Below are 115343 nucleotides of genomic sequence, written 5' to 3' on the forward strand. Positions count from 1 at the left end.
GACGCTCGATGGTCCGGGCGTCGAACAGGTCGGTGGCATAGGTCAGTTCGGCGGCAACGCCCTGCTCGGTTTCATAGGTGCCCAGGGTCAGGTCGAACTGAGCGGTGCGCCCTTCCCACACCAGGTCCTCGATGCTCAGTTGCGGCAGTTGCCGTTGCCGGGCCTGTTCTGCGCTGGCGCTCTGGTGGTTGAACATGACCTGGAAGATCGGGCTGTGGCTGAGGCTGCGCTCCGGTTGCAGGGCTTCGATCAATTGCTCGAACGGCAGGTCCTGGTGCGCCTGGGCGGCCAGGGCCGACTGCTTGACCTGGTCGAGCAGCCGGTCGAACGGCAACTGCCCGTCGACCTCGGCACTGAGCACCTGGGTGTTGACGAAGAAACCGATCAGGCCTTCGGTCTCGACCCGGTTGCGGTTGGCCACCGGCACGCCGACGCGAATCTGCGACTGGCCGCTGTAGCGGTGCAGCAGTGCCTGGAACGAGGCCAGCAGCACCATGAACAGGCTGGCCCCTTCGCGCTGGGCCAACTGCTTGAGGGCCGCGCCCAGCGCGGGTGGCAGGTTCAGGTCCAGGCGGGCGCCGCGAAAGCTTTGCACGGGCGGGCGTGGCCGATCGAGGGGCAGCTCCAGTACAGGTTGTTCACCACCCAGGGTCTCGACCCAGTAGGCCAGTTGCCGCTCACGCTCACCGGCCTCGAGCCAGTGCCGCTGCCAGATCGCGTAGTCGGCGTATTGCACCGGCAGTTCCGGCAACGCCAGGGCCGCATCGGCACCGTCGGCGGCCGTGAGGAACGCATAGTGGCGCACCAGTTCATCCACCAGCACCTGCATCGACCAGCCATCGGAAATGATGTGATGCTGGATCAACACCAGCACATGGTCGTCCTCGCCGACTTCCAACAGCGACACCCGCAGCAATGGCCCCTGGCGCAGATCGAAGGGACGCGCGGTTTCATCTTCGACGAAAGCCTTGATGCTCTCGTCCTCGCTGGCCGGCGCACCGCCCGCCAATGACTCGATCGCAATGCGCAGCGACAGGTGCGGGTGGATCACCTGCACAGTCTGCTCGCCGTGTTCGATGAAGGTGGTGCGCAGGCTCTCGTGGCGCTCGACCACGGCGTTGAAGCTGCGCTCCAGGGCCGGAACGTCGAGGCGGCCCTTGAGGCGCAAGGCCGTGGGGATGTGATACGCCGGGCTGTGGGGGTCCATCTGCCACAGGAACCACTGGCGCTCCTGGGCGTAGGACAGCGCGATGTGCTCGAACCCGGAACGCACCTCGGGAATCGGCAGGTTGGCCGGCGAGACGCCCTCTTCGAGCATCTTCTCCAGGTACAGCCTGCGTTTGTCCAGCGGCAGAGTGATAAAGCGCTTGGCAATCCTCAAAGCAACACTCTTGTCCATCAGACTTCCTCCATTTCATCAAGCAGGGCTTCCAGCTTGTTCAGTTTCTGTTCATTGATTGGCCCGTCCGCGGTGTCCAGTTGCGCGACAAACGCCTTGAGGACGGGGTGCTGGAAAATCAGTTGCGGGGTCAGGCTCAGCCCCAGTTCGAGGGCCATGCGCGAGACGGCATTGACCGCCAGCAGCGAATGGCCGCCCAACTCGAAGAAGTGATCGTCGCGGCCAACACGCTCCACCGTGAGCACCTGGGCCCAAATCGCGGCCACCTGCTGTTCGAGTGCGCTGGCCGGCGCGACATAACCGGCCTGGGACAGGCCAGCGTCCACCGCCGGCAACGCCTTGCGGTCGAGCTTGCCGTTGGGGGTCAGGGGCAGTTGGTCGAGGAACAGCAGGTGGGCCGGGATCATGTAGTCGGGCAAATGGGCCTTGAGGCCGGCCTTGAGTTGATCGCGCAAGCTGCGCGCCTGCTCGCTGGCGTCCCGGTCGAGTGCCGGGACGACCACGTAGGCCACCAGTTGCGGGCCGCCCGGAGCGTCCTGGGCCAACACCGCCACTTCGCGCACCTGGGGTTGCTGCTGCAGCCGCGCTTCGATTTCCCCCAGCTCGATGCGGAACCCGCGGATCTTCACCTGATGGTCGATACGGCCCAGATATTCGAGCACGCCATCGACGCGATAACGGCACAGGTCGCCGGTGCGATACAACCGCTCGCCCGCAGTGGAAAACGGATGGGGCACGTACTTCTCGGCGGTCAGCGCAGCCCGACCCAGGTAACCCCGGGTGATGCCTGCGCCGCTGAGGTACAGTTCCGCCGAAACACCTTGGGGCACCGCTTGCAGGTCGGCATCCAGCAGGTAACTGGCGGTGTGCTTGAGCGGGCGGCCGATGTTCGCCGTGCCACCGACGGTGCGCCGGGTCCAGGTGGAATAGGTGGTGTCCTCAGAGGGGCCGTAGAGGTCGTAGACATGCTCAAGGGTCGGCGACTCATACAGCGCCTCCACCAGGCTTTGCTTCAGCGGCTCTCCCGCCAGGTTGATGATCCGCACACTGGCCGGAATCTCACCGCTGCGCTGCAACGCGGCAATCGCCGACGGCACCGTGTTGATCAAACGCACCTGATCCCGGGCCGGCAGTTGCGGCAGCTCCAGCGCATTGCGGGCGATGATCAGCGAGCCACCGTTGGCCAGGGTCACGAACAGCTCCCACACCGACAAGTCGAAGCACACCGAGGTGGACGCCAGCACACCCTGGATATCTTCGCGACGGTACACCGCGCGCGACCAATCGATCAGCGCCAGCACGTTGCGATGAGCAATCGCCACGCCTTTGGGCAGGCCGGTGGAGCCGCTGGTGTAGATCACATAGGCCAGGTTGTCCGGGGTCACGCCGGTGTGGGGGGCAGCGAGGGAATAACCGTCCAGGTCGAGGCGGTCGAGCATCAGCACCGCCGTCGCCTCAGGCACCGACAAGGTCGCCGCCACTGCCTGTTCAGTCAGCAGTACCCGCGCACGGCTGTCGTCGAGCATGTAAGCCACGCGCTCGGCCGGGTAATCCGGATCGAGAGGCACGTAAGCACCACCGGCCTTGAGCACCGCCAGCAAGGCGATCAGCAACTGCTCGGAACGCGGCATCGCGACGCCGACGCGGACTTCCGGGCCAACGCCCAATTCGATGAGCTTGTGGGCCAGGCGATTGGCACGGCCATCCAGCTCGCTGTAGCTCAGTGACGTGTGGGCGAAGGTCACGGCCAAGGCATCCGGCGTGGCTACCGCTTGACGGGCGATCACCTGGTGAATGCACAGGCTGTGCTCGAACGACCCATCGACCGGGTTCCAGTCGTGGATCAGGCGTTGGTACTCGTCGGCTTCGAGCAGTGTCAGCTCAGCCAGCCGGCGCTCGCCGCCATCGACCATCTGCGCCAACAGTTGCGCCAGGTGCGCGGCCAGTCGCGTGACGGCGGCCGGCTCGAAACTCGAGCGCTGGTAACTCAGGTGCACCGACAGTTGCCGCTCCAGGCTCACCAACAGCGTCAGCGGGTAGCTGGTTTGCTCCCGGGTGGCCGCCGGGCCGAAGCGCAAGCCGTCCGGCGCGCCCTGTTCCAGGGCCTGGGCAATCGGGTAGTTCTCGAACACCAGCAGGCTGTCGAACAACGCTTCACCGCCCTGCCCGGCCCAGCGCTGGATGTCCAGCAACGCCGTGTGCTCGAATTCGCGCAGGGCCAGGTTCTGCTCTTGCACCGCGTGCAGCCAACTGTCCAGGGTCTGCTCGGCCCGTGGGCTGGCGATCACCGGCAGGGTGTTGATGAACAGGCCTATTTGCTGCTCGATGCCGGGCAACTGCGCCGCACGCCCGGCCACGGTGGCGCCGAAGGCCACGGTGTCCTTGCCGGTGTAACGCTGCAACAGCAGCAGCCAGGCGGCCTGCACCAGTGTGTTGACGGTGACTTTCGAGGCGCGGGCAAAGGCCTCCAGGCGCCGGGTCAGCGCTTCGTCCAGGCCATGCACGTGATCGCCATACCCCGTCTCATCCATCGCCGGTTTTGCCAGCACCTCGGCCAGCCGGGTCGGCGTCTCCAGGCGGCGCAGGGCCGGCGTCCAGAACGCCTCGCTGGCCGTCACGGCCTGGCGTTGCAGCCAGGCGATGTAATCGCGGTAGCGGCTGACCGGCACGGGCACGTCCTGGCCGCTGTAGCGTTGCAGCACTTCGCCGAGCAATTGCGAGTTGCTCCAGCCGTCCATGAGGATGTGGTGATGGCTGTAGATCAGGTGATAGCGCTGTGCGTCGAGGCGCACGATCGCCAGCCGCAGCAGCGCCGGCGCGCCCAGGTCCAGTTGCCGGCGTTCGGCCTCGGCCAGGGCCGCCACGGTTTCATCGCGCTGCGGATCGTTGCGCAAGTCGTGCAGGCAGTAAGGCAATGCCAGGTGTTTGCTGACCACCTGCACCGGATCAGGCAGGTCGCCTTGCCAGACGAAACGCGTGCGCAGGATGTCATGGGCGTCCACTGCCGCCTGCCATGCCTGGTGGAAGCGGTCCGGGTCCAGGCCTTCGACGTCCAGGCGCAACTGGTTGATGTAGGCGCCGCTGGCCTGGCCATAGACGCTGTGGAACAGCATGCCCTGTTGCATCGGCGACAACGGATAGAGGTCGGCGATCTGCGCCGCCGCCATCGGCAGGCCGTCCAGTTGTCGCTGGTCCAGGCGAGCCAGCGGGAAGTCCGACGGCGTGACGCCGCCATGGGTGCCGTCACAGCAATGCTCGATCAGCCCTTGCAGCTCCCGGGCGTAGTCATCGGCCAGGGCCTGCACGGTGGCCGCGTCGAACTGCTCGCGGCTGAAGGTCCAGCCCAGGTTCAGTTCGCCGCCAAACACCTGGCCGTTGAGGGCAAGGGTGTTGGACAACGGCGCATCGGCGTGCAACTCGTCGCCGGCGCCTTCGCTGGCCGGCACGAACAAGGCGCCGTGCGCCTCATCGAAACTGGCGTCGAACTGGCCCAGGTAATTGAAGGTCAGGCCCGGCGTGGGCAGCCCGGCCAGGCAGGCTTGCGCCGTGGCATCCCCTAGTTGAGCCAGGGCCCCGAAGCCCAGGCCCTTGTTCGGGATCGAGCGCAGTTGCTCCTTGACCTGTTTCAGTGAATCCCCCAGGTCCGCCGTCGGCGTCAGGCGGGCCGGGTACAGGCTGGTGAACCAGCCGACGGTACGGGTCAGGTCGACGTCGGCGAACACCGCTTCGCGGCCATGGCCTTCGAGCTGGATCAATGCGCTGTCGGTGCCGGTCCAGCGCACCATCACCCGGGCCAACGCGGTCAGCAGCAGATCGTTGACCTGGGTGCGATACGCCTTGGGCGCGTCCTGCAGCAATTGGCGGGTCAGCGCTGCGTCAAGGCGAGTACGCACGGTGAGGGCGTGGCGGTTCGGCCGTCCGCCCTGGGGATTGTCCAGCGGCAACCGGCCGTCAGCACCGTCGAGGTGCGCCTGCCAGAACGCCAGTTCCTCCTGTAATGCGGCACTGCGGGCGTAGCCTTGCAAACGGTCGGCCCAGGCTTGTGCCGAGGTGGTTTTCGCCGGCAGTTGCAGCGCCTGGCCGGCAGACAACTGACGGTAGGCGCTCTGCAGGTCTTCCAGCAAAATCCGCCACGACACACCGTCCACCACCAGGTGATGGATCGCCAGCAGCAGGCGCTGGGTGCCATCGGCGAGGGTCGTCAGCGCGGCCCGCAACAACGGCCCGGCTTGCAGGTCCAGGCTGCGTTGCACTTCGTTGGCCAGGTGTTCCAACGCCGCGGCATCGGCCACCTCCGCCACCCACAGCAGACCCTCGGACTGCTGGGCCAGCGACCGATAGCTGGCCTGCCAACCTTTGCCGTCATCGGCAAAGCTCAAGCGCAGGCCGTCGTGATGCACCACCAGGGCGTCCAGGGCCTGCTCCAGCGCACGGGCGTCCAGAAGCTGGGTCGGCTTGAGCAACACCGACTGGTTCCAGTGCTGGCGCTCGGGGATCGACTCCTGGAAAAACAGCCGCTGCACCGGCAGCAGCGTCAGCTCGCCGGTCACCGGCCCCTGGTCGACCCCTTGCGCGGTTTCGCCCTGGCGCGCCATCGCGGCCAACGCTTCGATGGTCTGGAGCTGGAACAAATCCTTGGGCGTGAAGTGAATCCCGAGCTGGCGGGCGCGGCTGACCACCTGGATCGAAACGATGGAATCGCCACCCAGCTCGAAGAAATTGTCCCGCAGGCCCACCTGCCCCAGCTTGAGCACGTCCTGCCAGATGGACGCCAATTGCTGTTCCAGCAGGCTGCGCGGCGCCACGTAGGCGTGTTGCAGTTGGCTGACGTCGGGCTTGGGCAGGTTCTTGCGATCGAGCTTGCCGTTGGGGGTCAGCGGCAGGCGTTCGAGCACCAGCAGATAGGCCGGGACCATGTGCGCCGGCAGGCTCGCCTTGAGCTGCGCGCGCAGGTGTTCGGCGAACGCTTCGTCCCGAGGGGCTGGCGCGTCGGCGACCACGTAGGCAACCAGGCGTTTGCCGCTGCCGGCGGTGCCTTCCTGGGCCACCACGACCGCCTCGCGCACGCCGGCCAACGCTTGCAGGCGGGCTTCGACCTCGCCCAGCTCGATACGGAAGCCGCGGATCTTCACCTGGTTGTCGATACGATCCAGGTAATCGAAGGTCCCGTCGGCGCGCTGGCGCACCAGGTCACCGGTGCGGTACAGCAGGCCGCCGCGGCCACCAAACGGATCGGCGACAAAGCGCTCGGCGGTCAGGCCCGGACGGTTCAGGTAACCCCGGGCCAGCCCGCTGCCGCCCAGGTACAGCTCACCGGCCAGGCCTTGGGGCAACAGGTTCAGGTCGGCGTCCAGCACGTAGGCGCTGCGATCGCCGATGCGGCTGCCGATGGGCGCGTAAGCGGCGCCACAGCTCACCTCGCGGCCGGCCTTCCAGATCAGCGGCGTGACCACGGTTTCGGTCGGGCCGTAGCCGTTGATGATGCAGTCCGGGTCCAGGGCGCGCTTGACCCGCTCGAAACTGGCGTTGGGCACCGCGTCGCCGCCGAAGCAGTAGATGCGCACCTTCGGTGGGTTGCCTTCGCGCTCAGCGTGTTCGGCCAACTGTTGCAGGTACACCGGCGGGAACGCCACCACCGTCACGCCGTGTTCACGCATGGCGTTGTAGGTCTGCTCCGGGGTCCACAGGCTGTCGTCGCGAACCAGCAGCGAAGCGCCGTGGGTCAGGCTGGTGAGCCAGCGTTCATGGGCGCCGTCGAAGGCGAAGGACATGAAGTGGAACTCGCAATCGCTGGCCAGCATCTCATAGCGCTCGCCGATGGCCTGGCAGTGCATCGCCAGCGGACCATGGGCCACGCTCACCCCTTTGGGGTTGCCGGTGGAACCGGAGGTGTAGATCACGTAGGCAAGGCTTTGCGGATCGATGGACACGACAGGGGCGTCCATCGGTTGCCGGCTCAGGTCGAGGCCATCGAGTTCCAGCACCTGGGCGACGCCTTCGAGGGGCAGTTGCGCCGACACCCGGGAATCGGTGAGCAACAGCGCCAGCCCGCAATCCTCGATCAGGTAGGCCAGGCGCTCACGGGGATAACCGGTGTCCAGCGGCACATAGGCAGCACCGGCCTTGAGCACCGCCAGCAGTGCGACGATCACCCCTTCGCTGCGCGGCAAGGCAACGCCGACCCGGCTTTCCGGGCCGACGCCACGAGCCATCAAGGCATGGGCCAATTGGTTCGCCCGGCGATCGATGTCGCCGTAGCTGAACGATTCGCCGTCGAACTTCACCGCCGTACGCTGCGGGCTCAACGCGGCCCACTGGGCGATGCGCTGGTGCACGGCGACGTCGGTCGGGTACGGCTGTGGCGCATTGGCCGCCAATTGTCGGGCCTGCTCTTCGGCGCTGACCAGGGCAATGTCCCCCAGTTGGCGCACGGCTGACTCGGCGAAGCGCTCCAGCAGATGCACCAGTTGGGCGGCGATGCCCTCGATGGCGGCCAGGCTGAACTGCATGCGGTCGAAACACAGGTGCAACGCCAGCGTCTGGCCGAGGGTCACGGCCACGCTCAACGGATAATGGGTCTGCTCCAGGTGGCTGACCTCGCCGAACACCACACCGTCTTCGGCACCTTGTTGCAGGGCCTGGGCAATCGGGTAGTTCTCGAACACCAGGATGTTGTCGAACAGTGCCTCGCCGCCCTGCCCGGCCCAGCGCTGGAGATCGGCCAGGGGCGTGTGCTCGTATTCACGCAGGCTCAGGTTCTGCGCCTGCACGGCTTGCAACCAGGCCGCGACCGACTGGTCCGGGCGCGGCGCGGCGATCACCGGCAAAGTGTTGATGAACAGGCCGACCTGCTGCTCGATGCCCGGCAGTTCCATCGGACGTCCGGCCACGGTGGCGCCGAAGGCCACGCTGGCATGGCCGGTGTAGCGCTGCAGCAGCAACAGCCACGCCGCCTGCACCAGGGTGTTGAGGGTGACTTTCTGCGCGCGGGCGAATTGTTCCAGGGCCTGGGTTCGCGGGGCATCCAGGGTCAGGTAATGATCGCCATGACCACTCTCGGCTTCAGCGCCGGGCAGCACCCGCGCCAACCGCGTCGGCTCTTGCAAGGTGGCCAGTTGCGCCGTCCAGAACGCTTCACTCTGGTGCGCGTCCTGGCGTTGCAGCCAGGCGATGTAGTCGCGATAGCGTCCGCCACTGGCCACGACTGGGCGAGCGCTGTAGCGCTGGAGCACTTCACCCAGCAATTGGACGTTGCTCCAGCCGTCCATCAGGATGTGGTGATGGGTGTAGATCAGGTGCCAACGATCGGCAGCGGTCTGCACCAGCACCAGGCGCAGCAACGGCGCCTGGGCCAGGTCGAAACCCTCCCGGCGTTCGGCTTCGGCGCGTTCATCCAGGGCATCGGCCAGCCGCTCGTGCCCGCGCCAGTCGAGGTGCGTGAACGGCAATTGGACCTGGCGCAGGACGATCTGCACCGGCTGTTCGAGGTCACCCTGCCAGGCAAAGCCGCTGCGCAGGATGTCGTGGGCCTGGAGCGTGGCCTGCCAGGCCTGGCGAAACCGTTGCGGATCGATGCCGTGCACGTCCACCCGCAACTGGTTGATGTACGCCCCCGCCGTCTGCTCGTACAGGCCGTGGAATAACAAGCCCTGCTGCATCGGCGAGAGCGGGTAGAGATCGTCCAGTTGCCCGGCGTCCACCGGCAGGCTGTCGAGCTGCGCCTGGGTGATCCGCGCCAGGGGGAAGTCCGACGGGGTCGCTTGCGGCGCTTGCAGGCCACAGCAATGCTCGATCAGCGCGCTCAGCTCGGCGCGATACGCCGCCGCCAGGGTTTCGATGGTCTGGTGCTTGAACATCCGCTCGCTGAAGCCCCAGTTCAGCGTCAGCTCGCCGCCGTAGACCTGGCCTTCGACCGTCAACCAGTTCGCCAGCGGCGCCCGGGCATGCTGGGCGGCACCGCTGCCTTCGCTGGACGGCACGAACAGCGCGCCGTCGTCGAACTGACGGTCGAACTGGCCCAGGTAGTTGAACGTGATGCGCGGCGCCGCCAGGGCCGCCAGCTCGGCGCGCACCGCCGGTTCGCCCAGATAGCGCAGCACGCCATAACCCAGGCCCTTGTCCGGCACGGCGCGCAGTTGCTCCTTGATGGCCTTGAGCGAGGCGCCCAGTTCGGCGGCCGGTCGCAGGCTGACCGGGAACAGGCTGGTGAACCAGCCGACGGTGCGGGTCAGGTCAACGCCGTCGAACAGGTCTTCGCGGCCATGCCCTTCCAGTTGGATCAGCGCGTGGTCCTGACCGGTCCAACGGCACAGAGTGCGCGCCAGGGCGGTCAGCAACAGGTCGTTGACCTGAGTACGGTAGGCCTTGGGGGCCTGTTGCAGCAGTTGGCGCGTCTGTTCGGCGTCCAGCTTCACCTGGACCTTGCGCTCGTCGCGAGCCTGCAGGGCCACCTGCGGGTAGTCACACGGCAAGTCATTGCCGGTGCCCGCCTGGGCACGCCAGTAGTCGAGGCTGTGCATGAACCGGTCGAGGTCGCCGTGCAGCCGGCTCGACCACGCCCCGTAGGCGCTGGTCCTCGCGGGCGCCTGGAGCGGCTGGCCGGCATGTAGCTGGCCGTAGAAACGTTGCAGGTCGTCCAACAGCACGCGCCAGGAAACACCGTCCACCACCAGGTGATGAATTGCTAGCAACAGGCGCTGGCTGCCGTCGGCCATGTCCACCAGCAACGCCCGCATCAATGGCCCGTCTTCCAGGTCCAGGCTGCGCTGGGCGTCATCACACAGGGCGTTGAGCTGTTCCACCGAGCTCGCCTGGCGTTGCCACAATAGGCTGGCCGCCGACGGTTCGACATAGGCCTGCTGCCACTGGCCATTCACCTGGGTGAAACGCAGGCGCAAGGCGTCGTGATGCCCGGTCAGGTGAGTCAGGGCCATGTCCAGTGCAGGTGCGTCGAGCCATTGGCTCGGCACCAGCAACAGCGACTGGTTCCAGTGTTGGCGTTCGGGGATGTCACGCTCGAAGAACCAATGCTGCACCGGGGTCAACGGCACCACGCCCGTGGCCGGGCCCTGCTCGACCACTTGCGGGTCGCCCGCGCCTGCCACCTGCGCCAGGCTACGCAGGGTCTGATGTTGAAACAGCGCCTTGGGGTTGAGCGTGATTCCGGCCTGCCGCGCGCGGCTGACCACTTGCATGGAGACGATAGAGTCGCCGCCCAACTCGAAGAAGTTGTCGTCCAGGCCGATCTCGGCGAGGTTCAGCACCGACTGCCAGATCGCCGCCAGGTTTTTCTCAACGGGGCTGCGCGGCGCCACGAACGCGCGCTGCTGGTCGCTGCCGTCCACGGCTGGCAGCGCCTTGCGGTCGAGTTTGCCGTTGGGGGTCAGGGGCAGGCGTTCCAGGAACACCAGGTACGTCGGCACCATGTAGTCCGGCAAGTGTTCGCGCAAGGCAACCTTGAGGGTTTCGCGCAGGTGCACCTGGGCTTCGGCCTGGGTCAGCACGGCAGCGTCGCTCGGCACGATGAACGCCGCCAGTTGCTGGCCCTGCTCGCTGTCCTGGACCAGCACCGCCAGCTCGCGCACCTGGGGCTGCTGCAACAGCCGCGCTTCGATCTCCCCCAGCTCGATGCGGAACCCGCGGATCTTCACCTGATGGTCGATACGGCCCTGGTATTCGAGCACGCCATCGACGCGATAACGGCACAGGTCGCCGGTGCGATACAACCGCTCGCCCGCAGTGGAAAACGGATGGGGCACGTACTTCTCTGCGGTCAGCGCCGCCCGACCCAGGTAACCCCGGGTGATGCCTGCGCCGCTGAGGTACAGTTCCGCCGAAACACCTTGGGGCACCGCTTGCAGGTCGGCATCCAGCAGGTAACTGGCGGTGTGCTTGAGCGGGCGGCCGATGTTCGCCGTGCCACCGACGGTGCGCCGGGTCCAGGTGGAATAGGTGGTGTCCTCAGAGGGGCCGTACAGGTCGTAGACATGCTCAAGGGTCGGCGACTCATACAGCGCCTCCACCAGGCTTTGCTTCAGCGGCTCTCCCGCCAGGTTGATGATCCGCACACTGGCCGGAATCCCGCCGCTGCGCTGCAACGCGGCGATGGCCGACGGCACCGTGTTGATCAGGCGCACCTGATCCCGGGCCGGCAGTTGCGGCAGCTCCAGCGCATTGCGGGCGATGATCAGCGAACCGCCGTTGGCCAGGGTCACGAACAGCTCCCACACCGACAAGTCGAAGCACACCGAGGTGGACGCCAGCACGCCCTGGATATCTTCGCGACGGTACACCGCGCGCGACCAATCGATCAGCGCCAGCACGTTGCGATGGGCAATCGCCACGCCTTTGGGCAGGCCGGTGGAACCGCTGGTGTAGATCACGTAGGCCAGGTTGTCCGGGGTCACGCCGGTGCGGGGGGCAGCGAGGGAATAACCGTCCAGGTCGAGACGATCGAGCATCAGCACCGCCGTGGCCTCAGGCACCGACAAAGTCGCCGCCACTGCCTGTTCGGTCAGCAGCACCCGCGCACGACTGTCGTCGAGCATGTAGGCCACCCGCTCGGCCGGATAATCCGGATCGAGAGGCACATAAGCACCGCCGGCCTTGAGCACCGCCAGCAAGGCGATCAGCAACTGCTCGGAGCGCGGCATCGCCACGCCGACGCGGACTTCCGGGCCAACGCCCAATTCGATGAGCTTGTGGGCCAGGCGATTGGCACGGCCATCCAGCTCGCTGTAGCTCAGTGACGTGTGGGCGAAGGTCACGGCCAAGGCATCCGGCGTGGCTGCCGCCTGGCGGGCGATCACCTGGTGAATGCACAGGCTGTGCTCGAACGACCCATCGACCGGGTTCCAGTCGTGGATCAGGCGTTGGTACTCGTCGGCTTCGAGCAGCGGCAGTTCACCGATGAGCGCACGGCTGTCGGCCACCATGCCTTGCAGCAAGCGCGTCCAGTGGCGTGCCATGCGGGCGATGGTGGCGGCGTCGAACAGGTCATCGGCGTAGGTCAGCGCCGCGTGCAGCTTGCCGGCCTTTTCCCAGGTGTCGAGGGTCAAGTCGAACTGGGTGGTGCGGCTCTGCCACGCCAGCATCGACAGCTCCAGGCCCGACGCGGTGTGAAGGCTGGCGATGTCGGCCACTTGCGGCTGGTGGTTGTACATCACCTGGAACAGCGGCGTATGGCTGAGGCTGCGCTCCACGTTGAGCGCTTCCACCAGCCGCTCGAAGGGCAGGTCCTGATGGGCCTGGGCGCCCAGCGCCGCGTCCTTGACCGCGCGCAGCAGCTCATCGACACGAGTCTGGCCGCCCAGCTCGGTGCGCAACACCTGGGTGTTGACGAAGAAGCCGATCAGCCCTTCGGTCTCGGCCCGGTTACGGTTGGCGATGGGCACGCCGACGCGGATGTCGGTGTGGCCGGTGTACCGATGCAACAGCACGTTGAACGCGCCGAGCAGGAGCATGAACAAAGTGATGTTGTGCTGCTGGGCGGTGGCGCGCAGCTGCTCGGTCAAGGCCGGTTCCACGTCGAACGTGTAGCGGGTGCCACGGTAGCTGGGCATCGCCGGACGCGGATGATCGAGGGGCAACGCCAACACGGGCTGCTCGTCGCCCAACCGGGCCTGCCAATACGCCAGTTGTCGCGCCTGCTCGCCGGCCTCCAGCCAGCGCCGCTGCCAGAGGGCGTAGTCGCTGTACTGGATCGGCAACTCGGCCAGTTGCGGCGTGGTGCCTGCCTCGAAGGCGTCGTAGCTGCGGATGAACTCGTCGATCAGCACGTTCATCGACCAGCCATCGGAGACGATGTGATGCAAAGTCAGCAGCAGCACGTGCTCCTGGTCTTGGAGCGCGAGCAGTTCGACCCGCAGCAAGGGCCCGGTGGACAGGTCGAAGGGGCGCATCGATTGCGCCTCGGCCGCACGGCGCACCGCGTGCTCGCGCTCGGCGGCTGGCAAGGCTCGCAGGTCCTGCCGCTCGATCTCCAGGGCGGCGCTGGCGGGCACTTGCACCAGGCTGTCGTCGGCCTGGCGCTGGAACACCGTGCGCAGGGTTTCATGGCGCGCCACCAGGCTGGCGAACGCCTGCTCCAGCGCCGACAGGCTCAACGCGCCCTTGAGGCGCACCGCGCCAGGCAGGTTATAGGCGCCACTCGCCGGCTCCAGTTGCCAGAGAAACCACATGCGTTGCTGGGCATAGGACAGGGCCTGGCGATCTTCGGCCTCGACGCCCCGAGGGATGGGAAAGCCGCTGAACGCCACGCCCTCCTTGTCCAGCGCCGCCAGGAACGTACGGCGCTTTTCCAGGGGCAACCCGATAAACCGGCGAGCAAGTTTCAAGGCGTCTTCAGCATTCATTTGAGGGGTATCCGGAATCAGTGGGCACAAGGCACAGAGGCAAGTCGTCCCTATAAAACGAATGCAGACCGGAAAAATTAGCGTTTGAGAATAGGTATCAGGAAGGGCTTAAAACGAGGGGCACGGATTGATGGGTAGGTGGAAGCGAGCGTGCTCGCAAAAGCTCTGGGTCAGCCAGGGAGGCGGTGACTCATTGATGCTTTCGCGAGCAAGCTCGCGCCCACAGGAGAGGGTGCAGGGAATAATGATCAGGCGCTGATTGCCAGCCCGTGTCGGCGATGATGCACGCTCAGTTGATCCTTGATCAGCCGCAGCACCCTGGCCTCGTGCTCATGGATAAAGAAGTGCCCGCCGGCCAGCATGTCCACCGAGAAACTGCCGGACGTCTCGCGGCTCCAGCCGATCAGTTGTTCGGTGCTGGCCCGGTCGGTGGTGCCACCGAGCACGTGCACCGGGCAAGTGAGCGGTGGGCGCACCCGCGGCTGGAAACGCCCGCACAGCAGGAAGTCTGCGCGCAACACCGGCAGGGTCAGGGCCATCAACTCTTCGTTGGCCAGCACCTCCTCGCTGGTGCCGTTGAGGGTGCGCAACTGGTCGATCAGTTCGGCGTCGGTTTTCGGCTCGGCGAAACCCCGGTCGTAGTCGGCTCGCATCGTTGGCGCCGCGGTGCCCGAGGCAAACAAGGCCACCGGCTCCGGGCAACCGAGTTCGCGCAAGGCATGGGCCATCTCACAGGCCAGCAGCGCCCCCAGGCTGTGGCCGAACAAGGCATAAGGCGCCTGGAGGGTCGGGCGCAGCTCCCGCGCCAGTTGCATCGCCAACGGCCCCATCTCGGTGTGCAGCGGCTCACCGAAACGCGCCCCGCGCCCCGGCAACTCCACCGGCTGCACGCCCAGCCATTGCGGCAACTTGCGCCGCCAGCGGCTGTAAACCATCGCGCTGGCGCCGGAATAAGGCAGGCACAGCAGGGTCAGTTGAGTCACTGCGGTTTTCTCCGATCGGTCGTGTGTAGAAGATAACGAAGCAACATGACAAAAAATTAGTCACCCGCCAAGCGCTCGCGCTATCGCCTTCGCACCCCCTTATACTGACGACCCTGGACTCACGCCGACCTTGAAGGAGAACGCCATGAGCTGGTCCGCCAGACAGTACGTCACGTTTGAACAGGAACGCACCCGCCCCGCCCGGGACCTGCTGGCCGCCATTGCGACCCGCGAGGCACGCTCGGTGATCGACCTAGGCTGCGGCCCCGGCAACTCCACCGAACTGCTGGTGGAACACTTCCCCGGCGCAACGGTGCGCGGCCTGGACAGCTCCGGTGACATGATCGAGGCCGCTCGCCGCCGCTTGCCCGCCGTGACCTTTGATATCGCCGACATCGGCCAATGGCATGAGCCCGGACCGTTCGACGTGATCTTCGCCAACGCCGCGCTGCAATGGCTGCCCGACCATGCCACGCTGCTGCCCGCCCTGGTGAACAAACTCGCCCCCGGCGGCAGCCTGGCGATCCAGATGCCCGACACCCTGCACCAGCCCTCCCATCGCCTGATGCGCGATATCGCGGCGAACGGTCCCTGGGCCAGCCAACTGGCGCAGGCCGCGCAGAGCCGCACCGAGGTCGAAGACCCCAGCACCTATTATTCGATCCTCAAGCCCCACTGCGCCCGCGTCGACGTCTGGCGCACGGTCTACCATCACCCGCTGGCCGACGGCGCGGCGGGCGTGGTGGAGTGGTTCAAGGGCAGTGGCCTGCGGCCGTTTCTCGCCCCTCTGGATGAGCCGCAGCGCGAGCAGTACCTGGCCCAGTACCTCAAAGCCGTCGAACAGGCTTACCCGACCCTGGACGATGGCTCGGTGCTGCTGCCGTTCCCCCGCGTGTTCATGGTGGCGACGCGTTGAAGCAAAGGCCGGCGCGGGACTAAATTCCTGAACCAGGCGCTCGTCCTCTGCTAGGACCCAAACCCACAAGAGTGAGCGCCGTGGACCTGCAAACCATCCTGGGCAAACTGTTCGCCAATGCCGGCGCCGTCGGTATCGAGGGCGTCTTCCAATTCGTGTTCGGCCCGCACCAGGCGTACTGGTCCGAGGTCAAGGCCGGCAGCCGCACCCAGGCCGGTCGGCACACCAGCCCCGACGTGACCATCGACGTGGCAGAGAAGGACTTTCTCGCAATCATGGGCGGCATGGCCAACGTCGAAGAATTGTTCGCCAGCGGGCGCCTGAAGATCGGCGGCAACATGGGCCTGGCGACGTTGCTGCCGCAGATCATCGACCATGCCCGGCATGGGGGTGGCGTGGTAGAAAAAGTCGACATGAACAAGCGCTACCCGACCCCGTCGCGCTTCAGCGAAAAACTCACCGCCAGCCTGCCGGTCCAGCGCAGCGTGGAGCGTCGACCGCGCAGCGGTTTGTCAGTGCAGGAGTTTCGCGCTCGCTATCTGCCCCACGGCATCCCGGTGGTCATCAGCGATGCGCTGCAGGACTGGCCGTTGTTCAAGCTCAGCCGCGAGGAGTCCCTGGTGCACTTTGCGCAACTGCAAGGCATCACCCGCCATGGCGACTACGTGAAGAAAACCTTCTCCACCGAGCGGGATTTCCGCTCCACCTCCATGGCCGACTTCATCGCCTCCCTCGACAGCCCCGCGGCCACGAGCGCCAACGGTGAGCCACCGGCGTACATGGGCAACAACATCCTGCCCGCGCAATTGCTGGAGCAGATCAAGTACCCGCCCTACTTCGACCCGGCGCTGTTCATCCCGCCGCGCATCTGGATCGGCCCCAAGGGCACGCTGACACCGCTGCACCGCGACGACACCGACAACCTGTTCGCCCAGGTCTGGGGCCAGAAAACCTTCACCCTCGCCGCGCCCCATCACCGCGAAGCCCTCGGCACCTGGTCCACCGCGCCCCAGGGCGGGCTCGACGGTTGCGACTTCAACCCCGACGCGCCGGACTACCAGCGCTTCCCCCACGCCCGGGACGTCACGTTCATGCGGGTGACACTGGAGGCCGGGGACTTGCTGTTCCTGCCTGAAGGCTGGTTCCACCAGGTAGCGTCGGTGTCGACTTCGTTGTCGGTGAATTTCTGGGTGAATTCGGGGCGGGGTTGGTAGCGGCAGATACCTTGGCACAATGCTCTTGTGGCTGATCACTCTTTCAACCGCCGATAACTCTGCACCGCCGCGCCCAACACCACCGCGCCGGCCACTATCGCCAGCCAGAACCCACTGCGCGCGCCAAAGGTGTCCACCAGCCAGCCGGAGCCGGCCGCACCGATTGCCACGCCGATGCTCAGGCCGGTCACCAGCCAGGTCAGGCCTTCGGTCAGCCTGGCCGGCGGCACGAGGCGCTCCACCAGGGCCATGGCGACGATCAGCGTCGGCGCAAAGGACAGCCCAGCGACGAACATCGCCGCCGACAACCCGGTGATATTGGACGCCAGCAACAACGGCAGCGTCGTCAACCCCGTACCTGCCCCACCGTACAAAAACAGCAGCGGCAAGGGCAGCTTTGAACGAAGCGCACCGAAGGCCAATCCCGCCAGGCACGAACCGAAGGCATACACCGACAGCACGATACTCGCCGCCGCCGGTTGCCCCTGTTGCTGGGCGAACGCCACGCTGACCACATCCACCACGCCGACGATGATGCCCATGGCTATCATCAACAGCAGCAACAACAGCACGTCACCCGAAGCGATGATCGAACCTTGGTGCTGGGCCTGATGCGGGTGCACCGGTGGCTCGGTGCCGCGCTGCAAGACAAACGCCGTCACCCCAAGCGCCAGCGCCAGCACCGACGCCAGCGGCCCCGCCTCCGGAAACGCCACCACGCACAGACCCACCGACAGCGGCGGCCCGACGATGAAACACACTTCATCGAGCACCGACTCCAGCGCATAGGCGGTGCGCAATTGCGGCTGGCCGCGGTACAACTCGGTCCAGCGCGCCCGCACCATGGCCGACATGCTCGGCATGCAACCGGCCAGAGCGGCGAACACGAACAGCGTCCATTGAGGCGCCTGCAAGTGCGTGCACAGCAACAGCAGCGCCAGCGCCCCGCCACCGAGTAGCGCGGCGATCGGCAAGACACGTCCTTGGCCGAAACGGTCGACCAGGCGCGACACCTGCGGTGCACAGAACGCGGTCGCCAAGGCAAACGTCGCCGCCACTGCACCGGCCAGGCCATAGCCGCCCTGCAATTGCGAGAGCATGGTGATCAGGCCGATGCCCGTCATGGAAATCGGCATGCGCGCCACCATGCCGGCCAGCACGAACCCCAGGCTGCCGGGGGCGTTGAACAGTTCGCGATAGGGGTTTGCCATGGGCTACGGGCCTTAACAGGGGGCCTGCAACTTGCCACAAAGGACGACCACGGGGGAAGCGCCCAAATGTGGTGAGAATGTGAAGACTGTCTGGCACGAGTGAACTCTCCAGGCCTCACGCCAGTCAGCCTATAAAGCCGTCCAGTGAAGGTGCCCATTCATGCAGATTTCCCTCGCCCAACAAGTCGCCCTCGTCACCGGCGCCAGTTCCGGCATTGGCGCCGGTGCCGCCAGGGCGTTGGCGGACGCCGGTGCCGCCGTGGTGCTCAACTACCATTCCAGCGCCGGCCCGGCCGAAGACCTGGCTCGCGAGATCAATGACAACGGCGGGCGCGCCCTGGCCGTGGGGGCTGATGTCTCCCGGGAAGAGGACGTCGAACGGCTGTTCGCCAAGACCCTGGAGGCCTTTGGCACACTGGATATCCTGGTGGCCAACTCCGGCCTGCAAAAAGATGCGGCCGCCGTCGACATGAGCCTGCAAGACTGGAACACCGTGATCGGCACCAACCTCACCGGCCAGTTCCTCTGCGCCCGCGCCGCCCTGCGCATCTTCACTCGCCAGGGCATTCGCCAGGGCGTGTCCCGGGCAGCGGGCAAAATTATCCACATGAGCTCGGTGCACCAGCGCATTCCCTGGGCCGGTCACGTCAACTACGCGGCCTCCAAGGGCGGTGTCGACCTGCTGATGCAGAGCCTGGCCCAGGAAACCAGCCACCAGCGCATCCGCATCAACAGCATCGCCCCCGGCGCCATCAGCACGGCCATCAACCGCGACGTCGTCGAAGGTGAACAGCGGCAGAAGCTGTTGGACCTGATCCCCTACGGCCGCGTCGGGGATGTGGAGGACGTTGCCAACGCAGTGGTGTGGCTGGCGTCGGATCTGTCCGACTATGTGGTGGGCACCACCTTGTTCATCGACGGCGGGATGAGCCTTTATCCGGGGTTTCGCGGCAATGGCTGATCATGACGAACCGCAAAGCCCCATCGAGAACCACGGCATCATCGGCGACATGCGCACCGCCGCCCTGGTCAACGACCGCGGCAGTGTCGATTTTTTCTGCTGGCCGGAATTCGACAGTCCGTCGATCTTCTGTTCGCTGCTGGACACTCCGGCGGCGGGTATTTTCCAACTCGCGCCAGACCTGCCGGACGCGCGTCGCCAGCAGATCTACCTGCCCGACACCAACGTGCTGCAAACCCGTTGGCTGAGTGACGGCGCCGTGGTGGAAATCACCGACCTGCTGCCCATCGGCGACACCGAGGATGACCTGCCCGTACTGATGCGCAAGGTGCACATGACCGTGGGCAGCGCGACGTTTCGCATGCGCTGCGCGGTGCGCCACGACTATGCCCGCGCCGCCACCCAAGCGCGCCAAGACCAGGCCCATGTCTGCTTCGAGGCGCCGGGGCAACCGAGCCTGCGCTTGTGTTCCGATCAGGCCATGACCCTGGACGGCGATGCGGCAGTGGCCGAATTTACCCTCGAACAAGGCCAGAGCGCCGAGTTCCTCTTGGGCGGCATCGACGACCCGCGGCTTCAGGACGACGTCAGCGGCATCTGCCTGGAACGGACCCTGGCGTTCTGGCGTGGCTGGATCGGCCAGTCCAACTATCGCGGGCGCTGGCGGGAAATGGTCAACCGCTCCGCCCTGGCCTTGAAGCTGCTGACCTCGCGCAAACACGGCGCCATCCTCGCCGCCGCCACCTTCGGCCTGCCGGAAACCCGCGGCGGCGAACGCAACTGGGATTACCGCTACACCTGGATCCGCGACGCGTCCTTTACCGTCTATGCGTTCATGCGCCTGGGCTTCGTCGAAGAAGCCAACGCCTACATGCGCTGGTTACGGGGCCGGGTCAGCGACTGTTGCGAACAGCCGACCAAACTCAACATCCTGTATGGCCTGGACGGCCGGCTGGAGCTGCCCGAAAGCGAATTGCCGCACCTGAGCGGTTTCGGCAATGCGCAGCCGGTGCGCATCGGCAACCTGGCCTACCAGCAGATCCAGTTGGATATCTTCGGCGAACTGATGGACGCGGTTTACCTGGTCAACAAGTACGGCGAGGCCATTTCGCACCAAGGCTGGAAACACACGGTCGAGGTGATCGACCAGGTGTGCGAGGTCTGGCAGGACGCCGACGTCGGCATCTGGGAAATGCGCGGCGAGAAACAGCATTTCCTGCATTCGCGACTGATGTGCTGGGTCGCCGTCGACCGCGCCATCCGCCTCGCCGAAAAACGCTCCCTGCCCGCCCCGTTCGCCCGCTGGGATGAGACCCGCCAGGCGATCTACGAAGACATCTGGACAAACTTCTGGAACGACGAACATCAGCATTTCGTCCAGCGCCTGGGCAGCACCGCCCTCGACGGCTCGATGTTGCTGATGCCTTTGGTCCGTTTCGTCAGCGCCCGCGACCCGCGCTGGCTCTCCACCCTGGACGCCATTGAAAAGAGCCTGGTGCGCGACGGCATGGTGTACCGCTACCGCAACGACGACAGCCCCATCGACGGCCTCAGCGGCACCGAAGGCTCCTTCGCCGCCTGCTCGTTCTGGTACGTCGAATGCCTCGCCCGCGCCGGCCGCGTGGAAAAAGCCCAACTGGAGTTCGAACAACTGCTGCGCTACGCCAACCCCCTGGGGCTGTACGCCGAAGAATTCGACAGCCACGGCTATCACCTGGGCAACACCCCCCAGGCCCTGACTCACCTGGCACTGATCAGCGCGGCAAGTTTCCTGGATCGCAAGTTGAGTGGGGAGAAAAATCATTGGCAGCCGTGAGCTGCATAACCACGCGCCCAAATAGATACCTTGTGGCGAGGGAGCTTGCTCCCGCTCGACTGCGCAGCAGGCGCAAGATGCCTGGGGCCGCTGCGCAGCCCAACGGGAGCAAGCTCCCTCGCCACGGGACGGCGGGTCAGTTAACGGGGCAGCTCCACATCATCCAGCGCCCGGTCAGCCAGCAACGCACCCAACTCGATCAACTGCAAAATCCCCAGTGCCACATGCCGTCGCGAGCCCTCCAGTTCGAATGCCAGGTCACTGACCATGGCGTTGGCCGAGGCCAAGGTTTCGCTGAGGCTGGTCAGCACCGATTCGGTATTGAGGCCCGGGACCACTGAAAATACCTGCCCATCCTGGGTGTCGGGCTTGGCCGGGGTCGCGGCAGACAAATGCGCGTCCAACGCCCGGTCGGCGGCTTCGCGGAGTTTTTGGGTATTGAAGGTGGTGTAGGCGGAAAGGTTTTCGGCTTTTGGAGGGTTGGGGGTGATCTTGACCATGACATGAATCTCCATTCAACGGTGGAGTTCGCCATTCCGCGACCAAGCAGAGGGTGGCGAACTGTACGCAGGTTGGTCGACCAGGGAATGGAAACCCGGCAGGGCCCAAAGCCCTCCCACGCACAGTCAGCCATAAAGCAGACAACCGCTCACGCGGCATCGTGCGCCATTCTAAACCCGGGCGACCAAACCCGGTCGCTGATTTTGCAGCGACCATCAAAGCCTATCCCCGGTGTTTCCTAACCGACAACCGCCACGACTCGTCAGAAAATTCCTTTCCACCCAATTTTTTGTAGGACACCCACCCGTGGCGAGGGAGCTTGCTCCCGCTCGACTGCGCAGCAGGCGCAAGATGCCTGGGGGCGCTGCGCAACCTGAGCGGGAACAAGCGCCCTCGCCACAGGTGCAGTACCTCGGTTGTGCGGGTCCCTTTATCTGCGACTAGGTTGCGAGCCCCCCAAACCCCTCCTAAGATCGATGCACCCATGGGTGCAGCGGAGCTGCCCGACAACCCGACTCAAGGATCCGACATGTCCCGTATACAACGCCCCATCACCACTGCGCCCCGAACAGGCCTGACTCGCGAAGACCTCTGGGAAGGCCAGGACCGGGGGCTGATCAAATGCTGGGAAATCGGTCGCGAGCGCGCGACGCGGTTTCCCGAGCTGGCCCAACGCTGCCTGGCCGGCGAGTTGCCGGTGCTGGGTTGGAAAGGCGGCGTGAGCCGCAGCCTGAAGAAGAACGAAAAATTCGGCTGCCTCAAGTACCTCGCCCAATGGCAAGGCCTGCGGGGCGAAGACCTGGACATCGACTTGTCCCAGGAGCGTACGCTGACGTGCTCCAGCACGAACATGATCGTGACATTCACGCCGGATCGGACCAAATACGTGAACCAGGAACCCGCCTGAGCACCGCCAGGCGCTGCCGGAGACCGATATGAACCTAGCGCCAACCGTCAGCTACGCGGTGACACCGCTGCTGCGCATCGCCTACGAGGAACACGGGCCGGCCAGCGGCGAGCCAGTGATCCTGCTGCACGGCTTCCCCTACGACCCCAGGGCCTTCGATGACGTCGCCCCGGCGTTGGCCCAGCGCGGCTATCGAGTCCTCGTGCCCTACCTGCGCGGCTATGGCCCGACCCGGTTCAACAACCCGGCGATCATGCGTTCCGGCCAACAGGCGGCGCTGGCCCAGGACCTGCTGGACCTGATGGACGTGCTGGGCATCGGCCAGGCGACGTTGTGCGGTTATGACTGGGGCGGCCGGGCGGCGTGCATCGTCGCCGCGTTGTGGCCGGAGCGCGTGCGCGGCCTGGTGACCGGCGATGGCTACAACCTGCAGGACATCCCCCACTCGACGCAACCGCTGGCCCCGGAAACCGAATATCGCCTGTGGTACCAGTATTATTTCCACACCGCACGGGGCGTCGAAGGGCTGACGAAAAATCGCCGTGAGTTGTGCGAATTGCTCTGGCGCCTGTGGTCACCCACCTGGGCCCGGGGCGCGCAATGCTATCCCCTCAGCGCCCCGTCGTTCGACAACCCGGACTTCGTCGAGGTGGTGATTCATTCCTACCGCCATCGCTTCATGTATGCGCCGGGGGACCCGACCCTGGAATGGATGGAGGAACGGCTCGCGGCACAACCGTTAATCAGCGTGCCGAGCATTTCCCTCTGCGGCGCCGACGACGGCGTGGGCCCCGCCCCTGAACAAGATGAGGACGCGGCACATTTCAGCGGTGCTTATGAACGGCGGGTGCTGGCCGGCGTGGGCCACAACATCCCCCAGGAAGCACCCGAAGCCACGCTCAAGGCATTGCTGGATCTGCTTGAAGGCTGACCGAAAACCGCTCGCGATACGCCTGGGGCGTCACCCCCATGGCCCGCAGGAAGCTGCGGCGCAGGGTTTCTTCGCTGCCAAAGCCGCACTGCATCGCCACCCGCTTGATCGGCACCACAGTATCGGCGAGCAGGCGGCGCGCGGTTTCCACACGAATCAATTCGACGGCCCGCGCCGGGGTCTGGCCGGTGTCGGCGCGGTAGTGACGCACGAAACTGCGCTCGCTCATGCCCACCTCGGCGGCCAGGCTCGGCAAGCCCAGGTCACAGGTCAGATGCTCGGCGATCCAGGCATGCAGTTCATCAAACCGGCCGCCGTTTTTCTGCAGTGACAGGGTCACGCTGAACTGCGACTGCCCGCCCGGCCGCTTGAGGAACACCACCAGATGCCGGGCGACCTCCAGGGCCACGGCGCGCCCCAGGTCATCCTCAACCAGGGCCAGGGCCAGGTCGATACCGGCCGTGACACCCGCCGAGGTCCAGACCGGGCCATCGTTGATGAAGATCGGGTTGGGTTCGACTTTGAGTTGCGGGTGCTGTTCGGCCAACTGTTCGCAGCGGGTCCAGTGGGTGACCACGCGCCGCCCGTCCAGCCATCCGCTGGCGGCCAGCAGGAACGCGCCTGTGCACACGGACGCCACCCGCCGCGAACGCGTGCCGTGATCCTTGACCCAAGCCACCAGCGCCGGATCCTTCGCCGCCTCGTACACGCCCCAGCCACCGGCAATCAGCAGCGTGTCGCTGCGCTCGGTCGGCAGCGGTTCGGCCATCAGCGCCAACCCGGCAGAAGACATCACCGCTCCGCCGCCTGCGGCGACCACCGTCGGCGCATAAGGCAACGGCAGGCCTTGCTGGCGAGCCAGGTCATTGGCCGATGCGAACACCTGCAACGGCCCGGTGACATCGAGCACTTGCACGTTGGCGAAGGCCAGGACATGAACGGATTTAGGGGTGTTGGGCATATTGGCGTGATTCGTGGGGTTATTGGCGTATTCGCCAGAGCCTAAGGGCCTAAAGTGAAATCGTCCAGCCCCCGGGCATTACTCAAGGAGAAAAGCATCATGACGCTGCACATCGGTTTACTGCTGTTTCCCCAAGTCCAGCAGTTGGACCTGACCGGACCGTATGACGTGCTGGCCTCGCTGCCGGACGTGAAAGTGCACCTGATCTGGAAAGACTTGGCGCCAGTCACCTCCAGCACCGGCCTGGTGCTGCTGCCAACGACCACATTCCAAGACTGCCCGAGGCTCGACGCGATCTGCGTCCCGGGTGGCACCGGTGTCGGGGCATTAATGGAGGATGAGCAGGTCCTGGACTTCATCAGGCAACAGGCTAGCCATGCGCGGTACATCACCTCGGTGTGCACCGGTTCGCTGGTGCTCGGTGCCGCTGGCTTGCTGCAAGGGAAACGAGCCACCACCCACTGGGCCTATCACAGCTTGCTGCAAACCCTGGGTGCGACCCCGGTCAAGGAGCGCGTGGTGCGTGACGGCAACCTGATCACCGGCGGTGGCATCACGGCGGGCATCGACTTCGCGTTGACCCTGGCAGCCGAGCTGTTCGACCAGCCCACGGCCGAGTTGGTCCAGTTGCAATTGGAATACGCTCCGGCGCCGCCGTTCGATGCCGGCAGCCCCGAGACCGCACCGGTGTCAATCCTGGAGGAAGCGCACCGGCGTACGGCGGAATCGTTCCGGGTACGCTCGCAGATTACCCAACGCGCCGCCGCACGATTGTCCATCACCGCCTAGTGACCGGTGGCGAGCGGAGCAGTCCGCTCGCCACCGAAGGCCACGCTCAGTAAGGGCTGGCGGTAGGCCGCACGATCAACTCGCTGACGTCCACATCCGCCGGTTGCTCGATAGCATAGGCAATCGCCCGCGCGATGGCTTCGGCGGGGATGGCAATCCGCCGGAATTCGCGCATCTCCGCGCGCCCCCCTTCATCGGAAATGCTCTCGGCCAGTTCCGACTCCGTTACGCCGGGAGAAATCACCGTCACCCGCACATCGCCGCCCACTTCCTGGCGCAAGCCTTCGGAAATCGCCCGCACCGCGTACTTGGTGGCGCAGTAAACAGCGGCGGTCGGGCTGACCGCGTAGGCACCAATCGAAGCGATGTTGATGAACTGGCCACTGCGCTGACGCTGCATCAGCGGCAAGCCGGCGGCGATGCCGTGGAGTACGCCGCGAATGTTGACGTCGATCATGCGATCCCACTCCTCGACTTTCAGTGCTTCGAGCTTGGAGAGCGGCATGACGCCAGCGTTGTTGATGATCACGTCAACCGTGCCGAAACGTTCGACGGCGAAATCGATCAGGTCCTGGACCTCTTCACGGCGGGTCACGTCCACGGTCTTGCAAGCGGCTTGCTGGTCGGCGGCTTCGAGTTCCTGCACCAACGCCTGCAAGCGGTCGATACGCCGGGCGCCAAGCACCACACGGGCGCCACGGGCGGCCAACAGTCGTGCGGCGGCTTCACCAATCCCGCTGCTGGCACCGGTGATCACCACTACTTTGTTTTGAATATCGGACATGATGGTTTCCTCGTCTGGGTGTGTTGGCTCCCGGTAGGAGCGCTCTGACAAATCCAGATTAGGGAACCGACAAGGGTTGGGGTTAGCCGAATCCTCCTGTGCACTTGCACGATCCTGTAGCGATCACACCACCCCTGGCCGCCCGCCGCGCAATCGGTTTTACTAGCGCAGTTCACTCATCGGGTCAGGGAGATTGATCAGCATGTCGGTATCGCCCATGCACAGTGCGCCAGACGATGGCGTCAACCAGCGCCGCGCTGAACTGGCGGAGTTGATGAAGCGCTTCGCTCCGCAAGACGGTGTCTACGCCACCGCCATCGACACCTTGAACATTGTTCGCTGCGACCAGCCCACCGATGCCTTGCACGTGGTGCACAAGCCGGGCTTGTGCGTGATCGTCGAGGGCCGCAAGGAGGTGCGCCTGGCGGACGAACGCTACGTGTATGACCCGCTCAATTACCTGGTGGTCTCCGTCACCCTACCACTGGCCGGCCAAGTGGTCGAAGCCTCTCCTGAGCGCCCTTACTTGTGCGTTCGCCTCGACATCGACCCGGCGCAGATCTGTCGCCTGATTGCCGACGCCAGTGCTATCGGCGTACCGCCTCCGAAAACCGGGCGCGGCCTGTTCCTCGACCGCATCGACTCGCCCTTGCTCGACGCCGTATTGCGTCTGTTGCGGCTGCTGGACAGCCCGGACGATATCGCCACTCTGGCGCCCCTGGCCCAGCAGGAGATTTTCTACCGGCTGCTGCGTGGCACCCAAGGCCAGCGCCTACAAGAAATTGCCATCCCCGATACCCAGACCCACCGCATCAGCCGCGCCATCGAATGGCTCAACACCCATTACGCCGAACCGTTGAGCATCGACAGCCTCGCGCAAATGATCAACCTCAGCCCTTCGGCATTGCATCACCGCTTCAAAGCCGTAACAGCCATGAGCCCGCTGCAATACCAGAAGCAGCTGCGCTTGCAGGAGGCCCGGCGATTGCTGCTGGCAGATAACAGCGACGTCTCGTCAATTGGCTACAAGATGGGGTATGAGAGCCCGTCGCAGTTCAGCCGGGAGTACAGCCGCCTGTTCGGTGCTTCTCCGAGCAAGGACATTGCCCGGCTGCGGGCCCAGGCGTTGCAGGTCGACAGCGCTTGAAGCCAGGCCGACGGATCGGCATTTTTCCACAGGCGAAAAAAAACCCGCCGAAGCGGGTTTTTTGAGGACCAATTTGACTTCCTGTCTGGCATTCCTTGCCTGGTCCCATCATCCATGACCCCAAGCACTCCCTGTACTCAGTGGATGGACACAGATTAGGCCCACCGGTGATTCGAAAAAAGACGAGAAAGCAGCAGCGGCGTGTAAGCAATTCGCTATACCGCTCTTTCTGACTTTTTGATGGACGAAAAAAAAACCCGCCGAAGCGGGTTTTTCCAAGACCATTACGACTCCCTGTCGATAGCTATCCTTGCAAGGTCGATCGTCCCTGATCCTGAGCACATCCTGTGCATCAGTGGATGGGGCCAGATTACGCTTCGGATCCAAAGTGCAATAGACGACATAGCTACTATTGCGTGTAAGACATTCGCTATACCGGTACCCTCCAAAACCTTGCATATGCTCAGGTATGACAGCCAAGCCAGCTCAGGACTTGCTCAGGAACGCCTCGATATTGGCCATTTGCTCGTCCCAGCCACGGCTGTCCATACGAAAAGCCTTGAGCCGACGCGCCTCGGGAATGGCGTTGAAGCCGGACTCCACCACCTTCAGCAAGGTGCCGCCGTTCATGTCTTCGAGTTCGAATTGCACCCGTGTCTCGGGCTCCTGGGAGTAATCCACGTCGGGCTCGATAGCGTAGGGATGCCAACGAAACGAGAACACCCGCTCGGGCTCCACCCGCTCCACCGCCACGTCCCAGATGAGGTGTTGGTAACCTGGATAAGTGATTTGCCCCTGGGTACGCTCACCCGCCACGAACCGCTTCCCCTCAAGCGCGACACCGAACCACTGCCCAAAAGCTTCGGCATTGGCCAAGGCTCGCCAGACTTGAGCCCGCGGGACCTTGAGCAGGATCTTTCTTTCAATGCGATCGGATGAATGCATGGGTCACCTCCTGTGTTCAACAGTAGGCTTGTAAGACCACAAGGCCAACCGGAAAGTTGTATCAGGTCGTTGTTTCCAGCCCGGTGCCCCTGACCGATGTAAACTTCCCCAGCCATTTTTCATCCCTCAAGGAGAGACCCGGTATGTCCCCACGCCTGCTTCTGGCCCTGACACCTCTGCTTTTCATCAGCCCTGCCCAAGCCGACGACTGCGCCGCTGCCATGACTCAAGGCGATATGAACCAATGCTCGGCCCAAGAGTACAAGGCGGCCGACAAAGAGCTGAATGACCTTTACAAGCAGATCACGGGACGCCTGAAGGACAATCCCGAGGCCAAGCAGATGCTGGTCAAGGCACAGCGCGCCTGGATCGCTTTCCGTGACGCCGAATGCGACTTCTCCACCTCCGGGGTCGAAGGCGGCAGCGTTTATCCACTGATCTACAGTACCTGCATGACCACGCAGACCAAGACACGGGTTGAAGCATTCAAGGCCTACCTCAACTGCAAGGAAGGCGACTTGAGCTGTCCAGTGCCCGAGGCTTAAGCGCCCTGCCAACAAAAAGGATGGCCTCTTCTACAGGTCATCCTTTTTTGGGGCTGACTTTTTTCAGCGCAAAAACAAAACCCCAACTGCTTTCGCAATTGGGGTTTCGGAATTTAATCTTGACGATGACCTACTCTCACATGGGGAAACCCCACACTACCATCGGCGATGCATCGTTTCACTGCTGAGTTCGGGATGGGATCAGGTGGTTCCAATGCTCTATGGTCGTCAAGAAATTCTTGAGCCAGCGCGCTTTTCAGCGTTCCAGCAAATCGGGTATGTGATCAGGTGTGAGCCGCAAACTTTCGGTTCGTTTCGTCTTCACCACACCGCAATCTGGCTTTCTAAGCGCAAATTGCTTGGGTGTTATATGGTCAAGCCTCACGGGCAATTAGTACAGGTTAGCTCAACGCCTCACAGCGCTTACACACCCTGCCTATCAACGTCGTAGTCTTCGACGGCCCTTCAGGGAGCTCAAGGCTCCAGTGAGATCTCATCTTGAGGCAAGTTTCCCGCTTAGATGCTTTCAGCGGTTATCTTTTCCGAACATAGCTACCCGGCAATGCCACTGGCGTGACAACCGGAACACCAGAGGTTCGTCCACTCCGGTCCTCTCGTACTAGGAGCAGCCCCTCTCAAATCTCAAACGTCCACGGCAGATAGGGACCGAACTGTCTCACGACGTTCTAAACCCAGCTCGCGTACCACTTTAAATGGCGAACAGCCATACCCTTGGGACCGGCTTCAGCCCCAGGATGTGATGAGCCGACATCGAGGTGCCAAACACCGCCGTCGATATGAACTCTTGGGCGGTATCAGCCTGTTATCCCCGGAGTACCTTTTATCCGTTGAGCGATGGCCCTTCCATACAGAACCACCGGATCACTAAGACCTACTTTCGTACCTGCTCGACGTGTCTGTCTCGCAGTCAAGCGCGCTTTTGCCTTTATACTCTACGACCGATTTCCGACCGGTCTGAGCGCACCTTCGTACTCCTCCGTTACTCTTTAGGAGGAGACCGCCCCAGTCAAACTACCCACCATACACTGTCCTCGATCCGGATAACGGACCTGAGTTAGAACCTCAAAGTTGCCAGGGTGGTATTTCAAGGATGGCTCCACGCAGACTGGCGTCCACGCTTCAAAGCCTCCCACCTATCCTACACAAGCAAATTCAAAGTCCAGTGCAAAGCTATAGTAAAGGTTCACGGGGTCTTTCCGTCTAGCCGCGGATACACTGCATCTTCACAGCGATTTCAATTTCACTGAGTCTCGGGTGGAGACAGCGCCGCCATCGTTACGCCATTCGTGCAGGTCGGAACTTACCCGACAAGGAATTTCGCTACCTTAGGACCGTTATAGTTACGGCCGCCGTTTACCGGGGCTTCGATCAAGAGCTTCGCGTTAGCTAACCCCATCAATTAACCTTCCGGCACCGGGCAGGCGTCACACCCTATACGTCCACTTTCGTGTTTGCAGAGTGCTGTGTTTTTAATAAACAGTCGCAGCGGCCTGGTATCTTCGACCGGCGTGGGCTTACGCAGCAAGTGCTTCACCCTCACCGGCGCACCTTCTCCCGAAGTTACGGTGCCATTTTGCCTAGTTCCTTCACCCGAGTTCTCTCAAGCGCCTTGGTATTCTCTACCCAACCACCTGTGTCGGTTTGGGGTACGGTTCCTGGTTACCTGAAGCTTAGAAGCTTTTCTTGGAAGCATGGCATCAACCACTTCGTCACCCAAAGGGTAACTCGTCATCAGCTCTCGGCCTTGAAACCCCGGATTTACCTAAGATTTCAGCCTACCACCTTAAACTTGGACAACCAACGCCAAGCTGGCCTAGCCTTCTCCGTCCCTCCATCGCAATAACCAGAAGTACAGGAATATTAACCTGTTTTCCATCGACTACGCTTTTCAGCCTCGCCTTAGGGACCGACTAACCCTGCGTCGATTAACGTTGCGCAGGAAACCTTGGTCTTTCGGCGTGGGTGTTTTTCACACCCATTGTCGTTACTCATGTCAGCATTCGCACTTCTGATACCTCCAGCAAGCTTCTCAACTCACCTTCACAGGCTTACAGAACGCTCCTCTACCGCATCACTTACGTGATACCCGTAGCTTCGGTGTATGGTTTGAGCCCCGTTACATCTTCCGCGCAGGCCGACTCGACTAGTGAGCTATTACGCTTTCTTTAAAGGGTGGCTGCTTCTAAGCCAACCTCCTAGCTGTCTAAGCCTTCCCACATCGTTTCCCACTTAACCATAACTTTGGGACCTTAGCTGACGGTCTGGGTTGTTTCCCTTTTCACGACGGACGTTAGCACCCGCCGTGTGTCTCCCATGCTCGGCACTTGTAGGTATTCGGAGTTTGCATCGGTTTGGTAAGTCGGGATGACCCCCTAGCCGAAACAGTGCTCTACCCCCTACAGTGATACATGAGGCGCTACCTAAATAGCTTTCGAGGAGAACCAGCTATCTCCGAGCTTGATTAGCCTTTCACTCCGATCCACAGGTCATCCGCTAACTTTTCAACGGTAGTCGGTTCGGTCCTCCAGTCAGTGTTACCTAACCTTCAACCTGCCCATGGATAGATCGCCCGGTTTCGGGTCTATTCCCAGCGACTAGACGCCCTATTAAGACTCGCTTTCGCTACGCCTCCCCTATTCGGTTAAGCTCGCCACTGAAAATAAGTCGCTGACCCATTATACAAAAGGTACGCAGTCACAGAACGAAGTCTGCTCCCACTGCTTGTACGCATACGGTTTCAGGATCTATTTCACTCCCCTCTCCGGGGTTCTTTTCGCCTTTCCCTCACGGTACTAGTTCACTATCGGTCAGTCAGTAGTATTTAGCCTTGGAGGATGGTCCCCCCATATTCAGACAAAGTTTCTCGTGCTCCGTCCTACTCGATTTCACTTCTAAGATCCTTTCGCGTACAGGGCTATCACCCACTATGGCCGCACTTTCCAGAGCGTTCCGCTAAAATCAAAGAAGCTTAAGGGCTAGTCCCCGTTCGCTCGCCACTACTAAGGGAATCTCGGTTGATTTCTTTTCCTCAGGGTACTTAGATGTTTCAGTTCCCCTGGTTCGCCTCTTGCACCTATGTATTCAGTGCAAGATAACCATCTTATGATGGCTGGGTTCCCCCATTCAGACATCTCCGGATCACAGTCTGTTTGCCGACTCCCCGAAGCTTTTCGCAGGCTACCACGTCTTTCATCGCCTCTGACTGCCAAGGCATCCACCGTATGCGCTTCTTCACTTGACCATATAACCCCAAGCAATCTGGTTATACTGTGAAGACGACATTCGCCGAAAATTTGCATGCTCAATTAAGAACGCTCACAAATTTTACCTTAGCCTGATCCGTTACCAGTGAAAGTAACGTTCAGTCTATCTTTCTATCACATACCCAAATTTTTAAAGAACGATCCAGTCAAAAGACCAGAAATCAACATTCACCATCACGTCGATGGAATGCTCATTTCTAAGCTTTCAGTTTCAGAAGCAGTAGTGGTGGAGCCAAGCGGGATCGAACCGCTGACCTCCTGCGTGCAAGGCAGGCGCTCTCCCAGCTGAGCTATGGCCCCGTATTTCTACAGGCGTTTCCCACACAAAATTGGTGGGTCTGGGCAGATTCGAACTGCCGACCTCACCCTTATCAGGGGTGCGCTCTAACCAACTGAGCTACAGACCCAATTTCGAGCTTGTAACTGTTAGCGTGCGCTATCAGCTTGGAGCTTAAAGCTGCTTCTAATCGTCTTCTTCAATGAATCAAGCAATTCGTGTGGGAGCTCATGGAGCCGCTGCTGTCGTCGATTAAGGAGGTGATCCAGCCGCAGGTTCCCCTACGGCTACCTTGTTACGACTTCACCCCAGTCATGAATCACACCGTGGTAACCGTCCCCCCGAAGGTTAGACTAGCTACTTCTGGTGCAACCCACTCCCATGGTGTGACGGGCGGTGTGTACAAGGCCCGGGAACGTATTCACCGCGACATTCTGATTCGCGATTACTAGCGATTCCGACTTCACGCAGTCGAGTTGCAGACTGCGATCCGGACTACGATCGGTTTTATGGGATTAGCTCCACCTCGCGGCTTGGCAACCCTCTGTACCGACCATTGTAGCACGTGTGTAGCCCAGGCCGTAAGGGCCATGATGACTTGACGTCATCCCCACCTTCCTCCGGTTTGTCACCGGCAGTCTCCTTAGAGTGCCCACCATAACGTGCTGGTAACTAAGGACAAGGGTTGCGCTCGTTACGGGACTTAACCCAACATCTCACGACACGAGCTGACGACAGCCATGCAGCACCTGTCTCAATGCTCCCGAAGGCACCAAACCATCTCTGGAAAGTTCATTGGATGTCAAGGCCTGGTAAGGTTCTTCGCGTTGCTTCGAATTAAACCACATGCTCCACCGCTTGTGCGGGCCCCCGTCAATTCATTTGAGTTTTAACCTTGCGGCCGTACTCCCCAGGCGGTCAACTTAATGCGTTAGCTGCGCCACTAAGAGCTCAAGGCTCCCAACGGCTAGTTGACATCGTTTACGGCGTGGACTACCAGGGTATCTAATCCTGTTTGCTCCCCACGCTTTCGCACCTCAGTGTCAGTATCAGTCCAGGTGGTCGCCTTCGCCACTGGTGTTCCTTCCTATATCTACGCATTTCACCGCTACACAGGAAATTCCACCACCCTCTACCATACTCTAGCTCGACAGTTTTGAATGCAGTTCCCAGGTTGAGCCCGGGGCTTTCACATCCAACTTAACGAACCACCTACGCGCGCTTTACGCCCAGTAATTCCGATTAACGCTTGCACCCTCTGTATTACCGCGGCTGCTGGCACAGAGTTAGCCGGTGCTTATTCTGTCGGTAACGTCAAAATTGCAGAGTATTAATCTACAACCCTTCCTCCCAACTTAAAGTGCTTTACAATCCGAAGACCTTCTTCACACACGCGGCATGGCTGGATCAGGCTTTCGCCCATTGTCCAATATTCCCCACTGCTGCCTCCCGTAGGAGTCTGGACCGTGTCTCAGTTCCAGTGTGACTGATCATCCTCTCAGACCAGTTACGGATCGTTGCCTTGGTGAGCCATTACCTCACCAACTAGCTAATCCGACCTAGGCTCATCTGATAGCGCAAGGCCCGAAGGTCCCCTGCTTTCTCCCGTAGGACGTATGCGGTATTAGCGTTCGTTTCCGAACGTTATCCCCCACTACCAGGCAGATTCCTAGGCATTACTCACCCGTCCGCCGCTCTCAAGAGGTGCAAGCACCTCTCTACCGCTCGACTTGCATGTGTTAGGCCTGCCGCCAGCGTTCAATCTGAGCCATGATCAAACTCTTCAGTTCAAACATCTTTGGGTTTTGAGAAAACCCTAAACTTGGCTCAGCAATCGTTGGTTACATCTTTGATTTCTCGCGGAGTAACTTGTGATGCTGATAATCTGTTGACTAGCAGTCTGACTCCACAAGCACCCACACGAATTGCTTGATTCAGTTGTTAAAGAGCGGTGGCTGATTCTTTCGTCTCAACCGAGGCGCGCATTCTACAGCGCCTGGTGTTGCTGTCAAGCGGTTATTTAAGAAGTTTTTCAAAGTTTCCCGTGGGAAACACTAACAACTTCAACCACTTGCGCTTTCGATCTCTCGTTAGCGGGAGGCGAATTCTACAGCGTTGTTCGCTGCTGTCAACACCTCTTTTTCACCGCTTTCGATCGAGAGGATCGAACCGTTGATAAAGCCAAACTACAGCGCCTTATCCACGGCTTCCGGACTTCGATGAACTGAAGCCCTGCACTGCCTAAAATCGCTTAGCTCATTGAAAATCAAGGAGTTTTTCGTTTCGACTGCGCCGGAAGTGGGGCGAATTATAGACGTCTGGAATCTGCCGTCAACACTTAATTTAACTTTTCTATCAACACGCAAGCCGTTCTTCTAAATTCACGTCCGTATATAGACGGAAGGCTTTCGAATGCGCAATATACTGCTCAAATCTGCCTTCCTGCCTTTATCTCTGGACGACCGTTAGTAATGACTCCCCCTTCTCGCAGCCTGGTAACCACCTTGTTCCCGGTTGCCCTTCTATTAGTAGCCATGGCCTCCATCCAGTCCGGCGCCTCCCTGGCCAAAAGCATGTTCCCGATCGTGGGTGCACAAGGAACCACGACACTGCGCCTCATCTTCGCCAGCATCATCATGCTTATATTGCTGCGCCCCTGGCGCGCCAAGCTCACCGTGCAGTCCCTGCGCACGGTGATCGTCTACGGGATGGCACTGGGCGGCATGAATTTTCTGTTTTATATGTCGGTGCGTACGGTTCCCCTGGGAATCGCCGTGGCGCTGGAGTTCACCGGCCCCCTGGCCGTGGCGATCTACGCGTCGCGCCGGGCAATCGACTTCCTCTGGATTGCCCTGGCAGTGATCGGCCTGCTGCTGTTGATACCTACAGGCGCCTCCAGCGCCGGCATCGACCTGGTTGGTGCCGGTTACGCATTGGGCGCGGGCGTCTGCTGGGCGCTGTACATTCTGTTCGGCCAGAAGGCCGGTGCCGACCATGGCGTGCAAACCGCCGCACTCGGTGTGGTGATCGCCGCTCTGTTCGTCGCGCCGATCGGCATCGTCCATGCGGGCGCTGCATTGCTGACACCGAGCCTGATCCCCGTCGCCATCGGTGTGGCCGTACTGTCCACCGCCCTACCCTACACCCTCGAGATGGTCGCAATGACCCGCATGCCGGCGCGTACCTTCGGCACCCTGATGAGCATTGAACCCGCGATCGCAGCCATGTCCGGTTTCCTTTTTCTCCAGGAGTTCTTGTCCTTGGCACAATGGTCCGCCATTGCCTGCATCATTCTGGCGTCGGTCGGCGCAACACTGACCATGGACAGCAAGGCAACGCCAGCCGTCGCGGCGGATTGAAGCAGGATTTAACGAAGGTCTGGCATTTGCCGCGCATTTAGGCCATGTTTAGGTCCGTAACCCAATGTCAGACATGGATTTTTCATACAGGACGTCATGAACGCTTCAAGCGCAAGCGAACGCAACCGTACGCAGGCATAAGACCCACGACGGTGTTAAGGACGGGAATGAAACGAATTTTGATACTGATCGCCGTATTGGCCGTTGCTGGCTGCGCGGCGACGACGAAAACCGAAGTCAAGCGCGGTAAAAAAGGCCTGCATATCAATTGCTCCGGCCTTTCCTCTTCCTGGGATCAATGCGCTGCCAGTGCTGCCAATTCCTGTGCCCCCAAGGGCTACAAGGTCATTGCCAAGTCGGGTGATGCCGTGGAAGAACCCGGTGACTATCCCTTCGGGCTCAACCCCGCCGGCTACACCAGCCGTAGCATGATCGTGATCTGCAAGTAAGCACGTCAGTCGAGCCCGGCCAGCCGAAGAGTAATTTCGGCACGGCTGGACTCGAGGACCTCCTGCTGGACCTCAGGTGCAGCCATCATCCGCGCAACAACCATCGCCCCCACGCATTGGGACAGGATGGCCCAGGCCAGGGCTTCACTGCCCAACACCCGCGCCCAGCTTTCATGCAAGCGACAAACCCACGTTTGCGCCACGTCTCTCACCTGCTCATCCGATCGCGCAATCTCGGCGCCCAGCACGGGTAACGCACAGCCCACCTCGGGTTGTTCGACGTGGCTCATGCTCAGGTACTGCTTGAGACAGCGCGCCAGCTTCGCCTGGTCCATGGCCCCTTCGCCACTCAGGCGATCCAGGCTCTGGGCCAGCTCACGCTCGACGATGGCCTTGAAAAGCTCATCCTTGGATGAGAAGTGGCTGTAGAACGCCCCGCCGCTCAAGCCGATCGCTTTCATCAGGCCATCGACCCCCACCGTGGAGAACCCCAATGTCTTGGCGGACGCGGCGCTGCTGGCGAGCAGCTTCTCTCGGGTTTCCATCTTGTGATTGGCTGAATAACGCATGGTCCTGCCCCTGATTGCCTGTCTTGACGCTTGCCGGATCTTAGCATAACGTCCGTTTAGCTAACGATCGTTTACCAATGAGGCTAATCATGAATAACAACAAGGTCGTACTGGTCGTGGGCGCGGGCGATGCAACGGGTGGAGCGATTGCCCGGCGTTTCGCGCAGGAAGGTTTTATCGCCTGCGTCACCCGCCGCAGCGCCGACAAGCTCGAACCGTTGGTGGAAGGGATCCGCGCCCTGGGCGGTGAAGCCCATGGCTTCGCCTGTGATGCACGCAAAGAAGACGATGTCATCGCGCTGGTCGAACAGATCGAGCAGCAGATCGGCCCGATCGAAGCCTTCGTGTTCAACATCGGCGCCAACGTCCCTTGCAGCATCCTCGAAGAGACCGCCCGCAAGTACTTTAAGATCTGGGAAATGGCCTGCTTTTCAGGCTTCCTCAATGCACGGGAAGTGGCCAAGCGTATGGTCACGCGTCAGCGCGGAACGATTCTGTTCACCGGCGCAACGGCAGGGCTGCGCGGCGCTTCAGGGTTTGCCGCGTTCGCCGGGGCCAAGCATGGCATTCGGGCGCTGGCCCAGAGCATGGCGCGTGAGCTGGGTCCGATGAACATCCATGTGGCCCATGTGGTGGTGGACGGTGCCATCGACACCGACTTCATTCGCGATAACTTTCCGGAGAAATACGCGACCAAGGATCAGGACGGCATCCTGGACCCCGAGCACATTGCCGACAACTATTGGTATTTGCACAGCCAACCCCGTGACGCCTGGACCTTCGAACTGGACCTTCGCCCCTGGAACGAACGCTGGTAAACCCTCCCGTACAAATAACAAGAGAGCAGCGCCATGAGCAAATCGGTGGAGTTCTACTTCGATCTCGGCAGCCCGACCACGTACCTGGCCTATACCCAACTGCCAACGCTGTGTGCAGAGACCGGTAGCCAGTTGATCTATCGCCCGATGCTATTGGGTGGGGTGTTCAAGGCCACTGGCAACGCGTCCCCGGTGACCATACCGGCCAAGGGCCCTTACCTGTTCAAGGATTTGAAACGCTTCGCCGACCGTTACGGCGTCCCCTTCAGGCTCAACCCCTACTTCCCGATCAATACGTTGCTGCTGATGCGCGCCGTCACCGGCATGCAATTGCACCGGCCCGAGCGCTTCGAAGCCTTCCTCGATTGCCTGTTCCGCGCCTTGTGGGTGGAGGCGCGCAACCTAAACGACCAGGCGACGGTGGCGGCGGTGTTGGAAGAAGGCGGTTTCGATCCTGAGTACGTGCTGGCCCTGACCGCCAACGATCAGGTCAAGCAGGCGCTCAAGACGGCCACCGAAGCCGCCATTGAACGGGGCGTGTTTGGCGCCCCAAGCATGTTTGTCGACGACGAGCTCTACTTCGGCCAGGATCGGCTGGACTTCGTCCGTGAAGCCCTGGCCTGATCCTGCCGGTCAGATGGCCACCGTCCGCTCGTTCAGCCATTGCAGCGCCGCCCCGTCCAGCAATGGGCTCAACCGACGCTGAACCTCGGCGTGGTAGGCGTTGAACCAGTCCTTTTCTTCCTGGGTCAGCAACGATGGTTCCAGGCAGCGAGTGTCGATCGGGCACAGGGTCAGGGTTTCGAATTCGAGGAACTCACCGAACTCGCTGCTGCCCGCCTCGCGGTTCAACGCCAGGTTCTCGATGCGCACGCCCCAACGACCGGGACGATAGGTTCCCGGTTCGATGGAAGTGATCATGCCCGGCTGCATCGCCGTTTGCGGCGTGGCCGCGGCCTGGTAGGCAATCACCTGCGGACCTTCGTGGACGTTGAGGAAGTACCCTACCCCGTGCCCGGTGCCGTGACCGTAATCCACCTGTTCGGCCCAGATCGGCGCGCGGGCGATGGCATCCAGCAACGGCGACAGGATGCCCCGCGGAAACCTGGCCCGGGACAAAGCGATCACGCCCTTGAGCACACGCGTGCAATCACGCTTCTGTTCGGCGGTGGGTGTTCCGACCGGCACCATGCGCGTGATATCCGTGGTGCCGCCGAGGTACTGTCCGCCGGAGTCGATCAGCAACAGGCCATCACCTTCGATGACCGCATGAGCCTCTGGTGTGGCGTGGTAATGCGGCATCGCGCCGTTGGCATTGAACGCGGCGATGGTATTGAAGCTCAGCGACACATAATCCGGCCGGCGTGTGCGGGCGGCAGTCAGGTGTTCATCGATGGTCAGCTCGGTAATGCGCTCGCGGCCCCACGCCGTTTCCAGCCAGGCAAAGAACTCGCAGAGCGCCGCGCCGTCCTGCTCCATGGTCTTGCGGATGTGCTCGGCGTCAGCCAGGCTCTTGCGGGACTTGGCCAACGTCGTTGGGTTGAGACCTTCGACCAGCGTTACATCGCTGCCCAGGTTATCCAAAAGCCCGACCGTGACCCGCGCCGGATCGACCAGCAGGCTCGCCCCGCCTGGCACTTCACGCAATGCAGGGGCCGCTTCGTTGTAGTCACGCAGGCACACCCCGTCCTGTTCAAGCACGGCACGCAGCGCTGCATCCACTTTGTCCAGGGCCACGAACAACGTGGCCTGCTGCTGATTGATCAAGGCAAACGAGACGAACACCGGGTTGAACGACACATCGGCGCCGCGCAGGTTGAACAGCCAGGCGATGTCGTCCAGCGTGGCGATGAAATGCCAGTCGGCCCCACGTTCCTTGAGGGCCTCGCGCAACTTGGCGAGTTTCTCGACCCGGCTGACCGTCGCCTGGGGAGGCAAATGCGCGTAGACCGGTTGATTGGGCAGGCTCGGGCGATCGGTCCAGATTTCGTCAAGCAGGTCGATGTCCGTACGCAACCGCGCACCTCGTTCCGCCAACTTGCCGCTCAGGGTCCGGGCCGAAGCCACGGCCATCACCGCACCGTCCACCGCCACGACCCCACCCTTGGGCGTTTGCTCGGCGAGCCAATCCAGGGGGCCGGGCTGGCCCGGGATCAGCTTGACCAGCTCGATACCGCTGCCTTCCAGCTCATGGGTGGCCTGTTCCCAGTACCGACTGTCGGCCCAGACGCCGGCAAAACCGGCGGTCACGATCAACGTGCCCACCGAGCCATGGAACCCCGACAACCACTGCCGCCCCTGCCAGTAACCCGGCAGGTATTCCGACAGATGCGGGTCGGCCGATGGCACCAACAGCGCATGGATACCCTGCTGATTCATCCGTTGGCGAAGTCGGGCCAGGCGCTGGGGAACCAGTCCGTGGGTCAAAGGCTCGGTGCTCATCGTTTCTCCTGCTCATTAATGTTGTTGTTCGCTGCCGAAGACGCTCGGCTCATGGGGTGGTGGCCCAAAACGCCGGCGCCGTCGCACATGCAGCCTTGATCAGCCGTACCGCTTCATCGATGTCCTGCTCGGTGGTATAACGCCCCAGGCTCAGACGGACGGTGCGTCCCGCCGCGCGTGCATCATGCCCCAAGGCCAGCAGCACGTGGGACGGCGTGTTATGCGCCGAGTTGCAGGCCGAGGTCGCGGAAAAGGCAATCGACGCACCCAGGGTCGCTGGGTCGAACGTCCCTTCATTGAACGTGAGGCTTAATGTGTGGGGAATTCGCCGGGTGGCGCTGCCGTTGATACAAACCCCGGGCAAGGCCAGCAGCGGCTCCAGCAAACGATTGCGCAACCGGGCGATCTTGGCCAGCTCTTCGTCGAACGCCTGGGCGGCCAGTTCGAACGCGGCGCCCATGGCAGCGATCTGATGGGTCGCCAGGGTCCCGGAACGCAGGCCGCCCTCGTGCCCGCCACCGTGAATCTGCGCCGCCAGCCGCGGCCGGGCACGGTCGCCGACGTACAGCGCACCGATCCCCTTGGGGCCATAGATTTTATGGGCGGAAAACGACATCAGGTCCACCGGCCAGCGGGCCAGGTCGATCTTCACCTTGCCGGCACCCTGGGCGGCGTCGACATGAAACAGCGCACCGTGCTCACGCAAGATCTCGCCCGTGGCCACGACATCATTGACGGTGCCCAACTCGTTGTTCACCAGCATCAGCGACACCAGGAACGTGTCTTCACGCAGAGCGTCGCGAACCGCCTGCGGGCTGATCAGCCCCTCGGCGTCCGGCGCCAGCCATGTGACCTCGACGCCGCTTTCCTCGAGCTGTCTTGCCGTGTCGAGGATCGCCTTGTGCTCGATCAGGCTGGTGATGACATGACCACCGCCCCCGGCGCGGGCCTGGGCAACGCCCTTGAGGGCCAGGTTGTTGGATTCGGTAGCGCCGGAAGTCCAGACGATCTGCTCGGGCTGGGCGCCCACCAGATGCGCCACTTGCTGGCGGGCCCGATCGACCGAGAGACGGGCCTCCTGGCCGAAAGCATGGGAACTGGAAGCCGGGTTGCCGAAGTTGCCGTCAAAGCCAAGGCACTGGACCATGACCTGTATGACCCGCTCATCCACCGGCGTGGTGGCGGCATAATCGAAATATAGCGGACGTTTTTTCATGGGAAACTCGCAGAGCCTGCTCCGGGATCAGGCGCCCTCGTTGGGATTCGAGACAAGCAATACCTGATCAAAGACCTTAAAGAAGTCGGACTTCGTTTAAAAGTGCGTAGGAACGCTCCTGAACAGCGAGCTTAGCAGGCATCGCGTCGAAGCTCAGCCCTCAACTGATGCTTTCGAGCAACAGCGGATACAACGAAGCGACCAGCAACAGCGCCATGCCCCAGTTGAACAGGCGCAGCCAGCGACGATCACGCAAGAGGTTGCGCAACAGGCTGCCGCAAACCACCCAGAGGCTCACGCTCGGCAGGTTGATCAGGGCAAACACCGCGGCGATCACCACCACATTGAAGAAATAGCCCTGCAAAGGGGTGTACGTGCTGATGGCACCGATGGCCATGATCCAGGCCTTCGGGTTGACCCACTGGAAGGCCGCCGCCCCCCAGTAGCTGATGGGCGTGTGCGCTCCCGGCTGGCTGTCCGATACCGGGCCGGAGTGGGCGATTTTCCACGCCAGGTACAACAGGTACGCCGCCCCGATGTAGCGCAATGCGGTATAGAGCAACGGGTATGCCTGGAACACCGCGCCCAGGCCTAGGCCTACCGCCAGCACCAGGGAAAAGAAGCCGCAGGTGATGCCTAGCATGTGAGGAATAGTGCGGTTGAAACCGAAATTGACACCCGAGGCCAACAGCATGGTGTTGTTGGGACCCGGCGTGATCGAGGTCACCAGGGCAAACAGGGCGAAGCCCAGCAAGAGGTCGAGCGAGAGGGTCATGTGAAGTCAGTCCATCGGGGCGGTCAGTCAAGCCATGACCCTACCCCACGTCCTGGCGCAAACCCATGGACAGTTGGGCAAAACTTCGAGCAGTACAGTCCCTCAGCTTGAGCGGCCAGGTGTCTGCACACCCAGTTCGGCGCTCATCTCGCCCTGGTCGTCGAAGCCGACATTCTTTTGCGCGGTGCCGAGCAACTCGGTTTTCTTCGCGTGGTATTCCTCGAACGAAAGGCCGCGGCGATTCAAGGCCTCAAGGGCCAGCTCGCGGGTTTCATCGGCACTGTAGGGACGCAGCTCCGGCGACGAGGTGGCGCAACCGCTCAATACGGTGGCAGTCAACAGCAGCAAAACGGCAAGGGTACGGTTCATGGCAAGTGTCCGGTGTTCTGGAGTTGGGCGATGAACAAAGGCTACTCGCGGGCCCTGCCGGGCAGAAATCAACCCTCTCGATAGTGGGTATCGCGTCCTCGAATCGACCGTTGCGCTTAATCGACCAACTGGCAATGCAAGGCGTTATCGAGGCTGCGCTCGATGTTGCACAGCACCTCGAATGAGCCGAACGTGACGGCCTTGGCCCGGTGCACCAACCGCCAGAAGTCCTGCTCGCCGGCTTCGACACTACGAAGCGCTGCTTCGCCCGCCTCACGGGTTTGCCACTGCAAATAGTTGAGTACTCGCCGACCGTCTTCGCTGGCCTGGATGCTGGCGCTCAGCAATCCCTGATGGTCACGGGCCAGGCGCTCGGTCTGCTCCGACAGCGCCGAGACCAAGGCTTGCTGCCATTGAGGTTCGATGTTGAACTCCATCAGCTGGGTGAAACTGCGATTGTTCCTTGGCATCTGCATGAAAGGTCCCCGATTTGTGTAAGGCGGATCTTGAGATCCGAAGGCCTGCAGGGTAAAACCTCTAGTTAAGTCAAGGTCAAGCGAGAAATTCAGGCCAATGAAACCGATCGATGTCCACAAGGAACTCACCGTCGGCCAAGTCGCCGCCCGCAGCGGCGTGGCGGTCACCGCCCTGCACTTCTATGAAGCCAAGGGCTTGATCAACAGCACGCGCAATTCGGGCAACCAACGGCGTTACCCGCGCGAAGTGTTGCGCCGCGTGGCGCTGATCAAGGTTGCCCAGAGCCTGGGCATTCCCTTGGCGGAAATTGGCGAGGCCTTGAAAAACCTCCCGGACAGCCGCGCGCCCACGGCGACTGACTGGCAACGCCTCTCGGCGCAATGGGGCCAGGCGCTGGATGAGCGCATCAACCAGCTAGTGGCACTGCGCGACCGGCTCAACGGCTGCATCGGCTGCGGCTGCCTGTCGATGGAGCATTGCCCCCTGCGCAACCAGGGCGATGTGCTGGGCAAGCGCGGACCGGGCGCTCATCTGCTGGACGCACCGTGAGACGTTCGTCGGCGCGCGACCAGGTGCCAGAACGCTGTCCTATAGTGGATGGGCGCCAGCCAGCGAAGGTGCTCTTCGCCCTACCCCACAAGGAGAAACGTCATGGGTGCCAAAGCCATTCCTGAAGGTTTCCATTGCATCACGCCCTACCTGGGCATTCAAAAAGCGGCCGAAGCCATCGAGTTCTATAAAAAGGCCTTCAACGCCACCGAGGTCATGCGCCTGCCGATGCCCGATGGCAGCGTCGGACACGCCGAACTGCGGATCAACGACTTCCCGATCATGCTCGGTACGCCTTGCGACCAAGGCCCGCTGCGCAATCCGGACGCATCGCCCTCGGTGGGCCTGCACCTGTACGTCGAGGACGTGGACAGTGCATTTGCCCAGGCCATCGACGCGGGCGGTACGGTGATCTCGGAGGTGAAAGACCAGTTTTATGGGGATCGCACCGGCAGCCTGAAGGATCCCTATGGGCATGTGTGGTTCCTGGCAACGCACAAGGAGGACCTGACCCAGGAACAGATCGAGCAACGGGCCCGGGAGATGTTCCAATCAGGCTGACCTGAAGCCCTTATCCGCTGTGGGAGCAAACCTGCTCGCTCCCCACGGACAGGACTAAAACTGATTGCGAAACATTTTCTTTCATCTTTCCCTTCGGGATTTCAGTTTCTCGTTCGTCTTAATTAGATGCAGCGGGCCGCGTCGGCAAAAGCCACGGCCCGCCCGTCCAGGGTTCACCGTGTTGCGAAGCCCGTAATACAGAGCCTTTCATCGAATCAAGACGTTCAATCATGTCCAAGAAGTCCCGCTCCAAACTCTGGTTCCTGGTCCATAGCTGGCTGGCATTGCCCATCTGGTTTTTCGTCCTCATCGTGTGTGTCACCGGCACTCTTGCCGTGGTCAGCCAGGAGATCGTCTGGCTGGCCAACCCGGAGATGCGCGCCAGCAAGCCGACAGACGATGCACCGCTGCTCGGCTACGAGCAGGTGGTCGCGGCGATCAGGCAAGCCCAACCGCTTACCCAGGTGCAGAGCATCACCCGCCCGGATGAATCGCATTTCGCCCTGGAGGTCCGGGTCACCTACCCTGATGGCCGTCCCGACACGGTCTACGTCAACCCCTACAGCGGCGTCATCCAGGGCTCGGCGCCGACGTTCAACTTCCAGGCGTTCACCCGCGCCCTGCACGGCTGGTGGCTGGTCCCGTTCACCAACGGTTTCAGCTGGGGCTGGTACCTGGTGTCGTTCCTCGGCCTGCCGCTGCTGGCGTCCCTGGTCACCGGGCTGGTGGTCTACAAGCGCTTCTGGAAAGGCTTTTTTCGTCCAACCCTGCGCATTCGCCACGGCGCGCGGATTTTCTGGGGCGACTTCCACCGCCTCAGTGGCATCTGGTCGATCTGGTTCATCGCGGTCATTTCCATCACCGGTACCTGGTTCCTGATCCAGGCCTTGCTGTTCGACAACCAGATTTCCATTTCCAGCGAGCCCGTGCTGCCGGTGGTCGCCCGGGAAAGCGTGCCTCTGTCGGCCGACGGCACGGCACCGCCCCTGTTGAACCTGGACCGGGCCCTTGAAATTGCCCAGCAGCGAATCCCCGGCTTGGAAGCGAGCTTCATCAACCTGCCCGGCAATGCCTACAGCCATCTGGAAATCAGTGGACGCGGCTGGTACCCGCTGATGTTCCAGACCGCCACGCTCAACCCCTACGACGGTGACGTGGCGGCCTTGCGGCTGCTGTCGGACCGCACCACCCTGGAGTTCGTCACCGAATCCATGCGGCCGTTGCATACAGGGGATTTCGGCGGGCTGTGGATCAAGCTGATCTGGTTCTTCTTCGGCCTGATCCTGAGCATGATGGTGCTCAGTGGGTTGCTGATCTGGACCAAGCGCACGGCCCTCGCCACCGCCAACGCCTTCAAGCGCAGCCAGAAGCCCAGCCGAGGAGCACGGGCTGCACGGTCACTGCAGCCGTCCATGGGCAGTGAATCATCGGAGGGCAGCCTGTGAGCCAGTCCACTACCCACCCATCGACACCGTCACGCCTGAACCTGATCTGGCGTAAATGGCGCTTTCACCTCAACGTACTGCTGTTGCTGATTCCCCTGGGATTCATGCCCAAGTATTTCTCCGAAGCGGCGTTGTTCCGTGGCGACGAGGGGCTGGGTCAACGGGACGTCGGTGAAATCCAGGTCGGGCCCTGGAGCCTGCGCCTGGCCGAGTTTCGCAATGAAGCGCCACGCCAGGAGGGCCCAGCCGGGCCCATGAAGCATTTCAACGCGGCCCTGTGCCAACGTTGCATCGGCCAGGTCAAGGCCACCTACCTGCGCATCGGCAAGCCTCGCAGCCTGCGGGCCGCCGGGGTGATTTTCTTCGGCTCGCCCTATCGCATGGGCGCCTTGCTGCCGGTGCCATCCAAGACTCAGCCGGACGCCGAGCTGTGGATAACCCTCGAAGGTTGGGACGGCTCGATGCACCAGGCTTCCATTCCCCTGAGCCAGGCGTCACCGGCCACCGTCGCCTGGCTGAACACCCAAGGAACCCAACGATGACTTCCCGCGCCTGTTTCAAGCGCCTGGCGCTGCTGTTCTGCGCTGGCTTCAGCTCCAGTGTCCTGGCCCACAACCCGATGTGCGAATGCAAGGCCATCGACGCCGAGCAGATCCAGTGCACCGGTGGCTTTTCCGACGGCAGCGGCGCGCCTGGGGTGACCCTGGACGTCATTGGCTACGACGAAACCATCCTGGTTCCGGGCAAGCTGGGGGCGGATTCAACGCTGACCTTCAAGAAACCGAACGCTGAATTCTATGTGCTCTTCGACGCCGGCCCCGGCCACGTGGTGGAAATCGACCAAGCGGACATCGAGGCCCCATGAACCCGTCCACGACTCAAGTCGTCCGGCCTGCCGGCGCGGGCCATGAAACCCTCTACGTCGCGCTGTTGTGCCTGGTCATCGTGCTGGTGGCCGGGTCGGTCGTGACATGGCACCGCAAGGCCGAAGACACGCACGTCCTGGCCTCGAACCAGCTCGACGCCCGCCGCGACCTCAGCGCCGCGGAACAAGGCCTCTATGCGGACCTGCGAGTGACCCTGGATGAAATTCGCCTGTTGCGCGAAGAACACCCCTCGCTGCCCACCCCGCAGGCATTGGCGGATGAAGGCTTTGCCCCGTTCGCCCAGGACGCCAGTTCCGTCAGCCGCGGCGGCCACGCCTGGCAGTCGCTGGGGGATCGGGCCTACTTCGGTACGAGCGGCAATCCCGCCGTCGCCGGTTCGTTTCTGATGCGCATCGGCGAAGCTTCCGACGCTGCACCGGACATCTGGCTCAACCGTGGCAATCGCCCCACGGCGCCTACTGCACTGGACGATGCCGCGCTGTCCGCCGCCGGCTGGCAGCAGATCGTCGCGCAATTCGACGCCGGCGTGACCCGCCAGCATCGGCACTGACCCACGCCCCTGATTCGAGAGAAGACCCTTCGCCCATGCCTATCGCCCCTCAACGCCGCTCCTTGCTGCGCCTGCTGCTAATCAGCCTGCTGGCCTGCCTGTTCACCGCGCCGGCCAGCGCCGAAACAGCCAAGCGCCTGCGCATCGGCATTACCCTGCACCCTTATTACAGCTACGTGGCGAACATCGTCGGCGACAAGGCCGAGGTCGTCCCGCTGATCCCGGCCGGTTTCAACCCCCACGCCTACGAGCCTCGCTCCGAAGACATCAAACGCATCGGCGGCCTCGACGTGATCGTGCTCAACGGCGTGGGCCATGACGATTTCGCCGACCGCATGATCGCCGCCAGCGAAACCCCGGACGTGAAGGTGATCGAAGCCAACGAGAACGTGCCGCTACTGGCGGCCACCGGTACCGCGGCCCGCGGCGCGGGCAAAGTGGTGAACCCGCACACGTTCCTGTCCATCAGCGCCTCCATTGCCCAGGTCAACAACATCGCCCGGGAACTGGGCAAGCTCGACCCGGACAACGCCAAGACCTACACCCAGAACGCCCGTGCCTACGGCAAGCGCCTGCGCCAGATGCGCGCCGCCGCCCTGGCGAAACTGACCCAGGCGCCCAACGCCGAGCTGCGGGTGGCCACGGTGCATGCCGCCTACGACTACCTGCTGCGTGAATTCGGCCTGGAAGTGACCGCGGTGGTCGAGCCCGCCCATGGCATCGAGCCGAGCCCCAGCCAACTGAAGAAGACCATCGATCAACTGCGCGAGCTGGACGTGAAGGTGATCTTCTCCGAGATGGATTTTCCGTCCACCTACGTCGACACCATCCAACGTGAGTCCGGCGTGAAGCTGTACCCGCTCTCGCACATTTCCTACGGCGACTACAGCGCCGAGAAGTACGAGAAGGAAATGACCGGCAACCTCGACACGGTGGTCCGGGCCATCCAGGAGTCCGGCGCATGACCGCCCAGCAAACCCTCACCCGGCCTCACACCGGGCCGTTGATTGAATTCGCCGGCATCCGCCTGGACCTCGGTCGCACCACCATCCTCGATGAGGTGGCGTTCCAGGTGGCGCCCGGCAGCATCCACGCCCTGGTGGGGCCCAACGGTGGCGGCAAGAGCTCACTGATCAAGACATTGCTCGGGCAGATGCCACACCAGGGCCGCTTGAGCCTGCAATGGCCGGGCGAACCCGGCGTGATTGGCTACGTGCCCCAGGCGCTGGAGTTCGACCGGGGCCTGCCCATGACCGTGGATGATTTCATGGCGGCGATGTGTCAGCGACGGCCCGCCTTTCTCGGCCTGAGCCGGCATTACGCCGGTGCCATCGGCGCGGCCCTGGAACGGGTCGGCATGCAGGACAAACGCAAGCGACGCATGGGCGCGCTGTCTGGCGGCGAACGCCAGCGAGTACTGCTCGCCCAGGGTTTGATCCCACCGCCGCAATTGCTGGTGCTGGATGAACCGATGTCGGCGCTGGACGAGGCCGGGATCCAGGTCTTCGAACGGTTGCTGCGGGACTGGCGCGAAGCCGGGATCACCGTGCTCTGGATCGAGCATGACCTGGAAGCCGTCGCGCGCCTGGCCGACCGGGTCACCGGCCTGAACCGCCGGGTGCTGTTCGACGGTCCACCGCACCAGACCCTCACCCCCGAACGCTTGCTGTCGCTGTTTTCCACCCATCCACGGACGAACGGGAGCGCCGCCTGATGAGCTATGAAGCCTTTCGCTTGATGGTCCAGGGCTGGGCCTCGTCCGGCTACCTGCCCGAGGCGCTGGCCTACGGGTTCGTGGTCAATGCGCTGCTGGCCGGGCTGTTGATCGGACCGGTGCTGGGCGGCCTGGGCACACTGGTGGTGGTCAAGCGCTTCGCGTTTTTCTCCGAGGCGGTGGGCCACGCGGCGCTGACCGGCGTCGCCATCGGCATCCTGTTGGGCGAGCCCTACACCGGGCCGTATGGCAGCCTGTTCGGTTACTGCCTGTTGTTCGGCATCCTGCTCAACTACCTGCGCAACCGTACCGGCCTGGCACCGGACACCTTGATCGGCGTCTTCCTTTCCGTGTCCCTGGCCCTGGGCGCCAGCCTGCTGCTGATCCTGGCGGGCAAGATCAACGTGCACATCCTCGAAAACGTGCTGTTTGGCTCGGTACTGACGGTCAACGGCAACGACCTGCTGGTGCTGGCGGTGGTCGGCTCGCTGGTGATGGCCCTGGCGTTGCCACTGTACAACCGCATCATGCTGGCCAGTTTCAACCCGCAACTGGCGGCGGTGCGAGGCGTGGCGGTCAAGACCCTGGATTATCTGTTCGTGGTCCTGGTGACGTTGATCACGGTGGCGGCGGTGAAAGTCATCGGCGCGATCCTGGTCGGCGCCTTACTGGTGATCCCGGCCGCGGCGGCGCGCTTGCTCAGCCAGTCATTGAAAGGCTTTTTCGGCTGCTCGGTGCTGATCGCCACCGTCAGTACCTTGTGCGGAATCCTCGCACCGATCGTTTTCGACCTGCCGATCCCCTCCGGTGCCGCGATCATCCTGGTGGCCGGCATCGCCTTCGCCTTGAGCGCCATCGCCCGCGGTGTCGTCCCCAGCCTCAAAGGGAACCTTGGATAAATGATGATGCTTCGACGCTTGAGCCTAGCCGTGGCGCTAGGCGGCCTGATCACCCTCCCCGCATTCGCCGCCGAAAGCAGCCGGCCCGTGCACCTGCTGGCCTCGCTGCCTGTCACCTACGGGTTGAGCGAGACCTTGCTCAAGGGCACTGACGTCAAGCTGGACCGAGCGGCCCCGGCCAACTTGCCCGGCACCCGGCAGAGCGCCTATTTCAGTGGCCGGGGCGCTCCAGCACTGAACACACTGGCCCGTGACGCCGACGCGGTGATCGGCCTGCGCTCACTGTGGCCAGACGATCCGCTGTACCCCATGGCCCGGCGCAGCAACATCCGCATTGTCGAAGTCGATGCCGCCCGCCCGGTGGACGGTGCCTTGCCAGGGATCGCCGTGCAACCGGGCACGGCCGATGGCCTGGCGAGCCAGCCGTGGATGGCCAGTCATAACCTCGGGCGGATGGCCGATGTGATCGCCGCCGACCTGGTACGCCTGGCGCCCTCGGCCAAGCCCAGCATCGACAGCAACCTGGCGACCCTCAAGCAACGCCTGCTCAAGCTCAGCGCCGACAGCGAAAAACGCCTCGCCAGTGCCGACAACCTGAGCGTGGTCAGCCTGAGCGAACACTTCGGCTACCTGATCAGTGGGCTGAACCTGGACACAATCGACACCGACGCCCGCCCCGACGCCGAATGGACACCCGAGGCCCTCGCCCAACTGACCGCCCAATTGAAAGACAACGAAGTGGCGCTGGTGCTGCACCATCGCCAACCGTCGGAGGCCGTGAAAGCGGCCATCCGCGAAGGCGGTAGCCAATTGCTGGTGCTGAGCACCGACGCCGCCGACCCGGTGGCGGAGCTGGAGGGCAATATTGGACAAGTCATCGCGGCACTGGCAGGAGACTGACAGCGCCCCTGTGGGAGCGGGCTTGCTCGCGAAAAAACCAGCGCCTCCAACCTTTGTGCTGGCTGATACACCGCTTCGCGGGCACGCCCGCTCCCACAGGCTTTCAACTTAGTTCAGGGCATCCCCCGGCACACGCACGAACCCTTCCATCAATACCCGCGCGCTGCGGCTCATGATGGCCTTGGTCACGGTCCATTCGCCGTTGACCTGGCTGGCTTCGGCGCCGACGCGTAAGGTGCCGGAGGGGTGGCCGAAACGTACGGCGCTGCGTTCGGTGCCGCCGGCGGCGAGGTTGACCAGGGTGCCGGAAATGGCGGCCGCGGTGCCGATGGCCACGGCCGCGGTGCCCATCATGGCATGGTGCAGCTTGCCCATGGACAACGCCCGGACCAGCAAATCAACGTCGCCGGCAGCCACCGTCTTGCCACTCGACGAGACGTAGTCCGCCGGCGGTGCGACGAACGCCACCTTCGGCGTGTGCTGGCGCTGGGCAGCTTCGTCCAGGTGCTTGATCAAACCCATGCGCAAGGCGCCGTGGGCCCGAATGGTTTCGAACATCGCCAGTGCCTTGGCGTCGCCATTGATCGCGCCTTGCAATTCCGTGCCGGTATAACCGACGTCTCGGGCATTGATGAAAATCGTCGGGATCCCGGCGTTGATCAAGGTCGCCTTGAACGTACCGACACCCGGCACCTCAAGGTCGTCCACCAGGTTGCCGGTGGGGAACATCGAACCGCCACCGCCCTCCTCGTCAGCCGCCGGGTCCAGGAACTCCAACTGCACTTCAGCCGCCGGAAAGGTCACGCCATCGAGTTCGAAGTCGCCGGTTTCCTGCACCGCGCCGTCGGTGATCGGCACATGGGCGATGATGGTCTTGCCGATATTGGCCTGCCAGATCCGCACCACGGCCACGCCGTTGTGCGGAATGCGCGCTGCCTCCACCAGGCCGCTGCTGATGGCGAACGAGCCCACCGCCGCCGACAGATTGCCGCAGTTGCCGCTCCAATCCACGAATGGCTTGTCGATGGAGACCTGGCCGAACAGGTAATCGACATCGTGATCGGCGCGTGAGCTCTTGGACAGGATCACCGTCTTGCTGGTGCTGGACGTCGCACCGCCCATGCCATCGATCTGTTTCTCGTACGGGTCGGGGCTGCCGATGACTCGCAACAACAGGGCATCGCGCGCCGGCCCCGGGACGCGGGCGGCCTCGGGCAGGTCTTGCAGGCTGAAGAACACGCCTTTGCTGGTGCCGCCACGCATGTAGGTGGCGGGGATTCTGACTTGTGGTGCGTGAGCCATGGACGCTCCTACTCCCTATCGTGAGATTTAAACGGCGACCGCCGATTCAAGAAAGTCCTGGGCGAAGCGTTGCAACACGCCCCCGGCTTCATAAATCGACACCTCTTCGGCGGTGTCGAGACGGCAGGTCACCGGCACCTCGACGCGCTCGCCGTTCTTGCGCGTGATCACCAGCGTCAGCGTCGCCCGCGGCGTACGCTCGCCGATCACGTCATAGACCTCGCTGCCGTCGATACCCAGGGTCTTGCGGTCGGTGCCGGGCTTGAATTCCAATGGCAACACGCCCATGCCCACCAGGTTGGTGCGATGGATGCGCTCGAAGCCCTCGGCCACAATCGCCTCGACACCGGCCAGGCGCACGCCCTTGGCCGCCCAATCCCGGGAGGAACCCTGGCCGTAGTCGGCACCGGCGACGATGATCAGCGGCTGCTTGCGCTGCATGTAGGTTTCGATGGCTTCCCACATGCGCATGACCTGGCCTTCCGGCTCGACCCGGGCCAGGGAGCCCTGCTTGACCTTGCCGTTTTCCTGGACCATTTCGTTGAACAGTTTCGGGTTGGCGAAGGTGGCGCGCTGCGCGGTCAGGTGGTCGCCCCGGTGGGTCGCGTAGGAGTTGAAGTCCTCTTCCGGCAGGCCCATTTTGGCCAGGTATTCACCGGCGGCGCTGTCGAGCATGATCGCGTTGGACGGCGACAGGTGATCGGTGGTGATGTTGTCCGGCAGCACCGCCAGCGGGCGCATGCCCTTGAGCGGCCGCGCACCGGCCAGCGCGCCTTCCCAATAAGGTGGACGACGAATGTAGGTGCTTTGCGGACGCCAGTCGTACAGCGGCGTGACTTTCGGCCCGGTGTCTTCCTGGATAGCGAACATCGGGATGTAGACCTGGCGAAACTGTTCCGGCTTGACCGAGGCCTTGACCACCGCTTCGATTTCTTCGTCGCTCGGCCAGATGTCCTTGAGGCGGATTTCCCGACCGTCCACCACGCCCAGCACGTCCTTCTCGATGTCGAAACGGATGGTCCCGGCGATGGCATAGGCCACCACCAGCGGCGGCGACGCGAGGAACGCCTGCTTGGCGTACGGATGAATGCGGCCGTCGAAGTTGCGGTTGCCCGACAACACGGCGGTGGCGTACAGGTCGCGGTCGATGATTTCCTGCTGGATCACCGGGTCCAATGCACCCGACATGCCGTTGCAGGTGGTGCAGGCAAAGGCCACGACACCAAAGCCCAGTTGCTCCAGTTCTTTGGTCAGGCCTGCCTCATCCAGGTACAACGCCACGGTTTTCGAACCGGGCGCCAGGGAGGACTTGACCCACGGCTTGCGCACCAGGCCCAGGCGGTTGGCGTTGCGCGCCAAGAGGCCGGCGGCGATCACGTTGCGCGGGTTGCTGGTGTTGGTGCAACTGGTGATGGCGGCGATGATCACCGCGCCGTCGGGCATCTGCCCCGGCACTTCGGTCCATTGCCCGGCAATGCCATTGGCCGCCAGGTCCGTGGTGGCCACGCGGGCGTGGGGGTTGCTCGGCCCTGCCATGTTGCGCACCACCGACGACAGGTCGAAACTCAGGCCGCGCTCGTACTGCGCACCCTTGAGGTGATCGGCCCACAAGCCAACTTGTCTGGCGTATGTCTCGACCAGTTGCACCTGCTGGTCTTCACGACCGGTGAGCTTCAGGTAATCGATGGTCTGCTGGTCGATGTAGAACATCGCCGCCGTGGCGCCGTATTCCGGGGCCATGTTGGAGATGGTCGCGCGGTCGCCCAGGGTCAGGGCCTGGGCACCTTCACCGAAAAACTCCAGCCAGGCGCCGACGACCTTTTGCTTGCGCAGGAACTCGGTCAGTGCCAGCACCATGTCGGTGGCGGTGATGCCCGGTTGCAACTTGCCGGTCAGTTCGACGCCGATGATTTCCGGCAGGCGCATCCACGAGGCACGGCCGAGCATGACGCTTTCCGCTTCCAGGCCGCCAACACCGATGGCGATCACCCCCAGGGCATCGACGTGAGGCGTGTGGCTGTCGGTGCCCACGCAGGTGTCGGGGAATGCCACGCCGTCACGCTGCTGGATCACCGGGGACATTTTCTCCAGGTTGATCTGGTGCATGATCCCGTTGCCGGGCGGGATCACGTCGACGTTCTTGAAGGCCTTTTTGGTCCAGTTGATGAAGTGGAACCGGTCCTCGTTGCGCCGGTCTTCGATGGCGCGGTTCTTGGCGAACGCCTGGGGATCATAGCCGCCGCTTTCCACGGCCAGGGAATGGTCGACGATCAGTTGCGTCGGCACCACCGGATTGACCTGCGCCGGGTCCCCGCCCTGCTGGGCGATGGCATCACGCAGGCCGGCCAGGTCCACCAGGGCGGTCTGGCCGAGGATGTCATGGCACACCACGCGGGCCGGGAACCAGGGGAAGTCCAGGTCACGCTTGCGCTCGATCAGTTGCAGCAGCGATTCGCCCAGCGTCGCCGGGTCGCAGCGGCGCACGAGGTTCTCGGCCAGCACGCGGGAGGTGTACGGCAGGCCGTCATAGGCGCCGGGACGGATGGCCTCGACGGCCCCACGAACGTCGAAATAATCCAGCGAAGTGCCGGGCAGCGGTTTGCGAAATTCTGTGTTCATCGTCAGGACTCGGGTCACGGTGGTTTCAGAGGGGCCGGCGCAGCTATTGAAGTGAACCCGGTCAACTGTGGGAGCGGGCTTGCTCGCGAATGCGGTGTGTCAGTCGACATCAATCTTGAATGTCAGTCCGTCTTCGCGAGCAAGCCCGCTCCCACAAGAGAAGGCGGTTCCTTCAGTTACAGCGCCAGCGCCCTCCAGCTCAGCGTTGTTCGATTGGCACGAACTTGCGCTGTTCGACGCCGGTGTATTCGGCGCTCGGGCGGATGATGCGGTTGTTGGCGCGTTGTTCGAACACGTGGGCGGCCCAGCCGGTCAAACGCGAGCACACGAAGATCGGTGTGAACAGCTTGGTCGGGATGCCCATGAAGTGGTAAGCCGAGGCGTGGTAGAAATCGGCGTTGGGGAACAGTTTCTTCTGCTCCCACATGGTCTTGTCGATGGCTTCGGAGACCGGGAACAGCACCGTATCGCCCACTTCGTCGGCAAGCTTTTTCGACCAGCCCTTGATCACCTCGTTACGCGGGTCGTTGTCCTTATAGATCGCGTGGCCGAAGCCCATGATCTTGTCCTTGCGCTCAAGCATCGCCAGCGTGCCCTTGATCGCCGCTTCCGGCGAGTCGAAGCGCTCGATCATTTCCATCGCCGCCTCGTTGGCCCCGCCATGCAGCGGGCCGCGCAGCGAGCCGATGGCCGCGGTGATGCAGGAGAACAGGTCCGAAAGGGTCGAGGCGCAGACCCGGGCGGTGAAGGTCGAGGCGTTGAACTCATGCTCGGCGTAGAGGATCAGCGACACGTTCATCACCTTGACGTGCAGCTCGCTCGGCTTCTTGCCGTGCAACAAGTGCAGGAAGTGGCCACCGATGGAGGCTTCGTCGGTGACGCACTCAATGCGCTGGCCCTGGTGGCTGAAGCGATACCAGTAGCACATGATCGCGGGGAATGCGCCCAACAGGCGGTCGGTCTTGTCCTGCTGCTCGGTGAAATCGCGCTCGGGTTCCAGGTTGCCCAGGAACGAGCAGCCGGTGCGCATCACGTCCATTGGATGGGCGTCGGCGGGGATGCGCTCGAGCACTTCCTTCAGGGCCTGGGGCAGGTCCCGCAGCTGACGCAGCTTGCGGGTGTAGGCGTCCAGTTGCGCCTGGGTCGGCAGCTCGCCGTACAGCAGCAGGTACGCCACTTCTTCAAATTGCGCCTCTGCCGCCAGGTCGCGAACATCGTAGCCACGGTAGGTCAGGCCGGCACCGGACTGGCCCACGGTGGACAAAGCGGTTTGCCCGGCCACCTGGCCACGGAGCCCGGCGCCACTGAGTACTTTTGCTTCGGCCATTTGCTGTCTCCAATTGTTGAATTTGTAGGGAATCGGCAAGTTTCGGGAGCGGGCCTTATTTCTTCGCCGCGAACAACGCATCGAGCTTCTGCTCGAAGGTGTGGTAGTCGATACGATCGTAAAGCTCCATGCGGGTCTGCATGGTGTCGATGACATTCTGCTGCGTGCCGTCGCGACGAATCGCGATGTAGACGTTCTCGGCCGCCTTGTTCATGGCACGGAAGGCCGACAGCGGGTACAGCACCAGGGACACGTCGGCACCGGCCAACTGCTCGGTGGTGTACAGCGGGGTCGCGCCGAACTCGGTGATGTTGGCCAGGATCGGCGCCTTCACCCGGCTGGCGAACAGCTTGTACATCTCAAGCTCGGTGATCGCTTCGGGGAAAATCATGTCGGCACCGGCCTCGATGCACGCGGCGGCACGGTCGAGGGCCGACTCCAGCCCTTCCACGGCCAGGGCATCGGTACGGGCCATGATCACGAAACTGTCGTCGGTGCGAGCGTCCACCGCCGCCTTGATGCGGTCGACCATTTCCTGCTGCGAGACGATTTCCTTGTTCGGCCGATGACCGCAGCGCTTGGCGCCGACCTGGTCCTCGATATGCACCGCCGCCGCGCCGAACTTGATCATCGACTTGACCGTGCGCGCCACGTTGAACGCCGAGGAACCAAAACCGGTGTCCACGTCCACCAGCAGCGGCAAGTCGCACACGTCGGTGATGCGACGCACATCCGTCAGCACGTCGTCCAGGCCGGTAATGCCCAGGTCCGGCACACCGAGGGAGCCGGCCGCCACGCCGCCGCCCGAGAGATAGATCGCCTTGAAGCCGGCGCGCTTGGCCAACAACGCGTGGTTGGCGTTGATCGTGCCCACCACCTGCAGCGGATGCTCCTGGGCGACCGCGTCGCGGAATCGCTGGCCTGGCGTGCTCTTGCTGGAACTCATGACTCACCTCGTTCAGTGGCGGCGCTGTCCTGGAAATGACGCGCGATGTTGCGTTTGGAGGCGCCGATGTGCCGGCGCATCAGTAATTCAGCCAATTCGCCGTCACGGTCGGCGATGGCATCGAGAATCCGGTGGTGCTCGGCAAAGGCCTGGCGCGGACGGTTGGGCGTGGTGGAGAACTGGATGCGGTACATGCGCACCAGTTGATACAACTCGCCGCAGAGCATTTGCGTCAGGGTGCGGTTGCCGCTGCCCTGGATAATCCGGTAGTGGAAGTCGAAATCGCCTTCCTGCTGGTAGTAGCCGACACCGGCCTGGAACGCCGCATCGCGCTCGTGGGTTTCCAGGACCCGGCGCAGTTCGTCGATTTCTTCCAGGGTCATGCGCTCGGCTGCCAAGCGGCAGGCCATGCCTTCGAGGGATTCGCGGATTTCATAGAGCTCCAACAGCTCGGCATGGCTCAGGGACACCACCCGCGCGCCGACATGGGGCACTCGCACCAGCAGGCGCTGGCCCTCCAGGCGATGGATGGCCTCGCGCAACGGCCCGCGGCTGATGCCGTAGGTGCGGGCCAGCTCCGGCTCGGAGATCTTGCTGCCGGGGGCGATGTCGCCCTGGACAATGGCCGCCTGGATACGCCGGAACACGTTCTCGGAGAGGGTTTCCGAGTCGTCCTGGGCCATCACCGGGGTTTCGAGCTGACCGAGCATATTGTCGACACCTTTAAAAGCAATGTGCCAAAAACTAACCAATAAAGAACTATTCGTCAAAGTAAAAATCCATATTGTCGACAATCGTCTAATAACGACCTTCTCCATAACCGCTCGCATGGTTCAATCGTAGCCTCCGGCCAGCGGTGGCGTCAGAAAACCACCGTGCTAGAATGCCGCCGCTGTTTGCCGCTCTCCTCTATATAGGGAAAGCGCCTGAAGGAGCTTGCGCAGTAATGCCAGGGCCTGAACCGATGAACGGAATGCTGCGCACCAGGATCTATGACACTCAAGCCCTTATCTGCTGCTCTCTATCTCATGTGCCTGCCGGGGCTTGCCGCGGCGGGCGAAAAAACCGTGTACGGCCTCAACGAATACGCGGCCTTGCAGGGCATCGACCTGGAAGTGGCCGCCAAGCTCGACACCGGGGCCAAGACAGCGTCCCTCAGTGCCCGCGACATCAAGCGCTTCAAGCGCAACGGCGAATCCTGGGTGCGTTTCTACCTGGCCATCGACGCGGCCCACTCGCACCCCATCGAACGTCCGCTGGCCAGGGTCAGCAAGATCAAGCGCCGCGCCGGTGACTACGACCCGGAAGAAGGTAAGAAGTACACGGCTCGGCCGGTCATCGAACTGGACATCTGCATGGGTTCGGCCCTGCGCAGTATTGAAGTGAACCTGACCGACCGCAGCGCTTTCCAATACCCGTTGCTGATTGGCTCCGAAGCGCTCAAGCGCTTCGACGCGCTGGTCGACCCCAGTCTCAAATACGCTGCCGGCAAACCCGCCTGCGCCAATGCCGCTCAAACCGCAGAGTAATTCCAATGCGCTCCCTGACCCTCCATTTGAAAATGCTGATCGCCATCCTGGTGGTGCTGGGCCTGTCGGTGACGGCCTATCAGATTTTCGTGCTCGGCATCCCGGTGACCGAAGACGCCACCGACGACTTGTGGAACATCGACGCCAAGGTCGAGTTCGTGCCCAACGCCAAGGATCCGGTCAAGGTCCAGATGTTCGTGCCGCCCCTGAGCCGCGACTACGTGAGCCTCAACGAGAGCTTCATTTCCAACAATTACGGTGTGGCGGTGAACCGGGTCGACGGTAACCGCAAGGTGACGTGGTCGGCCCGTCGTGCCAAGGGTAACCAGACGCTCTACTACCGCCTGGTGCTGACCAAGCGTTACAGCGCCGAAAAAACCAAGGTCAAGGGCCCGACCTTCCGTGACAGCATCGCCGTCGAGGGCCCGGAAAAACTCGCCGCCGAAGCCCTGCTCGCCCCAATCCGCCAGCATTCGGCCGACGTCGAGACCTTCATCAGCGAGGCCATCAAGCGGGTCAACAACCTCAACGACGACAACGTCAAGCTGCTGCTGGCCGGCGATCCGTCGTCGAGCAACAAAGCGCGCATCGTCGAACTGGTGCTGTCGATTGCCCACGTCCCGGTGGAAAAAGTCCACACCATCCGCCTGGTGGCCGACCAGCCGCAGACGCCGGAACTGTGGCTGCGCAGCTTCAACGGCACCGATTGGCTGTATTTCAGCCCTGACACCGGCGAGCAGGGCCTGCCCACCGACCGGCTGTTGTGGTGGACCGGCGATGAAAACCTGATCACCGTCGATGGCGGCAAGAAAGCCACCGTGACCTTCAGCATGAACAACAGCGAGATGAACGCAATCCGCCTGGCCAAGCTGACGGACGAGAACACCGACGCCAACTTCCTCGAATACTCGCTCTACGGCCTGCCCCTGCAGACCCAGCAGACGTTCATGATCATGGTGATGATCCCGATCGGCGTGCTGGTGATCCTGGTGCTGCGCAACCTGATCGGCCTGCAGACCCTGGGAACGTTCACCCCGGTGCTGATTGCCCTGGCCTTCCGGGAAACCCAACTGGGCTTCGGGATCATCCTGTTCACGGTGATCACGGCGCTGGGGCTGTCGCTGCGCTCGTACCTGGAACACCTCAAGTTGCAGATGCTGCCCAGGCTCTCGGTGGTGTTGACCTTCGTGGTGGTGCTGATCGCCGCCATCAGCCTGTTCAGCCATAAGCTGGGCCTGGAGCGCGGCTTGTCGGTGGCGCTGTTCCCGATGGTGATCCTGACCATGACCATCGAACGCCTGTCCATTACCTGGGAAGAACGCGGCGCCGGCCATGCGATGAAGGTCGCCATCGGCACCCTGTTCGCCGCCTCCCTGGCGCACCTGATCATGAGCGTGCCGGAGCTGGTGTATTTCGTGTTCACGTTCCCGGCGATCCTGCTGATCCTGGTGGGCTTCATGCTGGCCATGGGGCGCTATCGCGGCTACCGCCTGACCGAGCTGGTACGGTTCAAGGCCTTCCTCAAGGCTGACTCGTAATGTTCGGTTTCTGGAAGACCTGGAAGGCCTTGGAAGCGCGGGGCATCATGGGCATCAACCGGCGTAACGCCGACTACGTGCTCAAGTACAACAAGCGCAGCCTGTACCCCATCGTCGATGACAAGATCATCACCAAGGAACGGGCGATCGAGGCCGGCATCCATGTGCCGGAGTTGTACGGGATCATTTCCACCGAGAAGGAAATCGACAAGCTCGACGGGATCATCGGCGGGCGCACCGACTTCGTGATCAAGCCGGCCCAGGGCGCTGGCGGCGACGGCATCATCGTCATCGCCGACCGCTTCGAGGGCCGCTATCGCACGGTCTCTGGCAAGATCGTCAGCCATGAGGAAATCGAGCACCACATCTCCAGCATTCTCACCGGCCTGTATTCCCTGGGCGGGCACCGGGACCGGGCGCTGATCGAATACCGGGTGGTGCCGGACCAGATCTTCAAGAGCATCAGCTACGAAGGCGTGCCGGACATCCGCATCATTGTGTTGATGGGTTATCCGGTAATGGCCATGCTGCGTCTGCCGACCCGCCAGTCCGGCGGCAAGGCCAACCTGCACCAGGGCGCCATCGGCGTGGGCGTCGACCTCGCCACGGGCTTGACCCTGCGCGGCACCTGGCTGAACAACATCATCACCAAGCACCCCGACACCACCAACGCGGTGGACGGCGTGCAACTGCCCTACTGGGACGGTTTCATGAAGCTGGCCGCCGGTTGTCACGAACTGTGCGGGCTGGGCTACATCGGCGTGGACATGGTGCTGGACCAGGAAAAAGGCCCGCTGATTCTGGAACTCAATGCCCGGCCGGGGCTGAACATCCAGATCGCCAACGACTGCGGCCTGACCCTGCGCACCCACGCCGTGGAAGCGCACCTGGAAGAACTCAAGGCCCGTGGCGTGGTTGAGACCGTGGAAGAACGGGTGGCCTTTGCCCAAGAGTTGTTTGGGCATATTCCGCCGGTTGAAGGTTGATCCTTTTTAGAATGCTCTATGCAAGATCTGTGGCGAGGGGATTTATCCCCGCTGGGGTGCGGAGCAGCCCCAAAACCTACCATTTCTGTACATCCGCTTGATCACGTTCAGCCGCTATGGGGCCGCTTCGCGACCCAACGGGGATAAATCCCCTCGCCACAACATTTGTCCACAACCTTGCTATTTCGGTCGCCAAACTTACCCATCTCCGACATCCCTCTAGGTGCAAATCCTACACAGGGATTACAATCGCTCCCCCGCCTCAATGGCTGATCCGCCCCGCCCATGCCGACCTGTTCCGTACACCCACTGCCCTACCGCGCCAACCCCGCCGAGTACTTCGCGGCCATCCGTCATGCCCCTGGCAGCGTGCTGCTCGACAGCGGCCGGCCGAGTGCTGAACGCGGGCGTTATGATGTGCTCAGCGCCTGGCCACTGGCGCAACTGGCGGTGCTGCCGGACGAGAGTGGTCGCGATTTCCTGCAACGTTTGCGCACCCAACTGACCCGGTTGGGGCATGCTGTCCTGCCGGCCACGGTGCAATTGCCCTTCGCCGGTGGCCTGATCGGCTACCTGAGCTACGACTTCGGCCGACACCTCGAAACCCTGCCGTCCCATGCGAAGGACGACCTGCACCTGCCCGACGCGCGTTTCGGCGTGTACGACTGGGCGCTGGTCAGCGACCATCAGGCCGGCACCAGCCAACTGGTGTTCCACCCCCATTGCGCCGAAGCCGAACGCCAGCGCCTGATTGCACTGTTCAGCCAGGCGGCCCCACGGCCTGTGGACAACTTCAGCCTGGCCGGGCCGATGACACCCGACCTGAGCGCCGACGCCTATCGCCAGGCGCTCGCACAGATCCACGCGTACATCCAGGCCGGCGATTGCTATCAGGTGAATTTTGCCCAGCGCTTTCGCGCACCTTGCCAGGGCGATGCCTGGGCGGCCTACGTGGCACTGCGGGCTGCGTGCCCGACGCCTTTTTCCGGGTTCCAGAGCCTGCCGGAGGGCGGCGCCGTGCTGAGCCTGTCACCCGAACGCTTCGTCAGGGTCAGCCAGGGCCACGTGGAAACCCGGCCGATCAAGGGCACCCGCCCCCGGGGCACGACGCCCGCCGAGGACGCCGCCCACGCCGCCGACCTGCTGGCCAGCCCCAAGGATCGCGCGGAGAACCTGATGATCGTCGACCTGCTGCGCAACGACCTGGGCCGCACCTGCCGCATCGGCACGGTGCAGGTGCCGGAGCTGTTCAGCTTGGAAAGCTACCCGAACGTGCACCATCTGGTCAGCAGCGTGACCGGCGAGCTGGCCGCCGACAAGGATGCCCTGGACCTGATCGCCGGTAGCTTCCCCGGCGGCTCGATCACCGGCGCGCCGAAGATCCGCGCCATGCAGATCATCGATGAACTCGAACCGACCCGACGTGGCCTGTATTGCGGCTCGCTGCTGTACCTGGACGTGCGCGGGGAAATGGACAGTTCCATCGCGATCCGCAGCCTGCTGGTCAAGGATGGGCAGGTGTGCTGCTGGGGCGGCGGCGGGATTGTCGCGGATTCGGACTGGCAGGCGGAGTATCAGGAGTCGATTACCAAGGTAAAGGTGCTGCTCGATACCCTGCAGAACCTTTAGTGACCACACATCTTCTGTGGGAGCGGGCTTGCTCGCGAATGCAGTGTGTCAGTCACCATCATCATTTCTGACACACCGCATTCGCGAGCAAGCCCGCTCCCACAAGGGATTGGGGTTACAGGTTGAGGTTGCGGTTCGAAGCCTTGAGGAATTCCTGCTTCAACTCGGCAAAGCTGTGCACCGCCGGGAACTGCGGGAACTCCCGGATCACATTGTCCGGCGCATGGAACAGGATGCCGGCGTCGGCTTCACCGAGCATTGTGGTGTCGTTGTAGGAATCTCCGGCCGCAATCACTCGGTAGTACAGGCTCTTGAAGGCCAGGACCGACTGCCGCTTGGGATCTTTCTGACGCAGTTGGTAGCCCGTCACTCGCCCGCTGTCATCGGTAATCAAACGATGGCAGAGCAAGGTGGGGAAACCCAACTGACGCATCAGGGGTTGGGAGAATTCATAGAACGTGTCCGAAAGAATCACCACCTGGAAGCGCTCGCGCAGCCAATCGACGAACTCGATGGCACCGTCCAGCGGCTTGAGCGTGGCAATCACTTCCTGGATGTCCGACAGCTTGAGGCCGTGTTCGTCGAGGATGCGCAACCGCTGCTTCATCAGCACGTCGTAGTCGGGAATGTCCCGAGTGGTTGCCCTGAGGGATTCAATCCCGGTTTTTTCGGCGAAGGCGATCCAGATCTCCGGGACCAGCACACCTTCCAGGTCGAGACAGGCGATTTCCACAGGACACTCCCATTTATTGATGTTTATCGGTTGAGGGAACAAAAGGCCTGCCGACTCTAGCCATTCACCGGTGCCGGCGCAACGCACAGGGCGCGCCAGTGCCGACAGCTTTTGTTACCATCAGCCCCCTATAGAGCGCTCAGCGCCACCGACCTGTAGGAAACCGCCCTGATGAGCCCATCGTTTGACGTCGTGGAACTCGCCACGACTTATGCCAACAAGTCCCCGCAGGACATTCTCAAGCTGGCCTTCGCCGAGTTCGGTGACGAGCTGTGGATATCCTTCAGTGGCGCCGAAGACGTGGTGCTGGTGGACATGGCCTGGAAACTGAACAAGAACGTCAAGGTGTTCAGCCTCGACACCGGTCGCCTGCACCCGGAAACCTATCGGTTCATCGACCAGGTGCGCGACCATTACAAGATCGACATCGAGCTGATCTCGCCGGACCACGCCAAGCTTGAACCCTTCGTGAAGGAAAAAGGCCTGTTCAGCTTCTACAAGGACGGTCATGGCGAGTGCTGTGGCATTCGCAAGATCGAGCCGCTGCGCCGCAAACTCACCGGTGTGCGCGCCTGGGCCACCGGCCAGCGCCGCGACCAGAGCCCCGGCACCCGCAGCCAGGTGGCCGTGCTGGAAATCGACACGGCGTTCTCCACCCCGGAGCGCACCCTGTACAAGTTCAACCCGCTCTCGCAAATGACCAGCGAGGAAGTCTGGGGTTACATCCGCATGCTGGAGCTGCCTTATAACAGCCTGCATGAACGCGGCTTCATCAGCATCGGCTGTGAACCCTGCACCCGCCCGGTACTGCCCAACCAGCACGAGCGCGAGGGGCGCTGGTGGTGGGAAGAAGCGACCCAGAAGGAATGCGGGCTGCACGCCGGCAATATCATCAGCAAATCCAAGGCCTGATACCGCACAGACCGACGCCCGCCTCGACCTTGTACACAGAAATGTCACCACAGGTGCCATTTTTGTGTGCACTTTATCCATCAATGCCCTGAAAAGTTACACCTATCTCCCTACCCCGCCTCCCTTCTGCACCCTGCCACGCCCACTAAAAAAATAAATACCTGTTCAAATGGTCAATTTATACCGTCTATTTTTCAGCTACTTATTCAAAATCAATAACCAAAAGAAATGACAGGCGCGTCGTTTAGATCCGCGGCTGGCATAGATCTGGCTTGAGTCGACAAGTGTTTTGTATACAACCCAAATAAAACCTACACACACTTTTAGATCCGCAAGCCTGAAGCGCCCTATCCCGTACAGGCTGCAGATGCCCCATAACCAAGATGCTCGCCGCGCCGCGACGAAGATTGTCGAGCCTTGCGCTCATGCCCAGTCATCGCTGCGCCGAGAATCAGGAGCCTGCCGGAATGCGTACAAGTCTCTCCAATAACATCGCGCTGGATCTGCCCTCCTCCACTACCGCCCATACTGACAAACAGGCGGCCTCCCTGGCCCTGAGCCCCCGGCTGCATAACAAGGACCTGGCCCCGACCAAGGCCGAAGGTCGGCGCTGGGGCCGCTACAGCATCTTTGCCCTGTGGACCAACGACGTTCACAACATCGCCAATTATTCGTTCGCCATCGGCCTCTATGCGCTAGGCCTGGGGGGCTGGCAGATCCTGCTGTCCCTGGGGATCGGGGCGGCGCTGGTGTACGGTTTCATGAATCTGTCCGGGTACATGGGGCAGAAGACCGGGGTGCCGTTTCCGGTCATCAGCCGGATCAGCTTCGGTATCCACGGGGCGCAGATCCCGGCCTTGATCAGGGCGGTCATCGCCATTGCCTGGTTCGGCATCCAGACCTACCTGGCGTCGGTGGTGTTCCGTGTGCTGCTGACCGCGATCCATCCAGGCTTCGCCGAATACGACCAGAATTCGATCCTCGGCCTGTCGAGTCTGGGCTGGGTGTGCTTCGTGGCGATCTGGTTCGTGCAACTGGTGATCCTGGCCTACGGCATGGAAACGGTGCGCCGCTACGAAGGCTTTGCCGGCCCGGTGATCCTGGTCACCGTCGCCGCCCTGGCCGGCTGGATGTACACCCAGGCCGGCGCAACCATCGCCTGGTCGATCCGCGAGCCCCTCACCGGCGGTGAGATGTGGCGCAACATCTTTGCCGGCGGCGCGCTGTGGCTGGCGATCTACGGCACGTTGATCCTCAACTTCTGCGATTTCGCCCGCTCTTCGCCGTGCCGGCGGACCATCGTGGTCGGCAATTTCTGGGGCCTGCCGGTGAACATCCTGGTGTTCGCCGCGATCACCATCCTGCTGTGCGGTGCGCAGTTCCAGATCAACGGCCAGGTCATCGAAAGCCCGACGCAGGTCATCGCCTCGATTCCCAACACGTTTTTCCTGGTGCTCGGTTGCCTGGCGTTCCTGATTGTCACCGTGGCGGTGAACATCATGGCCAACTTCGTCGCCCCGGCGTTCGTGCTCAGCAACCTGGCGCCCAAGTACTTGAACTTCCGCCGTGCCGGGCTGATCAGCGCCGCCATTGCCGTGCTGATCCTGCCGTGGAACCTGTACAACAGCCCACTGGTGATCGTGTATTTCCTGTCGGGCCTGGGCGCCCTGCTCGGCCCGCTGTACGGCGTGATCATGGTCGATTACTGGTTGCTGCGAAAAGGCCGTATCAACGTGCCGCAGCTGTACAGCGAAGACCCGAACGGCGCGTATTTCTACAGCAACGGCGTCAACCTGCGGGCCGTGGCGGCGTTCATTCCGGCGGCGCTGATCGCGATCGTCCTGGCACTGGTGCCCGGCTTCGACAGCGTCTCACCGTTTTCCTGGCTGATCGGCGCGTCGATTGCCGGCCTGCTGTACCTGATCATCGCCAAGCGCCAGCCCTACTACGAAGACGTCAGCGGTGAATCCATCGCTGTGGATAACGTCAGCCATTGATCCATAAGGCGGCCCCAGCGCGGGTCGCCGTCTTTTCTGCGTTAAGGAAACTGCTCATGCGAATTCTTGTGGTCAACGTCAACACCACCGAGTCCATCACCCAGGCCATCGCCCAACAGGCCCAGGCCATGGCGGCGCCGGGCACCGAGATCATCGGGCTGACGCCGCACTTTGGCGCCGACTCGGTCGAAGGCAACTTTGAAAGCTACCTGGCCGCGATCGCGGTGATGGACCGGGTGATGTCCTACGACCAACCGTTCGACGCGGTGATCCAGGCCGGTTACGGCGAGCATGGCCGCGAAGGCTTGCAGGAGTTGCTGAACGTGCCCGTGGTGGACATCACCGACGCCGGCGCCAGCACCGCGATGTTCCTCGGCCATGCCTATTCGGTGGTCACCACCCTGGACCGCACCGTGCCGCTGATCGAGGACCGCCTCAAGCTATCCGGCCTGTTCGACCGCTGCGCCTCGGTGCGGGCCAGCGGCCTCGCGGTGCTGGAACTCGAACAGGATCCGCAACGGGCGGTAGAAGCCATCGTGCAGCAGGCGGAAATGGCCGTCAGCCAGGACAAGGCCGAGGTCATCTGCCTGGGTTGCGGTGGCATGGCCGGGCTCGACGAACAGATCCGCCAGCGCACCGGGGTGCCGGTGGTCGATGGCGTCACCGCCGCCGTGACCATCGCCGAGTCCCTGGTACGACTGGGGCTGTCGACGTCGAAAGTACGCACCTATGCAACACCCCGGCCCAAGACCATCATTGGCTGGCCGGGGCGGTTTGGGCGGTGAGTTCCAGCCTTTAACCGAGTTGAGCTCTTCGCGAGCAAGCCCGCTCCCACAATGTGTCTGTGTCGCACACAAATGCGGTGATCAACACAGTTCGATGTGGGAGCGAGCTTGCTCGCGATAGGCGCACGTCGGCCTGAAGCCAGGCTCAAACCGCGCTGAACCGCGCCGCCAACCCCTGCTGCGCGAACTGTTCGATGATGAAGTCCACGAACGCCCGGGTCTTGCCCGGCAGCAACTTGTGCTCGGCGTAGTAAATGGAAATGTTGCCATCGTCGACGTACCAGTCCGGCAGCACCCGCAGCAACGCGCCGGAATCAAGGTAAGGCACTGCAACCGGCATGCTCACCAGACCGATGCCCAATCCTTGGGCCGCGGCGGCGCAGTCGGCTTCCGAGTCGCTCATGGTCATGCGCGCCTTGAGCACGAGCGGGCTGTGCTGCCCGCTGCGATGGGTCAGTTGCCAGGAACGGACGCGCCCGGTCTGCGGTGAACGGATCAGGATGCCCTGATGGTGCGCCAGATCGTCCGGCTCGATCACCGCGGCATGGTCCTGCAGATAATCCCTGGAAGCCACCAGCATTCGATGCGCCACCGCCAGCTTGCGCGCCACCACCCCTTGGGGCAGCTCGAAACCACCGCCGATGGCCGCATCGAAGCCCTGGCCGATCAAGTCCACTTGCCGATTATCGAAATGCCAATCGGGATTGATCGCCGGGTAGCGCCGTAGAAAACTGCCCAGCAACGGCACCACGTACAAACGGCCGAACGCCGTACCCATGCTCACCTTCAGCGTACCCGCCGGTTGTCCGCCCGCACTGGCGAGGTTGGCGACGGCGTTCTGGATGGTGTGCAGGCTGCCGCTCACTTCGCTCAGGAACAACTGGCCGGCTTCCGTCAGGGTCAGTCGACGAGTGCTACGCTGGAACAGCCGCACGCCCAGCCGCGCTTCAAGCTTGGCCACGCTCTTGCCCACCGCCGCCGGGGTCAGGCTCAAGCGGCGGGCTGCTTCGGCGAAGCTGCCGACCTCGGCGCTGCGGACGAAGCATTCGATACTACTAAATGTTTCCATGGGCGCCATTCCAAACTTTTGGTTTACACAGACTATAGCAAGGGCGGTCTACACAACCCACGACGCGATGTCGATACTCCTCCCATCACCGCGGCATCTCGCCCCGGCACCTTTTGGAGAACACCATGAACACGCAAGCACTGAACGGTAAAGTGGCCCTGGTCCAGGGCGGTTCCCGCGGCATCGGCGCCGCCATCGTCAAACGCCTGGCCGCCGAGGGCGCCGCCGTGGCGTTCACCTACGTCAGCTCGGCCGCCAAGGCTGAAGAGCTGCAGCACAGCATCACCGCAGCGGGCGGCAAGGCCCTGGCCATCAAGGCCGACAGCGCCGACGCCGAGGCCATCCGCAATGCCGTCGCGGCCACCGCCGAGGCCTTCGGCGGGCTGGACATCCTGGTCAATAACGCCGGCGTCCTGGCCATGGGACCGGTGGAAGAATTCAACCTCGAGGATTTCGACCGGACCCTGGCCATCAACGTGCGCAGCGTGTTCGTCGCCACGCAAGCGGCCGCCCGCCACATGAGCGAGGGTGGCCGGGTGATCAACATCGGCAGCACCAACGCCGATCGCATGCCCTTTGCCGGCGGCGCCGCCTACGCCATGAGCAAATCCGCCCTGGTGGGCCTGACCAAAGGCCTGGCACGCGACCTCGGGCCTCGTGGTATCACGGTCAACAACGTGCAGCCCGGCCCGGTGGACACCGACATGAACCCGGCCGACAGCGACTTCGCCTCCAGCCTGCTGTCGCTGATGGCGATCGGGCGCTACGGCAACGTGGATGAAATCGCCAGCTTCGTGGCCTATCTGGCGGGCCCGGAAGCGGCCTATATCACCGGGGCCAGCCTGACCATCGACGGCGGCTTCGGGGCTTGATCGAGGCACGCAAAAACGCCGGCCAGGGTTCTCGACCCTGACCGGCGTTCTGCTGTCTCGCGCTGTCCCGTCAGGCCCATTCCAGCTCGGGCAAACCGCAAAGGCCTGGCTGGAACATCTTCAACGAGCGAATGATCCCGTCGGCATGGGCGTATTTTTCATCCGCCATGGCCGGGTCCGGGATCGCGATGGCGGTCATGCCGGCCGCCTTCGCAGCCGTCACGCCAAATGGAGAATCCTCGAACACCAGGCAATCCGCCGGGGCGACGCCCAGGCGACGGGCCGCGACGAGGAAAATATCGGGGGCCGGTTTCGCGGCGCCCACTTCCGGGTCGTCCGCCGTGACAATGAAGTCGAACAACGCGAACCAGTCCCGGTGCAGGGTGGTTTTCAAGGCGAAGGTGTGCCGAGAAGAGCTGGTGCCCACCGCGATGGGCACGCCGCTGGCCTTCAGGTGCCGCACCAGTTCCTCGGCCCCCGGCATTGCCAGGGCATGGGGGAAACGCTCGCGCATCAGCGGCTCGCGAATCACCAGGAACTCTTCGGGGGTGATCGGCAACTCCAGGGCCTGGACCACATAGCGGGCCAGGTCGCCGGCGCCGCGGCCGATGATGTTCTGCTTGACGCTCCAGTCGAACGTACGCCCGTAGCGCTCGGCGATGATGGACGTGACCTCGGTGTAGATACCCTCGGTGTCCAGCAACAACCCGTCCATGTCGAAAATCACAGCCTTGATCGGGCCAAACTCTTTCAGCGGTGCATTCATCGCATCTGATCCGTTATCAACACAACATTCCAGGGATGGCTCAGGTGCGGCCAGGGAAGGTATTCGCCTTAAAGGATTCAGCAGCATAACGAGGGGGGCTTGGAGCAGGCAACGGGTAATCGACGATACCGCCCCTGGGAGCTGGCTCCTACGGGCGGCCTCGCAGTTGAAGGGCGTTAACGGTTACTGGCCGGAACCGCCCGAGCCACCGCCCGAGCCGCCACCGCTGCCCCCGCTGTCGCTGGTGCCCGTGCCGCCACTGGTGCTGGCGCCGGCCGAATCACCGCCCATGGTGCTGCTGCCGCTGGTCGAACCGCCGCCGGTGCCAGGGCTGGTGCTGCTGCCACTGGCGTCGCCGCCATTGCCGCCGCTCACGGAGCCCGGTGGCAAGGCATTGCCGTTGGCGTCGGCATTCATCTGGGTGGAAGGTGGCATGCCACCCTTGTCCACGGGCGGGTTGTCGCTTGAGGACTGGGCGAAAACGCTCAGGGAGCTGGCCGAAAGAATCCCGGCGAGTGTCAGCGCTGTGAGATTGGACTTCATCATGGTGAGTCTCCTTTTCGAGGTACTTACCTGATGTGTGGCAAGGGCAGCACGCTGATGGTGCCGCCGGATCGACAGGCGGTGGACCGGGCTGATCAGCCCAGCCCGGCCTCGCCGTCATCATCGTCCTCGGGAGGCGCCTGTTCTGCCGCGGCGTCATCATCGGGCGGAAGCTGGTCGCGACTCAGCGGATTGGTGGGTGATGGCAGCGGGTATTCCGGGGTTTCGTCATCGGGCGCGGGCGAATCGGCAGTCATGACAGCCTCCAGAGGCGGATCGAACCCGCCTCAATCGTAGGACTCATCCTCAAGCTCGGCGTCTTCGTCGTCGATCAGCGGGACCTGGGCGTCGTCCATCAGCGAACCGGGGTCTTCATTGCCCGGGTCATTGACGAAAGGAAGACCCGACGGGCCTTTTTCTTCCTTGCCTTCGGTTTCCGGGGTCATGGCACACCTCGCAATTGTTGATGGATGTAACAATTCGAGGCGAGAGAACGCTAAACGTTCCGGATGATTTCAGGTGCTCAGATGCAAAACAGTGGGGCCAAGCGGCGCTTTCTCTCGTGCTTCTTGCCGCTGGGAAGGCCGTCGTTTTATGACAGGCAAAAAAAAGCCCGCTGGGGAAACGGGCAGGTACTGCTTTCTAACGGATGAGTTCAGCCTACGTGCCCGCTTGTGAAAGAAACGTGAAAGAAACACTCCGTTGAAAAAAGATGAAAAATATTTTCGGCAACTCAACAAAAAGCCCCGTTCGATAACGTAATACCCTTCACTTAAGGTAAGGACGTCACCGGCCCGTGGCGAGGGAGCTTGCTCCCGCTGCGCTGCGCAGCAGCCCCAAAAGCTTGGGACCGCTGCGCGCTCGCAGCGGGAGCAAGCTCCCTCGCCACGACAAGTGATAAACCTCAAGTGAACAGCATTACCGTTCGATAACGGGGCTGCGCGATTACTTCTTGACCGGAATCCTGGGCAGGAACTTGGCTTTTTCGCCTCGCTGCACCTTCGACACCTTGGTTCTGATGGACTTGATCGGTTCATCGCCAAAGTCCGACCGATAGGCCGACTGACCACACTGCAGCCCTTCGTTGATCGGATACACGGCTGCATTGTCCTCGCTGTACGCTGCTCCCATTGCCATTCCCCTTTCATCGAGGCCCATACCGGCAACAACCATTGCCTGGAAAATATCGGCCCTACGCGCTTCAGACTAGTCGGTCAGCAACAGACTGACAGTCCGATAACGCCCTTCACCGACGAATGGAACTCACTGTTTCAGAAAGGAAACGGTCATTCGGAGCCCAGCAGGGTCCGATGTAAAATCCGCGAAACCTGATCGGCCGAGTAGGGTTTGGGCAAGAACTCGAAGCCTTCATGCCCCTTCAGCGCCAGCTCTTCGCTGTAGCCGGACGTCAGGACCACCGGCAAGTCCGGACGGCGCGCGCGCAGCTCCTTGGCCAAGGTGATCCCGCTGATGCCCGGCATGACCACGTCCGAAAAGATCGCATCGAAGGCCATCGCATCCGGCCCCACCATTTCCAGCGCCTGCTCGGCGTTGGTAGCCCAGGCCGTTTCATAACCCAGGTCCTGGAGGATCTGGTTGGCAAAACGCCCCACTTCGAGGTTGTCTTCCACGACCAGCACGCGCCGAGTGCCTTTTTCCAGCACCAACTGGGTGACCTCTTCCCGGCCAGGCTCTTGAACGTCCTCGGCCTCCACTTCCGGCAGGTACAAGGTAAACACCGTGCCGCCGCCGACGACGGTGGAGACATCGACGTTACCACCGGACTGCTTGGCGAAACCGAACACCTGGGACAACCCCAACCCGGTGCCCTTGCCCACTTCCTTGGTGGTGAAGAACGGCTCGAAGATGTGTTCGAGCACGTGCGTCGCGATGCCGGTGCCGGTGTCCGCCAGGGCGATGGCGGCAAACGCTTGCCGGGCCCCGGCGTGGCCGCGGATGGGGGGCATGCCGTTGCCGCAATGAAGCCTGAGACACAGCGTGCCCTGCCCGTCCATGGCGTCCCGGGCATTGAGCGCCATGTTGATCAGGGCCGTTTCGAACTGGCTCAGGTCGGCGCGAATGTAGCAAGGACGCCCGCACAGCTCGACCTTGACCTGAATTCGCGCGCCGGTGACGGTTTCCAGCATGTCACCCAGGCTCTGCACCTGCTTGCCCACCTCGAAGACTTCCGGCTTCAGCGGCTGGCGCCGGGCAAACGCGAGCAACTGGCTGGTCAGTTTCGCGGCGCGCTCCACCGTCTCGGAGACCGCGGTCATGTACCGTTGCCGACGCTCTTCGGACAGGTTGGGCATGCGCAGGAAATCGACCGAAGAGCGAATGATCGTCAGCAGGTTGTTGAAGTCGTGGGCCACGCCGCCGGTGAGCTGACCAATGGCCTCGAGCTTCTGGGACTGGCGCAGCGCCGCCTCGGTCTGTTTCAGCCGTGTGGTGCGCTCTTCGACCCGCTGTTCCAGCGTTGCATTGAGCTCAGCCAGTGCGGCCAGGCCTTCACGCACCGCGGCGTCCGCCCGAGAGCGCTCGATGTGGGCCCAGGATCGCTCGGTGACTTCCATCAACAGCGCCAGGTCGTTGGAGGACCAGACGCGCGGGTTGTTATCGTGGATCGCCATGAGCGCCGTCAAACGCCCGTTCTTGATCAACGGGACGCAGATGGTCGCGGCAATGCCAATCGCCTGGAAGGTCGCCGCTTCTTCCGGTGCCAGCTCCACCTGGTTGTCGTTGATCACCAACGGCTTGCCGGCGCGCAGGTTGCCGACCGCCAGCCGACCGAAATCGGCCAGGCGATAATGTCCCAGAATATGCGGCGATCCCGCACGGGCCCAGTCACCGCGGATCGTGAAACCGTCCTCGTCCTCGTCCACGTCGGCATAGGCGCAGTTGGACAGGTTCAGGTGCGCCGCCAGGATGCGCGTGGTGGTGGCCATGATGACCTGCGGGTCGGTGGCATTGGCCACCGCGTTACCAATGGCATCCAGCACGGCCAGGCGCTGGGTCATGAACACCGTGGAGGTGGTCTCGGTGACGGTGTCGACCATGCCCACGACCTTGCCGAACTGGTCGCGAATAGGGCTGTAGCAGAAGGTGAAGTAGGCCTGTTCCGGGCCGCCCCCGCGCTCGATGACCAGGGGAAAGTTCTCGATGTAGGTGGCCTGCCCCTCGAAGGCGGCCCGCACAATGGGGCTGATATCGCTCCAGACTTCCCGCCACACCTCATCGAACCCCCGCCCCAAGGCCTCGGGCTTGTTTCCCAGGATGGGCAGGAAGGCATCGTTGTACAGCGTGATCAGGTCTGGGCCCCAGATAATGGCCTGGGGAAAATGCGAGGCAAGGCTCAGCGCAACGGTCGTCTTCAACACATCGGGCCACTGTTTCGGTGGTCCGAGCGACGTGTTGTCCCAATCATGGCGGCGCACCCGTTCGGCCATCTCTCCGTAGCTCTGCAGCCAATCTGTCATTGCGTTCGATCCTTGCGTACTGCAATTGCCATCAGGGAGCGCTTGAGACTCCATACCGGCCCGTATTATCCCGTGCCGGGTTCGAATGCGCGATTGTATTGTGGAATACAACGCGCCACCCTTCGCGATTCCTGGGTGAAACGGCGCACAAACCTACAGCCAAGTCCTACACGTTCAGTGGAAACATTCTGCCCAATGAACCCAGGGAGCAAACCTGCCGTCCCATCAGCCGTCCGTGCAACGTCTTATTTCGCAACAGAAAAAGACAGGTGTTGATACGATGGCACCTTTCGCAGATCCCGGAGATCCAACCCCTATTGGCCCCTGTTCCTGCGCGCTACCTGGACGTAGCTTCCCTATCAGTGCCGCAGCCCGGCAAACGGAGTGATGAAGTTGGAAGCAGTGCAACTGGCCGCCACGGATGAGCGGCACAAGACACCTCGACGCGATGAGTGTGATGTGGTCATCGTCAATTACAACGCGGGAAAACTGTTGGTTGAGTGTGTCGATTCGGTCTTAGCCGCGGGTGCAGCCCGGGTCATCGTGGTGGACAACGACTCCCGCGACGACAGCCTGGCCAGGCTGCAAAGCGCCCACGGCAGCGGCCGCTCGCTCCAGATCGTGAAGAACACCGCCAACCTCGGCTTCGCCGTCGCGTGCAACCAGGGTGCACGCCTGACGACGGCACCCAATGTGTTTTTCCTGAACCCGGACACGGTGCTGGCCGTCGACGCCATAGACCGCCTGCTGCTGGCGCTGCACAGCTCACCGGGGATCGGGATGGTTGGCGGCTTTCTGTGTAATCCGGACGGCAGTGAACAACCCGGTGGCCGTCGGGTATTCCCCACCCCACGACGGGCGTTCATGCGGGCCTTCGGGCTCTCACGTATGGCCACAATCTTTCCCTCGGCCTGTTCCGACTTCCTGCTCCATAAAGAGCCGCTACCGGCCGCCCCCGTCGTCGTCGAAGCCATCTCCGGCGCGTGCATGCTGGTCAGGCGCGAGGCCATCGAGAGCGTCGGGCCATGGGATGAGCAGTACTTCCTGCATTGCGAGGACCTGGACTGGTGCATGCGTTTTCGCCAGGCCGGCTGGAACGTCCTGTTCGTACCGGATGCCCGGGTCATGCATGTGTTCGGCGGCTGCAGCCGGCATCGTCCGTATTTCGTCGAGTGGCACAAGCACCAGGGCATCCTGCGGTTCTATGGCAAGTTTTTTCGCCAGAAGTACTCGGCGTTTCTGTGGGTCAGCGTGGTCGTTGGCGTCTGGTTCCGATTTGGCCTGATGGTCTGCCGTCACGCTGTCAGCCGACTGGTGAAGGCCTTGAAACGACTGGCAGGCGCCTGAAGTTGCGCGTCGGCCTATTGGGAGCTTCCAGCGTATGGGGTGAGCGTGCCGTGGCGCTGCTGGGCCACGCGGGTCATGCCGTGACCCCCTTTACCCGAGCGCTGCCCAACACACCGCTGCCTGGCGCCGGCTGGCGACACACCGATGACTGGCAAGGGCTGGTGCTGGATGCATGCCTGTCCTTTGCGCCCCTCTGGGTTCTGCCGGACTATCTGCAGCGCCTGGCCGACACACAGCTCAAGCGCATCGTTGTCTTGTCCTCCACGAGCCGCTTCGCCAAGGCGATGTCACCGGATCCCAGGGAAAGGGACATAGCACAACGTCTGGTCGATGCCGAAACGCACCTTGAACGATGGGCAACGGCACGAGGGATCGAGTGGGTCGTTCTGCGACCGACGCTGGTCTATGGGCTGGGCCGTGACAAGAGCGTTGCGCAAGTGGCGCGGTTCATCCAGCGCTTCGGCTGCTTCCCGCTCGTCGGTGGCAGTGTCGGGTTGCGCCAGCCGGTGCACGGCGACGACGTGGTCCAGGCGTGCCTGGCCGCGATGAGTATCGACGACCTGCCCAGTGGCGGCTACAACCTCTCGGGAGGCGAAACGCTGCCCTACCACGCCATGGTCAGCCGGATCTTCCAGGCCCTGGAGCGCCCGGAACGCACCCTGCCCCTGCCCGCCCCGGCGTTGGGCATGGCGGTTTCGCTGATGCGCTGCCTGCCGCGTTACCGGCACCTTTCAAGCGCGCTGGTGCAGCGCATGAACCAGGACCTGGTGTTTGACCACTCGCTCGCTCGTGATCGACTGGGCTTTTCACCCAGGCCGTTCCACTTGACCCACAAGGACCTGCCCGGGCGCTGACGCCATTTCAGCGCTGCACGTGGGCCTGCCAGCGTCCCCATTTGCTTTCGAAGTACGCCTGGTTCTTATCCCAGAGGGCCTGGTACTCGCCACTGGCGATCAGTTTTCGAAACGAAGCCTGCCCGTAATGATGGATGAACGCATCTTCGGCGCAGACGGTGCGGTAGCCCTTTTCCTGGACACGGCGACTGTAGTCATCGTCCTCGAACATGCCGATGCCGAAAGCTTCGTCCAGCCACCCCACGGCCTCGAGGACGTCCCTGCGCAAGGCGACGCAAAACATGGCAAGCATCGCGATGTCGAAACACTGCCCCGCATGGGCGGCCGTGTACTCATCGGCGAAACGCTGCATCCGCGCCATGTCGGTATAGCTCACCGGGACCTTCGCTTCGTTGCCCACGGCATTCGTGACAGGGCCGACCAGGCCGACAGCGGGATCGCGTAAATGACCGACCAGCGGGTCCAGCCATCCCTTGGGAACCACGGTGTCATTGTTGAGCAGCACGAGAATGTCGCCGTCGGCTTGCCTCAAACCCTGATTGTTGGCCGCCGCAAAGCCGCGGTTCTCGTCGTTGAGGATGATCTTCACCCACGGCACGTGCTGGTGCAGGCGCTCCAGGTAGTCACGGGTGCCATCGTCAGAACCGTTATCGACCACCACCAGTTCGTAGTGGGGCCAGGTGGTGTTGCGCAAGAGGCTGTTGATGCATTGAACCGTCAGCGCGAGGTTGTGGTAGGTGACCACCACGATGGAGACTTTTTCGTGCAGCGCCACCATCGCCTGTTGCGTGGCGGCGAATCGATCCTTCCAATCATTGGCCCGGGCCAGCTCGAGGCGTTTCTTGTAGGTGGCCAGATCGCGCTCGGCCAGCGCCCGCTCGAGCTGGGCGACGAACTCATCGACACCGGTGGCGAAATACAAAACGTCCTCATAGAGGCTCATTTCCTTGAGCGGCGTGGAAACCACCGGTTTGCCGGCACTGATGTACTCGTAGAACTTCACCGGATCTACCGCATGCGTCACGTTATAGAGCCGGAAAGGGATCAGGCAGGCATCGAAATGATGCAGGTACAAAGGCATTTGGGTGTAGGGCCTGATGCCCAGCAGATGCACGTTGGGCTTGTGCTCCAGGCCTGCCATGTCGTCGACGAACACATCGCCCAGGAATACGAAGTTCCACTCCGGTCGCCGGTCCGCCAAGGCCGCCAGCAGGGGAAAATCCAGCCACTGCGCCAAGGCGCCATAGTAGCCAATGACAGGGCCGACGAGCCCTTCCAGCACGTCATTGGCGAAACAATGCTGATGGAAAAAGTTGAAGTCCACGGCGTTCCTGACCAGGACGCATTGGGCGGTACTGGCGCACCATTTTTCGTGCAGCAAGGCGGAAGACACCGTCACCAGGTCGGCCTCGGCCACCAGGGTCTGCTCTTCTCTGAGCAGCGGCTCGCCGATGTTCGGAAAACCGTCCCAGTCGTCCATGCAGTCGTACTGGATCCGCCAGCCGCGCTCGGCGCGCAATGCCAGAGCCAGCGGGCTCCAGTAAGGCAGGTGAATCACCGAGAGCGCCGTCTTTATCTGCCAATCGGCAGCCAGCGCGGCCAGGGCCTGCCGATAAAGCTCGACACCCTGGGGCGAGAGCGTGGTTTCGTAGTACTTGTCCTGGGTGTCGCGTTGCAGCGCGACCTCATAGACATTCGGCGCCACGGCGGTCAGTTGATAGGGCTGGCCCTGTTCGGGCACGCTGGACGGCACGACATAGAACACCCGGTAGCCCTGCTGCGCGAACTGGCTCATCAACTGCTGGGGTCGCTGGAATCGCGCCGCCCAGGCGATGTTGGCGAAACAGAGGATGTCCAGGCGCCCCGAGGCCTCGAAGTCCGGTTCAACCTCGGGTATCGGCCACAGCTCCTGCCCGGCCGGGCGCACGATGGCTTCCATCAGCTTGGGCGGGTCTCGCCGGGCGGCAAAGCCATAGCGCAGCAACTGGGCAAGCGTGCGCAGCGGTTGGGTAAAACGCCAGGAACTGGTCTTCTGCAGGAAGTCGACTTTCGCCAGGGCGATATCGCGTTCATGAAGGGCGGCATCCCGTTGGGCCACGACACCCTCGCGCTCGGCCAACTTGCTGTCGGGCTTATGCACGTGGGTAGCCATGCAACGCCGGCGTCTCACCTTGCGGCCACATGGAACTGACGGAGCCAGGGCGATAGAACGTTGCCGTCAGGCTGCGGCGCGAGGCGTTGCAGTTGCCCACCACCTGCGACACGGCATGCCAGGAATTGGCCGAACGCACCAGGACCGCCGAATTGCCCACCAGGGGCTCGATCTCGGCCACCACGGCGGTGGGGTCGTTGCTGCTCAGGATTTGCAGGCAACCGCCGTCGTCACGGTTCCAGGACTCGTTGAAATAGAGGATATGGGTCACCAGCTTGTCCGGGAGATCCGGGTGTGCACCGAGGCTGGCACCCAGGCCGTAGTGAAAGACATTGACCTCCATCGGTACGCTGCGCAGGTCGATCCCGGTCAATCGCGACATGGCTTCGCGATAAGGCGCCGAACCCAGGTCCCGGGCCAGTTTCAGCCAGACATCGCTCAGTGACTCGGCAAAGGCGATGGTCTGGGTGCCCATCTCCACCAATGCCCGCGCCTCGTAGTCATAGTTTTTCTCGCCGCCATAGCCACTCACGGTCTTGAAGTGATCATGGGGAAAGGTCTCGGCCAACGCCGCGGCGTCCTTGGCCGAATACAGATTCGCGATTTCAGCCCAGGAGAATGGATAGGACTTCAGTGCAGTCGATTCGAGGCGAAAAAGTTCTAGCATTATTTATTCTGGGTCGCTGTCAGTTTTCGGATACCACGGGCAATGGAGCGCAGTGGTGCGGTCATTCGGAACGAACTGGAACCTTCTAGTTGCAGAACCCTAGCATTACTCGACGCCAGTTGCTGGCTGAGCTGGGAAATAAGCGCCTGCTGGGCAACTTCCTGGGCCGACGGGCCGGGGACTGGAGCGACGACCCGAGGCGTGATCGGCTCCGGCGCGCACTGGGCATGCGGGGCAGCGCCGCGCTCGGCGGCTCCTTCGAGCAGATTGGGCAGGTGCTGCAAAAACGCGCCCAGCGCCGGCCTGGACGCCGTGCGGCCCTGGCGAATGATGTCGGCCACCCGGTCCCAATGCGCCACCAGGGTGTCCGCCGCTGCGCGCGCCGCCGGCGACGGGGCCGTTTTGCCAACGCGCGAGAGAAACCACTGGGGATCGATCGTCGCCACGTCGGGCAACGCATGGAGCGAGTCGAACTCAGCCAGGGCCGTGTACTTGCCCGTGGTCAGGTCCGCCGAGCAAAACACCGGGACCCCGAACGCCAGCGCGCTGATCGCCAGGTGATAACTGTGCCCGATCACCGCTTGCGCCTGGCTGAGTATCTCGGCCATCAACAGCGGTTGCGGCCAGAACGGCAAGGTGACGGCCCCCGGCAGGCGTGCGGCAATGACCGACGGGTCGTCGCCCAGCACCGGGCCGATGGGGACGACCAGGAAGCGATAACCCTCGAATGCCTGGGGATGCTCTTCGAACAACCGGACGAACGACTCGACCACATGAATGGCGTGGATCACGATGTACGGCCGGTCCAACCCCGCCTGTTCGCGCAGTTGCACGAACGCTGGGGAAGGCTGCTGCTCATCGATCAGGCGCGGCAGGCCGAAGGCGGTGTCCGGCAGCACGTCGATCTCGGCCCGCGAGGTCAAGGCGGCCAGGGCATCGCGGGTCGGTACATCGCGCACGCGCACGTACCGACTTTGCTCCAGGGCCATGGTCAACAGCGGCCTGGCCCAGTCGGGAACATGATTGCAATGCATCCCTGGGGCATTCCACAGGACCGGGATCCCATGCTGCAACCCGACCAGCGCCGGCGTGAGCCAGTACCCCGTGGGGTGATGGATGTCCGTGGTCGTCGGGCCATAGCCAGGGGCGACGACCTTGTCAAAACGGATCAGGAACCCACCGCCGATCAGCACGCCGTCCAGGTCCTCGGCAACACGGGGCAGCTCGGTCAGCGAGGTCACCGCATAGGGCCACTCGGCCGGGGTCTTGGCGTGATAGGAAAACCGATGCAGGTGGACGTTGCCCAAGCGCCGTGCCAACTCGGCCTCGGCGAGGATGGGGAACAGCAGGTCACCGTAATTCTCGACATCGAAGGTGCCGAATATCGCGACCTGCCAGTCGGGCTTGCGGGTGGGCTCGGCCAGGCACGCTTGCGCACCGGGGCCAACGCTGTGCAGGCCCAGGTCGACCATGCCGAGGAAATGGCGGGCGCTGGGCAACACGTCGAACGCCAGCGGCGCGACCTGTTTTTCGATCAATTGCGAAGTGTCTTCGGTCACCCCGTGCAACAGCTTCAGGGTCACATGGTAGCGCCCCGCGGCGAGATTGGCCGGGAAGCGCACGTTGATCGCCGCCCGTCGCCAGCCATTTTCGACGGGGCCCATCGGCAAGGCAAAGTTCGCTCCGCCGATGACCAGCAGCCGCGCCTCCTGGATGGTGAAGCTGATGTTGGGCTGGCGAATCGACTCATGCAGCACTGCCTCCACGCGAATCTCGATGTCGTTCCCATACAAGTAGCTGGAGGTAAGCTGCTGGGTATCGGTGAAGCAGGCCGTCGTGATGCGCCCTTCCTCGGTGCCGAACGCGATGCCGTCCAGGCCGCCCATGAACGGCTTGCGGGTCACCGGTATGACCCCGCCGCTGGCCCAGCGACGCTGCTCGTCACGCATGTCGAGCAGGTACAGCTCGGCCATTTCGTCCGGCGCGCCGCTGGCGACCACCTGGCCTTCGCGCAGGTAGATGACCCGGTGGCAGAACCGCTTCACCATGCTCATGTCATGGGAGACGAACAGCAACGTGGTGCCCTTGGCGGTCAGCTCTTCCAGACGGCTCAGGCACTTGAACTGGAAGGACGCATCACCGACGGCCAGGGCCTCGTCGACGATCAGGATATCGGGCTCCACGCCGACGGAAACGGCGAAGGCCAGGCGCACCAGCATGCCGCTGGAATAGATCTTGGTCGGCTGGTCGATAAAGTCGCCGATGTTGGCGAAGGCCAGGATGTCCTCGAAGCGCGCGTCAATTTCCGCGCGGCTCAAACCCAGCACGGCGGCGTTCATGTAGACGTTGTCGCGCCCGGTGAACTCCGGATTGAAACCGGCTCCCAGCTCCAGCAATGCCGCGATCCGGCCGTTGCCCCGGACACTGCCGTGGGTCGGCATCAGCGTCCCGCAGATCAGTTGGAGCAACGTCGACTTGCCACTGCCGTTGCGGCCGATGATGCCGACGGTCTCTCCCCTGGCGACGCTCAGGGAGACATCGTTGAGCGCCCAGAACTCGCGATAGAAGCGCTTCTTGCCACGCATCACCATCTGCAACAGGCGGTCCTTGGGTGCATCGTAGATCTGGTAGCACTTGCTCAGGTTTTCGGCGTTGATCGCCACTTCATTCGACATCGGCAAAAAGACCCATCCGTGAATCACTGCCGTTTGTACCGGCGTGCAGGAACATGCGCTGTAACAGGACGTTGCGGGCAGTTAAGCACAGACGCCACGAAAAAAAAGCCTTGCGTGCGTGGCGCCGACAATTAATTCACGTTCGCCGCGGCGGGCTCGTCCAGGTCGATCCGGCACAAGGATCTGGCGTCAATTAACCGCCCTGCCCGCGCCCATTGCGCTCACGCGCCTCCTATCCAGAAAGACGTCTGCAACCGGGAGTTTTTATTGTCGACAGGCCCCAACGGACGTAAGGTGTAGCCCTCTTGCAGGCTGTACGACAGTGGCCTTGGGGCCACGAATAACCACTAGAACCCGCCGTCTGGACAGGAACGCCGGCCCCCTGCCTTTGAGGTGATTCGATCCGTCGATTCACCTGTGCATGACGATGTTCGTCAGGGCGCCTGTGATCGATACTGTCTTAAGGACCCCGCCACTGATGCAGCCGTTCAACGCTTCGCCCATCGCCATGATCAAGAGTGCGTTCACCCATCGAAACCTGATCAGGACCTTGATTGGCAGAGAAGTCAGCGGTCGCTACAAGGGCTCGGTGCTGGGCATATTCTGGTCGTTCTTCACGCCCGCGCTCATGCTGGTGGTCTACACCTTCGTCTTCAGCGTCGTGTTCAAGGCCCGCTGGGCCGGTGGCGGCGAATCCAAGAGCGAGTTCGCCCTGATCCTGTTCGCGGGCCTGCTGGTGTTCAACCTGTTTTCCGAATGCGTGAACCGTGCGCCGGGGCTGGTGCTGGCGAACACCAACTACGTCAAGAAAATTGTCTTTCCCCTGGAGATCCTCCCCCTGGTGTCACTGGGCGCGGCGCTGTTCCATGCAGCGGTCAGCCTGCTGGCGTGGCTGATCTTCTACGTCCTGCTGTTTGGCATGCCGCCCGCGACCCTGTTCCTGCTGCCCGTGGTGGTACTGCCCCTGGTGTTGCTGACACTCGGTGTTTCCTGGTTTCTCGCCGCCATCAGCGTCTACCTGCGGGACGTGGGCCAGTTCACTGGCATCGTCACCACGGCCATGCTGTTCCTCTCACCGATTTTCTACCCACGCTCAACGCTCCCGCAAAACTACCAGGCGGCCTTGCAGGCGAACCCGCTGACCCTGCCGGTGGAAGTCGCCCGCGACCTGCTGTTCTGGGGCAGGATGCCGCAATGGAGCAGCTTGGCAATTTACGCGGCGGCGTCTGTACTGATCGCATGGGCCGGATTTACCTGGTTCCAGAGGACACGCAAAGGCTTTGCCGATGTCATATGAAAATGTCGCCCGCCAACACTGAGCCAACAGCATTAACCAAGGGATTTTAAACCGCATGGAACAGCTCAACCGCCTGGCTGATTGCATCGACCAACTGAGGCGCTCGACAGAAACCCGGTCCGTGGAAGCCGTCCAACTGGTCAAGGAAATAGAGAACCGCGACCAGCTTATCGCTCAGTTGCGTCGGGACCTGAAAGAGGTCACTGCCCGCGCGGCATCCCAGGAGCGCGAGACCGGGCGGCTGCGCGTGCAGTTGCGCGAACAGCAACAGCAGTTGGCTGCGGCAACGACGTCGCTACAGGCAAAAACCGATGAAGCGGCCGCTCTCGCCGACCAGGCCACGGACCTGCAGGATCGCCTGGCCGGCAAGCATGCCGAACTCCTCAAGTTGTCGGACTGGAGCCACGCCATCGAGCGCGCTCCGCTGCGCTATTCGATCCGCAAATTCCTGTATGGATGGTCCCGGCGGGTCTTCGCCTTGCTGCCGCTCGATGCCCAGCGCAAAAGCCGGCTGGCGAGCCAGCTTCGACGCTGGCTCAAGCGACGCAAACCCGTGCCCGGCCAGTCAGCGGCATCACCGGAGCAAGCGTCCCAGCCGCTGCCAGCCCTGCTGGTGAACCTTCCACCGCCGCCTCTCACTACGCAACCCTGCGTGGTGATGTTCGGCGTCATCGATTGGCACTTCCGCATCCAGCGTCCGCAGAACCTGGCCAAGGAACTGGCCAAGGCCGGCCAGACGACCTTCTACATCTCGAACAATTTTATCGACGATCAGGCGCCCGGCTTCGAGGTCGAGGCGCTGGATGCCTCCAGGCGGTTGTTCCAGATTCGCCTCAAAGTCTGCGGCGCGCCGGCCATTTATCACGCCCCGCCTTCGGCCGCCGCAATCGGCCAGTTGTGCCAGAGCATCGCCATGCTGCTGCGCTGGGCAAAGGTCGGCGCGGTGGACTGCATTGTCCAGCATGCCTACTGGTTTCCGTTGGCCAGGCGCATCCCCAACTCCACGCTGATCTATGACTGCATGGACCACCACGAAGGCTTTGGCAACGTGGCGCAGGAACTGCTCGACCTGGAAATCGCCCTGATGCGCCGGGCAGACCTGCTGGTCGCCACCTCCGATTGGATCGAACAACACGCCCGGCGCGAAAACGCCAACGTCGCGGTGATCCGCAATGCCAGTGAATACTCTTTCTTCAGCCAGCGTCCCGAGCAGATTTACCAGGACGCCAAAGGCCGCAAGATCATTGGTTATTACGGCGCTATCGCCGAATGGTTCGACCTGGACCTGATTCAGCACGTCGCCCAGACTTTTTCACAGCACCTGATACTGCTGATCGGCAATGACACGACCCAGGCGAAAAAAGCCCTCAAGGCCTGTCCGAACGTGGTCTTCGAAGGCGAGGTCCCCTACGCCTCGCTGCCTTACTACCTGCATGCGATGGACGTGTGCCTGCTGCCGTTCAAGGTCATTCCACTGACCCTCGCCACCAACCCGGTCAAGGTCTATGAATACCTGAGCGCGGGCAAACCGGTGGTCTCGGTGAAACTGCCGGAACTGAGCAAGTTCGGCGATCGGGTGCGGGCGGCCGAAAACCCGACGGACTTCGTCGCGGCCATACGCGAGGTTCTGCAGGCCCTGCCAGAGGCGCAGTCCACGCTGCAGGCGCGTCGCTCGTTCGCCCAGCAGCAGACCTGGCGACATCGCGCCGCGAGCCTGCGCCAGGCCATCGACACCTTGCCTCAACCCAAGGTCAGCGTCGTGGTGCTGACCTATAACAACCTCGCGCTCACCCAGGCCTGCCTCGACAGCCTGGTGACCCACAGTCACTACCCGAACCTGGAGATCATCGTCGTCGACAACCACTCCAGCGACGAAACCCCTGCCTTCCTCACTGACTGGGCGAAGGGACACCCAGACCGGATCGTCATCCTCAACCCCGACAACAAGGGGTTCGCGGCGGGCAACAACGTGGGCCTCGCCGCAGCCAGCGGCGACTACCTGGTGATCCTCAACAACGACACCGTGGTCACGGCCGGCTGGGTCAAGGGCCTGCTCCGGCACCTGCGGGACAACCAGAACATCGGGATCATCGGCCCGATCACCAACAACATCGGCAATGAAGCCAAGGTCAGCACCCGCTACAAGCTGATCGAGGACATGCACGTCGAGTCGGCAGAGCTGACCTATGGGCGCATGGGCGAGAGCTTCGAGATCAACACCCTGGCTTTTTTCTGCGTGATGTTCCCGCGCACCACCTACGCACGGATCGGCGGCCTTTGCGAAGAGTATGGCCTGGGCTTTTTCGAAGATGATGACTACTGTCGCCGCGTCCAGCAGCTTGGCCTGCGCGCCTTCTGTGCCGAGGACGTGTTCGTCCACCATCATTTGTCCGCCTCGTTCAACCAGTTGGGCGCGCAGAAGAAACGCGTGCTTTTCGAGAAGAACAAAGCCCTCTACGAAAGCAAATGGGGGCCTTGGGTCCCGCATGTGTACCGGGACGTATAGGCCGCCCATGGTTCCTCCCAAGCCACCGACGTGTTGAACCGCAGAGACGATACCTTGCACACAGACAGCTTGAAGTACGCGACGGTGGTGTTGGTGCTGTTGGCCAGCACGGTGGTCAGCCTGTACGGTTTCTCGACGCTGCCATGGCCGTCGATGAACAGCGCCACCCGGACAATCCTGTTGGCCTCACTGGCGATTGGCGCGCTCACCGCCCTCACCCGCAAACCGCCGTTTGTGCTCGGCCTGGGCCTGATCGCGGGCTTGTCCATCGCCGGTGGCCAGGCCTGGCCGATGATCGTGGTCGCCGTGCTGGCGCTGTCCGCCCACACCCTCGGCAAATGGATACTGGGCCAGCGAACCCCCACCGACTGGACGGTCCCGTTGCTGGTCGGGATGGGCACGTTCGGTACGCTGACGGGCCTGGCCGCCTACTTCCCGATCAATTACCCCGGGCTGTATGCCGCGCTGCTGTCGCTGCCCCTCGTGTTCGGACATACCGACGCCGCGGCGAGTGTTCGCCGAATCCTGGCGCAGGTCCGCACCGAACGCGCGCCGCAGGCACCGCTGGCGACCCTGCTGGATAGCCTGTTGGTCGCCATCGCCTGCCTGCACGCAGCGGTCGCCTTCATGCCGGAGGTCGGCTACGACGCCCTGGCAATGCACCTGTTCGTCCCGTCTCAACTGGCCCAGCGGCACCAATGGGGTTTCGACGCCAGCACCTACGTGTGGGCGGTCATGCCCATGCTGGCCGACTGGATCTACAGCATCGTCTACATGCTGGCCGGCGAAACCGCTTCGCGCCTGACCAACTGCGCGTTCACGCTGCTGGTGGCGTGGCAGGTCCGAAACCTGACGATCTGGGCCGGCGGCACGGCCACCAGTGCCCGATGGGCGAGCCTGTTCTTCCTGTCCACGCCCCTGGCCTTCGCCGAGAGCAGCAGCCTGTTCATCGAATCAACGTGGACCGCGTTCGTCCTGGCCGGGTCATTGGCCATCCTGAACGCCTCACGCTTCACCTCGCAAGTTGCGCAGCGTCATTCACAGCTGATCCTGGCCGGGCTGCTGCTGGGGTTTGCCCTGGCGACCAAAGCGGTGACCCTGAGCATTCTGCCGGTCCTGCTGGTGCTCCTGCTGGTGCAGTACCGGGCCTGGATCCGCCCCGGCGTCATCCGGGCGCTGCTGTTGGGCAGCCTCGGCCTGCTGGTGGCGGGGCTCACACCGTACTTCTCGGCGTGGTTCCTGACCGGCAATCCCGTGTTCCCGTTTTTCAACGCGATTTTTCAATCGCCACTCTGGCCAAGCGTCAACTTCGAGGCGCCGGCCATCTTCGACAAGGGGGTCACGTGGGACACCCTCTATCGCATGGTCTTCAAGGCCCCCCGGTTCATCGAGGGGAAGGACGGTGCCGCCGGTTTCCAATGGCTGCTGGTGCCCACCGCGGCCGTCGCCCTGCTGCTGGGGACCAACCGCAAAGCCTGGTGCCTACTCCTGCTCGGCGCCGGTGCGATTGTCCTGTCGTTCCACTCGACGGCCTACCTGCGCTACATATTCCCTTCCTTTGCCCTGTTTGCCGTGGTCCTCGCCCTGCCCTTTTCCGACCACAGGCACTTCCCGAGGACACTGGGGATGATCGTTGGCGCCGTGCTGGTGCTGGCCAATGTGCTGTTCATCCAGGCGGCCACCTACTATGGCCAGATCAAGCCGGCCGCACTGTTCAGTGCGGCCGGGCGGGATGCCTATCTGGCGCAGAACCTGCCGATCCGCAAAATGGTCGACGTCGTCAACGCGCTGAACGTGGGCAATCGGCCCGTGGCAGTCTTTGCGCCACCTTCGATGGCGGGCCTGAAAAGCGATGCGTTATACGCCTCCTGGTACAACGTGAAATGGACCCGTGAAGTCGACCAGGCAACCACGCCGCCGGCCCTGCTGCAGCGGTTGCGACAGCGCCAGGTGAACTGGTTGATCATCGACCATGCCAGCACACCCACCGCGCAGCGCGAGCGTCTGCTGGCCGTGTCCGAGCCGTATGCAAAAATGGGCGGGCTGGAGCTGCGCAAAGTCCATCAGGTCCCTCTCGAACGGTTGCTCAACCCCGACCTGTCCGACCTCGAAGGCTGGCACCTGACCGAGCCCTCGTCCTATGACGCATCGCGCAAAACCCTTACGGTCACGGTCAACACGCCGGCCACCCAACGTGTCGAGGTGGCGCCAGGGCAGAGCTTCACCAGCGCAGTGTCGGCACGCTGTGCGACGCAGCCCACGTCCGGAAGAATCCAGACCAACTGGATGGATGCCCAAGGCCGGTTCATTTCCGCCAGCATCGAAACGTTCGATTGCACGCCGCAATGGGCGACCCATGAAATGACCGTGGTGGCACCTGAGGAAGCCGTCGTCGCGATCGTCTATGCCTCCGGGCATACCGATACGCCCGTGGCGTTCAAGTCCCTTTCATTCAGACAATAGCCAGCGATATCGATGAACTCAAAAACAGAGCTTTTCACGGAAGAACCTCGAGTCGCGGTCGTCATCCCCTGCTACCGGGTGACGGCGCACATCATCGATGTCATCGAGGCCATCGGCCCGCAGGTGTGGCGCATCTACGTGATCGACGATGCCTGCCCGGACGGCTCCGGCCAGCATGTGCTGCAGGCCTGCACCGACCCCAGGGTCAGGGTTTTGCCCCATGCCGTCAACAAAGGTGTCGGAGGGGCCGTGATGACCGGGTACCGGGAAGCCATCGCGGACAACGCAAGCATCATCGTCAAGATCGATGGCGATGGTCAGATGGACCCGGCCCTGATCCCGCTGTTCATCGAGCCGATCCTGGCCGGCGAGGCCGACTACACCAAGGGCAATCGCTTTTTCAACCTGGAGCAAGTCCAGTCGATGCCACGGGTCCGGCTGTTCGGCAACGCCGTGTTGTCACTGATGGCCAAGCTGTCGACGGGTTACTGGGACCTGTTCGACCCCACCAACGGGTACACCGCGATCCATCGTGACGTCGCCCGGCTCCTGCCCCTGGACAAGGTCAGCGAACGCTACTTCTTCGAGACCGACATCCTGTTCCGCCTCAATACCGTGCGCGCCGTGGTGGTCGATATTCCGATGGAGGCGCGCTATGGCGACGAAACCAGTCACCTGGCGGTCTCGAAAATCATTGGCGAGTTTCTGTTCAAGCACCTGCGCAACTTCACTAAGCGCGTGTTCTACAACTACTACCTGCGGGACATGTCCCTGGCCTCGATCGAATTGCCCATCGGGCTACTCATGCTCCTGTTCGGCACCGTGTTCGGCAGCTACCACTGGTACGAATCGGCGCAAAATGGCGTCCAGACCCCCGCAGGGACCGTGATGCTCAGTGCGCTGCCGCTGCTGCTGGGGCTGCAACTGGTCATGGCCTTCCTCGGCTACGACATCGCCTCGGTGCCCAACCGGCCAAGGCATTCGAGACGCCGCCATGCCACCTCGTTGCGGAAAAAGCAGCCGTGAAGGCGCTCAGGGATTTTCTGGCCGACCCTTCGCTCAAGACATTAGATGTCGACGGCGTCGAGCGCCTTGAGCTGCATAAGCGAATTCTCGAACGCAAGCGGATGCTCAAGGACGTGTTCGTCGAGTTCCACCATGCCTTTCATCGCCTGGCCGAGCGTCACTTCAAGGTCGAAGGCCTGCAAGTGGAAATCGGCGCCGGGATCGCGCCAATGCGCGACACCTACCCTGGCGTGTTGGCCACCGACATCGTCGCCACCGAGCACCTGGACATGGCCCTGGATGCAGAATCGATGAGCCTGGGCGATCACTCGGTCAGGGCGTTCTACGGCCAGAACTGCTTCCACCATTTTCCTCACCCTGATCGGTTTTTCAGCGAGCTTGAACGCACCCTCGTGCCCGGTGGCGGGGCCATCCTGATCGAGCCCTTTCACGGCCCGCTTGCCGCGTTCCTGTACAAGCGCCTGTTCAAGTCCGAGGGCTTCGACAGGCACTTCCCATCGTGGGAAACACCCTCTACCGGCCCCATGAACGGTGCCAACCAGGCGCTCAGCTACATCGTTTTCGTGCGGGACCGCGAAGCCTTCGAACGCAAGTACCCTGGCCTGGAAATCCTCCACCAGGAAATCTGCGGCAACTATCCTCGGTACCTGGTCTCGGGCGGCTTGAACTTCCGTCAGTTGCTGCCCGACGCGCTGGTCCCCTTGATGAAAGTCGTTGAAAAACTACTTTATCCCCTGCGACGGGTGCTGGGCCTGCATCACATTGTCGTCATCAGGAGCAAGCCTTGACCTTCGTTCGGTATGGCGCCATCCAACTGCTGGCCTATGCCCTGGACATGGGCACGTTCCTGCTGCTCCTGGTTTTTTTCCGGGATGAGCCGGTGCTGGCCAATATCGCCGGCAAGGTCGTCGCCGGGCTGTTCGCGTTCTTCCTGCATCGCCACTTCACGTTCAAGTCGAACCAGGGCAACGGCAAGGCCCAGGCACTGAGCTACTTCGCGTTGCTGGCGGTCAACATTCCGCTCGCCTCGGCCCTGCTCAGCGCCGGCCTGTATGTCGTCGACCACCCCAGCGCGGTGAAATTCGTTGCCGACGTGGCCTGCGTCTTCGTGACGTACTCGATCAGCAAGTGGTTCGTGTTCACCGCCAAGACGCCTGCGTCCGAGCGGCCCGACCGCGTGGAAGGCGCCTGATCATGAAGCTGCTGATTACCGGTGCAACGGGTTACATCGGCCTACCACTGGCCGAGCGCGCGGCAGCGGACGGCCATGAGGTGATCTGCGCCACGCGCACGCCGTGCGCTCGCGCCCATGCCTGGCTCCCCTACGACCTGCGGGACCCCGCCCCGCAATGCCCGGCCGGTGTCCAGGCGTTTATCCACCTGGCGGCCAATACCGCGCCTGAGTCCGGCATGGGCGCGGACGCCGAGGTCCAGGCCGCCGAGGCGCTGATCCAGTGCGCCCGGCAAGCCTCGGCCAGGTTCATTTTCATGTCTAGCCAGACGGCCCAGGCCAGCGCGCCAACGGTCTACGGCCAGGTCAAATGGCGGATCGAACAAGCGGTGCTGGCGGCCGGAGGCGTGGTGATTCGCCCGGGCCAGGTGTATGGCGGTCCCGAGCGTGGGCTCTTTGGCCTGTTGTGCAGGCTGGTGCGCCGCTTCCCGGTCATCCCGATGCTGGTACCGGCGCCTTGCGTACAGCCGATTCATGTCGATGACCTGGCCGCCTCGATCCTGGCCGTGGTCGAGCGTGAGGACATTCGCGCCGAGGTGCTGAGCCTGGGTGCGGTGCAGCCGATTTCCTTTGGCCGCTTTCTCATGGCGATCGCGACACACAGGGTCCACACGATGCGCCTGCCCGTTCCCGTGCCGGTAGCACTGCTCGCCCTGCTGCGCCGGTGCCTCGGCCAATCGCTGGGCACGAAGCTGGGGCTGGAGCGGATCTTTTCGCTGATCCACCTGCCCACCCTGGACACCGCCCCCAGCCTGCAAAAACTCGGCATCGTGTTGCGGCCCCTGGCGGACGGCCTGCACCGCTCCGGCCGGGGACAACGTCGGCAGTGCCTCGAAGAAGGCAAAGTGCTGTTGGGCTACCTGCTCGGCAGCACACCGCCGAGCAGTTTGGTCAGCCGCTACGTCAAGGCCCTGGAACAGGCTGGCAAAACCCGACCGGCCATTCGCTCGCCCTTGTTGAAACGCTGGCCGGTCCTGGTGAGCCTGCTGGACAACCCCGGCGTCCTCGCGGCGACCGGTGGCCAGGACCTTTCCTGGCGCCTGCAGGCCGCGCTCGCCCTGGCCGAAGCCAGCCCCGTCGGCGCCAGGCGGTTTCTCGGCACGCATCAGCCCCGTGGCTTCGTCCTGACGTTGATGACGCTGGGATGGATCGCGGCCAAGGCCCTCGCATGGCGGGCCGTGACCCCGCTGTGTCGTCCACTGGCGCGCCGGTTGGTCCTTGACGCTGGAGCCCCGCGTGACGCCTGAATTCGATGTGATCATCGTCGGCAGTGGCCCTGCCGGCACCTCGGCCGCCTACCCCTTGGTCAAGGCAGGCCTGACCGTGCTCATGGTCGATGCCCAGGTCGACGGCGGCATCTCGGCTGCGCCGCTGGCCCCGTACCTCACGAGCCGCACCCGGGACGAAGCCCAGTGGAAATGGTTGATTGGCGAAGACTTCCACGGCCTGAACCAACAGGAAGCGGTCTCCCCCAAGCTGAAGACGCCCACCCACGCGCATGTGTTTCGCGGGTTCAACGAAAGCAACCGCATCGACACCCGGCACTTCATCGGGGTCGGCTCATTGGCCACCGGCGGGCTGTCGAATGCCTGGGGCTGTGGCGTGGCGCGCCTGGACGCCAGCGACTTGCCCGCGCTGCCCTTCGATTACGCCGAACTGGAACGATCCTATGCAGCGGTGTCGCGGCGAATCGGGATCAGCGGCCAAGCCGACGATGATCTTTCCAGCTACTTCGGCCTCGATGAGTGGTCCCAACCGCCCTTGCCGATGGACCCTTTGCATCAACGGCTGCTTGATCGCTACACACGCCGTCAACCGAGTTTTCCCGCCCTGGGGTTTCGCCTGGGCCGTTCGCGGGTGGCGGCGTTGAGCCAACCGCTGGGGGAACGCAAGGCGTGCGATCTGTCCGGCAATTGCCTGTGGGGGTGCCAGAACCAGGCGCTGTACAGCGCAGCGCAGGAACTGGCAACGCTCAAGCAGTACCCAGGCTTCCAGCACATCCAGGGTGTGCTGGTGGATGATCTTTCGCGTCAACCGGACGGCTCGTGGGTGATCAGCGACCGTCATGCCTCCCGACGCGTGGGCGCACGGCGCCTGCTGCTGGCGGCTGGCACGCTGGCCACTACCCGGCTCGTGCTCAAGCAGTTGAACCACACCGCGGCGGTGCGACTGCTGTCCTCGCCCACGGCCGCCTTCCTGCTCTGGCTGCCGAGCATGCTCGGCACGCCGAGGGTTTCGACATTTGGCCTGGGTCAGCTATCGTTCGCCCTGGAGCTGGCGGCCGGCACCTGTGCCTTCGGCTCGACGTTCAGCACCACGGGCTTGCCGATGAGCGAATTCGTCAGCCGGATCCCGATGAGCAAACGCTTGGCCATCGAGCTGTCGAACAACCTGCTCAGTGCCTGCCTGGTCGGCAATATCTTCCTGCCTGGCCATCTGTCCAACAACACGGCGAGGTTACGCCCCGATGGCTCGTTGAGCGTTAACGGCGGCCTGCAACCCGAGGCGCCAGGGCTCATGAAGAACGCCGAGGCCAGGCTGCGTCGGATCTACTGGAAAATGGGTGCGCTGCTGATGCCGATGAGTTTCACCCTGGCCCAGCCGGGGGCGGACATCCATTACGCGGGCACCCTGCCCATGCGGGCACGGCCCGACGTCGGAGAGACCGACAGCCTGGGAGAGGTCGCCGGGCTGCCCGGCGTGCACGTTGTCGACGGTGCTTGCCTGCCTGGTCTCTCCGAGAAATCCCACACCCTGACCCTCATGGCCAACGCGGACCGGATCGGACGCGCCCTTGCAACACAACAATAGGACATCAACAGGCATGACCCGCAAGGTACTTTGCATCGTCGGCACCCGCCCGGAAGCCATCAAGATGGCCCCGGTGATCAAGGCACTCCAGGCACAGGACGGCATCGACTGCCGGGTGCTGGCCACCGCCCAACACCGAGGCATGCTCGACCAGGTGCTGGCGTTTTTCGCAATCACCCCGGACCTGGACCTGGACCTCATGCAGCCCGACCAGTCGCTGGCGACGTTGACCGCACGATTGCTGCTGGCACTCGACGATGTGCTGAAGGCCGAAAAACCGGATGTCGTCCTGGCCCAGGGCGACACGACCACCGTGATGAGCGCGGCCCTGGCATGCTTCTACTTGCAGATTCCCTTCGGCCATATCGAGGCTGGCCTGCGTACCGGGGATATCCACAACCCTTTCCCTGAAGAAGCCAATAGGGTGATCGCCGGCAAGCTGACCCGCTGGCATTTCGCGCCGACCCAGGGCGCGGTGGACAATCTGCTGCGTGAAGGCGTCGCCCCCGCCGATGTCATCCTGACAGGCAACACCGTGATCGATGCTTTGTTGATGACCGCGGCACACCCCGTGCCCCTGGATATCGAACTGGACGCCAGCAAGCGCCTGGTGCTGGTCACGGCCCATCGTCGGGAAAACTTCGGCGCCCCTTTCCTGCATATCTGCCAGGCGCTCCGCTGCCTGGCCGAACGCAACCCGGACATCCAGATCCTGTACCCCGTACACCCCAACCCCAACGTCCAGGCAGTGGCCCACCAGGTGCTCGGCCAGGTCCCCAACATCCTGCTGTGCGCACCCCTGGACTACGCCCCGTTCATCGCGGCCATGAAACGCGCCTACCTGATCATCAGCGACTCCGGTGGCGTGCAGGAAGAAGCACCGGCGCTGGGCAAGCCGGTCCTGGTGCTGCGCGAGGAAACCGAACGCCCGGAAGCGGTGGACCTGGGGGTGGTCAAGCTGGTGGGCGCCAACCCACAGGCGATCCTCGAACAGGCCCAACGCTTGCTCGATGACCCTCAGGCGTACCAGAACATGGCCCGGGGGATTTCCCCCTACGGCGATGGCCAGGCCGCCGGGCGGATCGTCGATGTGCTGAGGCAGCACCTGTCGCCATGCGCCTGATCTATCTGTCGCCGGTGCCATGGGCCAGCTTCAGCCAGCGCCCGCATCATTTCGTCCACTGGTATCACGAGCAGACCGGAGAACCGGTGCTGTGGATCGACCCGTATCCGACCCGCCTGCCCTCGCTGAACGACTTCAGGCGCAAGCCTCCATCAGCCGGCCCACAACACATCGCCGTACCGCCCTGGTTGCGCCTTTGCCAGCCCCCGGCGCTGCCCATCGAACCTATCCCCGGCGCGGCGCTGGTCCTCAAGCCGTTATGGCGCAAGACGTTCAGGCGCGTCGCACAGTTCTGCGCCGAAGGGCCGAGCATGATCTGTGTCGCGAAGCCTTCGGAACTGGCGCTGCAGTTGCTCGCGCGCCTGCCGGACAGCCCGGCGGTGTATGACGCCATGGATGATTTCCCGGCCTTCTACCAAGGCCTGTCCCGACGGTCGATGGCACGGCGCCAGGCGCAGTTGATTCGACGGGTGCCTCACCTGCTGGTGTCCTCCACGGCCCTGCGCGACCGGCACCAGGCTGTGGCAAAGCGTGTCGAACTGGCCCTCAACGCTTGCGACCTGCAGCATCTGGCACCGGTGGAGCAACTGGACCTGGGTCCCAAACAACAGGTGCTCGGTTATGTCGGCACGATGGGGCACTGGTTCGACTGGGACCTGGTCATTGCACTGGCCCGCGCCAACCCGGCCAACCCGGTTCGCCTGATCGGCCCCGTGTTCACCCCGCCGCCCGGCGCGTTGCCGGCCAACATCGAGCTGATTCCCGAGCGCGCCCATGCCGAGGCCATTGCCGCCATGGCGACGTTCTCGGTAGGGCTGATTCCCTTCAAGCTCAACCAGCTGACCGCCTCGGTGGACCCGATCAAATACTATGAGTACCGGGCCCTCGGCCTGCCCGTGATATCCACCCGATTCGGTGAGATGGCCCTGCGCGGCGAAGCGCCGGGGGTCTGGTTGGTGGATGAAGGCACCGACTTGCGTCAAGCCGCCCTCCAGGCACTTGCCTGCCCCAGTGACCGCACCGCCATCGGGCAATTTCGCCAGGACAACCGCTGGGCAGACCGTTTCGCAGCGACGCAGGTCCTCGCGCCCACCTGATGGGGCTCGGTTGACCATGCCACCGCCGCCCCTCGCCACGACGAACGACTGGAGCTTGTTCTCCAACGTCTGGATAATGGCGCGCGGACCAAATCGGTGTGAAGCGGTGGGTGAATTAAAGCGCCTGGCCGGCGCTGCCGATAACCCCAGCCAGGGTGCTGCGCCCTCCGGCGTAACTGTAATGACTGACCCGCGACCAGGGCGCTGCATGGCCCGGCGCGTCATTTAAGGAAAAGTGACTGTGATCATTGGTATCGACCTGGGCACCACCAACAGCCTCGTGGCGGCGTGGGATGGCGAACATGCCCGGATCCTCCCCAACGCCTTGGGCAACTTCCTGACGCCGAGCGTCGTGGGCCTCGACGATGAGGGCCAGTTGGTCGTCGGGGACATCGCCCGCGAGCGGTTGCACACCCACCCCCAACTCACCGCGTCCCTGTTCAAGCGCTACATGGGCAGCGCCCGTGAAACGCGACTCGGCGCCCGCGTCTATCGCGCCGAAGAACTCTCGGCGATGCTGCTGCGCAGCCTCAAGGCCGATGCCGAGCGCGCCTTGGGCGAGCCGGTGCACGAAGCGGTGATCAGCGTGCCGGCGTATTTCAGCGATGCCCAGCGCAAGGCGACGCGTATCGCCGGCGAGCTGGCGGGGCTGAAGATCGAGAAGCTGATCAACGAACCCACCGCTGCCGCCTTGGCCTACGGCCTCGAACAGCGGGACGAAGCCACGTTCCTGGTGTTCGACCTGGGCGGCGGCACGTTTGACGTGTCGATCCTGGAACTGTTCGAAGGCGTGATGGAGGTTCGCGCCAGCGCCGGCGACAACTTCCTGGGCGGCGAGGATTTCGATGACTTGCTGGTGGAGCACTTCATCGCCAAGATCGGCGCCGCCGACCTGCCCGACCTCAACCAGCCGGCCATCACCCAGCGTTTGCGGCGCGAAGCACAGCGGGTCCGCCATGCCTTGGGCCAGGCCCAGGCTGCGCGCTTCACCCTTCGCGAACAATCCCGTGAATGGCACCTGGAACTGACCCAGGGCGATCTCACGACGGTCGTCCAACCCTTGCTGGACCGCTTGCGCGCGCCGATCGAACGGGCGCTGCGCGATGCCCGGATCAAGGTCGCGGACCTGGATGAAATCCTCCTGGTAGGCGGTACAACGCGCATGCCACTGGTGCGCAAGCTGGTCGCCACGCTGTTCGGGCGGATCCCGGCCATGCAGCTCAACCCGGACGAAGTGGTTGCCCAAGGGGCGGCCATCCAGGCGGCGCTGCAGGCACGGCATGCGTCCCTGGAGGAAGTCGTCCTGACCGACGTCTGCCCTTACACCCTGGGCATCGAGACGTCCATGCAGGTGGGCGGCGGTTTCCAGAGCGGCCATTACCTGCCGATCATCGAGCGCAACACCGTGGTGCCAGTGAGCCGTTCTCGCAACGTGTCCACCCTCAGCGATAACCAGAAAGTGGTGCGGCTGGGCATCTACCAGGGCGAAAGCCGCCTGGTGAGCAACAACATTTTCCTGGGTGAGCTGGAGATCCCCGTACCGCCGCGCAAGGCCGGTGAAGTGACCCTGGATGTGCGCTTCACCTACGACAACAACGGCTTGCTCGAAGCCCAGGTCCACCTGCCGATCAATGGCGAAACCCGGCGACTGGTGATCGAGAACAACCCGGGGGTGCTGGCCCCCGAAGAGATCGCCCAGCGGCTGGCCGCCCTCGAAGCGCTGAAAGTGCACCCACGCGACCAGCAGATCAACACCCTGCTGCTCGCCCGGCTCGACCGGCTGTACCAGGAAAGCCTCGGGGAGGGCCGCGAGTACATCGCCAGCCTGGCGAACCATTTCCAGCAAATGCTCGACACCCAGGATGAACACCAAATACGCGAAGCCCGCAGCGACATTACCCAGCGCCTTGTGCACTTCGAGCGGGAGATTTGAGCCATGAGCCACTGGCAGCTGCTTAGCCTGACCCCGGACGCGGACGAGCGCAGCATCAAGCGCGCTTATGCGCGGCTGCTCAAGGTCCACCGCCCGGACGAAAACCCCGACGCATTCCAGCGCCTGCGTGAAGCCTATGAAACGTCGCTGGCCGAGGCCCGCTGGCGCGCGCAGGCCGATGAAGAAACCGTTGAGACACCGTTGGCCGAACCCCTGCCGCCCGCCCCCGAGGAAGTGGAGATACCCGTGCGGGACATGCACGTGGAGCGGATCGAAATCCCCACGGTTGTCAGCCCTCCGGAGCCATCATTGGGGCAGATGGCGCAATGGTTGGTCGAAGGCAAGGAGCGCCAGCTCATGGAGGCCCTGCGTCACTGGCTGAGCAGTGAGTGGCTGGTGCCGTTCGAGCACCGCCAGCAGTTCGAGCAATGCGTGCTGGACTGGTTCGAGTCCGCCCCGAGTTGGTCGCCGGCCTTCTTCGAGGGCGTGTGCCAGGCCATGGGCTGGAACGAAGACCAGGGCAACCTGCCCTGCGCCTACTGGCGTTGGGATCGACTGATCCGGCACTGCGAAGTACAAGCCTTCGAGGAAACCCTGCGCAGTGACCTCGACCGTTTCGACGCCGATAAACTCCATGGACAGGCCGCCGCCCTGCTGCTCAAACCCATGAGCGACGCCCGCCGTCGTGCAATGGCCGACCACTTTACCGGCCTCGACTGGCAACGCTTCACCCAGCTCGCTGAAACCATCGAGTACCAGTACCCCGAGGTTCCCGAACGCCTGGAACTGCAACCCTTGGACAACTGGCGGGACTGGCTGCCGGCCACCAGCTATCGAGGGGTCAGCCTGTTTCTCTGGTTCGCGTTGTCCGCGTTACTCGTGGCAACGTTGTTCACCGTGCCGGTCAACCGGGATGAACCGCTGGCGGTGCTGCTGATGCCGTTCCTGATGCCGATATTGCTGTGGCTGGGCGTCAAGCTCTACCACGTCTGGACCTACGTGGCCGTGGCCGCCGCACAGTTCGATGTGTGGCTGAGCCAAAGGCTGGTCCCCCGCCGCTGGTACCGGCAAGGCGCCGGCCTGCTGGTGTTGCGTCACGTTGTCCCTGCTGCGGTGCCCGCGGCCCTGGCCTGCGCCTGGTCCGACGGTGCGCCGTGGCTACGCTGGGTCAGCCCGGCGGTGGTGTTCTTCGGCACGTTGTATTTCACCCAATTGGCCCTGAGCGGCGGTCGGGTCTCGATCTGGGATCGGGCAACGCGAGCCATCAAGTTGAAAATCGGACGGTTGCCCTGGCACCTGCTCAAGCGCGAAGGCGTCCTGGCCGTGCTGGCAGTGGCGGCGACGGCGGCGTGGGTGTATTCGAAGTTGAAGGCGGTGGCTTAGGCTATTTCGTACATAGCCTAGGACGGACTACCCCACTCAGTGCCAACCGGCATTGAACGGTTTTTTGCGTCTATGCTTATCTTGGCCCCCTTCTCAAAACCGCCCTCAACGGCGAAAGGCCCCCAGGTGAATACGTGAAACATTCGGCACCGACTGCAGTGCTGCTTTGTCTGTTGCTCGGCACGCAGGCCCGGGCCGAGCAGTACCAGGTCGTGACCGAAGAGTGGGCACCCTACAACTATCGGGAAAACGACCAGCTTACCGGCATGACCACGGAAATTGTCCGGGCCATCATGGCGCGCACCGGAGACGCTTTCGAGGTGTCGATGGTGCCCAGCATGCGCGCCACCCAGGCGCTGAACACCCGGGACAAGACCATCATGTACTCGCTGTTCCGCACCCCGGAACGCGAGGCGTTGTACAAGTGGGTCGGGCCGATCGTGGAAGAGTCCATCCACCCCTACCAGTTGAGCAGCACGCCGCCGGTGAACAGCCTCGAACAACTGCGGCACGTCCCGCAGATCACCACGCGGCACGCCGGCTCGGTGCCCGCCAGGCTGCAATCGATGGGCTTCGGCAACCTCGACAAAAGTGCGACGTCGAGCCTGCAGCTCTACCGCATGCTGCTCGCCGGACGCACGACCATCATCGTCGGCGACACCGATGCCGGGGTGGCCTACTACAGCCGCCAGTTGGCCATCGCTCCCGGCCTGCTGCGACAGATCCCCGTCGAGATCTACCGCTCATCGCTGTACATCGCCTTCAGCCCCGACTCCGAGGACAAGGTCGTCGCTGCCTGGGCCGCCGCCTTGGAACAGTTGCGCCAATCTGGTGAGCTGGCGCGTATCAAGCAGCGCTACACACAGCCGGTCGGGCAGTGATATTCACCCGACCAGGAACTTGAACCCCCACAACGCCGCCATCCCCACCGCCAGGGTCAACAGCGTATTGCGCCAGCGCCAGGCCACCCACACAGCAACCATCGCCGCCGGTACCTGGGGATTGTTAAGCACCCATTCAGCCTGCCCGGTCGGGTACACCACGGCAGGCAGCACCAGGGCCGCCAAGACGCTGGCCGGTACGTACATCAATGCCCGGCGCATCAGCGGCGGGATGCGCCAGCGGCCATAGAGCTCGACAAAAGACAAGCGCATGGCGAAGGTGCCCAGGCCGGCCGCCAGGCACAACCCCCACAGGGCCAGGTCGCTCATTGGGCTTCTCCTTCGGCGCCCTCGACACTCGCGCTGTTTGACGAGGCCTGAAGACGCTCCACCACCAGCCCGGCCAGCACGCCCCCGAGGGAGGCGGTGACCAGGCCAAGGTTATAGGGCAGCTTGATCGCCAGCACGGCAAGCGTCCCGCCCACCGCCGCCGCGCACCAACTGGCGCGGCTTTGCAGGCCGGGAATCAACAACGCCAGGAACGAGAGCGGTATGGCAAAGCTCAATGACCAGTCCTGGGGAATGCTCGCGCCCAGGTACACCCCGGCCAGGACCGAAACTTGCCAGACCAGCCACATGGTCACCGCGGTACCGGCATAGAAATAATGAGCAAAGGGCCCCAGCTCCCCGGACGACAGCTTCAAAGTACAGAGGGCGTAGGACTGATCGGAAAGCAGGTAGGACAGCGGCCACGTCCAGCGTCGGGGCAAATGGTGCAGGTGAGGCGCCAGGGACGCGCTGTACATGATGAAACGCAGGTTGATGATCAGGGCCGTGACCACGATCGCCACGGGCAGCACGCCGTTGTGCAGCAACTGCAGCGCGACCATCTGGGCAGAGCCGGAGTAGAACAGTATCGTCATGCCCATGGCCATGCCCGGCGACAGGCCCATTTCGATCGCCATGACCCCGGTCACCAACCCGAACGGAATGACGCCCGGCGTCAACGGAAGGAGCGCCCGGGCCCCTTGCATGAAGGCGTATGCGCCACTGCGGTACGGCATCTGGTTTCCTCGTGCGGGGTTCGTTCGGACACAGGCCACTGGCGTTGCCCTGAGCATCGTGAGGTAGAGTGTAGGCATGCGGGACCGACCGGCAGAACCAACTTTTTTTCCGAGAAAGCAGGTAGTTTTTGTTATGGCCAGAAACGATCCGCCAGACCAGGCGCTGATGAAAATGCCTTCGTTCAAGGCCATGAGATCCTTCGTGGCGGCCGCCCGGTACCGCAACTTCACCCGTGCGGCCGAGGCGTTGTGCGTCACCCAGGCGGCCATCAGCCGACAGATCCGTGACCTGGAAACCTACCTGGGCACCGAGTTGCTCATCCGCAACGGCAGAGAACTCAAGCTGACGCCGTCGGGCGCCGCGCTCTTCGATGCAGCGCAGTTATCGCTGCTCAATATCTTCCAGGCCACGGAACGGATCCGCCGGGAGAAAAGCGACAAGCACGTCCTGACCCTGTGCTGTACCCCCGCATTGTCGACGCTTTGGCTGGCCCACCGGCTGAAGGACTTTTTCAGCGCCAACCCCGACATCGACCTGAAGGTCATCACCACCCAACATTTCCTGGCCATGGAGTCGGGCATCAACCCGGACCTGTTCATCGCCAAGTTCAACGACCACTGCCCCGGCTACCTGCGGGTGCCGTTGCTGCACGAAGTCGTCTATCCGGTGTGCACCCCACGCTATCTCCAGGCCCACCCGGAACTGGGAACACTTGCCGGCCTGCGCAGCAACACGTTGCTGGACCTCAACCCCCATGGCCGTTCGCAACTCTCGGAGCTGATCGACTGGAACGTGTGGTTCGCCTACCAATCCCACGACCTGCAACTGTCGGTGTCGGACAGCCCGCAATCGTTCAGCAGCAACGACTACAGCCTGCTGGTGCAAATGGCCCTGGATGACCAGGGCGTCGCGCTGGGCTGGGACCATTTGGTCCGGCACCTGGTGCAACAGGGCCGCCTGGTCCGACCCGTCCCGCAAGAGCTGGCGCTCAGGGAGTCGATCCAGTACCTGATGATCAACGAAGACAAGGTGGATGATCCGGCGTGCAAACGCTTGAAGGCGTGGCTGGTGGATCAGTTCCAATAGCGTGCGTGACGACCTCGGGAAGCCTGTGCTCCCTGAGGTCGCCCGACATTCAGCCCGTCACACAGCCCTGCGGCACCTTCCCGGCAAAACTGTCCACCAGGCTGGCCACCACCATTTCGCCCATGCGCGTGCGCGTTTGCAGCGTCGCGCTGGCCCGATGAGGCTGCAGCACCACGTTTTCATGGGCGAACAACGCCTCGGGCACGTTGGGCTCATCGACGAACACATCCAGCCCGGCACCGGCGATGTCACCGGCAGCCAGCGCCGCCACCAGGTCGGCCTCGTTGACCAGTTTGCCCCGGGCCACGTTGATCAGGTAGCCGCCCTTGCCCAACGCTTGCAGCACGCGTGCGTCAATGATGGCGTGGGCGTTGTCGGCGGCGGCCGCCAGGATCAACGCGTCGCTGTCGGCCGCCAAAGCCTTGAGATCGGCAACGAAGGTATAGGGCACGTCGCTCATCGGCTGTAGATCGGTGTAGCTGATCGGGCACCCGAACGCCGCTGCCCGGCTCGCCACGGCGCGACCGACCCGCCCCATGCCGACGATGCCGATGCGCATGCCGGAGACCTGGCGCGCCAGTGGCAACGGGGCCAAGGGCGTCGGGCTCTGCGGCCATTGACCCGAGCGCACGTAGCGGTCACCGGTGCACAGGCCACGGCACACGCCGATCAACAGGCCCATGGCCAGGTCGGCGACGTCCTCGGTCAACGCGCCGATGGTGGCGGTCACGCGGATGCCGCGATCCCTGGCGTAGGCCAGGTCTACCGCGTCGGTGCCCACGCCGTTGACGGCCACCACTTCCAACTTGGGCAGTTGCTCCATGACAGCCCGGCTGATGCCGGTGTGCCCGCCGGTGATGACCCCGCGGATGTTGGCGCCATGCGCCTGCAGATACGCCGGTTTATCGGCCTGTTCGAAATAGCGCCGCACCGTGAACAGCTCGCTGAGCCGGGTGTTGATTTCAGGGATCAGGATCGGGCTGAGCTGCAAGACTTCTGGCTTCATGTGGACCTCGTGTCGCTAAATAAAAAAATCGATCGAGCACCTTGCTGCTCGCGTACGGCGTGCTGGATGCCATTCATGAGCAGCGTTACGGCTCAACCGCGACCGGCAAACGGCATGGCCGTGGCCATGACGGTCATGTTCAGGACGTTGGCCGACAACGGCAGGCCGGCGATGTAGCGCACTGCGTCGGCCACGTGCTTGACGTCCACCATCGGCTCGACCGCGATGGTGCCGTTGGCCTGGCGCACGCCCTTGGTCATGCGCACCGACATCTCGGTGAGGGCGTTGCCGATGTCGATCTGACTGCAAGCGATGTTGTACTCGCGCCCGTCCAGCGCCAGGGATTTGGTCAAGCCCAGCACCGCATGCTTGCTGGCGGTGTAGGCACTGCTGAACGGCCGCGGGGTGTGGGCCGAAATCGAGCCGTTGTTGATGATCCGCCCGCCCTGGGGATGTTGCCGGCGCATCAGGCCGAAGGCGCCACGGGCGCAGAGGAAAACCCCGTTGAGGTTGGTGTCGATCACGTTGCGCCATTGCTCGAACGTCAATTCATCCAGTGGCACCGCCGGCGCGTTGACCCCGGCATTGTTGAAGACGACGTCCAGGCGTCCGTAGACCTCGGCGATGGTGGCGAACAGTGCATCGACACTGGCCGGGTCACGCACGTCGGTGGGCACGGCCAGGGCCTGGTGCCCCTCGCTCGCCGCCGATTCGACCAGCGCCTGCAAAGGCTCCGGCCGCCGACCGGCCAGTACCAGGGTGTAGCCGTCAGCCAACAGCCCCAGGGCCACCGCACGACCAATTCCGCTACCGGCACCGGTGACCAAAGCCACTTTCAATGGGTGGGACATAGTGTTCCTTCCTTTCTCGAATCAGTTGACGCGCGCAGGGCTCAAGGCCGCTGGCCGACGCGCATTTCCAGTTGGCCGAGGCCATCGATGCCGGCGTTGATGACATCGCCCGGCTCCAACAGGTCCACGCCTGCCGGGCTCCCGGTCATGATCAGGTCGCCGGCCCGCAGCGCCACCGACTGCGAGATCCGGCTGATCACTTCACTGACCGACCAGATCTGGCTGTCGAGGCTGTCGCGCTGGCGCTCCTGGCCGTTCACGCTGAGCCACAATTCACCTTCGGGGTGCCCCGCCCGCGAGACCGGCACGATGGCGGTCATCGGCGCTGCGGCCTCGAATACCTTGGCGCCTTCCCAGGGCAGGCCGTTGCGCTTGGCCCGGCGCTGGACATCACGCCGGGTCAGGTCGAGCCCGACGGCGTAGCCCCAGACATAGGCCAGCGCCTGGTCCTCGGGAATATTCGCGCCACCTTCGCCGATGGCCACGACCAGTTCGATTTCGTGAACGAATTCCTCCGTCACCGACGGGTACGGCACTTCACCGACCGCATCCACCACACTGCTGGCCGGCTTCATGAAGAACACCGGCGGCTGGCGGTTCTGGCCCTGGGTGTCGGGCCACGGGTAGTTGCGACCGACACAAAACACCCGGCCGACGGGAAAGCGTTGCGCAGTGCCGACCACCGGCAAGGTCACTGGCAAGTCCGGGGTAAAGACGTACTCGGGCATGTTCATCCTGATAAAAGTCCTCTTGGTTGTGTCAGCGTACGGCGACGATCCGTGGCGAAGTTGGAGGAATGCCGCCTTGTCTTGGAGAAAAACGGTTTTCTTGGCTCAGCGCGTCCGCAGTTCGATGCGGTACAAGCGGCCGAGCAGCAGCGAATAGGACAACGTGCCCATCAGTGCCACGCCGCCAATGAACCAGAACGCCAGGGCAAACGAGCCGGTGCTGTGGACGATCGCGCCGATCACGATGGGCGTGACGATGCCGCCGATGTTCGCCGCCAGGCTGGTGATGCCTCCGGTCAGCCCGATCAGTTCCTTGGGCGCCACCTCCGACACCGCCGCCCACGAGGACGAGGCAATGCCCTGGGCGAAGAAGGCGACGGTCAGGATGGCAATGCAGATCACGTTCGAATCGGTGAAATTGACCAGCACGATGGACATGCCCAGCATCGACCCGACCACCAGCGGCAACTTGCGTGCAAAGGACAGCGAATAGCCGCGACGGATCAACAGGTCGGAGATGATCCCGGCCAGCAGGATGCCGACGGTCGCGCCCACGAACGGCAGCACGGCGAAGATCCCGGCCTTGATCATGGTCAGTTGGCGTTCTTCGATCAGGTACGTCGGGAACCAGGTAAGGAAGAAGTACAGCGCCGAGGTGCTGGCGAACTTGCCAATGCAAATCGCCCAGACCTGCCGATAGCTGAACAGCTCGGCAATCTGCCGCCAGTTGAAACGGGTACGCTCCTGGCTGCTCTTGACCAGCCCACCGCCGGCTTCGATGTACTTGAGTTCCTGCGGGCTGACTTTCTTGCAGTTCATCGGGTCGCGATAGAGGTACAACCAGGCCACCCCGAAGACGATGCCGAGGGCGCCGGTGCTGTAGAACACATGCCGCCAGTCGTAGGTGGTGGCCAGCCACAGCAGCGCACCGGTGAACAACGCCGTGCCCAGGTATTGGCCACAGACATAGATGCTGCTGGCCATGCCCCGCTCCCGCGCCGGGAACCACACCGTGACGGCCCGGCTGTTGGCTGGAAACGCCGGCGCCTCCATCGCACCGACCGCCAGGCGCAAGCCGAACAACGAGGCGAACCCGGTGGCAAAGCCCTGGCACACGGTGACCGTCGACCAACTGATCAACGACACCCCGTAGGTGAACCGTGAGCCGAAGCGATCGGCAATGAACCCGGCGGGAACCAGGGCGAGCGCATAGGTCCAGGCGAAGGCGGAAAAAATCAGGCCCATCTCGATCTTGTCCAGGCCCAGGTCCTTGGCCAGGAAAGGCGCGGCGATTGAGATGTTGACCCGGTCGATGTAGTTGATGATGGTTGCGATCAACAGCAACGACAGCATGAACCAGCGCCGCCGTGACGGCAGTCGCCCAGGCACTGCGGCGTCCCGGGCGGCGGCGATCACCGGCGCCGAGGCGGTCTGGGAGGTGTGGGAATTCGACATGGGTGGACCTCGTTATTGTTAGAAGCGTCGAAATATCTACGAGCAGCCGAAGCCATTGCCCTCGATGTCGGGGCAGCACAATCGCTACTGGAATAAGGAAATGCGAACAGCCTGTATCAGGCGGGCGAAGATGCCTGGCGCCAGGGGTTGCCGGGGGAAACGGCAGGAGGATCTGCCAACGATGGGAACCACGTCATGATGAGCGCACCTCTGGATTGTTTTTGGATAAAGGTCGGGTTGCGTGGCACCTACAGTGGTCGTACAACCTTGCAAAATCAACCGAGGCGTTAGATCGTTTTTTTCGAAGAAAGCCCTGACGATGGGCCCTGTCCAAGAAAATGCAAAACCGCCGGTTTTTCCATGATCTTTTACGATCAAAGTTAACCAACTGTTTTATAAAGAAAAATATTAAGAGACTGGCCTTTCTGGTTTTGGACACTCGCCTTGCGTCCAAGCAGGGCAGAAAATCACCGCCCTGCGCATCTCATCGTATAACTTCTTGAAAACTCGCCAGATGCACCGTCACAATCACCGTCATCGCCATGCCCTGCAGAGGATTCCCAGGAGATGCCAGCACCGAGCCGAGTCCCCACTTATGTCATGCAGCAACGCAGCGAACTGACGGACTTCTACATACGTGACAAAAAAGGCCGGCGCGCTGAAACCAGCCCCCATCGGCACGAGTATTTCCAGATCCAGATCAACCTGGGCGGCGATACGGTGCAGCACATCGGCAACGTCGAGCGTCCGTTCCCGCGCAACACCCTGGCCTTCATCCTGCCCCACCGCGTGCATGTGATCCCGCATCCGGCCAACAGCAACTTCATGGTGATCAATTTTTCCCAGACCTTCCTGTTGCCGCACCTGCAGTGCGACCCGATGGACCTGGAGGAAGTCTCGATCCTCCTGGCACCGGAGTTGTCGCCGTTCCGCTTTCAGGAGCACCTGGACTTCATCCTGGCCGACGAGGATTTCGCCCGGGTCTGCGGCCTGATCGAGCAGATGCGCGTGCTCGATGAACACCGCCAGTTCGGCACCCGCGAAATGCTCAAGGGTTTGCTGTTGCAACTGATCGGCAGCGTCTGTGCGCTGTACGCCGAACCGCTCAAGCGCTTGGCCGAGGAAAATGCCGCTGAAGTCAGCCGCCGCGATGCGTTGGGCCGCATGTCCGAATACCTGCGCAAGAACATCGCCGATCCGGACCTCAACCTGATCAAGGTGGCCGCCGCGACCTACCTGTCCCCCACGTACCTGACCCACTGGCTGCGCAAGGAAATCGGCAAGACGTTCACTGAGCTGGTGCTTGAGCGACGGATGCACGCCGCCCGCAATTACCTGCTCAACGGAACGCGCCCGGTGGGCGAGGTGGCGCGCCTGTGCGGGTTTGCCGATGAGGCCTATTTCTCCCGGCGCTTTCGCCAGATCCACGGGCAGCCGCCGGGACAGTTCAGGAAACAGCAGTTGAATCCGGACACGCCGCAGCTGCCGTTGAACACCTGATCCGCGGCGAGCGGGCTGCGTGCATGTATCGCTTTGTATCAGGCAGGCTTCCCGGTACATAACCTTTCACCCAGCCCCCTGGCCCGACACAGCCCGGATACCTCGTCGCGTTCAAATGCCTCCACGGTTTGAAGGGGTTCGACCAGCACCCCTGGCCACGACACGCGACGGAGGCATCACCATGAACAAGGCATTGCAGCACAGCACACCCCAGCGTCACCTGCTCGGCTCATCGATTCTGGCGCTCGCCCTGTTCGGCGCTTTCGGCGCAGCCAACGCGCAATCGGTAACCGCGGCGCAGCCCGCCTCGACCGAAGCGAGCGCTCCCCAGGCAACACCCTCGCCCTTCGGCCCGCTGAAGCATGTAAAGGCCGGCTTGCTGAACGTGGCGTATGCCGAGACAGGTCCGGCGGATGGGCCGGTGGTGATCCTCCTGCACGGCTGGCCCTACGATATCCACAGTTATGACCAGGTCGCTCCCTTGCTGGCCGCCAAGGGCTATCGGGTGTTGATGCCGTATGCCCGAGGCTATGGCGATACACATTTCCTGTCCGCCACCACGCTGCGCAACGGCCAGCCAGCCGCGCTGGCCAGCGACGTCATCGATTTCATGGATGCACTGAAGATCCCGCACGCCGTGCTGGGCGGCTACGATTGGGGCGCACGCTCGGCGGACATCGTTTCGGCGCTGTGGCCGGAACGGGTCAAGGCCCTGGTGTCGGTCAGCGGCTACCTGATCGGCAACCAGGCGGCCGGCCAGAACCCGCTGCCGCCCAAGGCCGAGTTGCAATGGTGGTATCAGTTCTATTTCGCCACCGATCGCGGCCGCGCCGGGTATGCGAAGAACACCCACGATTTCGCCAAGTTGATCTGGCAAACCGCTTCGCCGAAGTGGACGTTCGACGACGCCACGTTCGACCGCAGCGCCAAGGCCTTGGAAAACCCCGACCATGTCGACATCACCGTCTTCAACTACCGCTGGCGCCTCGGGCTGGTCAAGGGTGAAGCCCGCTACGAGGCACTGGAGCAGAAACTGGCCACGGCGCCGGCCATTAGCGTGCCGACCATCACCCTGGAGGGCGATGCCAACGGCGCACCGCACCCGGCGCCCGAGGACTATGCCAAGCGCTTCACCGGCAAATACGAGTTCCGGTTGATCAACGGCGGCATCGGCCACAACCTGCCGCAGGAAGACCCGCAGGCCTTCGCCAAGGCCGTGATCGATGCCGATCATCTGTGAGGCCAGGCCGAACGTCGGGGAAAACAGCGCCGGGTAGCGCCTGAGGCACCCGGCGCTGGAGCCCAGGGCAACCCTGCGGGAGCGGGCGCCATCGACCCGGGTGAGCGGCGCTGGGGTTTCGCCCGCAACGCCAATCGAACCCCTCGCAACACCATGGGTCTGCTCCTGTATCACGTCTACGGAATCGCAACCCATGTCCCCACACCAGAGCCTGGTTTTACTGGCCCGCGGTGGCTATGCCGCTCGTGGCGTCATCTACCTGATCATCGGCCTGTTCGCCCTGCTCGCCGCCAAAGACTCAAGCAACCCGAAAGACAGTCACAAGAGCCTGGAAGCGTTGCTGAGCCAACCTTTCGGCCACGCGCTGGTGGGACTGGTGGTGGCAGGGTTGCTCGCTTTCGCCGGCTGGCGCGTGTTGCAAGCCACCCGCGATGTCGACCACCACGGCCACGATCTCAAGGGCTGGGTCATTCGTGCAGGCTTGTTCGCAGGAGGCCTGGTCAACGGTGCGCTGGCATTCTTCGCATTGAGCCTGCTCATCAGCGGCCTCAGGCGGTCGAGCGGCTCCGGCGGTGATCACACCCCCGACCTGCTCGCCCGCCTGCTGTCCTGGGACCACTCGAACCTGCTGATTTACCTGATCGCCCTGGTGCCGCTGGGTGTAGGCATCGCGCACATCATCAAGGGCTGGAAAGCATCGTTCGAAAAGTACTTTGAAGTTGACGAAGACGTCATGCGTTATGTGCGCCCCGTGTCGCGCTTCGGCCTGGTCGCGCGTGGCGTGGTCTTCATCGAGATCGCCCTGTTGTTGATGGTCAGCGGCTCGGCCTACGAGGCCATGGACCCACCGGGGATGAAAGAGGCCCTCAATGCGCTCCAGAACCTGCCGGCCGGCGGTGTAGTCCTGATGGTGATGGCCTTGGGCTTGATCGCTTTTTCGGTCTACAGCTTTTCCGAAGCCGCCTGGCGCAAGATCAACATGGACGTGCCTGGAGTGCCGGACACCTGACACTGGCTTATTGCTGTGCAGGTTCCACGCGACGCATAAGATCGTTCAGCGCATACGTGTCGAGAAAAGCCTTTACCTCGGTGATCTGCCCCTGCGTGAATGTCATGTGCCATAGGTACGTGTTGTTATAGGGTTTACGATCCAGTGCGGTTGCCTGGCCGCTCCACAGCACGACCACAACGTCGTCTTCGGCAACAATGCTTTGAACGGTGGGCGAAATAGGCGTCGCCAACCGAGCACTGATCGGCCGTACGGCTTGTTCCATTAAATCGGCCTTGCTCTTGTACACGCCCGACACAGGACTGGATCCGGCGACCGTCCATGTGGCATTGGGCGCCAATAGATCGAACACGGTGCCTTTGCCTTGCTGCCAGTTCGTGAATGCCTGGCGCAGCCGATCTGCATTGGCGTTTTCCGACGCCCAGGCTGAGCTCATTGAAAAAGCCAGCGATAGTGCGATAGCTAGAGGGCGCAAAGCCGAACTCATCCGAGTGGTCATGTTGTTCTCCCAACAATGCCGTTGATAGGAAGTCGCAGGAAAACCTTAACGGCATGCGCCGGGACCCTGTAGCTCGATACTGTTGCGAATTTGCCTGATGCTGCCTGGAGAGGAGTGCTGGCGCGATTGGAGACCGGACACAACGTTGCCGACCTCAAGCCAGCTGTCGCCGATTCATCGAAGCCCGCAAGGGGTTTCTCGGCCAAGCCGTTCAAGTGGAATAAAACCGCTCTCCTTTGGAACGTTTCTTCCGTCATCGCCACTCAGGGCAAGGATGTCGCCGCTCATAGCGTCCAGATCGAGATGTGTCGGGGCGGGGGAAATGATGGCGGGTGGGCGCGTAGGCCACCGAATTCATTTGCATGCTTCTATCTGCCGATCACCAGAGGGTAATGCCATGGATACGATTAATGTGAGTGCAAACCGCGAGATGACGCGTGTACCTGATGAGCTACAGCCCGATGCAGCGCCACAGGTCTCCCACTCTCCCAACCTCGGCCCTACCGGGCTGGCGATGAGCAGCCGGCTTCAAGACCATTTCGAGGCTCACCTGGAGAGAGATGCCGACTCCGGCCACCCCCTTGCCTCGACCGCAAGCCCCCACAACAGGGAGCTGAACGCGATTCGCGATGACCGTGCCCAACGGTTAGAGGCGAAGGGCTACAACGTCCACGACATGGAGAAGGTGGAAAAAAACGCAGCCAGAGCCGACAGATTGTTTGCATCAATAAAGTCGGGGATGGGGGGGACGCCCTTTGCAGCGCTTACCGAGGCAGGTAATTTCAGCCCGTCCATCCTTCAGGTAGGGGGCCAGCATGCCAATACCGTACGCCAAGCGGCGATAGAGAACGCTATGTCATGCTTGTATGCCGGTATGGCTGATGCTGCCGGCAACAAGATGATTGCAGGCCTCAAGCCGGGTTACTACCTTAAGCCCGATAGCCAAACACTGCACCCGGCGCTTCAAGCGTCAGTGGCGCAAAAGCTGCTGGCATTGGACAAAGGCCCATTGCGCAACGCCTTCGACGAAGCCAATAAGTGGCTTGTCGGGTTTGCCGTCCGTAATACTGCGATGTACGCATCGACGCTGGCCATGACGGCTGCCGGCCGAGAGGAGCTGGATGCCATCCTGCAGCCCGCCCTACGCCCCGTCACGGCTATCCTCGTGGGCATCGCAATTGAGCATTACGCTGTGAGCCGCGATCGCACGAACCACTTGGCCGAGCCAGCAATGCTCTATGGTCGTCGAGATGCTGTACCGCAGGGGCAGCCTCATAAGCCTCTTGATCAAGAGACCGAATGGCTGGATGACTTCGAGACTTTAAAGGATCTCGATGCCACTGCCCTGGTCAAGATGGTCTCCGCGCGGCTTGGTGAAGGCTCGGCTACAGCTCTGAATGCGATCATCAGCGGCGATGCCCTGAAAGAGATCCTGGACCCGGTCAGTGTCCTGGGAAATGGCCTCCTGACTGGGGGATTTTCTGCGATGGGCGCGGCTACAACCGCCACAGCCAACTTGGCCAAGTCCAGGCAACTGGGAGCAATGGCCGCTACCGCTGCCTCGGAGGGGGTAAAAAACGTATTGGGTACTCTGGCTTTCGGGCTGTGGGCAGCCGGCGCCTCGCTAGGTGGCTCATTACCGAAAAAAGCCACCGAGGCTGTCGATGCCCATGTACCCAAAGCAGTAGAAGGGAGCGCAGATGCCGTGGGCAGAGTGGCCGTCAAAGGCGGTGAGCTTGCACTCAAGACATCGCTCAGCGGCGCCAAGTTTGCCAAAGAGGTCGCTGTTTCAGGGGCCAGCCACACCAAAAGTGCAGTTCAAGCGGCAGGGGATGGAGTCATCAGCGCCGCTGGCGTCATTGGCTCCACCTCCCAATCGGCTTGGGACAAAAGCATTGGAGCGCTGAGGCAACGCACGGTGGCCTCCTCCCAAGGCCCAGCCGTTCAAGGTCAGAACATACTCCTGCAGCCGCTCACCGCTGCGCAGACCCCAGCAACGTCCTCAGCGCCCACACGCCCCGCCGCCCAGGATGATGGAGACATTGTGTAAGGCCCGCTGGCGCCTTTAGTTCCGAGGGGAAAGCACGGATATGGACCGCCTCGGCTTGGCGCGAACAGGGTCGCTCGGTTCCGGATCGCTTTTTTCAGACGCCAAAAACCACAAACCCCCGACTTTCTCTAGGAAAATCGGGGGTTTGTGTTTATAGAATTTGGCGGTGAAGGAGAGAGTTGAAAGCACCCGATTGGGATTTTCGCGATGTCGCCCCCCCGATTTATAAGGGTTTCAGGGCGATAGTTTGCGCGCAAGTATTCCCATGGCAGTCCCATGGAATCTGTTCGGCACCAAGGGGCACGGTCACGTAAGCAGACTATTGCGTTTTTGGGGAGCAGCGTCGGCAGTGGGTAACTTTAGTAACTCACTCGTGTTTTTATGAACATCCAGAAAGCCTTGAGAGCAGAAATAACCGTTTAAGTCTCAACGGTATTGGCAGCGGTCTGCCCTTCGAGCGGTTCGTTCTGCAATGCGTGGAAGTAGGTGAACTGGCGGCCGCCTGGGTAATGGTCTTGCGGATTGCCATGAGCGACTGGGCCATGTCGTTCCAGCCGGCATCGAACTCCAGCCTTCCCTTATGGATCACCTCGTAGGCCTTCAACACCAAGCGGGTTTTAACCTCGGGCGAGTAGTTGAAGGTGGTCACAGCCCGGGCTGTGCTTGCCGATCGATTTACCCATGCACGCCAGTTCGAAGACATGCGTCAATGCGGCACCCATAACCTCACCCCGGTGGATATCCTCACCGCCGGTTTCTCCTGCCAGCACATCAGCATCGCCGGATGAAGGGAAGCAATCAGGCCACCCGAGGGCTACGCAGCGGCCTGTTTTGGGAATCCTCAAAGAGATACAACCTGGCTGGGTGGTCCTTGAAAACGTCGTTAACTTGCTCGCTGTCGACGATAGCGAAGACTTTGAGACAGTCATTCGGGCCCTTGCGGACTGGGGCATGTGGGATTTTGCCGAGTGCTTAATGCTCAATATTTCGGAGTCCCCCTGCAACGTCGTCGAATATTCCTGGTCGCCGGTTATCGACGCATGCCTTCTTCGAGTTCCTAGCTGACGCCGCGCCAGTGGACGCAATACCTCCAGCGTCTCGCTCGAGACGATGGCCATGCCCCGCGGACGCCTGGGCTGCCAATACTCTATTGGCAAACAAGGCCGGATACCAAATCGCTTAGGGCTGTACCACTTTCGTCGCTCACCCGAACGGGTGGGATCAGATAGTTGAGCGGCAACGAGCGTCTGAAATGATGGGGTTTGCATCGGACTGGATGCGGCCAACCTTGAAGAGGTTTTCAGTGCCGGAAACGCCGTTTTACGCAGGTTGCGGAGTGGGTTGGGCGGGAGCTGATGAGGAATTGACGTATCAAAAATATTTGGTCTGCAGCAGATGCGTAGCGGACTTTTAGTCAGACCACGGCAGTCAAATTTTAATTTTTCATAAATTTCAATAACTTACATAAAATAAAAAACATTACATTATTTCCCATCAATAATTTGACACTTCTCTGATTCCAGCTTTAATCAATCTCAACCAGAGAGGTGTTAAATGAGAAAACAATCGGTTTATACAGCCTGCCTCTTGCTTGCCTTTACTGGATCAACACTAGCGATTATGAAAATCGCTTATGTACCTTATAAAACAATGGGAAAAAACAACCTGCCGGTTTTGTTCGGCCATACATTCACCAACGAATACAACCCTTCAGCCTCCACCAAATTCGACCCTCAAAAATACACTCAGATAATTGCAGAGGCTACACAATTGGGATGCAGAGGAGGAGATGGACTTTCAACGCAAACGAACAAGCCACACGCAGTGCTAAGCTGTTTTCAAAAAAATAATGGCGAGGATAAAAAAACAACAATAATATACAACAAACTCAAAGATGGGATTACATCAATCACCTTTGACAGCAGCCATTTCTGCATGGCCTCCTATGCTGGAAATGGAAAATGGGTTACTGCAGGACATTGTTTTTCCGGCAAAACAGAGCCCTATGAAAACTACAAAATCCTTCTAGACAAAGCCTACTCCATCAAAGTCACAAACTGCGGCCCACTTAATTGTGACATAGCAACAGTAGAAGCGATTGGGAGCAAACTTTCTGAAACCCCTCCTGCCCCCATCATTGGTGATTTAAGCTCAGTATCAGAAGAAACACCTTTATTCATACCGGGCATAGAAATAGGAACAAAAATTCCGGGCAACAACCTTCAAGGAGTGTCACAGGTTGTGATGTGGAGCAAAATTAAAAACGCTTGCATTCCCTATGAAGTAAAACATGGATGCATAGCCTACACATGCAGCACGCTGACTGGCTTTTCTGGATCACCTGTTTACTCCATAAGCGCGGATTATCCCAAGCTTGTTGGCGTGCACTCTGGCGTCGAGCTTGGTGGTAGTTGTACCAACCATACCGTAAACCTAGCAGTAACTACTGACATTTTCGCGGGGATGCTAAAATGAAAAATGGCTTACTGATACTTTCCTCAGCTCTGCTGGCTTCCTGCAGCTGGGGCCCTAAAACCGTGAGCACTAAAAGTTACGATATCTCCGATATACATCGTAATGAATCAATAGAAGAACTTAGGGTTTTTACCAAGATCGGGGAAAAATGCGCTACAGAAACCCTAGGCAAAGAGACAGTCCTTCCCTTGGGGGCGGTAGTCCTTGGTTCAGCAATAAAACAAATTGCGGCTTACGGAAAAGAGCAAGTTGATATCGCGATAAAATACCTACAAGGCGACGTCAAAATATCCGGAAAATCGCTTTTAAGCAACGCAAATATGACCCCTGCGCCAGCACCGACTCCTTCGCCAAAATTATGCATGCTTGCAATATATGGAACATTCAAAACGACCCCTACATCAGATGACAAAAACAAGACAATACAGACCTTTAAAAAAATCCAAATCCAAAATAAAATTGATGAACGAGACAACGTTTTTATAGAAGACCTCAAAGAGTATGAGATGGCCGGAGTAAACTCAGAAAACCCTGTCGACAGCCTAATAGGCAATCCGGTATTTATGGTAGAAATGAAAGCCTACGTAGTGACGGGATCTGATCCTTCCTCCTCCAAATACTTGTATAAAGTTACTCCTACCTTTTTGTGGTACCCACACTCATTGCACAAAGGGGTATTTCAACGGGCCAAACGCGATCTCAGCGTAGAAGTAGCGTTTGCAGATGTTAAATCCATTTCTCCCCTAGATGGATTTCCTGCCGGGTTTATGTATAAAGGGAGCGATTTTGCATCTCGGTTTTCATTGGTTGAAGGCAGCAAAAGCGCGACTGTTAACGTCGTGAGCGTTACAGTAATCGAAGGACCTGACAAGGTTCCTACAGATAAAGCTCTCGCTATTGTTAACGACGCCATTAAGGCGAAAGCCGAGGAACTCTCCAAGGAAATCGAGGACAAAAACAAACCCGAACAATAAAAATTAGACTAATGCCGAATATACAACCCAGCTTGAGATCGTTTATCTCATGGCCTAATTTCTAGGCGGACTCGAGGGGATCAGTCGACGAACGTGAAAATTTTTCCGACATCGACCCTATCGAAGAGACTGACCAGATGAGGTTGAGCGCTTCCCTGCGGCGAAAACCGTAACCGCGCAAGGCGATTCGCGAGCGGTGCCCGAACCTGCTTTCCGAAAACGAAAAAAGACGCCTACCGCGTCTTTTTTCTACTCCCAGCGTTTTGTTGTCGTAGGCTGCCGCATGTGGTCTTACCGCAATATGAAGCCCATTTGGCCCAGTAATCGAGGCGGCTTGTCAGAAATAGGAAAGGCCTCACCCTGAGTATAGGTGGGACCCTTTATTTGCTAGTAATCACCAAAGCCTCGACGAAACGCCTGCGGGTGCTGACACGACCGCATGAGAGTCGATTGCACTTGTTGGCCGAGGTCTACCGCTTCTCCCCAAAGTCAAACGCCCTCATCCAGATCGGACTATCTCTCCAAAAAGTGAAGCTAGCGCACACGCTTCGGCACTCCTAGGGACGAAAACACCCTCATATTTCCCCATATCGCCCTTTTCCAGACGCCAAAAACCACAAACCCCCGACTTTCTCTAGGAAAATCGGGGGTTTGTGTTTGTAGAGTTTGGCGGTGAAGGAGAGATTCGAACTCTCGATACAGTTTCCTGTATACACACTTTCCAGGCGTGCTCCTTAAGCCACTCGGACACTTCACCGTGTCTCGGCAAACTGTTCAGTCTGTCGAGGCGCGCTAATGTAGTCGAAAGGCTTTCCGATGGCAAAGGTTTTTTTCAGAATTTTCATGCGGTTAAGGTGTTCGGGCATTTCAAACGCGTCGGAACATGGCAAACCGGCCAATCTCCGGGTGTGCGTGGAGATGAGGCCAGGGATGAAGGTAAGGCCGGATGGGCAGGCCAGAGGTTTGTCGATGTCAGGGCTGACCGGTGAGTCAGTCACGGCGCTTTACCTGGCCTGCGGCGGTGGGT

The 115343-nt window shown here is 62.3% G+C and carries 92 protein-coding genes, 3 tRNA genes, 3 rRNA genes and 2 pseudogenes (1 of these 100 only partly in view); 54 read left to right on the plus strand and 46 right to left on the minus strand.

Features of this window, described 5'->3' with window-relative positions; translation table 11 throughout:
• The 3 genes from V3H56_RS18395 to V3H56_RS18405 form a co-directional block, all read right to left on the minus strand.
• Positions 1-1399: the 5' end (the start) of a non-ribosomal peptide synthase/polyketide synthase gene (locus V3H56_RS18395; protein WP_338473733.1), read on the minus strand. The gene continues 13646 nt to the left of window position 1, outside the view; only the first 1399 of its 15045 coding nucleotides appear in the window; its start codon is at positions 1397-1399; the stop codon falls past the left edge of the window.
• Positions 1399-13752 (minus strand): non-ribosomal peptide synthase/polyketide synthase, encoded by a 12354-nt coding sequence (locus tag V3H56_RS18400; RefSeq protein WP_338473734.1) that lies wholly within the window; start codon positions 13750-13752, stop codon positions 1399-1401. Before V3H56_RS18400 ends, V3H56_RS18395 begins: the two co-directional genes overlap by 1 nt.
• 248 nt (positions 13753-14000) lie before the next feature.
• Complete coding sequence (locus tag V3H56_RS18405; protein WP_042731904.1) at positions 14001-14735, minus strand: alpha/beta fold hydrolase; 735 nt, start codon at positions 14733-14735, stop codon at positions 14001-14003.
• 145 nt (positions 14736-14880) lie between these two features.
• Between V3H56_RS18405 and tam the strand changes: the two genes are divergently transcribed.
• Complete coding sequence (gene tam / locus V3H56_RS18410) at positions 14881-15651, plus strand: trans-aconitate 2-methyltransferase (RefSeq protein WP_047737816.1); 771 nt, start codon at positions 14881-14883, stop codon at positions 15649-15651.
• 80 nt (positions 15652-15731) lie between these two features.
• Positions 15732-16865: a cupin-like domain-containing protein gene (locus V3H56_RS18415; RefSeq protein WP_338473735.1), complete on the plus strand. Its 1134-nt coding sequence runs from the start codon at positions 15732-15734 to the stop codon at positions 16863-16865.
• 35 nt (positions 16866-16900) lie between these two features.
• Here the strand turns inward: V3H56_RS18415 and V3H56_RS18420 are convergent, their stop codons facing one another.
• The gene (locus V3H56_RS18420) at positions 16901-18076 is read right to left on the minus strand and encodes an MFS transporter (RefSeq protein ID WP_042732814.1); all 1176 of its coding nucleotides are present in this window, start codon (positions 18074-18076) and stop codon (positions 16901-16903) included.
• Between the two features lie 160 nt (positions 18077-18236).
• Here V3H56_RS18420 and V3H56_RS18425 point away from each other — a divergent pair, with 160 nt between their 5' ends.
• Positions 18237-19037 carry a glucose 1-dehydrogenase gene (locus tag V3H56_RS18425; protein ID WP_053151610.1) on the plus strand — a complete coding sequence of 267 codons (801 nt, stop codon included), beginning with the start codon at positions 18237-18239 and terminating at the stop codon, positions 19035-19037.
• Positions 19030-20853: a glycoside hydrolase family 15 protein gene (locus tag V3H56_RS18430; protein ID WP_053151613.1), complete on the plus strand. Its 1824-nt coding sequence runs from the start codon at positions 19030-19032 to the stop codon at positions 20851-20853. Before V3H56_RS18425 ends, V3H56_RS18430 begins: the two co-directional genes overlap by 8 nt.
• Before the next feature lie 140 nt (positions 20854-20993).
• On the opposite strand, the gene V3H56_RS18435 is transcribed toward V3H56_RS18430, so the two are convergent.
• The gene (locus V3H56_RS18435; protein ID WP_042732157.1) at positions 20994-21353 is read right to left on the minus strand and encodes a DUF6124 family protein; all 360 of its coding nucleotides are present in this window, start codon (positions 21351-21353) and stop codon (positions 20994-20996) included.
• Between the two features lie 530 nt (positions 21354-21883).
• Here V3H56_RS18435 and V3H56_RS18440 point away from each other — a divergent pair.
• Positions 21884-22261: a hypothetical protein gene (locus tag V3H56_RS18440; protein WP_042732158.1), complete on the plus strand. Its 378-nt coding sequence runs from the start codon at positions 21884-21886 to the stop codon at positions 22259-22261.
• Between the two features lie 28 nt (positions 22262-22289).
• Complete coding sequence (locus tag V3H56_RS18445; RefSeq protein WP_042732159.1) at positions 22290-23192, plus strand: alpha/beta hydrolase; 903 nt, start codon at positions 22290-22292, stop codon at positions 23190-23192.
• On the opposite strand, the gene V3H56_RS18450 is transcribed toward V3H56_RS18445, so the two are convergent.
• On the minus strand, positions 23161-24153 hold the full coding sequence (locus tag V3H56_RS18450; protein ID WP_212802855.1) for a GlxA family transcriptional regulator: 993 nt from the start codon (positions 24151-24153) through the stop codon (positions 23161-23163). The two genes, V3H56_RS18445 and V3H56_RS18450, sit on opposite strands and share 32 nt — an antisense overlap.
• A gap of 99 nt (positions 24154-24252) precedes the next feature.
• Between V3H56_RS18450 and inhA the strand changes: the two genes are divergently transcribed.
• Entirely contained in the window at positions 24253-24942 is a 690-nt protein-coding gene (gene inhA / locus V3H56_RS18455; protein ID WP_042732161.1) for an isonitrile hydratase, read from the plus strand.
• A gap of 46 nt (positions 24943-24988) precedes the next feature.
• Here the strand turns inward: inhA and V3H56_RS18460 are convergent, their stop codons facing one another.
• On the minus strand, positions 24989-25726 hold the full coding sequence (locus V3H56_RS18460) for an SDR family oxidoreductase (RefSeq protein ID WP_042732162.1): 738 nt from the start codon (positions 25724-25726) through the stop codon (positions 24989-24991).
• 202 nt (positions 25727-25928) lie between these two features.
• On the opposite strand from V3H56_RS18460, the gene V3H56_RS18465 reads away from it, so the two are divergent.
• Positions 25929-26873 carry an AraC family transcriptional regulator gene (locus tag V3H56_RS18465; protein WP_053151636.1) on the plus strand — a complete coding sequence of 315 codons (945 nt, stop codon included), beginning with the start codon at positions 25929-25931 and terminating at the stop codon, positions 26871-26873.
• 486 nt (positions 26874-27359) lie between these two features.
• On the opposite strand, the gene V3H56_RS18470 is transcribed toward V3H56_RS18465, so the two are convergent.
• Positions 27360-27818 (minus strand): SRPBCC family protein, encoded by a 459-nt coding sequence (locus tag V3H56_RS18470; protein ID WP_047737822.1) that lies wholly within the window; start codon positions 27816-27818, stop codon positions 27360-27362.
• A 143-nt stretch (positions 27819-27961) separates the two neighbouring features.
• Here V3H56_RS18470 and V3H56_RS18475 point away from each other — a divergent pair, with 143 nt between their 5' ends.
• Complete coding sequence (locus V3H56_RS18475) at positions 27962-28363, plus strand: lysozyme inhibitor LprI family protein (protein WP_338473736.1); 402 nt, start codon at positions 27962-27964, stop codon at positions 28361-28363.
• 117 nt (positions 28364-28480) lie between these two features.
• Here the strand turns inward: V3H56_RS18475 and rrf are convergent.
• The 5 genes from rrf to V3H56_RS18500 form a co-directional block, all read right to left on the minus strand.
• A 5S ribosomal RNA gene (gene rrf / locus V3H56_RS18480) occupies positions 28481-28596 on the minus strand.
• A 137-nt stretch (positions 28597-28733) separates the two neighbouring features.
• A 23S ribosomal RNA gene (locus tag V3H56_RS18485) occupies positions 28734-31625 on the minus strand.
• 246 nt (positions 31626-31871) lie between these two features.
• A tRNA-Ala gene (locus V3H56_RS18490) sits at positions 31872-31947 on the minus strand.
• Between the two features lie 30 nt (positions 31948-31977).
• A tRNA-Ile gene (locus tag V3H56_RS18495) sits at positions 31978-32054 on the minus strand.
• 123 nt (positions 32055-32177) lie between these two features.
• Positions 32178-33714 (minus strand): 16S ribosomal RNA (locus V3H56_RS18500).
• Together the 16S, 23S and 5S rRNA genes with 2 tRNA genes alongside form the textbook arrangement of a ribosomal RNA operon.
• 681 nt (positions 33715-34395) lie before the next feature.
• Here V3H56_RS18500 and rhtA point away from each other — a divergent pair.
• Together rhtA and V3H56_RS18510 are read left to right on the plus strand one after the other, a co-directional pair.
• Positions 34396-35283 (plus strand): threonine/homoserine exporter RhtA, encoded by an 888-nt coding sequence (rhtA, locus tag V3H56_RS18505; RefSeq protein ID WP_042729242.1) that lies wholly within the window; start codon positions 34396-34398, stop codon positions 35281-35283.
• A gap of 167 nt (positions 35284-35450) precedes the next feature.
• Positions 35451-35732, plus strand: coding sequence for a hypothetical protein (locus tag V3H56_RS18510; protein ID WP_042729241.1), 282 nt, complete (start codon positions 35451-35453; stop codon positions 35730-35732).
• 5 nt (positions 35733-35737) lie between these two features.
• Here the strand turns inward: V3H56_RS18510 and V3H56_RS18515 are convergent, their stop codons facing one another.
• A complete protein-coding gene (locus V3H56_RS18515) occupies positions 35738-36301 on the minus strand; it encodes a TetR/AcrR family transcriptional regulator (protein ID WP_042729240.1) in 564 nt (187 codons plus the stop codon).
• 89 nt (positions 36302-36390) lie between these two features.
• Here V3H56_RS18515 and V3H56_RS18520 point away from each other — a divergent pair, with 89 nt between their 5' ends.
• Both V3H56_RS18520 and V3H56_RS18525 read left to right on the plus strand, forming a co-directional pair.
• Positions 36391-37119 carry an SDR family oxidoreductase gene (locus V3H56_RS18520; protein ID WP_042729239.1) on the plus strand — a complete coding sequence of 243 codons (729 nt, stop codon included), beginning with the start codon at positions 36391-36393 and terminating at the stop codon, positions 37117-37119.
• 33 nt (positions 37120-37152) lie between these two features.
• Positions 37153-37743 carry a 2-hydroxychromene-2-carboxylate isomerase gene (locus V3H56_RS18525; RefSeq protein ID WP_042729238.1) on the plus strand — a complete coding sequence of 197 codons (591 nt, stop codon included), beginning with the start codon at positions 37153-37155 and terminating at the stop codon, positions 37741-37743.
• A gap of 9 nt (positions 37744-37752) precedes the next feature.
• Here V3H56_RS18525 and V3H56_RS18530 read toward each other — a convergent pair whose 3' ends face one another.
• From V3H56_RS18530 to V3H56_RS18550, 5 genes are all read right to left on the minus strand, one after another.
• Positions 37753-39561, minus strand: coding sequence for an aminopeptidase P family protein (locus V3H56_RS18530; protein WP_042729237.1), 1809 nt, complete (start codon positions 39559-39561; stop codon positions 37753-37755).
• A gap of 49 nt (positions 39562-39610) precedes the next feature.
• Positions 39611-40777: an aminotransferase class V-fold PLP-dependent enzyme gene (locus tag V3H56_RS18535; RefSeq protein WP_042729236.1), complete on the minus strand. Its 1167-nt coding sequence runs from the start codon at positions 40775-40777 to the stop codon at positions 39611-39613.
• Positions 40778-40937: 160 nt separating this feature from the next.
• The gene (locus tag V3H56_RS18540) at positions 40938-41552 is read right to left on the minus strand and encodes a LysE family translocator (RefSeq protein WP_042729235.1); all 615 of its coding nucleotides are present in this window, start codon (positions 41550-41552) and stop codon (positions 40938-40940) included.
• Positions 41553-41654: 102 nt separating this feature from the next.
• Positions 41655-41921, minus strand: a complete 267-nt coding sequence (locus V3H56_RS18545; protein ID WP_042729234.1) for a hypothetical protein — start codon at positions 41919-41921, stop codon at positions 41655-41657.
• Positions 41922-42037: 116 nt separating this feature from the next.
• Complete coding sequence (locus tag V3H56_RS18550) at positions 42038-42397, minus strand: antibiotic biosynthesis monooxygenase (RefSeq protein WP_042729233.1); 360 nt, start codon at positions 42395-42397, stop codon at positions 42038-42040.
• A 97-nt stretch (positions 42398-42494) separates the two neighbouring features.
• On the opposite strand from V3H56_RS18550, the gene soxR reads away from it, so the two are divergent.
• The 10 genes from soxR to V3H56_RS18600 all read left to right on the plus strand — a co-directional run bounded on the left by soxR (position 42495) and on the right by V3H56_RS18600 (position 49903).
• Positions 42495-42947: a redox-sensitive transcriptional activator SoxR gene (gene soxR, locus V3H56_RS18555; RefSeq protein WP_053146290.1), complete on the plus strand. Its 453-nt coding sequence runs from the start codon at positions 42495-42497 to the stop codon at positions 42945-42947.
• A 102-nt stretch (positions 42948-43049) separates the two neighbouring features.
• A complete protein-coding gene (locus V3H56_RS18560; protein WP_338473737.1) occupies positions 43050-43508 on the plus strand; it encodes a VOC family protein in 459 nt (152 codons plus the stop codon).
• Positions 43509-43738: 230 nt separating this feature from the next.
• Positions 43739-44953 (plus strand): PepSY domain-containing protein, encoded by a 1215-nt coding sequence (locus V3H56_RS18565; RefSeq protein WP_042729230.1) that lies wholly within the window; start codon positions 43739-43741, stop codon positions 44951-44953.
• Positions 44950-45495, plus strand: a complete 546-nt coding sequence (locus V3H56_RS18570) for a hypothetical protein (RefSeq protein ID WP_042729229.1) — start codon at positions 44950-44952, stop codon at positions 45493-45495. The genes V3H56_RS18565 and V3H56_RS18570 overlap by 4 nt, the downstream gene beginning before the upstream one ends.
• Positions 45492-45818 carry a hypothetical protein gene (locus V3H56_RS18575; RefSeq protein WP_042729228.1) on the plus strand — a complete coding sequence of 109 codons (327 nt, stop codon included), beginning with the start codon at positions 45492-45494 and terminating at the stop codon, positions 45816-45818. The genes V3H56_RS18570 and V3H56_RS18575 overlap by 4 nt, the downstream gene beginning before the upstream one ends.
• The gene (locus tag V3H56_RS18580) at positions 45815-46390 is read left to right on the plus strand and encodes a DUF6162 family protein (RefSeq protein ID WP_042729227.1); all 576 of its coding nucleotides are present in this window, start codon (positions 45815-45817) and stop codon (positions 46388-46390) included. The genes V3H56_RS18575 and V3H56_RS18580 overlap by 4 nt, the downstream gene beginning before the upstream one ends.
• A 35-nt stretch (positions 46391-46425) precedes the next feature.
• Positions 46426-47355 carry a zinc ABC transporter substrate-binding protein gene (locus V3H56_RS18585; protein WP_042729226.1) on the plus strand — a complete coding sequence of 310 codons (930 nt, stop codon included), beginning with the start codon at positions 46426-46428 and terminating at the stop codon, positions 47353-47355.
• A complete protein-coding gene (locus tag V3H56_RS18590; protein ID WP_042729225.1) occupies positions 47352-48104 on the plus strand; it encodes a metal ABC transporter ATP-binding protein in 753 nt (250 codons plus the stop codon). Before V3H56_RS18585 ends, V3H56_RS18590 begins: the two co-directional genes overlap by 4 nt.
• Positions 48104-49003, plus strand: a complete 900-nt coding sequence (locus tag V3H56_RS18595) for a metal ABC transporter permease (RefSeq protein WP_047736382.1) — start codon at positions 48104-48106, stop codon at positions 49001-49003. The genes V3H56_RS18590 and V3H56_RS18595 overlap by 1 nt, the downstream gene beginning before the upstream one ends.
• On the plus strand, positions 49004-49903 hold the full coding sequence (locus V3H56_RS18600; protein WP_042729223.1) for a zinc ABC transporter substrate-binding protein: 900 nt from the start codon (positions 49004-49006) through the stop codon (positions 49901-49903).
• A gap of 108 nt (positions 49904-50011) precedes the next feature.
• Here V3H56_RS18600 and prpF read toward each other — a convergent pair whose 3' ends face one another.
• From prpF to V3H56_RS18625, 5 genes are all read right to left on the minus strand, one after another.
• Entirely contained in the window at positions 50012-51205 is a 1194-nt protein-coding gene (prpF, locus tag V3H56_RS18605; RefSeq protein ID WP_042729222.1) for a 2-methylaconitate cis-trans isomerase PrpF, read from the minus strand.
• 27 nt (positions 51206-51232) lie between these two features.
• The gene (acnD, locus tag V3H56_RS18610) at positions 51233-53824 is read right to left on the minus strand and encodes a Fe/S-dependent 2-methylisocitrate dehydratase AcnD (protein ID WP_047736383.1); all 2592 of its coding nucleotides are present in this window, start codon (positions 53822-53824) and stop codon (positions 51233-51235) included.
• 199 nt (positions 53825-54023) lie between these two features.
• A complete protein-coding gene (gene prpC, locus V3H56_RS18615; RefSeq protein ID WP_047736384.1) occupies positions 54024-55151 on the minus strand; it encodes a 2-methylcitrate synthase in 1128 nt (375 codons plus the stop codon).
• Positions 55152-55206: 55 nt separating this feature from the next.
• Positions 55207-56097 (minus strand): methylisocitrate lyase, encoded by an 891-nt coding sequence (gene prpB / locus V3H56_RS18620; RefSeq protein ID WP_042729219.1) that lies wholly within the window; start codon positions 56095-56097, stop codon positions 55207-55209.
• On the minus strand, positions 56094-56807 hold the full coding sequence (locus V3H56_RS18625) for a GntR family transcriptional regulator (RefSeq protein ID WP_042729218.1): 714 nt from the start codon (positions 56805-56807) through the stop codon (positions 56094-56096). The genes prpB and V3H56_RS18625 overlap by 4 nt, the downstream gene beginning before the upstream one ends.
• A 282-nt stretch (positions 56808-57089) precedes the next feature.
• Between V3H56_RS18625 and V3H56_RS18630 the strand changes: the two genes are divergently transcribed.
• The 4 genes from V3H56_RS18630 to pabB all read left to right on the plus strand — a co-directional run bounded on the left by V3H56_RS18630 (position 57090) and on the right by pabB (position 61779).
• Positions 57090-57626, plus strand: coding sequence for an ATP-dependent zinc protease (locus V3H56_RS18630; RefSeq protein WP_042729217.1), 537 nt, complete (start codon positions 57090-57092; stop codon positions 57624-57626).
• 5 nt (positions 57627-57631) lie between these two features.
• Positions 57632-59164 carry an inactive transglutaminase family protein gene (locus V3H56_RS18635; RefSeq protein ID WP_042729216.1) on the plus strand — a complete coding sequence of 511 codons (1533 nt, stop codon included), beginning with the start codon at positions 57632-57634 and terminating at the stop codon, positions 59162-59164.
• Complete coding sequence (locus tag V3H56_RS18640; protein WP_338473738.1) at positions 59164-60150, plus strand: alpha-L-glutamate ligase-like protein; 987 nt, start codon at positions 59164-59166, stop codon at positions 60148-60150. The genes V3H56_RS18635 and V3H56_RS18640 overlap by 1 nt, the downstream gene beginning before the upstream one ends.
• Before the next feature lie 285 nt (positions 60151-60435).
• Positions 60436-61779, plus strand: a complete 1344-nt coding sequence (pabB, locus tag V3H56_RS18645; RefSeq protein ID WP_047736386.1) for an aminodeoxychorismate synthase component I — start codon at positions 60436-60438, stop codon at positions 61777-61779.
• 115 nt (positions 61780-61894) lie between these two features.
• On the opposite strand, the gene thrH is transcribed toward pabB, so the two are convergent.
• Entirely contained in the window at positions 61895-62512 is a 618-nt protein-coding gene (gene thrH, locus V3H56_RS18650) for a bifunctional phosphoserine phosphatase/homoserine phosphotransferase ThrH (protein ID WP_042732465.1), read from the minus strand.
• A gap of 171 nt (positions 62513-62683) precedes the next feature.
• Between thrH and V3H56_RS18655 the strand changes: the two genes are divergently transcribed.
• The 3 genes from V3H56_RS18655 (at position 62684) to V3H56_RS18665 (ending at position 66206) form a co-directional block, all read left to right on the plus strand.
• Positions 62684-63424, plus strand: coding sequence for a phosphoadenylyl-sulfate reductase (locus tag V3H56_RS18655; protein ID WP_042732464.1), 741 nt, complete (start codon positions 62684-62686; stop codon positions 63422-63424).
• Between the two features lie 467 nt (positions 63425-63891).
• On the plus strand, positions 63892-65421 hold the full coding sequence (locus tag V3H56_RS18660; protein WP_042732463.1) for an NCS1 family nucleobase:cation symporter-1: 1530 nt from the start codon (positions 63892-63894) through the stop codon (positions 65419-65421).
• Between the two features lie 56 nt (positions 65422-65477).
• Complete coding sequence (locus V3H56_RS18665) at positions 65478-66206, plus strand: aspartate/glutamate racemase family protein (RefSeq protein ID WP_123578308.1); 729 nt, start codon at positions 65478-65480, stop codon at positions 66204-66206.
• A gap of 145 nt (positions 66207-66351) precedes the next feature.
• On the opposite strand, the gene V3H56_RS18670 is transcribed toward V3H56_RS18665, so the two are convergent.
• The gene (locus V3H56_RS18670; protein WP_338473739.1) at positions 66352-67275 is read right to left on the minus strand and encodes a LysR family transcriptional regulator; all 924 of its coding nucleotides are present in this window, start codon (positions 67273-67275) and stop codon (positions 66352-66354) included.
• A 125-nt stretch (positions 67276-67400) separates the two neighbouring features.
• Here V3H56_RS18670 and V3H56_RS18675 point away from each other — a divergent pair, with 125 nt between their 5' ends.
• Positions 67401-68147 (plus strand): 3-oxoacyl-ACP reductase family protein, encoded by a 747-nt coding sequence (locus V3H56_RS18675; protein WP_042729284.1) that lies wholly within the window; start codon positions 67401-67403, stop codon positions 68145-68147.
• Positions 68148-68217: 70 nt separating this feature from the next.
• Here the strand turns inward: V3H56_RS18675 and V3H56_RS18680 are convergent, their stop codons facing one another.
• The 6 genes from V3H56_RS18680 to V3H56_RS18705 form a co-directional block, all read right to left on the minus strand.
• On the minus strand, positions 68218-68913 hold the full coding sequence (locus V3H56_RS18680) for an HAD-IA family hydrolase (protein WP_042729285.1): 696 nt from the start codon (positions 68911-68913) through the stop codon (positions 68218-68220).
• 183 nt (positions 68914-69096) lie between these two features.
• Positions 69097-69459 carry a hypothetical protein gene (locus V3H56_RS18685; protein ID WP_042729286.1) on the minus strand — a complete coding sequence of 121 codons (363 nt, stop codon included), beginning with the start codon at positions 69457-69459 and terminating at the stop codon, positions 69097-69099.
• 92 nt (positions 69460-69551) lie between these two features.
• Positions 69552-69713: a hypothetical protein gene (locus tag V3H56_RS18690; RefSeq protein ID WP_202595567.1), complete on the minus strand. Its 162-nt coding sequence runs from the start codon at positions 69711-69713 to the stop codon at positions 69552-69554.
• Between the two features lie 30 nt (positions 69714-69743).
• Entirely contained in the window at positions 69744-69902 is a 159-nt protein-coding gene (locus V3H56_RS18695) for a hypothetical protein (RefSeq protein ID WP_172679709.1), read from the minus strand.
• A gap of 499 nt (positions 69903-70401) precedes the next feature.
• On the minus strand, positions 70402-70614 hold the full coding sequence (locus V3H56_RS18700) for a hypothetical protein (protein WP_234407979.1): 213 nt from the start codon (positions 70612-70614) through the stop codon (positions 70402-70404).
• Positions 70615-70742: 128 nt separating this feature from the next.
• A complete protein-coding gene (locus V3H56_RS18705) occupies positions 70743-72932 on the minus strand; it encodes a response regulator (protein ID WP_212802860.1) in 2190 nt (729 codons plus the stop codon).
• Between the two features lie 387 nt (positions 72933-73319).
• Between V3H56_RS18705 and V3H56_RS18710 the strand changes: the two genes are divergently transcribed.
• Together V3H56_RS18710 and V3H56_RS18715 are read left to right on the plus strand one after the other, a co-directional pair.
• Complete coding sequence (locus V3H56_RS18710) at positions 73320-74279, plus strand: glycosyltransferase family 2 protein (RefSeq protein ID WP_338473740.1); 960 nt, start codon at positions 73320-73322, stop codon at positions 74277-74279.
• A 2-nt stretch (positions 74280-74281) separates the two neighbouring features.
• Entirely contained in the window at positions 74282-75133 is an 852-nt protein-coding gene (locus tag V3H56_RS18715) for an NAD(P)-dependent oxidoreductase (RefSeq protein ID WP_042729291.1), read from the plus strand.
• Positions 75134-75140: 7 nt separating this feature from the next.
• On the opposite strand, the gene V3H56_RS18720 is transcribed toward V3H56_RS18715, so the two are convergent.
• The 4 genes and pseudogenes from V3H56_RS18720 to V3H56_RS18735 form a co-directional block, all read right to left on the minus strand.
• Positions 75141-77273, minus strand: a complete 2133-nt coding sequence (locus V3H56_RS18720; RefSeq protein ID WP_338473741.1) for a glycosyltransferase — start codon at positions 77271-77273, stop codon at positions 75141-75143.
• Entirely contained in the window at positions 77266-77952 is a 687-nt protein-coding gene (locus V3H56_RS18725) for a 2OG-Fe(II) oxygenase family protein (RefSeq protein WP_042729292.1), read from the minus strand. The genes V3H56_RS18720 and V3H56_RS18725 overlap by 8 nt, the downstream gene beginning before the upstream one ends.
• On the minus strand, positions 77952-79424 hold the full coding sequence (locus tag V3H56_RS18730) for a polysaccharide pyruvyl transferase family protein (protein WP_338474790.1): 1473 nt from the start codon (positions 79422-79424) through the stop codon (positions 77952-77954). The genes V3H56_RS18725 and V3H56_RS18730 overlap by 1 nt, the downstream gene beginning before the upstream one ends.
• Positions 79407-80627, minus strand: a pseudogene (locus V3H56_RS18735) (ABC transporter ATP-binding protein); the annotation flags it as partial. The gene V3H56_RS18730 and the pseudogene V3H56_RS18735, both read right to left, overlap by 18 nt.
• Before the next feature lie 478 nt (positions 80628-81105).
• On the opposite strand from V3H56_RS18735, the gene V3H56_RS18740 reads away from it, so the two are divergent.
• From V3H56_RS18740 to V3H56_RS18800, 13 genes are all read left to right on the plus strand, one after another.
• The gene (locus V3H56_RS18740; protein ID WP_047736394.1) at positions 81106-81924 is read left to right on the plus strand and encodes an ABC transporter permease; all 819 of its coding nucleotides are present in this window, start codon (positions 81106-81108) and stop codon (positions 81922-81924) included.
• A gap of 55 nt (positions 81925-81979) precedes the next feature.
• Entirely contained in the window at positions 81980-84430 is a 2451-nt protein-coding gene (locus tag V3H56_RS18745) for a glycosyltransferase (protein ID WP_047736395.1), read from the plus strand.
• 54 nt (positions 84431-84484) lie between these two features.
• Positions 84485-86893 (plus strand): phospholipid carrier-dependent glycosyltransferase, encoded by a 2409-nt coding sequence (locus V3H56_RS18750; protein WP_338473742.1) that lies wholly within the window; start codon positions 84485-84487, stop codon positions 86891-86893.
• A gap of 12 nt (positions 86894-86905) precedes the next feature.
• Positions 86906-87919 (plus strand): glycosyltransferase family 2 protein, encoded by a 1014-nt coding sequence (locus V3H56_RS18755; protein ID WP_042729297.1) that lies wholly within the window; start codon positions 86906-86908, stop codon positions 87917-87919.
• Positions 87916-88707 carry a methyltransferase domain-containing protein gene (locus tag V3H56_RS18760; RefSeq protein WP_234407981.1) on the plus strand — a complete coding sequence of 264 codons (792 nt, stop codon included), beginning with the start codon at positions 87916-87918 and terminating at the stop codon, positions 88705-88707. Before V3H56_RS18755 ends, V3H56_RS18760 begins: the two co-directional genes overlap by 4 nt.
• On the plus strand, positions 88704-89111 hold the full coding sequence (locus tag V3H56_RS18765) for a GtrA family protein (protein WP_047736397.1): 408 nt from the start codon (positions 88704-88706) through the stop codon (positions 89109-89111). Before V3H56_RS18760 ends, V3H56_RS18765 begins: the two co-directional genes overlap by 4 nt.
• A 2-nt stretch (positions 89112-89113) precedes the next feature.
• Positions 89114-90397: a sugar nucleotide-binding protein gene (locus V3H56_RS18770; protein WP_338473743.1), complete on the plus strand. Its 1284-nt coding sequence runs from the start codon at positions 89114-89116 to the stop codon at positions 90395-90397.
• Positions 90387-91961 carry a GMC oxidoreductase gene (locus tag V3H56_RS18775; RefSeq protein WP_338473744.1) on the plus strand — a complete coding sequence of 525 codons (1575 nt, stop codon included), beginning with the start codon at positions 90387-90389 and terminating at the stop codon, positions 91959-91961. Before V3H56_RS18770 ends, V3H56_RS18775 begins: the two co-directional genes overlap by 11 nt.
• Positions 91962-91974: 13 nt before the next feature.
• Positions 91975-93084 (plus strand): UDP-N-acetylglucosamine 2-epimerase (non-hydrolyzing), encoded by a 1110-nt coding sequence (wecB, locus tag V3H56_RS18780; RefSeq protein WP_123578311.1) that lies wholly within the window; start codon positions 91975-91977, stop codon positions 93082-93084.
• On the plus strand, positions 93075-94181 hold the full coding sequence (locus V3H56_RS18785) for a glycosyl transferase (protein ID WP_338473745.1): 1107 nt from the start codon (positions 93075-93077) through the stop codon (positions 94179-94181). The genes wecB and V3H56_RS18785 overlap by 10 nt, the downstream gene beginning before the upstream one ends.
• Before the next feature lie 241 nt (positions 94182-94422).
• Positions 94423-96114, plus strand: a complete 1692-nt coding sequence (locus V3H56_RS18790; protein WP_338473746.1) for a molecular chaperone HscC — start codon at positions 94423-94425, stop codon at positions 96112-96114.
• A 3-nt stretch (positions 96115-96117) separates the two neighbouring features.
• Positions 96118-97497 carry a J domain-containing protein gene (locus tag V3H56_RS18795; protein ID WP_338473747.1) on the plus strand — a complete coding sequence of 460 codons (1380 nt, stop codon included), beginning with the start codon at positions 96118-96120 and terminating at the stop codon, positions 97495-97497.
• 134 nt (positions 97498-97631) lie between these two features.
• Positions 97632-98378, plus strand: a complete 747-nt coding sequence (locus tag V3H56_RS18800; RefSeq protein WP_212802871.1) for a transporter substrate-binding domain-containing protein — start codon at positions 97632-97634, stop codon at positions 98376-98378.
• 3 nt (positions 98379-98381) lie between these two features.
• Here V3H56_RS18800 and V3H56_RS18805 read toward each other — a convergent pair whose 3' ends face one another.
• Positions 98382-98708: an AzlD domain-containing protein gene (locus V3H56_RS18805; RefSeq protein WP_338473748.1), complete on the minus strand. Its 327-nt coding sequence runs from the start codon at positions 98706-98708 to the stop codon at positions 98382-98384.
• Positions 98705-99442 carry an AzlC family ABC transporter permease gene (locus V3H56_RS18810; protein WP_338473749.1) on the minus strand — a complete coding sequence of 246 codons (738 nt, stop codon included), beginning with the start codon at positions 99440-99442 and terminating at the stop codon, positions 98705-98707. The genes V3H56_RS18805 and V3H56_RS18810 overlap by 4 nt, the downstream gene beginning before the upstream one ends.
• 133 nt (positions 99443-99575) lie before the next feature.
• On the opposite strand from V3H56_RS18810, the gene V3H56_RS18815 reads away from it, so the two are divergent.
• Positions 99576-100529 carry a LysR family transcriptional regulator gene (locus V3H56_RS18815; protein ID WP_212802873.1) on the plus strand — a complete coding sequence of 318 codons (954 nt, stop codon included), beginning with the start codon at positions 99576-99578 and terminating at the stop codon, positions 100527-100529.
• A gap of 49 nt (positions 100530-100578) precedes the next feature.
• Here the strand turns inward: V3H56_RS18815 and V3H56_RS18820 are convergent, their stop codons facing one another.
• From V3H56_RS18820 to V3H56_RS18835, 4 genes are all read right to left on the minus strand, one after another.
• Entirely contained in the window at positions 100579-101535 is a 957-nt protein-coding gene (locus V3H56_RS18820) for a 2-hydroxyacid dehydrogenase (protein ID WP_042731619.1), read from the minus strand.
• A 92-nt stretch (positions 101536-101627) separates the two neighbouring features.
• The gene (locus V3H56_RS18825; protein WP_338473750.1) at positions 101628-102386 is read right to left on the minus strand and encodes an SDR family oxidoreductase; all 759 of its coding nucleotides are present in this window, start codon (positions 102384-102386) and stop codon (positions 101628-101630) included.
• Between the two features lie 41 nt (positions 102387-102427).
• A complete protein-coding gene (locus tag V3H56_RS18830; protein ID WP_338473751.1) occupies positions 102428-103120 on the minus strand; it encodes a fumarylacetoacetate hydrolase family protein in 693 nt (230 codons plus the stop codon).
• Between the two features lie 99 nt (positions 103121-103219).
• Positions 103220-104569 (minus strand): MFS transporter, encoded by a 1350-nt coding sequence (locus V3H56_RS18835; RefSeq protein WP_042730343.1) that lies wholly within the window; start codon positions 104567-104569, stop codon positions 103220-103222.
• Positions 104570-105136: 567 nt separating this feature from the next.
• Here V3H56_RS18835 and V3H56_RS18840 point away from each other — a divergent pair.
• The 3 genes from V3H56_RS18840 (at position 105137) to V3H56_RS18850 (ending at position 108318) form a co-directional block, all read left to right on the plus strand.
• Positions 105137-106069 (plus strand): AraC family transcriptional regulator, encoded by a 933-nt coding sequence (locus V3H56_RS18840; RefSeq protein WP_042730342.1) that lies wholly within the window; start codon positions 105137-105139, stop codon positions 106067-106069.
• Positions 106070-106250: 181 nt separating this feature from the next.
• Complete coding sequence (locus V3H56_RS18845) at positions 106251-107309, plus strand: alpha/beta hydrolase (RefSeq protein ID WP_123578314.1); 1059 nt, start codon at positions 106251-106253, stop codon at positions 107307-107309.
• 193 nt (positions 107310-107502) lie between these two features.
• Complete coding sequence (locus V3H56_RS18850) at positions 107503-108318, plus strand: DUF1206 domain-containing protein (RefSeq protein WP_338473752.1); 816 nt, start codon at positions 107503-107505, stop codon at positions 108316-108318.
• A gap of 7 nt (positions 108319-108325) precedes the next feature.
• Here the strand turns inward: V3H56_RS18850 and V3H56_RS18855 are convergent, their stop codons facing one another.
• On the minus strand, positions 108326-108805 hold the full coding sequence (locus V3H56_RS18855) for a nuclear transport factor 2 family protein (RefSeq protein ID WP_123578315.1): 480 nt from the start codon (positions 108803-108805) through the stop codon (positions 108326-108328).
• A 409-nt stretch (positions 108806-109214) separates the two neighbouring features.
• Between V3H56_RS18855 and V3H56_RS18860 the strand changes: the two genes are divergently transcribed.
• Complete coding sequence (locus V3H56_RS18860; protein WP_338473753.1) at positions 109215-110867, plus strand: RopAA-2; 1653 nt, start codon at positions 109215-109217, stop codon at positions 110865-110867.
• A 419-nt stretch (positions 110868-111286) separates the two neighbouring features.
• Here the strand turns inward: V3H56_RS18860 and V3H56_RS18865 are convergent.
• Positions 111287-111516: pseudogene (locus V3H56_RS18865) on the minus strand (terminase); the annotation flags it as partial.
• Between V3H56_RS18865 and V3H56_RS18870 the strand changes: the two are divergent.
• The 3 genes from V3H56_RS18870 to V3H56_RS18880 all read left to right on the plus strand — a co-directional run bounded on the left by V3H56_RS18870 (position 111503) and on the right by V3H56_RS18880 (position 114316).
• Positions 111503-111655 carry a DNA cytosine methyltransferase gene (locus V3H56_RS18870; RefSeq protein ID WP_123578488.1) on the plus strand — a complete coding sequence of 51 codons (153 nt, stop codon included), beginning with the start codon at positions 111503-111505 and terminating at the stop codon, positions 111653-111655. The pseudogene V3H56_RS18865 and the gene V3H56_RS18870 overlap by 14 nt on opposite strands.
• 766 nt (positions 111656-112421) lie before the next feature.
• Positions 112422-113342 carry a trypsin-like serine protease gene (locus V3H56_RS18875; RefSeq protein WP_338473754.1) on the plus strand — a complete coding sequence of 307 codons (921 nt, stop codon included), beginning with the start codon at positions 112422-112424 and terminating at the stop codon, positions 113340-113342.
• On the plus strand, positions 113339-114316 hold the full coding sequence (locus V3H56_RS18880) for a hypothetical protein (protein ID WP_152622924.1): 978 nt from the start codon (positions 113339-113341) through the stop codon (positions 114314-114316). The genes V3H56_RS18875 and V3H56_RS18880 overlap by 4 nt, the downstream gene beginning before the upstream one ends.
• A 667-nt stretch (positions 114317-114983) precedes the next feature.
• Here V3H56_RS18880 and V3H56_RS18885 read toward each other — a convergent pair.
• Together V3H56_RS18885 and V3H56_RS18890 are read right to left on the minus strand one after the other, a co-directional pair.
• Positions 114984-115073: transfer RNA gene (locus V3H56_RS18885), tRNA-Ser, on the minus strand.
• Entirely contained in the window at positions 115069-115314 is a 246-nt protein-coding gene (locus tag V3H56_RS18890) for a hypothetical protein (RefSeq protein ID WP_338473755.1), read from the minus strand. Before V3H56_RS18890 ends, V3H56_RS18885 begins: the two co-directional genes overlap by 5 nt.
• Positions 115315-115343: the final 29 nt, after the last annotated feature.

The organism is Pseudomonas sp. MS646, from assembly GCF_036693845.1.
Classification (GTDB): domain Bacteria; phylum Pseudomonadota; class Gammaproteobacteria; order Pseudomonadales; family Pseudomonadaceae; genus Aquipseudomonas; species Aquipseudomonas chlororaphis_E.

Excerpts from the sequence above, each read along its gene's own strand:
- V3H56_RS18400 (WP_338473734.1), bottom strand. The coding sequence starts at position 13,752 with ATGAATGCTGAAGACGCCTTGAAACTTGCTCGCCGGTTTATCGGGTTG.
- tam (WP_047737816.1), top strand. The coding sequence starts at position 14,881 with ATGAGCTGGTCCGCCAGACAGTACGTCACGTTTGAACAGGAACGCACC.
- V3H56_RS18420 (WP_042732814.1), bottom strand. The coding sequence starts at position 18,076 with ATGGCAAACCCCTATCGCGAACTGTTCAACGCCCCCGGCAGCCTGGGG.
- V3H56_RS18425 (WP_053151610.1), top strand. The coding sequence starts at position 18,237 with ATGCAGATTTCCCTCGCCCAACAAGTCGCCCTCGTCACCGGCGCCAGT.
- V3H56_RS18430 (WP_053151613.1), top strand. The coding sequence starts at position 19,030 with ATGGCTGATCATGACGAACCGCAAAGCCCCATCGAGAACCACGGCATC.
- V3H56_RS18435 (WP_042732157.1), bottom strand. The coding sequence starts at position 21,353 with ATGGTCAAGATCACCCCCAACCCTCCAAAAGCCGAAAACCTTTCCGCC.
- V3H56_RS18440 (WP_042732158.1), top strand. The coding sequence starts at position 21,884 with ATGTCCCGTATACAACGCCCCATCACCACTGCGCCCCGAACAGGCCTG.
- V3H56_RS18445 (WP_042732159.1), top strand. The coding sequence starts at position 22,290 with ATGAACCTAGCGCCAACCGTCAGCTACGCGGTGACACCGCTGCTGCGC.
- V3H56_RS18450 (WP_212802855.1), bottom strand. The coding sequence starts at position 24,153 with ATGCCCAACACCCCTAAATCCGTTCATGTCCTGGCCTTCGCCAACGTG.
- inhA (WP_042732161.1), top strand. The coding sequence starts at position 24,253 with ATGACGCTGCACATCGGTTTACTGCTGTTTCCCCAAGTCCAGCAGTTG.
- V3H56_RS18460 (WP_042732162.1), bottom strand. The coding sequence starts at position 25,726 with ATGTCCGATATTCAAAACAAAGTAGTGGTGATCACCGGTGCCAGCAGC.
- V3H56_RS18465 (WP_053151636.1), top strand. The coding sequence starts at position 25,929 with ATGTCGGTATCGCCCATGCACAGTGCGCCAGACGATGGCGTCAACCAG.
- V3H56_RS18470 (WP_047737822.1), bottom strand. The coding sequence starts at position 27,818 with ATGCATTCATCCGATCGCATTGAAAGAAAGATCCTGCTCAAGGTCCCG.
- V3H56_RS18475 (WP_338473736.1), top strand. The coding sequence starts at position 27,962 with ATGTCCCCACGCCTGCTTCTGGCCCTGACACCTCTGCTTTTCATCAGC.
- rhtA (WP_042729242.1), top strand. The coding sequence starts at position 34,396 with ATGACTCCCCCTTCTCGCAGCCTGGTAACCACCTTGTTCCCGGTTGCC.
- V3H56_RS18510 (WP_042729241.1), top strand. The coding sequence starts at position 35,451 with ATGAAACGAATTTTGATACTGATCGCCGTATTGGCCGTTGCTGGCTGC.
- V3H56_RS18515 (WP_042729240.1), bottom strand. The coding sequence starts at position 36,301 with ATGCGTTATTCAGCCAATCACAAGATGGAAACCCGAGAGAAGCTGCTC.
- V3H56_RS18520 (WP_042729239.1), top strand. The coding sequence starts at position 36,391 with ATGAATAACAACAAGGTCGTACTGGTCGTGGGCGCGGGCGATGCAACG.
- V3H56_RS18525 (WP_042729238.1), top strand. The coding sequence starts at position 37,153 with ATGAGCAAATCGGTGGAGTTCTACTTCGATCTCGGCAGCCCGACCACG.
- V3H56_RS18530 (WP_042729237.1), bottom strand. The coding sequence starts at position 39,561 with ATGAGCACCGAGCCTTTGACCCACGGACTGGTTCCCCAGCGCCTGGCC.
- V3H56_RS18535 (WP_042729236.1), bottom strand. The coding sequence starts at position 40,777 with ATGAAAAAACGTCCGCTATATTTCGATTATGCCGCCACCACGCCGGTG.
- V3H56_RS18540 (WP_042729235.1), bottom strand. The coding sequence starts at position 41,552 with ATGACCCTCTCGCTCGACCTCTTGCTGGGCTTCGCCCTGTTTGCCCTG.
- V3H56_RS18545 (WP_042729234.1), bottom strand. The coding sequence starts at position 41,921 with ATGAACCGTACCCTTGCCGTTTTGCTGCTGTTGACTGCCACCGTATTG.
- V3H56_RS18550 (WP_042729233.1), bottom strand. The coding sequence starts at position 42,397 with ATGCAGATGCCAAGGAACAATCGCAGTTTCACCCAGCTGATGGAGTTC.
- soxR (WP_053146290.1), top strand. The coding sequence starts at position 42,495 with ATGAAACCGATCGATGTCCACAAGGAACTCACCGTCGGCCAAGTCGCC.
- V3H56_RS18560 (WP_338473737.1), top strand. The coding sequence starts at position 43,050 with ATGGGTGCCAAAGCCATTCCTGAAGGTTTCCATTGCATCACGCCCTAC.
- V3H56_RS18565 (WP_042729230.1), top strand. The coding sequence starts at position 43,739 with ATGTCCAAGAAGTCCCGCTCCAAACTCTGGTTCCTGGTCCATAGCTGG.
- V3H56_RS18575 (WP_042729228.1), top strand. The coding sequence starts at position 45,492 with ATGACTTCCCGCGCCTGTTTCAAGCGCCTGGCGCTGCTGTTCTGCGCT.
- V3H56_RS18580 (WP_042729227.1), top strand. The coding sequence starts at position 45,815 with ATGAACCCGTCCACGACTCAAGTCGTCCGGCCTGCCGGCGCGGGCCAT.
- V3H56_RS18585 (WP_042729226.1), top strand. The coding sequence starts at position 46,426 with ATGCCTATCGCCCCTCAACGCCGCTCCTTGCTGCGCCTGCTGCTAATC.
- V3H56_RS18590 (WP_042729225.1), top strand. The coding sequence starts at position 47,352 with ATGACCGCCCAGCAAACCCTCACCCGGCCTCACACCGGGCCGTTGATT.
- V3H56_RS18595 (WP_047736382.1), top strand. The coding sequence starts at position 48,104 with ATGAGCTATGAAGCCTTTCGCTTGATGGTCCAGGGCTGGGCCTCGTCC.
- V3H56_RS18600 (WP_042729223.1), top strand. The coding sequence starts at position 49,004 with ATGATGATGCTTCGACGCTTGAGCCTAGCCGTGGCGCTAGGCGGCCTG.
- prpF (WP_042729222.1), bottom strand. The coding sequence starts at position 51,205 with ATGGCTCACGCACCACAAGTCAGAATCCCCGCCACCTACATGCGTGGC.
- acnD (WP_047736383.1), bottom strand. The coding sequence starts at position 53,824 with ATGAACACAGAATTTCGCAAACCGCTGCCCGGCACTTCGCTGGATTAT.
- prpC (WP_047736384.1), bottom strand. The coding sequence starts at position 55,151 with ATGGCCGAAGCAAAAGTACTCAGTGGCGCCGGGCTCCGTGGCCAGGTG.
- prpB (WP_042729219.1), bottom strand. The coding sequence starts at position 56,097 with ATGAGTTCCAGCAAGAGCACGCCAGGCCAGCGATTCCGCGACGCGGTC.
- V3H56_RS18625 (WP_042729218.1), bottom strand. The coding sequence starts at position 56,807 with ATGCTCGGTCAGCTCGAAACCCCGGTGATGGCCCAGGACGACTCGGAA.
- V3H56_RS18630 (WP_042729217.1), top strand. The coding sequence starts at position 57,090 with ATGACACTCAAGCCCTTATCTGCTGCTCTCTATCTCATGTGCCTGCCG.
- V3H56_RS18635 (WP_042729216.1), top strand. The coding sequence starts at position 57,632 with ATGCGCTCCCTGACCCTCCATTTGAAAATGCTGATCGCCATCCTGGTG.
- V3H56_RS18640 (WP_338473738.1), top strand. The coding sequence starts at position 59,164 with ATGTTCGGTTTCTGGAAGACCTGGAAGGCCTTGGAAGCGCGGGGCATC.
- pabB (WP_047736386.1), top strand. The coding sequence starts at position 60,436 with ATGCCGACCTGTTCCGTACACCCACTGCCCTACCGCGCCAACCCCGCC.
- V3H56_RS18655 (WP_042732464.1), top strand. The coding sequence starts at position 62,684 with ATGAGCCCATCGTTTGACGTCGTGGAACTCGCCACGACTTATGCCAAC.
- V3H56_RS18660 (WP_042732463.1), top strand. The coding sequence starts at position 63,892 with ATGCGTACAAGTCTCTCCAATAACATCGCGCTGGATCTGCCCTCCTCC.
- V3H56_RS18665 (WP_123578308.1), top strand. The coding sequence starts at position 65,478 with ATGCGAATTCTTGTGGTCAACGTCAACACCACCGAGTCCATCACCCAG.
- V3H56_RS18670 (WP_338473739.1), bottom strand. The coding sequence starts at position 67,275 with ATGGAAACATTTAGTAGTATCGAATGCTTCGTCCGCAGCGCCGAGGTC.
- V3H56_RS18675 (WP_042729284.1), top strand. The coding sequence starts at position 67,401 with ATGAACACGCAAGCACTGAACGGTAAAGTGGCCCTGGTCCAGGGCGGT.
- V3H56_RS18680 (WP_042729285.1), bottom strand. The coding sequence starts at position 68,913 with ATGAATGCACCGCTGAAAGAGTTTGGCCCGATCAAGGCTGTGATTTTC.
- V3H56_RS18685 (WP_042729286.1), bottom strand. The coding sequence starts at position 69,459 with ATGATGAAGTCCAATCTCACAGCGCTGACACTCGCCGGGATTCTTTCG.
- V3H56_RS18690 (WP_202595567.1), bottom strand. The coding sequence starts at position 69,713 with ATGACTGCCGATTCGCCCGCGCCCGATGACGAAACCCCGGAATACCCG.
- V3H56_RS18695 (WP_172679709.1), bottom strand. The coding sequence starts at position 69,902 with ATGACCCCGGAAACCGAAGGCAAGGAAGAAAAAGGCCCGTCGGGTCTT.
- V3H56_RS18700 (WP_234407979.1), bottom strand. The coding sequence starts at position 70,614 with ATGGGCCTCGATGAAAGGGGAATGGCAATGGGAGCAGCGTACAGCGAG.
- V3H56_RS18705 (WP_212802860.1), bottom strand. The coding sequence starts at position 72,932 with ATGACAGATTGGCTGCAGAGCTACGGAGAGATGGCCGAACGGGTGCGC.
- V3H56_RS18710 (WP_338473740.1), top strand. The coding sequence starts at position 73,320 with ATGAAGTTGGAAGCAGTGCAACTGGCCGCCACGGATGAGCGGCACAAG.
- V3H56_RS18725 (WP_042729292.1), bottom strand. The coding sequence starts at position 77,952 with ATGCTAGAACTTTTTCGCCTCGAATCGACTGCACTGAAGTCCTATCCA.
- V3H56_RS18730 (WP_338474790.1), bottom strand. The coding sequence starts at position 79,424 with ATGGTCGACCTGGGCCTGCACAGCGTTGGCCCCGGTGCGCAAGCGTGC.
- V3H56_RS18740 (WP_047736394.1), top strand. The coding sequence starts at position 81,106 with ATGCAGCCGTTCAACGCTTCGCCCATCGCCATGATCAAGAGTGCGTTC.
- V3H56_RS18745 (WP_047736395.1), top strand. The coding sequence starts at position 81,980 with ATGGAACAGCTCAACCGCCTGGCTGATTGCATCGACCAACTGAGGCGC.
- V3H56_RS18755 (WP_042729297.1), top strand. The coding sequence starts at position 86,906 with ATGAACTCAAAAACAGAGCTTTTCACGGAAGAACCTCGAGTCGCGGTC.
- V3H56_RS18770 (WP_338473743.1), top strand. The coding sequence starts at position 89,114 with ATGAAGCTGCTGATTACCGGTGCAACGGGTTACATCGGCCTACCACTG.
- wecB (WP_123578311.1), top strand. The coding sequence starts at position 91,975 with ATGACCCGCAAGGTACTTTGCATCGTCGGCACCCGCCCGGAAGCCATC.
- V3H56_RS18785 (WP_338473745.1), top strand. The coding sequence starts at position 93,075 with ATGCGCCTGATCTATCTGTCGCCGGTGCCATGGGCCAGCTTCAGCCAG.
- V3H56_RS18795 (WP_338473747.1), top strand. The coding sequence starts at position 96,118 with ATGAGCCACTGGCAGCTGCTTAGCCTGACCCCGGACGCGGACGAGCGC.
- V3H56_RS18805 (WP_338473748.1), bottom strand. The coding sequence starts at position 98,708 with ATGAGCGACCTGGCCCTGTGGGGGTTGTGCCTGGCGGCCGGCCTGGGC.
- V3H56_RS18810 (WP_338473749.1), bottom strand. The coding sequence starts at position 99,442 with ATGCCGTACCGCAGTGGCGCATACGCCTTCATGCAAGGGGCCCGGGCG.
- V3H56_RS18815 (WP_212802873.1), top strand. The coding sequence starts at position 99,576 with ATGGCCAGAAACGATCCGCCAGACCAGGCGCTGATGAAAATGCCTTCG.
- V3H56_RS18820 (WP_042731619.1), bottom strand. The coding sequence starts at position 101,535 with ATGAAGCCAGAAGTCTTGCAGCTCAGCCCGATCCTGATCCCTGAAATC.
- V3H56_RS18825 (WP_338473750.1), bottom strand. The coding sequence starts at position 102,386 with ATGTCCCACCCATTGAAAGTGGCTTTGGTCACCGGTGCCGGTAGCGGA.
- V3H56_RS18830 (WP_338473751.1), bottom strand. The coding sequence starts at position 103,120 with ATGAACATGCCCGAGTACGTCTTTACCCCGGACTTGCCAGTGACCTTG.
- V3H56_RS18835 (WP_042730343.1), bottom strand. The coding sequence starts at position 104,569 with ATGTCGAATTCCCACACCTCCCAGACCGCCTCGGCGCCGGTGATCGCC.
- V3H56_RS18840 (WP_042730342.1), top strand. The coding sequence starts at position 105,137 with ATGCCAGCACCGAGCCGAGTCCCCACTTATGTCATGCAGCAACGCAGC.
- V3H56_RS18845 (WP_123578314.1), top strand. The coding sequence starts at position 106,251 with ATGAACAAGGCATTGCAGCACAGCACACCCCAGCGTCACCTGCTCGGC.
- V3H56_RS18850 (WP_338473752.1), top strand. The coding sequence starts at position 107,503 with ATGTCCCCACACCAGAGCCTGGTTTTACTGGCCCGCGGTGGCTATGCC.
- V3H56_RS18855 (WP_123578315.1), bottom strand. The coding sequence starts at position 108,805 with ATGAGTTCGGCTTTGCGCCCTCTAGCTATCGCACTATCGCTGGCTTTT.
- V3H56_RS18860 (WP_338473753.1), top strand. The coding sequence starts at position 109,215 with ATGGATACGATTAATGTGAGTGCAAACCGCGAGATGACGCGTGTACCT.
- V3H56_RS18875 (WP_338473754.1), top strand. The coding sequence starts at position 112,422 with ATGAGAAAACAATCGGTTTATACAGCCTGCCTCTTGCTTGCCTTTACT.
- V3H56_RS18880 (WP_152622924.1), top strand. The coding sequence starts at position 113,339 with ATGAAAAATGGCTTACTGATACTTTCCTCAGCTCTGCTGGCTTCCTGC.